The following is a 112,687-nucleotide window of genomic DNA, read 5'->3' on the forward strand; positions in this document are numbered from 1 at the left end:
GGTCGCAGGAAAACAAGAAACACCAAAACCGTGTCCCCAGCCCGAAGCTGCAGAAGGTCCTGTTGCCTCAGGACCCAACAGTGCACCAAACACAACCCCCACAACCAACACCCCAACACTTTCCCCACAACCACCACCCACCACAAAAAAGGGGGACAGCAATCGCCGTACTCGCACCAGGACACCAGCCCAGAAGCCATGCCAAAAAACATTTGATTCGTTGATATTCCACCCATGAGCACCCACCGCAGAACAGACGCCTGCGCAATGGGCAACACTGACAACCACCAGCCCCGCATGCACGGAAACCAGGAACGGTTGTTAGCAGCTCCTTAGAAAGGAGGTGATCCAGCCGCACCTTCCGGTACGGCTACCTTGTTACGACTTAGTCCCAATCGCCGGTCCCACCTTCGACGGCTCCCCCCACAAGGGTTAGGCCACCGGCTTCGGGTGTTACCAACTTTCGTGACTTGACGGGCGGTGTGTACAAGGCCCGGGAACGTATTCACCGCAGCGTTGCTGATCTGCGATTACTAGCGACTCCGACTTCATGGGGTCGAGTTGCAGACCCCAATCCGAACTGAGACCGGCTTTTTGGGATTAGCTCCACCTCACAGTATCGCAACCCTTTGTACCGGCCATTGTAGCATGCGTGAAGCCCAAGACATAAGGGGCATGATGATTTGACGTCGTCCCCACCTTCCTCCGAGTTGACCCCGGCAGTCTCCTATGAGTCCCCGGCCGAACCGCTGGCAACATAGAACGAGGGTTGCGCTCGTTGCGGGACTTAACCCAACATCTCACGACACGAGCTGACGACAACCATGCACCACCTGTAAACCGGCCGCAAGCGGGGCACCTGTCTCCAGGTCTTTCCGGTTCATGTCAAGCCTTGGTAAGGTTCTTCGCGTTGCATCGAATTAATCCGCATGCTCCGCCGCTTGTGCGGGCCCCCGTCAATTCCTTTGAGTTTTAGCCTTGCGGCCGTACTCCCCAGGCGGGGCACTTAATGCGTTAGCTACGGCGCGGAAAACGTGGAATGTCCCCCACACCTAGTGCCCAACGTTTACGGCATGGACTACCAGGGTATCTAATCCTGTTCGCTCCCCATGCTTTCGCTCCTCAGCGTCAGTTACAGCCCAGAGACCTGCCTTCGCCATCGGTGTTCCTCCTGATATCTGCGCATTTCACCGCTACACCAGGAATTCCAGTCTCCCCTACTGCACTCTAGTCTGCCCGTACCCACTGCAGAACCGGAGTTGAGCCCCGGTCTTTCACAGCAGACGCGACAAACCGCCTACGAGCTCTTTACGCCCAATAATTCCGGATAACGCTTGCGCCCTACGTATTACCGCGGCTGCTGGCACGTAGTTAGCCGGCGCTTCTTCTGCAAGTACCGTCACCCCGAAGGGCTTCTTCCCTACTGAAAGAGGTTTACAACCCGAAGGCCGTCATCCCTCACGCGGCGTCGCTGCATCAGGCTTGCGCCCATTGTGCAATATTCCCCACTGCTGCCTCCCGTAGGAGTCTGGGCCGTGTCTCAGTCCCAGTGTGGCCGGTCACCCTCTCAGGCCGGCTACCCGTCGTCGCCTTGGTAGGCCATTACCCCACCAACAAGCTGATAGGCCGCGAGTCCATCCAAAACCACAAAAGCTTTCCACCCCCCACCATGCGATGAGAAGTCATATCCGGTATTAGACCCAGTTTCCCAGGCTTATCCCAGAGTCAAGGGCAGGTTACTCACGTGTTACTCACCCGTTCGCCACTAATCCCCGGTGCAAGCACCAGTTCATCGTTCGACTTGCATGTGTTAAGCACGCCGCCAGCGTTCATCCTGAGCCAGGATCAAACTCTCCGTTCAAAACAAAAAACGAAACACAACCACCCCCACCGGAAATCACGGCAAAAGCAGCTGCAAATCTGAAACCAGCTGAAAACCAAACCACCACACACGGGGGTGCGCAATGACTTGGCAAAAAAATTCAACCAATCAATAAAACAATCGGTATCAACAAACTTGGCACACTATTGAGTTCTCAAACAACAGACACTAACCGGCACCACCAACCAAACGACTGGATCGCTCCGGAGCAACTTTTCAAACTTACCCGATCAACCAGCACTTCGCAAACCAGCATCACACTGATTTCCGAACCGATTACCGGACCCCACCCACCAACGGCACACTCAAAAGCACACCATTTTCCAGGCTGTCATCAAAGGGGGTTGGCCACCCGCGGTACCCAGCTTCACGCTGTCTCCCTCGCGGCGACTCAGAAAACATTACACGCCCACCAGCCCCCACACAAATCCACCCCAACACCACCCAAAAACCCCGAAAACACACCACAAACCAGACCACCACCCCCCCACACCACCCCCAAACCACCAAAACAAACCCACGTGAACCCCATCACAACCCACCACCCACCAACCAAAGGCGTCCAGGCACCCAAACCCAACCACCCACCAACCAAAGGCGTCCAGGCACCCAAACCCAACCACCCACCAACCAAAGGCGTCCAGGCACCCAAACCCAACCACCCGCCGTCGAACCCGCCCACGACCCCGGAACCTGAAAAGCGGACCCCCACACCGGCCACCAACTGCGAGAGCATCCGGGGGAAGGGGGGTTCGGTGAGAGAGCATCCGCCCCAAACGGCGATTCCGTGAGAGAGCATCCGGCCCAAACGGCGATTCGGTGAGAGAGCGTACGGTCCAAAGGGCGATTCCGTGAGAGAGCATCCGCCCCAAACGGCGATTCGGTGAGAGAGCATCCGGAAGGGAAGGGCGGTTCCGTGAGAGAGCATCCGCCCCAAAGGGCGGTTCGGTGAGAGAGCATCCGGAAGGGAAGGCGGCGGTGGGACAGGCACGCAACGCCCGTTAATGCCGAAAGGGCCGGCAACCAAACGGTTACCGGCCCTTTCAGAGCTTGGTGCTTACCAGGAAGACTTGGTGATACCCGGCAGCTCACCCTTGTGAGCCATGTCGCGGAAGCGAACGCGGGAGATACCGAACTTCTGGAAGGTGCCGCGGGGACGGCCGTCGATCTGGTCGCGGTTACGCAGACGGATCGGGGAGGCGTTGCGGGGCAGCTTCTGCAGGCCGAGGCGTGCAGCTTCGCGGGCTTCGTCAGACGCGTTGGGGTCAACCAGGGTCTTCTTCAGCTCGAGGCGCTTGGCCGCGTAGCGCTCTACGATGACCTTGCGCTGCTCGTTGCGAGCAATATTGGACTTCTTAGCCATGTGTTTAGCGCTCCTCTCGGAATTCGACGTGCTGGCGAATCTTGGGGTCGTACTTCTTCAGGACCAGGCGGTCCGGGTCGTTACGACGGTTCTTGCGCGTAACGTAGGTGTAGCCCGTGCCCGCAGTGGACTTGAGCTTGATGATGGGACGTACGTCCTTGTCCTTTGCCATTAGAGCTTCACTCCTCGTGCCAGGATCTCGGCGACGACCGCGTCGATGCCTCGTGCGTCAATTACCTTGATGCCCTTGGCCGACAGCGTCAGGGTGACGTTGCGGCGCAGGGACGGAACCCAGTAACGCTTCTTCTGGATGTTGGGATCGAACCGGCGCTTGTTGCGGCGGTGCGAGTGCGAAATGCTGTGTCCAAAGCCCGGCTCGGCTCCGGTCACTTGGCAGTGTGCTGCCATGACTCTCCTCCAAAGTTTTGATGTAACGGCGTGCAGGATCTTCCTGCAATACCGTGCGACAGGCAGCGTCCGCGTCCAGTCCACATCCATCCGCAATGACGCGGCGGGAGAAGGTTTCAGGACAGGGCAGTGAAAACCACTGCAGCAGATCCTGGGATACTGGGCGGATACAGGGATGCACGCAACTTGAGCCCCTAACTACCGGCCCACGGAATGCTGGTTCAAAACCAGCATTTGCCGCCAACCGGAGCAATTGCACACGCTCCGCACTACCTAGCGCCTAACTATTCTACGGGTACGGCCAAATTAAGACCAATCAGGAATCCGCAAAGAAAACACACTGATGGCCACGGCCGGGTTCCGCAGCGCCGCCCAGGACGGCTACAGCGGCCGGACCAGCTCTGGAAACTTGGGGTTCAGTCCATCCCCGGAGGACGTGCCCCGCACCCGGCGGACCACCCAGGGAACGGCAAATTCCCGCACCCACTTGGCGTTTTCCCGCACAGCTTCGGAGCGGCTCAGGAGACGCTCCGGTGCCATTTCCGGAATCTCGATCACGTGTTCGTGTTCCAAGACCTCCAGCACGCGCTTGGCCATGTTGAGGTGCCCGGCCGTGGACATGTGCATGCGATCGGTGTCCCACATGCGCCAATCGTCGTATTCGTCGAAGCGCCAGTAGTCCACAAGCAACGCCCCGTGGTGCTCGGCGATTTCGCGCACCAGTTCGTTGTAGATTGCCGTCCGGCCACGCATGGTGCTGAACACTTTGGAACCCCGGGCATCGAAACCGGTGAAGAGGACTACGGTGGCGCCCGTCGCGCTTAACTTGGCGATGCCGGCGTCGTAATCCTGCAGCAGCGAGTCGATGTCGATCTTGGGCCGCAGAATGTCGTTCGCGCCCGCGTACAGGGTCACCAGCGTGGGTTTGAGTTCGACGGCGGCGTCCACCTGCTCGGCCATGATCTGCCGCAGTTTCCTGCCGCGGATGGCCAGATTGGCGTAGCCGAAGCCCTCGTTGCTACGTGCCAGTTGCCCGGCCACGATGTCAGCCCAACCGCGGACTCCATTGGGGCGGGTAGCGTCGGCATCGCCGACACCCTCGGTGAACGAATCCCCCAAGGCAACATAGCGCGCAGAAAATTCCATGCCGCCAGTCTGCCACCCGCGCGCTGTGGCCTACAAAGTTCCTCAGGCCTGCGCGTCCCGGAGGATCCAGTGGTTGTTGTCCAGCCGCGCCACGATCTTCTCGCCGATGCGGGCCAAATCCGCAACGTCTTCCCTGGTGAGGGAGTCCATCATGAGCGTCCGCACCGACTCCACGTGGCCCGGCGCGAGCGACACAATGGTGTTCATGCCTGCCTCGGTCAGGTGGGCTACGGTGACGCGGGCATCGCGGGGGTGTGCTTGCCGCTCCACCCATCCACGTTTCTGGAGTTTGGTGACTACGTGCGACAAGCGTGAAAGGGATGCGCTGGTGCGGGCCGCCAGCTCGCTCATCGGCAGGAAGCGTCCCTCGGTTTCGGAGAGCATCGCCAGTACGTTGTAGTCGAAAAGTGACAGTTTCCCGGCCGATTGAAGCTGCGTATCCAGTGCTGCGGGAAGCAAGGTGTTAATGCTCAGCAAGGCCAACCAGGCACGGCGTTCGTCAGCGTTCAGCCAGCGGGGTTCAGTCATGGGTCCATCTTAGGAGAATCCCCTGTTTCCCCGGTCTCCGTGGGCAGCCAAACGGTAGGCTTTCCACATGTTCGTAGTCTCCCTGACCTACAAAGTTCCCGACGAAATCGTTGACTTCCACCGGCCGGGCCACATGGCCTGGCTTAAGGACGCGTTCGACGCCGGTGTCTTCCTTGCGTCCGGACGTCGCGTTCCGGCCATTGGCGGAGTCCTGCTCTCCAATGCGGACAGGCTCACCTTGGATGCGTCACTGTCCAAGGATCCCTTCTACAGCAACGGTGTGGCCGACTTCGAAATCATCGAGTTCACGGCTACCAGCGTCGCCGACGGCTACGAGAACCTGCTGGATTCCTGAGGCCTCGCTTTCGCCGTACCCAGTTTCTCCGGGAGCACCACTGGCATGAGTTCCGGCCATCGCGCGCCCAAGCGGTCGCCGCTGGAAACTCCACGGACCCTGCGCGAAAGCCAGGGGCCGACGTCGCGCTTAAGCCACGCAACGTCGTCGGCGATATTCTCTGTCACCGTACGCGACCGCGGCGGTGCGAAAGCCGGCGACGTCAGGTTGTGCGGCGCACCGAGGACTTCCAGCACTTTCTTGGCCATGTAGCAATGGCCGGGCCGGGACATGTGCAAGCGGTCGGGAGACCACATGCGCGGATCCTGGAACTTCTCGAAGCACCAATAGTCCACCAGAAGTGTCCCGTACGCGGCGGCGATGCGGCGGATGTGCCTGTTGTAGATGGCCGTGCGGAGCTTCAACGGTTCCAGCAATGGTGAGAGAGGCACGTTGTACCCGGTGAAAAGCACCACCGTGGCGCCACTGGCCTTGATGCGTCTGACTGCCTGCTCGTAGTCCTGCATGAGCCGGGCCAGGTTCAGGCGGGCCATCAGGAGATCGTTGCCGCCGGCGTAGAACGTGACCAGTGTTGGCTCCATGGCCAGGGCCGGTTCAATCTGTTCATCGATGATCCGCCGGAGACGGCGGCCTCGAATGGCCAGGTTGGAGTACCGCGTGGCCGGATCGTGCCGTGCGAGTTCTTCAGCCACCCTGTCAGCCCAACCGCGGCAGTTGTTGGGCAACCGGAGATCGTTGTCCCCAACTCCCTCCGTGAAGGAATCGCCCAGGGCCACGAACCGTACAGGCTGTTTCATTTCCTGGCTTCCTCCATGAGCTTCTTCAGGCCGCCTTTCCGCGGAACTTTGACGGGCTCCGGCCAGCGCGGGCTCAGTGAATCCCCCAGCGTGACGCCACGCAGCTTGCGTCCGAACAGCGGCAGCACCCAGTCATTGACCCAGCGGCGTTGCTTGCGCTCCCACTCGCGCAGGCTCATCCGGGTGGGCGGATCCCATTCCTTGGGCGAGATCTTATGAGGTACGTTCAACTGGTCCAGGACCCGGGCCGCCAGGTACTTGTGACCGGCTTTGGACATGTGCAGCCGGTCCGCTGCCCACATTCGGGGATCGTGGTAGGCGTCGAAGCACCAATAGTCCACCAGCACCGCACCGTATTTCTCCGCGACATCGCGGACGCGCTGGTTGTACTGGGTGTTGCGCTTCTTGAACGGTTCCAGGACCGCGGACACTTTGACGTCGTAGCCGGTAAAGAGCACCAGGGTGGCACCGGTCCCGGCAAGCCTGGCGACGAAGAGTTCGTAATCGTTCAGCAGGGCTTCCATGTCCGTGCCGAAATCCAGGATGTCGTTGCCCCCGGCGTAAAGGGTGATGAGAGTGGGTTCCATGGCCAGCGCCGGTTCAAGCTGTTCATCGATGATCTGTCGGAGACGCTTGCTGCGCACGGCGAGGTTGGCGTACTCCCAGCCCCGCTCAGCCTTGGCCAGCTTTTCAGCCACCCGGTCCGCCCAGCCGCGCACGCCGTTGGGCAGCACGGCGCTCGGGTCGCCAACGCCCTCGGTGAACGAGTCCCCCAAGGCGACATACCGCCGTCGTACGTTCTCCCCAGCCCCAACAACCACGCCGCCGACGCTACCGCCCCGCGGTTAAGCCCCGGCCAACCCCACATGAACCAACGCTCTCTCACCGAACACCCCTTAAACCCCAACGCTCTCTCACCGATCGCCCCTTAAACGCCAACGCTCGATCACCGAACACCCCAATTACCCAAACGCTCGATCACTGACCGAGAGAGCGTTGCGAAAAAGGGGCCATTTGGTGAGAGAGCGTTGCGAAAAAGGGGCCATTCGGTGAGAGAGCGTTGGAAGGGGCCGCCGCGGGGGCGGACCCAGCCGCAGCCAACCGGCCCACCCGAAGCGCCAGGTACTTAGCCCTCCGCTTTGCCTTGGCGCCAGTACCCCATGAAGGCAACCTGCTTCCGGTCGATGCCGACGTCGCGCACCAGGTAGCGGCGCATTTCCTTGATGACGAACGCTTCGCCGGCGATCCAGGCGTAGAACGGCAAGGCACCGGCGGGAAGGGTGGGGTTCTTGGTGGCTTCGATGGCTGCGGCGTCCATGCGCTGCGGGGTCTCCCACAGGATGTCCTGGTCCACGTTGACGTCTTCCGGTTCTGGACCGGCCGCTGCGTCCGCACCCTTCAGGCCTACCCAACCCGGAACGGGGACCGCCTTGGCCACGGCTTCCTTGAGGAGTTCACCGTGCGGGCGGGAGCGTCCAATCGCGGCGCCACGGGCAAGCCACGTGATTTCAATGTCGGCCGCCGTGCTGATGTCCTGGAAATCCGCCGCCGAGGGGACTTCAAGGAAAGCGTGGCCCGTCATGTCCGCGGGAAGGCTTTCGAGGATGGCGCTGATGGCCGGAACAGCGGTTTCGTCACCCGCGAGGAGCACGCGCTGGGCCAAGCCCGGACGCCATTCGATGCCACCGTACGCACCGGCGGTGGTGCACTGGGCTGCGCGGTTGTTGGGTCCGATAATGGTCAGCGCGTCGCCCGGCTTGGCTGCAACTGCCCAGTTGGCGGCGGGTCCACCGTGACCGGAATCGTCGAAGTGCATGACGAAGTCGATGTCGATCTCCGGGTACACGGCGTCGAGGCGCTCGGACCGGACGGTGTAGGTACGCATGGAGCCACGGACGGCGGGGTCCATGGCGAGCCACTCCTGGTACCAGCCTGCCTCCTCCATCTTGAACTCGGGGAGCGGGATGATGCTGCCGTCCTCGTCCAGGGACGGAATCATGAGTTTCACGCGCAAGTCAAGGGTGTCCCCTGCCACGCCGAAATCGCGGAGGGAGTAGCCGCCAAAGGTGATGCGGCGGAAGTTGGGGCTCAGTTCCTGGACCGCGGTGACGGTGACGTCGAAGGCCAGGGTCATCGGTTCCACTGCGGCGCTCGCTTTGGCCCGGGTGGGTTGTGCACTCATGAGGCGATCTCCAGTTCGTTGGCGTGACGGGCGTGGTGTTCAGTACGTGTCGGGGCTTGGGCGTGGTGACGTCCGATCGGAACGATCAGCGGCGTCCCGGAGATCGGATCCGGAACCACCCGGGATTCCAGGCCGAAAACGGTGTGGACCAGTTCCTCGGTGACCACCGCGGGGGCCAGACCTTCGGCCACGATGCAGCCGCCCTTCATGGCGATCACATGGTCCGCGTAACGCGCGGCGAGGTTGAGGTCGTGGAGCACGATCGCAACTGTGGTGCCGCGGCTGCGGTTCAGGTCCGTGACCAGGTCCAGGACCTCAACCTGGTGCGCGAGGTCCAAATACGTTGTGGGCTCATCGAGCAGCAGCACCTCGGTCTCTTGCGCCAAAGCCATCGCGATCCACACGCGTTGGCGCTGCCCGCCGGACAGTTCGTCGACGCTCCGCTCAGCGAGTTCCAGCGTTGCGGTGGCTTCGAGCGCGCGCTGCACGGCGGCGTCGTCCGTGGCGCTCCAACTGCGGAAGAAGCCTTGGTGCGGGTACCGTCCGCGGCCCACCAGGTCCCGCACGGTGATGCCGTCGGGCGCGGTGGGGTGCTGCGGGAGCAAGCCGAGGGTCCGGGCAAGTTCCCGGGCAGGACGCGAATGGATGTCCTTGCCATCCAGTGTCACCGCACCGCCCGCGGGCTTCAGGAGCCGGGACAATCCGCGGAGCAGGGTGGACTTGCCGCAGGCGTTGGCACCCACGATCATGGTCACCTTGCCCTCGGGAATCTCCGTGGTGAGGCCTTCCACCACCTTCCGCTGCTCGTACTGGAGCGTCAGGTCCTTGGCATTAAGGATGGCCATGTCAGGCCTCCTTTCGGTTCGACGTGAGCAGGAGCCACAGAAGGAAGGGCGCACCGAGGGCACCGGTAACGACGCCGACCGGAAGGACGGTTCCGTCGAGAATAACCGGAGCGAGGTTGGAGGCAAAGAAGTCGGCGGCAAGCACAATCAGCGCACCGGTAAGGGCCGACGCCGGGAGGCTCGGTTTGCGGACGATGCGGCGGGCAATCGGTCCCGCCAGGAAGGCGACGAACGCCACCGGGCCCGCTGCTGCGGTTGCGACGGCGGCCAGCCCGACGGCGGTCAGCACGAGTCCCAGCCGGGCGGCGTTGACCTTGATGCCCAATCCAGCAGCAGCGTCGTCGCCGAGTTCGAGCATGCGCAGCGGTCCCGCGAGGGCGATGACTGCCGGCACGAGGATCAGAAGCGCAACGGTCAGGACGCCCGTGCGTTCCCAGTTGGCAGAATTCAGCGAACCGTTGAGCCAGACCAAAGCATCGGCAGCGGTCCGGATATCCGCCCGGGTCATGAGGAAGTTCACGACGGCGTGGAGGGCTGCGGCGATTCCCACGCCTGCGAGGATGAGGCGGTTTCCGGCAGCGTTGCCGCGGCTGCCTGCCCCGGAGCCGGTCTTTCGGGAGATGGCATAGATGATGGCCGCGACGCCGAGTGCCCCGCCCAGGGCCGCACCGGAGATTACGGCGCCGGAAGCGCCGAAGACCACGATTGCAGTGACTGCTGCGGCGCTGGCTCCGTAGCTGATGCCGATGATGTCCGGGCTGGCCAGCGGGTTGCGGAGCATGGTCTGGAAGAGGGCACCGGCAAGGCCGAAGGCAACGCCGATCAGCGTCCCCACCATGGCACGGGGAAGCTTGTGTTCCATGACGATGAAGGTGGCACCAGGGATCTTCTCGCCCCCGGTCAGGTGGTTGAAGACGATCTTGACAAAATCCGGGATGGTCACGGTGTAGCTGCCCAAAAGGACGTACACCGCGAACATGATGAGGAGGGCCAGCGCCAGGAAGATCGTGGGGCTGAACAAGCGGCGGGATGGCGATTGATGCGGATTGCCGCTGATTGCCGGCTCGGCCGTGGATTTGAGGGTGGTCACAGTCCGGCCCCCTTTCCGCGGCGGATGAGCCAGACGAACACGGGAGCGCCGACGAGCGCCGTCATGATGCCCGCGGGAACTTCGCCAGGGAGGAGAATGACGCGGCCGATCACGTCCGCCACGATCAGCAGGATGGGTGCGGAAACCATGGAGAAGGGCAGGATCCAGCGGTAGTCCGGGCCCGTCAGCAGGCGGACGGCATGCGGAATGACCAGGCCGAGGAAGCCGATGGGACCCGCCAGTGCGGTAGCGGATCCGCAGAGGAGCACGATGCCCAGGCCGATGATGCCGCGGGACAGTGCAACATTCTGGCCGAGGCCGCGGGCAATGTCGTCGCCGAGAGCAAGGCTGTTGAGTACGCGGCCGCCGCCCACCACGATCAGGGCGCCAATCACCAGGAACGGCAGGGCGGGCAGGAGGACGGACCAGTCACGTCCACCGATGCTCCCCACTTGCCAGAAACGGAAGCGGTCCAGGGTGTCCTGGCTGGAAACGAGGATGACGTTCATCAGGGAGAACAATCCAGCGCTCAGCGCGGCGCCCGCCAGGGCGAGCTTGACCGGCGTCGCACCATCACGTCCGCGGGAGGCAATGGCATAAACCACGACGGCGGCCGCTGCGGCGCCGATAAAGGCGAACCAGATGTAGCCGGTCAGCGAGCCAATACCGAAAACATAGATGCCCACCACGACGGCCAAGGCAGCACCGGCGTTGAGGCCAAGGATGCCGGGATCGGCCAACGGGTTGCGGGCCACGCCCTGCATGGCCGCGCCGGCCAAGCCAAGGGCGGCTCCGGCCAGCAGGCCCAGCACGGTGCGCGGAATGCGCGCGATGACCACCGCATGGTCACCGTCGGCCGGGTTGAAGTGCGTGATGGCTTCCCAGATGGTGGAAAGGGGAAGCCCGCGCGCGCCGATCGCCAACGATGCGGCACACGCAGCTGCGAGTACGACGACGGCGACCAACAGCCAAGCGGTCCGCTTGCCTGCGCTTCGCGGCCGGGTTCCCCTTCCGGCCGTGTCGCTGCCTGGGGCGATGCCTCGCTGGTTACCCGGCACCGAAGTGCCACCAACCCGCCCCGCGGTAGCCGCCGTCGTCGTACTCAGTTTCATTGCTTTACTTGGCCGCGACCTTGTCGGCGGCGGCACCAAGCTGAGGCAGGAACGTGTCCAAAGCCCACGGCAGGCTCAGCGGCGACGAGGCGGAGATGGACAGGGTCAGCGTGTTGTCGGAGTCGGCAACCAGCGCGCCGGACTTGATGGCCGGAATCTGGCTCAGCAGCGGGTCGGTCTTGATGGCCTCTGCGGTGGTGGCATCCGGTACCCAGGTAACAAAGACGTCAGAGGCAAGCTCGTTGGCCTTCTCAGCGGACCACGGGATGAAGAAGTCCTTGTTGGTCTTGGTGTTCTCGGTGACCACAGGTGCCTGCTTCATGCCGATTTCGGAGAGGAAACGCGGGCGGTTGTCGATCGCGGTGTAGACGTTGACGCCGTCACCCTTGGCGGGCTCGAGGTTGCCGTAGATGAAGGTCTTGTCCTTGATCTGCGGGTACTTGGAAACCTTGTCCTTGATGGTGGACTCAGTGTCCTCGATCAGCTTTTTGGCTTCGGCTTCCTTGCCCAGGGCCTTTCCGATCAGGGTGGTGCTTTCCTGCCACGGGGTACCGTAGGCGAGCTCCGGCTGGGCCACGACGGGGGCGATTTCGCTGAGCTTCTTGTAGTCGGCTTCTTCCAGGCCCGAGTAGGCGGCCAGGATGACGTCCGGGCTGAGCTTGGCGATCTCGGTGAAGTTGATGCCGTCAGCCTCGGAGAACTGGACCGGGGCCTTGTCGGTGCCGAAGCCGGCACCGAGCTTCTCGAGGGCGGCGTCCTTCCAAGGGGTGGAGCCCTTGTCGTTGTTGCCCCACTCGTTCTTCGGAACACCAACCGGGACAACGCCCAGGGCGATCGCGATGTCGTCATTGACCCACGAGACGGTAACTACGCGCTTGGGCTGTTCCTTGATGGTGGTTTCACCGAAGACGTTCTTAATGGTGACGGGGAACGTCGCTGCGGAGGTGGCTTCGGACGTTGCCGGAGTGGAGGTGGCGGGTCCAGTGGAGCAGCCAGTGAGGGTAAGGGCGACGGCGGCGATTGCGACCGTCGCAGAACCTGCGGTCTTCAGCAGGGCGCGGCGTGGGAGAAGGGAAGCCACGGGACTCCTTAAGTAAGTGATGCGAACCTAAGTAAGGCTAGCCTAGCCTCTCGGTAATTACGAAACGTTTGCGTCGCCTAATCCCCTCATGACGCCAAAATACCGTTCAGCGCGCCCCAATTCGCACCCTCTCTCACCAAACCGCCCTTTTCCACCGGCCCTCTCTCACCCAACACCCCCTTCCCACCGTCCCTCTCTCACCCAACACGCCCTTCCCACCGACCCTCTCTCACCCAACACCCCCTTCCGGCGAACCCTCTCGCACCAAACGCCCCCTTCCCACCGACCCTCTCTTAGTGGACAGTCCCCCACGGAATTTGGGAGGATAGCGGCAGCGGACTACCGCTTCCATAGGAAATCGACGAGGGGATGAGCGTGCGCACTGAGTCAGTTGCCGCCGCCATGGGTTGCGAGGTGGCCGTATCGGCCTGCTTGGCACACCCCCACGCGTCGGCATTCTCCAGCTAGCACCAAGAGCACCGAAAACCAGCCCAACCTCTGGGCTCATTGACGTGCCTCGGTGTCCTTCGGTGACCGACGCCTCCCGTGCCATGACGCAGCGCAAGGCGCGCTGCCGACGTCGTCAATTTCCGAAAGAAAGCTTCGCCATGCAGAAAATCACTGCGCAACAAATCCGATCGTCCTTCATCAATGCCAGCCGTTCCGAGGCAGCCAAACTCAATCTCCCCCGGCACTTCGACTCAATCGAGTGGGAGTCCTTGGAGTTCCTGGGCTGGCGGGACGAGAAAATGCCCCAACGCGGGTACCTTGTCCTGCCGGCCAACGGCAAGCTCACAGGCGTCATGCTCCGGGCACCCGAAGGTGGCTCCGGCAAAAAGCGTGCCGTGCTCTGCGAGCTGTGCCGGGACGTGTTCTCCAAAGCAGACGTCTACTTGTGGGTCGCCAAGAAGGCCGGGCAATCCGGCAAGGACGGGAACACCGTGGGCACGTTGATCTGCGCCGAGTTCGGTTGCAGCGCCAACGTGCGCAAGGAACCGCCGGTCAACGAGATCAACCCCGACCCGGCCGCCGTCGTTCTCAAGCAGATCGCCGGGCTGGAATTCCGGACTGCCCAGTTCCTGGAGCGGGTCCGCGGGTAAGCCAATGTAGCTGGCAGTAGTGGTTGCTATGACGGCTCATAACAACCGCTACTGCCAGTTAGTTGGGTGCGCAGGCTCAGCGGAGCACGATATCCACGGGGTTTGCTTCCGAACGCCATGCCCCCGGCTCACCCGTGCCCGAAATGACCGGAGCGGTGAGCACACCCGAGCGGTTGGTGCGCTTGTCGCGGAGGATCTCCGTCACCGAGCCAAGGTGCCGCGAAAGATCGATCACGTTCTCGGGCGCCGCCAGCAGCAACTGGAAGCCGAACTCGTGGAGCGCCTTGATGCCTGCGCCGGCAAACTCCTCGGAAGCAAGCACGAAGGCCTCATCCATCATCACCGTTCCGTAGGTGGTGAAGCCTTGCTCGGCGATGCCCAGCTGGTAGCTCAATGCCGCGGCCATGATGAAGGCTGTAAACCGTTGACGTTCGCCACCGGACATGGACCCGGTGTCGGCGTGCATGAAGACCTCGGTCTTCGGCTTGCCCGACTTGCCGGTCTTGGCCGGGACTTCGCGGTGTTCCTTGCACTGGATGAACAGGTGCCCGCGGACATCCAGCACCTCCGCACGCCAGCGCCGGTCCTCGGGTGTCTGTGAACCAAGCCGCTTCACCAGGGTTTCGAGCGACTTGTAGCGTGCTGTGAGCTCGGCATCCTCGTCGGTTTCCGTTGCGGCCGCAGCATTGCGGGACGGCCGGGTGTGCTTGGCCTTCAAAGCGTTCTGGATGGCATCCTTGAACTGCTTTGCCGTGGCCGGCAGCGTCTGTTTGATGTCCAGTTCCAGATAGCTGCCCTCGTGGAAGTTCACGTCGGACAGGATCCCGTTCAGGGGCAGGATACGGCTGGTAATGGTGCGGCGTTCCTCATCGAGGAGGTGCAACAGCGTGCTGAAGGACTCGTGCGTCCGCTGGTTGAAGAACAGGCGGAACTCGGCTTCCTGGGCGGGCAAGCCGTCGTTCACGATCGCGTGGTACCGGGACTCGAAGTCCCCGGCGGCACCGATCGACGTGCCGTGGTCGGCGCTGATGGCGCTCCCCCAGTCGCGCACGAACGCTTCGAAGATGCGCGTCAGGCGTTCGGCCGTGGCTTGCCCCCGCGACTCGGCAGCGTGCAGCTCGTCGAGCAGTGTGTTGCGGACGGCGTTGGCGAGGTTGTCCAGCTCATGGAGTTCGGAAACGTCCGCGGCGCCGGCGAAGTACGGCTCAAGTGCCGCAACGGTGGAGCCCGACGGCGGTGCCTGCTCGAGCTTCAACCTCGCCGCGTCCAGCAGGCCGTCAGCCGTGGTCATCTGATGGTCGAGCGCTTTGTACTCGCTCTGGAGCACAGCGGCAGAACCTGTGGAGGACTGGTGTTTCTCCCGCACGGCCTCGATGTTGGCGCGCAAGGGTTCAAGGTCGGCCTGGGCAGCGAGGGCATCGGCAAGTCGCTGCTCGATCCGTGCCAGCTCGTCTGAGGCAACAGCCGCGGAAACCTGTTCCCACGGACGTTCATCCTCGGCCACACGGCGGAGGGCTTCCAGTTGGCGGGCCATTCCCTGGTGCGAATCCTCGCGGCTCTGGGCAAGTTCGGCGGCCTTGGCCAGTTCATTTTCCAGCTCGCCCGCGCGGGCGGCAACGAGTTCCAGCTTGGAGGCGTTGTCGAAGCCGAGCACGTAGTCCTGCCGGCTGGTGAAGCGGTCGTCCTTCTCCACAGTGTGCCTGTTGCGCTTGACCACACCACCGAGGCTCAAGCCCTTGTCGAGGGAGGCCAGTTCATCGGGATCCTCCACGCACGGGTACGCGAAGTCGATCGCAATCCGCTCACGGATCCATTCCCCCGCGTCCGCGTTGGCGCCTGAGGTGAGGATGCTCAACTTGGTCAAGAGGTCGCCGTCTGACACGTCCTCCACAGCCAGCGCGCCGCCGGCCAGTGGCTTGGACACATCAACGGCGCGCAGGGCGCCGCGGACGGTGTTGTCGTTGAGGTACCGTGTGACGGCCGCGAAGTGCTCACCCGGCACCAGGAGCGTGGTGGCGAGGTTGCGCAGTGCTCGCTCGGCCGCCGGGCGCCACTGTTCCTGCCCCTCAGCCAGGTCCATCAGCTCGCCACCGAAGGGCATCCGATCCTCCGGCACCCCGGTGGCCGCCGCGATCGCGGCCCGGTTTTCAATGCTCGAAGGCGGCAGGAGGGACTTGCGCGACCGCAGCGACAGGAGCTCCTGCCCGGCCGCGGCCAGTTCCCGCTTCTTGGTGGCGTGCGCATCGAAGGCCTCGAAGCGGAGTTCCTTCAGTGATTCCGAATCATCCTGCAAAGCAGCCGATCGGGCTGCGGCCTGCTCGTGCGCCTGGTCCCAGCCCTCCTCCGACCATTCCAGGTCCAGGCCGGCATCGCTCAACGCCTTCTTTGCGGATTCCTCCACCTGCTGGCGGAGCTTGAGACCCACCCGCGCATTCTCCAACGACTGCTCAATGGCCGAGATCGCGTTGCCACCGCGGTTGTTGTAATCCGACTCAAGCTCACGCAGTTCTTTGGCCAACGCGTCCCGCACGGTCCGCTCGGCCGCAAGTTCCTGGGCCTTCGACTGGGCCAACTCCTTGAACCGGGCCAGCGTCTTGGCGTGCACTGTCACCGCGAGCTGCTGCTTGTACGCGGCGAATTCCTCACCGGCGAGCTCGCGAAACCGGTTCGCGTCCAGAAGGGCCTGGGCATAGTACTTGTTCAACCCGGGAACCGGCGCCAACTGGTCGCGCTGCTGGCGGACGTCCTCCAGGCGCTGGCGGATGGACATCAGGTTGCTGAACTCTTCCACCACATCGTCGGCCGCGGCCAAGGTGGCCGGCGCATCAAGGACCTGGTCCCGGAAGAACGTATTCACGCTGCCGCCCAAACCCTTGCCTGCCTGGATCACGCGAAGCAGTGGAAGGGCCTGGTCCGAGTTGATTCCCAGCAGTCTGCGGAACCTCTCCGCGAAGGCCTTGTGGACGTCGAACACCTGTCCGTCGGGGAAGATCGACTCCAACGCACCCTTGGTAAAGCGCTTCTGGGCGATCCCTTCAATGGCCTCGAGGTCCAGGGGCTTGCTGTCGATCACATAGAAGCGACCAACGCTGGACTCCGTGCCGTTCTTGGGCAGGTCGAACAACGCAGAGACCGTCACTTTGGTGCCGGCAGCGTTGTCGAACGTCAGCGCGACGGCGGACCACGTGGCACCCGGGCGCTGGAAGGCACTGGCCGAGCCGTCCCCCACGGCCTTATCACCAACTTTGCCGCGCATGTAGGTAAACGTGGTTCTCTTGTCCTCCACAGCACCGCCCGAGCGCTGGGCAGCGGCCTCGTTGGAACGCGGACGGGCGTCGAAAACGCGAAGCATCGCGTCAAACAGCGTCGACTTGCCAACACCGGAGTTGCCGGTGAGCAGAGTGCCGTTGCGGTCCACGTGCATGGTGTGGGCGCCATGGAAGGTGCCCCAATTGACCACCTGGACGAGTGCGAGGCGCATCTGGCCGGGGTTGGTGAGTTCGCCTAGGGGGAGCATGCTTGCGATGGTCACTTGGCTGCTCCTTTGCCTTCTGAGGTGGCTGAGTCCGCGGCGGTACTCACCGTGGAGGGCCCGTCGCTGTCCGTGTCGTCGTCCAGGTCGTCATCTGAAGGGCTGGTTTGGTTTGAATCGGGGTCCAGGTCCAGCAGCGGCTCCGTCCCTGATTCGTCGGCTGCTACGGCTACCAAGGACTCGATGTGGGCCGGGATGTCTCCGATGTTTTCGAACGGGAGGGCCAGTGGGAGGGCATTGCTGATGGTGTAGGTGTCGTCGAGTGGGGTGGGGAGGAGGAGTTGGCGGGCCAGGAGTTTGGTGATGGTGCGCGTGACCACGTCCGAGTCGCGCAACGCGTCCTGCTGGCCGGCGGGGGTGTAGTTTCCCACGAGGTCCGAGATCTCTTCGCGGGTGATGCTAGGGTCTGTCTGGGCTGTCACGTGGCGGTCCAGGAGAAGGCGCAAGCGCAGCAAGACAATCGTTTCCACGCGGCTGAGTGCCCTTTGCTGCCGCAGGATGCTCGAACGCGAACTGGCTCCGATGATCTCGGGATCAACCGGGCGCAGGACTGCGATCTTGCGGTCGTGGTCCAGTTGCAGGGTGAGGAACAGCTCCGAGAGGCGGCTGCGGAGGATCAACTGGTTGTCCAGGAGGGTGGTCCACAGTTTCTCGTCCCGGCCGCCATCGATGTAGGGGCCCTTGAGGAGCTTAACCAGGGCGTGCCGGACCTTCATTGGCAGGACGCCGGTATCTCCGGGGAACAGAGCGGCCCCATCCACGAAAGTGTCGCGGGGGGTGATCCGGAACGGGTCCGCGGCGTGTTCAACGGGAACCGAGCCAGTGGAAGCAGCCTCGTCGGTGACGTCCTCCTCAAAGGTGGCGTCCGTCGTCGTGATTTCCTCAGTCATCAGAATCCTCATTCAGCGAGACGACCGGCAGGTACGCCGTGCGGATGCTGCCGTCGATTTGTTCGAAGTCGATGTGTTCCCACGTGGCCCGGTCAAAGGCCGCACCTGACTGTAAGGCCATGGACAGGAGGGAACGGACGGTATTGATGTGCCGTTCTTCGGGTGGCAGGTTCTCCCATGCCTCGCCGATGGTGGCCGAACCAGCCATGGCGGCACGCACGACGGCGGGCCGCGCCTTTCCGGTGCGGGCGGACTTCACGCGGTCCGAGTCGCTGAAGGCGATGGGGTCGGCCAGGCGCGGCGGAGTGGCGAACTCGTCCGGGTCGAAGAGCTTGACCATGGCGAGCGATTCGAACCCCGCGTTGTACAGGACGGGCCCGGGAACCAAGCCGGGCCGGTCGCGTTCGTAGGGAAGCGATCTGATGGCATGCTCGGCCTCGGCGAGGACCTTCCGCAGACTCACGGATTGACGGACGTCGTCGCTCTGGATGTACGTGTTAAGGCTCTCAGAAAGTTTGCCGTAGATCCGCTGGATCTGGCTGTGCTGCGTGCGAAGCTCGGCCACGAGGTTCTTCAGCGTCTCGCGGTCTTCGTGCGAGAGGTCGTCGGCGAATTGCCGGCTCAGCACCTCGCCGATGGCCGAGCGGAAGCGCAACTGCTGCTGCGGATCCTCTAGGAACGCCGTGAAGGAACGGAACGTACGGCCTTCCGGGCTTTGCCGGAGCCGCTTGTCCGCTTCCAGTACCTGGGCCATCGTGGCCCCTTTGCTGAGGGACTCCTCGATGATCTGGTTCCGCAGTTCGCCCACCAGCTCTTCGATGCGGTCACGCATTTTCTTGTAGTCGGCGGGCAAGCTGGCCGCGAGGTCCAGGATGTTGCCGGCTGCTTCTACGGCTTCGTCGTCATCAAGGAGGCCATCGAACTCGCCCGAGCTGATGTCCTCCACCAGCTGTTGGCGCTCCTGGATTTCTTCTTCGAGGGCTTCCAAGCGTGCGCTTTGGTCCGGGTTGGTCTCGTTGGCGAGCTTTTCGACGTCGCCGAGCAAGGTACCCAGGCGGGAACCGTTGAGGGTGGAGCGTTCGCTGGAGAGGCTGTCGAGGAACGCGAGCACGCGGGCCGCGGCTTCGGTGACTTCATAGACGATCTGGCCGGACTGGTTACGGCGCGTCAGGAATTGTTTGCGGGTCCACTCGTCGCCGAACGACTTGCCGTTTTGCTGGCCGCCCAGCGCCGGGTCCTGGCGGCGGAGCTGCTCAAGGAAAGCGTCGACGTCGGCATGGAACTCTTCGAGCGGAAGCTGCGGCCGGGTGCGGGTGAAGGATGCCTGGAGAACGGCGATCACCCAGGGCGCCGAGCGGGTCAGTGCCCAGGCAGGTCCCTTGGTCAGCTGTTCGAGGTCGCGAAGCCGGGCACTGATGGCGTCGGCGGAGGACATGGCTGAACGGGACAACTACTCTCCTTCAGCTGCTGCGAAACCTGACAGGCAGCGAAAACTGCCCCGTACAAGGTTAACGCAGAGTGTCCGCACCCAAGTAAGTCGCAGTTCGCGTCGTTCCCAGCGCTGGGAACGACGCGAACTGCGACCCAGTTGGGTGCGCCGCCCACGCAGGCGAGCGCCGCCGTCGTGCCCTTTCCGTGACCTACCGCAGGGTATGGTTTCGATCCCGTATCAACCGCGTTTCCCTGCTGGCCGCAAACGGCCGACGCCCCTATGGTCAGATCATCGACGCCGGCAACGCCGCGTCTACCCACGCACTGTCGCATAGGGGGGCACTATGAACTTCGACTTTACTGCGCTTGAAACCGGAACGTACGTCTTTATCGGAACGCTTGGCTTCGCTGCACTCCTGGTCGCGTTCATCGCGGCAGCAGCCATGGCCGCAATAGTGTTCATCGGCATCCTGAGCTTCGCTTGGTTCGTGGTCAAGAGCGTGCTCGGAGGCCTGGTCCACGGCATCAACTTCGCCTGGGACAGCCTGGTCCACCACGCCGGACAGGTGGAGATCCCGGTGGAGTTCCAGCCGCAGGTCTCCACTGGTACGGGAAGCTACCCGCGGGTAGCATTGAGGGATAGCTGAAGGGTTCCCCACCCGAGGCGGACCCTGGCTCCATCCGGCACAACCGGCTAGAGGAGTTATCCCATGACGTCCGCCACTGACAACAGTCTCTCCGCAGCAAGCGTCAACGCCACCGCCGAAGAAGCCCGCGCCGTCGCCGAAGCCGCGCGCGAAACCGAATGGAACCGCCCCAGCTTCGCCAAGGGCCTCTATTTGGGCAGCTTCGACCTGGACCTGATCCACCCCTGGCCACAGGCCAAAGCGGAGGATGTTGAGCGCGGCGAGGAGTTCATGGCCAAGCTGGAGGCGTTCTGCAGGACCATGTCCGGCCGGGTAATCGAACGTGACGCCAAGATCCCCGACGACTATCTGGCAGGACTCGCCGAGCTGGGCGTCTTCGGCATGAAGATCCCCCGCGAATACGGCGGCCTCGGCTTGTCCTTGGTGTACTACGGCCGCGCCCTGGCCCTGGTCGGCTCAGTCCACCCGAGCCTCGGCGCCCTGATCTCGGCCCATCAATCCATCGGCGTCCCCGAGCCCGTGAAGGTCTTCGGCACCGACCAGCAAAAGCAGGAGTACCTGCCACGCTGCGCCGCCGGCGCCATCACAGCGTTCCTCCTGACAGAGCCCGACGTCGGCAGCGACCCCGCGCGGATGGGCGCCACTGCCGTACTGGCGGACGACGGCGGTTCATACGTTGTGGACGGCGTGAAACTTTGGACCACCAACGGCGTGATCGCCGAACTCGTGGTGGTCATGGCACGGGTCCCGGCCCACACCGACGCGAACGGCACCACTCACAAGGGAGGAATCTCCGCTTTCATTGTGGAGATGGACTCTCCCGGCATCACGGTTGAGAACCGGAATATGTTCATGGGCCTGCGTGGAATCGAGAACGGCGTGACCCGCTTCCACCAGGTACGTGTGCCGGCTGCCAACCGTTTGGGCCGCGAAGGCCAAGGCCTGAAGATTGCCCTCACCACGCTGAATACGGGACGCCTCTCCATTCCGGGGTTGTGCGTTGCCGCCGGCAAGTGGAGCCTCAAGATCGCCCGCGAATGGTCCAACGCCCGCACGCAATGGGGCCGTCCCGTTGGCCAGCACGAGGCAGTGGGCAAGAAGATTGCCTTCATCGCGGCCACCACGTTCGCCTTGGAAGCGGTCTTCGAGTTGTCCGCGGAGATGGCCGACGCAGGTGCGCGGGACATCCGCATCGAGGCAGCCTTGGCCAAGCTCTGGTCCACAGAGCTGAGTTGCAGAATCGCCGACGAACTTGTCCAGATCCGTGGTGGCCGGGGATTCGAAACGGCGGACTCCCTCGAGGCGCGCGGCGAGCGGGCAGTCGGGGCGGAACAGCTCCTCCGCGACCTCCGCATTAACCGGATCTTCGAGGGATCCAGCGAGATCATGAAGCTCCTGATCGCCCGAGAAGCCGTTGACGCGCACCTTGCCGCTGCCGGCGACCTCGCCTCAGCGGATGCGAGCCTGCAGGACAAGGCGCGGGCCGCCGTCGGAGCTTCAGGTTTCTACGCGCGCTGGCTCCCCAAGCTTGTGGCTGGCGCCGGGATGGATCCGCGGTCCTACGCCGAATTCGGCAGGCTCGCCAAGCAGCTCCGGTTCGTGGAACGGTCCTCGCGCCGCCTGGCCCGGCAAACGTTCTACGGCATGGGACGCTGGCAGGCCAAACTCGAGCACAAGCAGGCGTTCCTTGGCCGGATTGTTGACATCGGGGCCGAACTCTTTGCCATGGCAGCGTGCTGCTCGCGGGCCGAGAACGTGCTGCGGACGCACCCGGAACAGGGCGCCGCCGCCTTCGAGCTGGCCGAGGCCTACTGCGAACAGGCACGGGTGCGGGTGGACGAGTACTTCGACCAACTCTGGCGCAACACGGACGACGCCGACCACGGGCTCTCGCGCAAAGTCCTCGCCGGTGACTACACCTGGCTTGAGGCCGGCGTGCTGGACCAGTCCGAGGGAACAGGGCCGTGGATCGCGGATGCGTCGCCGCATGAGTCCGCCAAGGAGAACCTGCACCGGAAGTATCGGCAGCCGGGGCGGTAGAGACTAAAGGACGTCGCCGTCCAGGTAGTACCAACGCTTGTCTTCCCTGACAAAACGGCTGTGTTCGCGCTGGACTCCGCGTTCGCCGTCGTGCCTGTAGTGGGCAGCAAACTCAACCGTTCCCTGTGTGTCCATCGGACCTCCGGCGGCGGTGCCCAGGATGTCCAGGCGACGCCATTGCATGTCCGGATCCAGCTCCAGGGATCCCGGGCGAGTGGAGGCGTGCCAGGTGCGCAGCAGGTAGCCGGAATCCAAGACAACGAACGCCGAGTACCGGGAGCGCATGAGCTGCTCTGCTGTTGGGGCGTCGGCGTCGCCGCGGTGGAAACGGCCACAGCAAACGTCATACTGCTCGCCGGACAAGCAGGGGCAAGCGCCGTCGCGGAGGCGGCTGGGATCAGTCGGCAAAATATCCCTTTCCGAGGCTGTAAATGAGAGCTGCGCAACATATTTTCCCACGCCATATAACAGCTTCGAAACAACCGCGCCAGACCCCTGAGCCGCGCGTGATTCCGTCAGTGCTGAACCGTAGGCTGGATGGAGCAAGCTGGGTGGGCACCGCGCGCATCACAAAACGACGGCCAGGGGAGGCTAAGTGGAGGATCCGACAACACTCGCCATCAACCTGACGTATCTGGGTACTTTGGGGATGGCTGTCCTCATGTTCCTTGGACTCGGGTTGGTCATCATCATCACTCTGGTTGTCGCTGGAGTGGGACGCCTGTTGTCGATTGTCCTCCTTGCCATGGTTGGGATTTTCCCCAAGAAGGAGACCACTCCGATCGTCCGCTTGCCCCGCCGTCCGGCACGTGGACCAGCGGAGGTGAGTCCCGGCGTCGTGATTCCCGCCGACGTGGCGGCGTCCCCGCTGGACCAGCTCGCAGCCGGCCCCCATCCGGACACCGCCCAGGTGGAGGCCGTCGCGGCTGCCGCCGTGGCGGAGCCTTCGACGCCGCCGGCACCGGCGCTCGTGGTGGAAACGCCCCCTGCTCCCGTCCCGCCGAAGCGCGACCTCCTGGGAGGTGCCCGACGCCGGATCGCCGAGGCGTCCGCGGCCGTCAAGGACGGCGCGTGGAAGGCAGCGATCGATCCGAGAAAGCTGCCGAAACCTGAGCAGGTCAAGGATGCGGTGGAAAACCAGACCTCCCACCACCCCTTGCTCATCGCCGCTGCCAAAGAGCCGCCGGTCCTGGCCAAGGACTGGGCAGACGCCGTGGCGGAGGCCGACGAGCGTGCGGCCGCCCGGGCCAAAGCCGATCAGCCGCCGGCCATCAAGGTGACGGTCCGGGACATCGATGAGACCGGCTCGTCCGCCAAGCCATCCACCGGGAACGGTTCCTCTCCCGACTCCGGCGCGGCTTCGGCGGCCAATCCCACGATGGATTCATCCACGGGAAACGGCGCGAAAAAGCCCGAAGCCGCCAAGACAGCCGCATCTGCGGGAAAGACAAACGGCGCGACTGGATCGGGCCCGAAGACTTCCAAGAACGGAAAGTCTCCGAGCCCCATTCGTAAAGGTTCGTTGAGCGGCGCGAGCCGCAACTCCTGATTGCTAGGCGGCCAGCCTGTTGAAAGCGGCGCCGTGGTAGATAAGCGGCTTCGATTCGTGGTTGACCGTGGTCGATTTGACCTCCAGCACCACAATCGCGTGATCCCCCGCCGGCGTCTCCGAAACAACTTCGCACTCGAACCCGAGAACAGCGCCGTCGATCAGCACCGCGCCCGAGTCGGCGACGCTGGTGGACAATCCTTCAAAGCGATCACGGGTTTTTGAGGCCAACTGGAGTGCCGCGGTTTCCTGCCCCTCCGCCAAAACCGAGACCCCAAGCCTGCTCGCCTGCCGCAGCTTGGGCCAAGTCGTGGAGGAGTTCTGCACGGCGAACATCACCAGCGGCGGCTCCAGGGACACTCCCACAGTGAAGGACGACGCCACCAACGCTTCAGGTGTGAAGTCCACCATCGCACTGAACGCAGCCACGCCGGACGGGAACTGCGCAAAGGCAGCCTTGATGGCGGCGGTTTCTTCCAATGTTGTCTGCGTCATTTTCGCTGTCCCCTTCGTGCGTCGTTTGAACTCGTTTCCCATAATTCACGCGATCCACAGAAGCTCCATATTTGTTGATTCCCGCGTCATTTGTATTGCTGAATGTCAAGAAATATCGCGAAGTAAGGCTCGTTCCATTACTCCCCAAGACGAAAAACGAAGAAGTTCTACCGCTTGCGTTTCTGCCCACCGCACCGCTGTGTAGCCTCGATGGGACATCCAGACCCACCACAGGAAGCCAACATGAGCCTCAATGAGCTACGGACGCTTGGACGCACTGGCGCCCTGATCAGCCCACTGACCCTGGGCACCCTGAACTTCGGCACCGGAACCGCACCCACCGGCCCCGCGGACAGCATCCGCATCATCAAGGCCGCACTCGATGCCGGCATCACCAGCATCGACACCGCCGACATCTACTCGCAGGGCGAGGCCGAAACCGTGGTGGGCCAGGCCATTCACAGCCGGCGGGACGACGTCTTCCTTGCCACCAAGTTCCACGGCCAGATGGGGTCCAACCCGGCACACGCCGGCAACTCGCGCCGCTGGATTGTCCGGGCCGTCGAGGACAGCCTGCGCCGGTTGAACACGGACCGGATCGATCTCTACCAAGCGCACCGGCCGGACTACAACACGGACCTGCTGGAAACCATCACGGTCCTCAACGACCTCATCCGGCAAGGCAAGATCCTCTACTACGGCACGTCCGTGTTCAGCCCCGCCCAGCTGGTGGAGGCGCAGTGGATCGCCAACACCAACCACCTCACCCCGCCGGTGGTGGACCAGGTCCCGTATTCGCTCCTGGTCCGCGCCAATGAACGCGACGTTTTCCCCATCACCCAGCAGTACGGCGTCGGGGTTTTGAGTTACGGACCGCTCGACGGCGGCTGGCTCGCTGGCGGTTACCGGGTGGGCGCGGGCCAGCCGGAGAGTTCGCGTTATTCCGCGCTGCCGGGCCGTTTCGACGTCACCCAACCCTTCAACCAAGGCAAGCTCCACGCCGCCGATGCCCTGGGACAGCTTGCCGCACGGCACGGGCTGACGCTGATCCAGCTCGCCGTTGCTTTCGCTTTGAACCACCCCGCCGTGACCAGTGTGATCATCGGGCCGCGCACGGAGGAGCACCTGACGGACTATCTGAAGGCCGCCGACGTGGTGCTGAGTGAGGCCGTCCTGGACGAAATCGACGACATCGTTGCTCCCGCCGTCAACTTCCTGGAGCGCGACGCCGGCACCGTGGCGCCGCACCTGGAGTATCCGGAACTTCGACGGCGGTAGTCTCCTTCCGTTGTGTGGCCCGCTCTGCGTGCTTGCCCGCTTGTTTGAAGCGTTCAGCGAGTCTCACAACGAGCTATTGACGGCATTCCGGCGCGGCGTGATCCTTGACCTAAGTGCTGCTGGTCCCGCCGAGGCGTCACGCCCGCAGCGTCAGGTACCAGTAGAACGCCGCCGCCCATGTCCACACCCCATATTGAACGTGGCGTCGCAGCCACTCCAGGCCAGCCGACGCAAGACGCCTTGACCCACGAAGAACTCCAGCTCGCAGGGCGCAACCACTCCATGCCACTCGAAGCGTTGCAGGAGGACATCACCCCGGCAGGCCTGCACTACCTGTTGGTCCACTTCGACGTGCCGTTCCTTTCCGCGGAATCCTGGCGGTTACGGCTTGGCGGCGCGGTATCCAACCCCTTTGAACTGAGCCTTGACGATCTCAAAGCCCGCCCTGCCGTGACCATGCCTGTGACATTGGAATGCGCAGGAAACGGGCGGGCGCTCCTGCAACCCCGGCCCCTCAGCCAGCCATGGACGCTCGGCGCCGTGGGCACGGCAGAATGGACCGGGACGCCCTTGGCACCCCTGTTGGAGGAGGCAGGGTTGGCGAGTGACGCCGTCGAGCTTGTCTTTACCGGTGCGGACCGCGGTATCCAGGGCGGCGCCGAAGAGCAGTACGCGCGGAGCCTGACCGTAGCGGAGGCCAAGCACCCGGAAGTCATGCTGGTCTATGCGATGAACGGGCAGCCCTTGCCGCCCCAGCACGGTTTTCCCGTGCGGCTGTTGGTGCCGGGCTGGTACGGCATGGCGAGCGTGAAATGGTTGACGTCGATCGAAGCTGTGACCTCCCGGTTTACGGGATATCAGCAAGCCGTCGCGTACCACTATCTGCAGGGTCCGGACGGTCCCGGGCTGCCGGTTTCGCACATCAGGGTGAAGTCCCTGATGGTTCCTCCCGGGATCCCCGATTTCTTCACCCGACGCCGAGTGGTGGACGCCGGGCCCGTGATGCTTCGCGGCAAGGCGTGGTCCGGGCACGGTGACATTGAACGGGTTGAGGTGGGGATCGACGGAGAGTGGATGCCTGCCCACCTCGATGATCCGCTGGGCGACTTTGCCTGGCGATCCTGGTCCATGGTGTGGGTGGCCCGGCCCGGCGAGCACGTGCTGCGCTGCCGTGCGATGGACTCCTCCGGCGCACTGCAGCCCCGTGAGCAGGTGTGGAATTACCAGGGCATAGGGAACAACATGGCGCAGCGGGTTGAGGTGACGGTTCGGTAGGTTTCTTTGCCTTTCCGTGGCGTTCGCGGGAAGCCTGCATGTTCGTTGGAGCGTACCGGCGATTTCGAGTGGTTTCCCGCTGTTTCGTGACCTCCCGGCCTTCGCTAGACTCGACTGAATCATGAACAGCCTGCCATCCTCCCCTGCGACCGTCCGCGTCGACGCCTGGTTGTGGGCCATCCGCGCCTACAAGACCCGTTCCGCCGCAACGGCTGCCTGCCGCGCTGGCCACGTCCGGCTCAATGGCAATCCGGTGAAGGCATCGCAGACCGTGATTGTTGGCGACACCATCCGTGTCCGAGAATCCGGGTGGGAGCGGATTTTTGAGGTACGCCGGCTCATCGCGAAGCGCGTCGGCGCGGAGGCAGCATCCCATTGCTTCACCGACCACACGCCTGCGCGGCCGGTTCTTCCGGCGTTGGGCCTCCCCCAGCGCGACCGCGGCGCCGGCCGTCCCACCAAGAAGGACCGCCGCGACATGGAGAAGCTGCGGGGATAGTTATCCACAGGGCCTTCATTGCTGCGTGATTCCTGTGTTCCCTTCTGCCTAGACTGACGGGCACTACGCCAAAACAGTCACTGGGGAGTCTGATGTTCCGCCGCTCATTTGCCCTAATTCCGCATGCCCATTTCCGGTCCGTCGCCGTCGGAGTCTTGGCGCTCGTGCTCGTCAGCGGCTGCCAAGGCGGCGGCGCCCCTTCCGAAACCAGCACGACGACGGCGACACCCACCTCAAGTGCCTCGGCGCCAGAAACCCGGACACCCCCATCCACATCGAACGGCTCGTACAAGCCAGCGGATGCGACGGGGAGGGCCCAGAACGTGCCCGTGCCTGTGATGCCTGCATTGGCGAAGGAAAACACGAAGGAGGGGCTGGAGGCGTTTATCCGGTATTGGTACGCAACATATTCGTACGCGACAGAAACAGGTGACATGGCGCCTTGGGCAGAATCCACGGATACGACAACAGAGTCAGGCATTGCCTATTCACGGGCAATTGAAGCTAACTACGCAGACGGTCGGTGGCTCGTGGGAGGCCGGATCACCATCCCGACGGTTGAGGTTCTGTGGAACGGCGGATCTGATTCCCAAGTCGCGAAAGTGCAGGTCCTCCAAGAAGAGATTCGCTACTTCCGGTCTGATGGGAGCTCCCGTCCTGAGATTTCGGAAGCATCTAATACGGCTGAAGCAGTGAAGGCGACGTTCCAGAACGGCTTCTGGCGGGTCATCGACAACGGCCTGATTCTGGGGTGACTGTGCGAACTTTTCTGGGCATCGCGGCAGTCACCATATGGTTGCTTCTGGAAGGGATGGCTCCCGCTAGCGCTGCAGGGAGCGATGAACCGTTCATTCATGCCAACAGGGGAGAAACGGGCATGGAGTTGAGCGCCTACTACACAACGGACCCGGCTACCGGGTGGCCTGTCGCGGATCTTGGTAGGGCTGCTGCGGTCAATGAGGATCCCTACCAGTACAAACCGGACACGTTCTGCCGTGCAGGCGGAGGAGAACTCGGTTGCCAAGGACTTGAATGTCCTCCCGCCACTTCGAGTGGTGCTGCAGGAACTCCTGTCATTTGGAAACGGGCACCCAAGGGCATTACCAATCCGGACTGGACACAATACAGGGGAATCAGCGGTCCCACGTGTCTCTACGGTTCTGAACCCCAAAACGTCCTCGCCGACATCGCAGCCCGGATCCTCACCGACTTCCAACAACTACCCATCAACCCCGGAACCCTCGAAGCCCAGCCCTTCCCCAACACCCTCACCGGCGGACCCACCAACTTCTACACCACCACCACCGAACAACACTTCGACACCACCATCCTCGGCCAACACGTCCACCTCACCGCCACCCCAACCACCCACACCTACCACTTCGGCGACGGCCAAACCCTCGGACCCACCCCAGCCACCGGCTACCCCATCCCCACCAACACCTGGCTCACCACAGACACCCGCACCAGCCACACCTACACGGTCACCGGCAACTACCCCACAACAGTCACCACCACCTACACCGGAACCTACTCCGTCAACAACGGCCCACCCCTGCCCATCAACGGAACCCTCACCCTCACCACCACACCCAAAACCATCCACGTCTTCAAAACAGAAACAGCCCTCGTCGCCGACACCTGCGAACAAAACCCCAAATCCTGGGGCTGCCCCGGCACAAACACCCCAACCAAGCACTAATGAAGCCGACACCACCGAAGGCGCCGCACACCGAAGAAGCGCCCACCACTCACAGGCACCCCGTACCCCCACCACCAACATTGACCCCAAAACACGCCCAAAACGCGGGAAAGGCCCACCAACCGGGCCCAAAGTAGGTCGCGAAGGAACACCAGTGCGGGACCGCCACCCGGCCTGATAAGAGACAGAGACACCCGCAGGGCCGCATCACTGGCCAGTTCAGGAGTTGTCCACATAGCGCTCCTAGGCAGTTCCGACCAAGGTCGATTGTTCATAGCGTGAAAGCGTGATCCCACCGCTTCCCAACCCCATCGATGTCAATCTCCACAGTGGTCCCGCCGAGTGGTGGCAATTGCTTGCAGGCCTGACGCCTCTGGCCGCTTTGATGGCAGCCGGCATTGCGGGGTGGATTGCGTGGAAGTCCCTCCGTCAGAAGACCGCGGCTGACGACCGGGCAGAATGGTGGCGTCGCGCCCAGTGGGCCTTCGACAGCATCCTCTCGGACGAACCGAGACGGGCACAGGCAGGCCTCCGGATCATGGCCGTTCTCGCTCAAGGTCCTCCAAGCGCGGAGGAACTGAAGATCATCGAAGGCGCAACTGACGATTCGCTGGGGGTTGCCGAGGTGCCAGCCCTTAGGCCGTTCAGCCGTCACGATGACGCGGTTGTCGACACAAGCAATATGGAGACAAATCCCCGCCCCGAAGTTCCATCGGCCGATTCAGGGCAGGACCGTTGCGAAACGGGAAGACGACCCGACTAACGAGGAGTGCAAAGAATGGAGTCTCAAGGGATGCATGCCGAGGGAGCCGCGGAACAAGAATCCACATATCCCATCAAACATCTGGCATCCTCATACGATCGCGGTGTTCAAATTGCCGCTGCCCGCGTCCGCATCATCACAGATCGGGGGCTGGGCAAACAAACCCCTGACTGGATCCTCCAACTCGCCGCCGAGAGATTGTCAGGCGACTACTAAAGGTTCTCCCCACCTTATGCTTGTCACAGCGGACGACGCAGCCCTACGAGAACCACGTATCCGGCGGCCCCATGTATAGCAGGAAGCTGAACACGGCCGCCACACCAACAAGCACTACACCGGCGGCCAGAAGCGGCTTGGCCAAGATCCAGGCCTGGAGCTTCTCCAACGCGCCAACAGGCTGTTCACCGCCAGCGGCAAGCCTCCACCCGCCGTCAAGCAGGCCGCGACGATCCAGTGATTTCTCAACCGGAATCGTGGCGTACGGGATCACGGCGGATGAAACAGCCAAAAGCCCGGTGCCCACGGACCACTTCTGGTTGACCCAGGTGAACGCCGCCGTAAAGGCGTAGCAGAGAAACACGAAGCCGTGGATGCCACCCGCGACGCTGACTCCAACATCCGTAGTGCGCGTGACGTATTTGAGGAAGAGCCCAATTAACAAGAGCGTCCAGGTCACGGCTTCGGCGAAGGCAACGGTTCGGAACAGGGTGCGCGGTGACATGGAAAACCTCGGGTTGGAAACAGGGCCGCCCTAAACAACGGACGGAAGCGATGCCTCGTTCCTGATCCGCGAAGAACCGAACTCCAAAGCCACAGTCTCAAGTTCCAAGGGTGCCTCATGCTTGGAACGTGCCCGGCCGACGGCGACGTGCGGTATCCAACGGGGCGATCTGTACCCGAGTGCCGGCGAACTCAGAATGAAGTCGTCGATGTTGTCCACGCCGAGGTCATCCAGGAGCACGTGGAGTCCTTGGACGAGCAAGGTCTGATAGTCGTGAACGGCTTGCGGCACAGAGACTTCCAAGCTGCGGACGCGGCCGCCACCGAGAGTGATCAGCTTCGCGGACTTCCCAAGGAATCCGTCCAATACGGGCAGCCCCCGGAGCCAACTGGCGACCTCCCGAATCACGACGTCTGCGCTGGCAATCCCGCCTGTCCAGGCAACGATGTCCGCGGCCAGCCGATCCAGGATGCCCACGTGCAGCAGCGTCATGTGAAGGCCCTCCGGTTTTCGCACGGAGTCGACGTATCGTCCGAGCGACTCCAATGGCGCCCCGACGTCGAGCACCGGCACCTCCACTGTGATGCGGGGCAACTGAGTCGCACTTCCGGCTCTCATGCCAGCCATTATCCGCCGTATCAAGGCACCATGGCAGGCCATCACGAAAACCCCGCCACCCGCCGTCGTAAGCCACCAAAAGACCCAAAGCGTGAAGCGGTTCTTTCAGCGTTGACAGCGCCTTGTGACCCGTGCCATATTCAATACCGTGAACCTGTCAGACAGCCGGACAGCCGGACAGCAAGGCCCCCAACAGGGCCGAGCCACACCCACCCCGATCTCCCGCATCTCCGCGGCTGAGGCGGTCTTCGCCGCACTCCGTAGGGCCATCGAAGGCGGGCAATTCGATATCGGCACCAAGCTGAGCTCCGAAGCGACGCTCGCCGCGCAGTATGGAGTGAGCCGCTCCGTGATCAGGGAAGCCCTGCGGTCCTGCAACACCCTGGGCCTGACAGTCACCAAAACCGGCAAGGGCACTTTCATTGTGGCCAACAAGGTCGCAAACGACCTTACCTTGGGCCAGTACAGTGCGCGCGATCTTAACGAAGCAAGGCCTCACATCGAGATTCCCGCAGCGGGACTCGCTGCCGCACGGCGCACCGACGAAGAACTCGAACACCTCAAGGACATCGTCCAGGAGATGCTCAACGAAAACGACCCCGAAGCCTGGGTGAGCCTGGACGCGAGCTTCCACTCCGCCGTCGCACGCGCCAGCGGAAACCGCGTCTTCGCGAGCGTCGTCCAGGACATCCGCGACGCCCTGGCGCACCAGTCCGAAACCCTCAACCTGGTGGCGGACCGCCAGCACCGCTCCGACGAAGAGCACGTCGCCATCCTTAACGCCATCGAATCGGGCGATTCCCAGGCGGCAAGCAAGGCCATGGCAGAGCACCTGCAGGCCGTCAGCGTGGCGCTGGACACGATCCTCAGCAAATGAACCACTCAAAGGACACCATGCCCAGCCCCAAAGTGGCGGAACAAAAGGCCCACCAAGCAGCACCCAACCACGTCCCCCTCGTCGAGCAAACCCGCGACGGACTGGTGGAAAGCGTCCACTACGGCTCGTTGATCGCCTTGAACAAAGACGGAAGCACGGCACTGGAAGCCGGCCAGCCGGACGCCCCGATGTATCCCCGGTCGAGCCTGAAACCCCTTCAGGCCGTCGCGCTCCTCAGGGCCGGCCTGGACATCCCGGAAGAGCTCTTGGCCCTGACCGCGGCGAGCCACTCGGGCAGCAAGAAACACCGTGACGGTGCCGCCGAAATCCTGAAGCTTCACGGCCTCACCGAGGCAAGCCTGGGCAACAGCACGGACCTTCCCTACGGGGTCGAAGAACGCAACGAATGGCTGCGGGAAGGAAACGGCCCCACCCAGCTGGCGCAAAACTGCTCGGGCAAGCACGCTTCCATGACAGCCGTCTGCGTCATCAATGGTTGGCCTGTTGAGGGGTACTTGCACCCGGAGCACCCGCTGCAGGTCCTGGTCCGCGACACCATCACCGAGCTGACCGGCGAGGAAGCCGCCGCAGTGAGCACGGACGGATGCGGCACACCGCTCTTCGCGCACTCCCTGCACGGCATGGCCCGCGCCTACGGTCGCCTTGCCTCAGCAGAGGAAAACACCAACGAGGGCAAGGTCGCCCACGCCATGCGCCGCTTCCCGGAGATGGTCGCCGGAGAGGGCCGCGATGTCACTGCCCTCATGCGCGCTGTTCCGGGCCTGCTCGCCAAGGACGGCTTCGAAGGCCTTCAGCTGGTGGGCCTCGCGGACGGCCGCGGCTTGGCCGTCAAGATTTCAGACGGCGGAGACCGGGCGCGCATGCCGGTTACCGTCGCGGCCCTGAAGGAGTTGGGGCTCGACGGCGGCAGCCTGGACACGCTGCAAAGCCCACCCGTCCTGGGTGGCGGCCTTCCGGTCGGCGAACTCCGTGCGGCACAGATTTTCAGCACTAACTAAAGGACAGCTATGACCACCGTCGATCAGGCGATCCCTCTCCGTTCCGAACACGACCTTTTGGGCGACCGCAATGTCCCCGCGGATGCATATTGGGGCGTCCACACCCTGAGAGCCATTGAGAACTTCCCCATTACGGGGCAACCGCTCTCCACGAACAAGCACCTGGTGCGGGGGCTGGCCGCGGTCAAGCAGGCGGCCGCGCGCACCAACCACGAGCTTGGTTTGCTGGATAAGGAACGGGCCAATGCCATTGAGCAGGCCTGCCAAGACATCCTGGACGGCAAGCTCCAGGACCAGTTCATGGTGGACGTGATCCAAGGTGGCGCGGGCACCAGCTCCAACATGAACGCCAACGAGGTAATCGCCAACCGTGCTTTGGAAATCCTTGGCCACCCCAAGGGTGACTACGCCAAGCTGCACCCTAACGACCACGTCAACCTGAGCCAGTCCACCAACGACGTCTACCCGACGGCGGTGAACCTCGCCACGATCTTTTCCGTGAAGGAACTCCTGGAAGCCCTGGAGGAGCTGGAGGTTGCCTTCGCCGAAAAGGGTCGGGAGTTCCGGACGGTCGTGAAGATGGGGCGCACGCAGCTCCAGGATGCAGTGCCAATGACGCTCGGCCAGGAGTTCGGCGGATACGCCGTGACCATCGGCGAAGACCGGGCCCGCTTGGACGAATCGCACATGTTGATCCACGAGATCAACCTCGGCGCAACGGCCATCGGCACCGGCCTGAACGCCCCGGCCGGGTACGCCGACGCCGCCTGCAGGCACCTCGCCGAAGTCACGGGCCTGCCCCTCCTCACGGCGGCCGACCTTATCGAGGCCACCCAGGACGTGGGCGCGTTCGTCCACCTGTCCGGCGTACTGAAGCGCGTGGCCGTGAAGCTTTCGAAGATTTGCAACGACCTCCGCCTGCTGTCCTCCGGACCGCGTGCGGGACTGGGCGAGATCAACCTGCCGGCAGTACAGTCCGGCTCGTCGATCATGCCCGGAAAGATCAACCCGGTGATCCCGGAAGTGGTCAGCCAGGTGGCCTACGAAGTCATCGGCAACGATGTCACGGTCACCATGGCCGCGGAAGCAGGGCAACTCCAGCTGAATGCTTTCGAACCGATCATTGTGCACAGCCTGCACAAGAGCATTTCCCACCTGGAAGCAGCCTGCCGCACCCTTACGGCACGCTGCGTCCGGGGCATCACAGCAAACACCGAGCGGCTACGGCTTACCGTGGAGCAGTCGATCGGTCTCGTCACGGCATTGAACCCGCACATCGGTTATGCCTCCGCCACTGCCATCGCCCAGGAGGCGTTGGCCACCGGCAAGGGTGTAGCAGAACTCGTCTTGGAACACGGTCTCTTGACCGCAGCCCAGCTTGAAGAACTGCTCAGCCCCGAACGTCTGGCAAACCTGAGCAAGTAGGCCAATCCGGCCAGTCAGCCCAGCGGCTTTGAAAGCCGTCCCGCCCGATGAGGCCACCCACAAGAGGCTCTGAGTCGCGCCCGAACCCCCAGACGTGCGCGCCCATGAGACCCCCAACAGGACACCCGTAAGGATTCCCATGACCAACCCCATCACGGACCACACGGTCCCGGCCCAAGCGCATGCCAGCGAGAAAGCCCTCCACAAGGAGGACACGGGCTACCACAAGGACTTGAAGCCCCGGCAGATCCAGATGATCGCGATCGGCGGTGCCATCGGTACCGGCCTGTTCCTCGGCGCGGGCGGACGGCTCAACGCAGCCGGCCCTTCGCTGGTCATCGCCTATGCAGTCTGCGGTTTCTTTGCTTTCCTGATCCTCCGCGCGCTCGGCGAATTGGTGCTGCACCGCCCGTCGTCGGGTTCGTTCGTCTCCTACGCCCGTGAGTTCTTCGGCGAAAAAGCGGCGTTCGTTTCGGGCTGGTTCTACTGGATCAACTGGGCCACTACCACCATCGTGGACATCACGGCAGCCGCGCTCTACATGAACTTCTTCGGTAAGTACGTCCCCTGGATGGGCGCCGTTCCGCAGTGGGCGTGGGCCCTTATCGCCCTGGTGGTTGTGCTTAGCCTGAACCTCGTTTCGGTGAAGGTCTTCGGCGAGATGGAGTTCTGGTTCGCGCTGATCAAGGTGGCCGCGCTGGTGGCCTTCCTCCTGGTTGGCACCTACTTCGTCATTTTCGGCACGCCCGTTGATGGCCAGACAGTGGGCTTCAGCCTCATCTCGGACAACGGCGGAATCTTCCCCAACGGCATCCTTCCCATGATCATCCTCATGCAGGGTGTGCTGTTCGCCTACGCCTCGATCGAACTCGTCGGCACCGCCGCCGGTGAGACCGCGAACCCGGAAAAGATCATGCCCAAGGCCATCAACTCCGTGGTCTTCCGTATCGCAGTCTTCTACGTCGGCTCGGTCATCCTGCTGGCACTCCTCCTCCCCTACACCTCGTACGAGAAGGGTGTCAGCCCGTTCGTGACGTTCTTCGGTTCCATCGGTGTGCAGGGCGTCGACGTGATCATGAACCTCGTGGTCCTCACCGCAGCGCTGTCCTCGCTGAACGCAGGGCTGTACTCCACGGGCCGTATCCTGCGCTCGATGTCCGTCAACGGATCGGCTCCCAAGTTCGCCCAGCGCATGAACAAGGCCGGCGTGCCTTATGGTGGCATCGCGATCACGGCCGGCGTCTCCCTGCTCGGTGTCCCGCTGAACTACCTGGTTCCATCGGAAGCCTTCGAAATCGTCCTGAACGTAGCTTCCGTTGGCATCATTGTCACCTGGGCCACGATCGTCCTGTGCCAGATGCAGTTGAAGCGCTGGGCGGACAAGGGCTGGGTCAAACGCCCGTCGTTTCGGCTCTTCGGCGCGCCCTACACGGGCTGGCTGTCGTTGATCTTCCTGGCGGGCGTCCTGGTGATGGTCTTCATCGAATCGCCGCTCACCATGCTGGTCACGGCGGTGGCTTGCGGACTCATGGTCTGGGGCTGGTTCCTGTGCCGCAAGCAGATCCATGAGCTTGCAGCCACGCGGGACGGCTACACGGGCAGCGCGCCCGTGATAGCGAACCGCCCCCTGCCTGGCGGCGATAAGTAGCAAGAAGTGCCCGACGGCGGCACCCGGGTTCCGTACCAGCGGAACTTGGGTGCCGCCGTCGTTGGTTAACGCCCAAGTAGGGGACAGCACATGCTGCAGTGAGCGCTCAGTGGAACGTGTGCTGTCCCCCAGTTGGGTGAGAACGCGGCGAACCGAGACATCCGATCATTGCCGTCTACTATTGGTCCATGGCTGTCACAGATGAGGCGATCGGCAAGATCAAGGACATGCTGATACGCGGGGAACTCAAGGCCGGCGACCGTCTTCCGCCGGAAAAGGAACTCAGCGAACGGCTGGGCTTGTCGCGAAGTTCGCTGCGGGAGGCCGTCAAGGCGCTGGAACTGATCCGTGTGCTGGACGTGCGGCGGGGCGATGGAACCTACGTGACCAGCCTGGACGCGAAGCTGCTCAACGAGGCCGTGGCGTTCGTGGTGGACCTGCACCAGGACCGCTCCATCCTTGAACTCTTTGAGGTCCGACGAATCCTGGAACCGGCCACTGCGCACCTGGCGGCGGGCAAGATCACCCCCGAGGGCATCGAGAAGCTGCGCGGCACCATGGACGGAATCAACGAGGACACCCCCGTGGAAGAACTCGTGACCCACGACCTCGAATTCCATAGCATCATCATCGAAGCGGCCGGAAACGACTACCTGGGCAGCCTTCTGGAGGCGCTGTCCAGCAGCACGGTCCGGGCCCGGATCTGGCGCGGCCTCACCCAGGAGAAGGCCGTGGCGCATACCTTGGCCGAGCACCGTGCCATTACCGATGCCTTGGAGCGCGGGGATGCCGAACTGGTCAAGGCGCTAATGACGGTACACATCAGCGGCGTGGAGAACTGGCTAAGGCAGGCGCTCTAAGGGTCACAGCCCGTACGCGCGGATCGCCGTGCCTTCCAGAATGGCTGCCTGCTCGTCCGGAGACAACGCTGAGACGAGTTCCAGGAGTACCTCAAGCGTCCGCCGTGTACTCAACACCGGCAAGTGCAGCCCGGACAGCTTGGCCACCGCATTTCCCGTGCTTCCCAAGGCACTGAACCCAGTCCGCCACAACTCCAGGCCGTCGGGGTCACCGAGCGGCGGTTTTCCCAAGTGATCCAGGACCACAGTCAGCCCGGGCAACTCCCGTGCGAGCCTTACCGTTGCTCCGAGATGACGGGGGAAATCACCGAAGCTCCGGAACAGTGCGCCATGCTGCTGGCCAAGCCACGAGTAGGGCCGGACACCTCCGGTGACGAAAGTGTCCAGGCTCCACAAGTGCAGATGCGCATCAATCACGCGGCACGGTCTCCAACGCGGCCCACAGCTCCTCCGGCACCGGCTCTTCGATCCGGGCGGCGTTGGCAGAAACTTGCTCCGGAGCACTGGCCCCGACGGTCACGTTCACCACGGCGGGATGCCGCAACGGAAACTGGAGTGCCGCCGTCGGAAGTTCCACGCCAAACCCGCGGCAAACATCGGCGAGCGCCCGCGCCCGCTCCACCACGGCCCTCGGCGCTTGATCGTAGTTGTAGTGCGCGTCGTTGGGGACTTCGGGACGGGCCAATAGTCCGGAGTTGAAGACGCCAACGTTCACGACGCCGGTGCGGCGCTCCACACAGCGGTCAAGCAGCGGGACGCTGGGCTGCTCCAGCAGCGTGTAACGTCCGGCGAGCATCACAAGGTCGAGGTCCGCGGCTTCGACGCATTCGAGGGCGGCTTCGGCGGAGTTGAGGCCAACGCCGATCGCTTTGACCACACCCTCGGAACGCAGTTTTTCCAGGGCAGGGAGTCCTTGGGTGATTCCGGCCCGTAGGTCATGGACGTCCGCGTCGTGAAGGTAGGCAATGTCCACGTGGTCCAGTCCGAGGCGTTCCAGGGAGTCTTCCAGGCTGCGTCGGATACCGGCCTCGGAGAAGTCCCACACGCGCTTCTTGTCTGCGGGGACGTCGAAGCCTTCGGGGTCCAGGCCACCGTCCGAGGAGGGTTCCAGTACGCGTCCAACCTTTGTGGAGATGACGAACTCGTTCCGCGGCTTGTCCCGAAGGACTGCGCCCAGTCTCTGTTCGGACAGGCCCAGACCGTAGTGCGGGGCGGTGTCGAAGTACCGGATACCGGCGTCCCAGGCCGCCAACACGGTGGCGAGCGCCTCGCCGTCCGGAATGGCCCGGTAGAGGTTCCCGATCCCGGCCCCACCAAGGCCGAGTTTCCCGAGCTTGGGGATTTCAGCGGAGTGAGTGTTCATGGCAGTTCCCATACCTTCTGGATACCCGAATCGTCACCGGAGTAATCGTCCTGGACCTCAAGAAGTTCGGCCATGCGCGCCTGCCAGGGAACATTGGCCGGGTGGTCCGCGAGCGCACGGCGCATGGCCTGGTAGTCGTCCACGTCCACCACGTGGAAGAGATCCTGCCCGCTGCGCCAGATCCGCCAGTTGCGGACACCCGCGTCCTTGAGCGCCTGAACCAACGAGGGCGGGATGTTCGCATGGGCTTCGGCATACTCAGCTTCGGTTCCCGGCTTGAGGCGGGTGTGGAGTGCGATCGACTCACCCATCGACGGTCTCCGATGCAAGGAAAAGCTCCAGCACGGGCACTGCCACATCGGGTCGTTGCACGGGGAGCTTGATGGTCAGGGTCCCAGCGGGCTGGCGACTGGGCGTCATGTTCATGGCCTGCTGTTCAGGATCCACCTCGCGGAGGAAGACCTCGGAGGCGTCGTTGAGGAGTTGGGCGTACTCCACCTTTCCGGCCAAACCCGGAAGGTGGACGTACTCGAACGGCCACGCGAACAGGTGCACGTAAAGCCTGTCCCCGCGCTGGGTGTAGCGGGTATCCGGCGGCGCGGTCCAAGCAGAGGGCCCTGCACCGTAGATCGACCGGGAATGCAGCTTCATCCACTCGCCGATCCCTTCAAGGGATGCGAGCGCACGCGGATCCAGGTTGCCCCTCCCTGTGGGACCGACGTTCAGCAGCAGGTTGCCGCCCTTGGATACCCCGTCCACGAGCATGCGGACCAGCAGGTCAACAGACTTGTAGTCCAGATTGTCCCTGTCATACCCCCAACTGCCGTTCAACGTCTGGCAGGCCTCCCAGGTGACCGGGACGCCGTCGAGCATCATGGGAGCGGCGGGCTGGTACTGCTCGGGCGTGACAAAGTCTCCCGGGATGTCCAGCCGGTCGTTGACAATGATCCCGGGCTGCAGTTCCCGAACCATGGCGAGCAAGGCTTCGGAGTCCCAGTCCTTGCTGCCTTTGCCGCCCCAAAAGTCCGGATGGCCGGCGTAGGAGAAGTCGAAGAACAGGTAGTCGATGGTTCCGTAGTTGCTGAGGAGCTCACGCACCTGGCCATGCAGGTACTCGCGGTAGCGGGCCATGTCGCGTCCGCTGTTGAGATGTTCGACGTCGGCAGCGTTGCGTTGGGGGTGCACGCCGTCGATGGTGAAATCCGGATGATGCCAGTCGATGAGCGAATGGTAGAACCCCACTTTGAGCCCCTCTGCCCGGAGCGCCTCGACGTAGGGCTGGAGGAGGTCCTTGCCTGCGGGCGTGTTCGTAGCTTTGTAGTCCGTCAAAGCGGAGTCCCAGAGGCAGAAGCCGTCGTGGTGCTTGGTGGTCAGGACAACGTACTTCATCCCGGCGTTGCGGGCGGCGCGGGCCCAATCCCGGGGATCGTAGAGGTCCGGATCAAAGCGCTGGAAGTACTGTTCGTAGGCCTGGACGCTGAGATCTTCCCGGTTCATCACCCACTCGTGCCGGGCCGGGAGCGCGTAGAGGCCCCAATGCACGAACATGCCAAAGCGGGCTTCTTCAAACCAGGGTGCGTGCTTGATCAATGCTTGTCCTTCCAGACCGGGCCGTCGGGGAAGCTGTATTCAGCCAGTGTTTCACGGAGCATCTCATTCCCGGCCCCGGGCTCGGCGGGCGGCCAGTAGGCTCCGGCGTGGACGTCAACGGGGTCCACGAAGTGCTCGTGCAGGTGGTCCACGAACTCAATCATCCGGTCCTCCTTGGTCCCGGAAACCGCTACGTAGTCGAACATGGACAGGTGCTGCACGGCTTCGCACAAGCCCACTCCGCCGGCATGTGGGCACACCCGCACGCCGAACTTGGCCGCGAGCAGCAGGATGGCGATGTTCTCGTTGACTCCGGCCACGCGGGCGGCGTCAATCTGCAACACCTCCACGGCCTGGGCCTGCAGCAACTGCTTGAACACCACCCGGTTCTGGACGTGCTCTCCGGTTGCTACGGGGATCGGAGCCACCCCGCGGGCAATGGCCGCGTGGCCCAGAATATCGTCCGGGCTGGTGGGTTCCTCGATCCATGCGATGTCGAAGGGTGCCAAGTGTGCCATCCAGTCGATGGCATCCCGGACATCCCAGCGCTGGTTGGCGTCCACGGCGATCCGGATATCCGGTCCCACGGCAGCCCTGGCAGCCCGGACGCGCCGGATGTCGTCCTCCAGGGACGCTCCCACCTTGAGCTTGATCTGGGTGAACCCGTCAGCCACGGCTTCCTTGGCTAATCGCGAAAGCTTCCCGTCGCTGTAACCCAGCCAGCCCGGCGTCGTGGTGTACGCGGGGTAACCCTCAGCGTGCAGTCGCGAACGCCGCGCTTCCCGTCCTGGCTCTGCGGCGCGGAGTATCCCAAGGGCTTCTTCCGGGGTCAAAGCGTCCGTCAGGTACCGGAAGTCCACCAGGTTCACGAGCTCTTCGGGACTCATCCTCGAAAGGAGCTCCCACAGCGGCATGCCCGCCCTCTTGGCCTTCAGGTCCCACAGGGCATTGACTACGGCCCCGATCGCCATGTGCATGACGCCCTTCTCCGGTCCCAGCCAGCGGAGTTGGGAATCGTGGGCCAGGAGCTTCCAGGTGGCGCCCATGTCGCCCAGGAGTTCTTCAACGTTGCGGCCCAGGATATGGCCTCTCAACGCTTCAATGGCGGCCGTTTCAACCTCGTTCCCGCGACCGATCGTGAACACGAAACCGTGGCCCTCATGCCCGTCGGCAGCATCAGTCCGGATGATCAGGTAGGCGGCAGAGTAGTCGGGATCCGGATTCATGGCGTCCGAGCCATCCAGTTCCAGGGAGGTGGGGAAGCGGATATCGAAGGTATCCACTGCGGTGACGATGCTCATGAGGCTCCTGGCTGCGCATTCGAGGAAGTGTCACGAGCCTAAACATCCGATGTCTTAGTTGTCAACGGGTCACATTTCCGTATTATGGAGGAAAACACCACACTAGAGCTCGGATGTTAGTCCCGAACGCACGGAGGAAGCCATGACCTTGAAATTCGCCAGGCTGGGTACGGCCGGAAACGAACAACCGGCCGTCATCGCCCAGGACGCCAGCGGCACGGAGAAGTACTTCAGCCTCTTGTCACTGACCAACGACATCGACGGCGGCTTCCTCGCCGCCGATGGCATCGAACGGACCCGCCAAGCGCTGGAATCCGGGGAACTGGCAGAAATCTCCGCCGAAGGGCTGCGCATCGGAGCGCCGGTATCGCGGCCCGGATCCGTCATCGCCATCGGCCTCAACTACACCGCCCACGCTGCAGAATCAGGCGCCACCCCGCCCGAGGTTCCCGTGGTCTTCCTCAAGCCGAGCAACACCATCAGTGGCCCTTTCGACGCCGCTCCTATCCCGCCGTCGTCGGAAAAGTACGACTGGGAAGTGGAACTGGCAATCGTGATCGGCAAGGAAGCGTCCTACCTTTCCTCCGTTTCGGAGGCTGCGAACCACATTGCCGGCTACGCCGTGGCCAACGATCTTTCCGAACGCGACTACCAGATTCCGGGTGCGGCCGGGCAATGGACCAAGGGCAAGAGCCTGCCTGGCTCCACTCCCCTGGGTCCCTGGCTGGTGCCGGCCACGGATATCGAGCCTGGCAACTTGCGCCTGCAGACCCGGGTCAACGGTGAACCCCGCCAGGACTCCAACACCTCGGACATGATTTTCGATCCCGCCACGATCGTCCATCACCTCAGCCAGTACATGGTCCTGGAACCGGGCGATGTGATCATCACCGGAACTCCCGAGGGCGTCGCATTGTCCGGACGGTTCCCGTTCATCCAGCCCGGCGACGTGATCGAGCTGGAAATTGACGGCCTGGGACGCCAACGGCAGGAGTACTACCGCGCCGTGGCAGGTGCGGCGCAGCCCGTTTCGTTCGTGAGCTCCAACGCCTAGGCCGTGGCAACCACGGTGGGCAACGACCTTGAAGGCCTCGCGGCACTCGTGACCGGCGGCGCCTCCGGCATCGGGGCGGCCATCGCGGACCGCCTCGCCGCCGGGGGCGCCCAGGTCGCTGTCCTGGACCTGAACCCGGAAGCCAGCCCGCACTTCGGCGTCGAATGCAACGTGGCCGACGACGCCTCGGTGCGTTCCGCCGTCGAACGTGTAGCCCAGCGGTTCGGTCGGCTGGATGTCGTGATCAACAACGCCGGGATCGGCGCCCAAGGCGACATCGCCGCGAACGACGACGACGAGTGGCTGCGCGTGCTCAACATCAACGTCGTCGGAATCGCGCGTGTGAGCCGGGCCGCCCTGCCGTACCTGCGCGAGTCGCCGGCCGCCACGATCGTCAACACATGCTCGATCGCGGCGACGGCGGGACTCCCGCAGCGTGCGCTGTACTCGGCGTCGAAGGGCGCGGTCCTGTCCCTCACGCTCGCCATGGCGGCCGACCACGTGCGCGAAGGAATCCGCGTCAACTGCGTAAACCCGGGCACTGTAGACACGCCGTGGGTTGGCCGCCTGCTGGATGCCGCTGCCGATCCTGCTGCCGAACGGGCAGCGCTGAACGCACGCCAACCCCACGGGCGGATGGTGGATCCGCACGAGGTGGCCGGTGCCGTGGCGTACCTTGCGAGTCCGCTGTCCGGTTCGACGTCGGGAACCTCGCTGGCGGTCGACGGCGGCATGCAGGGTTTGCGGCTGCGTCCGGTTCAGTAGGCGGCCGGGTTTGTTTCAGTAGAGCCCGTTGAAAACGTTCCAGCCCCAACCGACGGTCTCGACACCCTTCCACCCGCCGCGGCCATCGCCGTAGTACATCAGCAAATCGCCGGCAGCGTTGACCCCATGGACATCGGGGAAGCCGTCCCGGTTGAAATCCCCAGCGCCGCCAATCATGGTGAGGGCGTTCCAGCCCTGGCCGATCTGGCGCGAGGTGGTCCATCCACCATGGCCGTCTCCGCCATAGACGTAGAGCCGGCCGGATTTATCCTTGGCCAGGACATCCACATTCCCATCGCCATCCCAATCGCCCGGCCCGATGAGCTGGTCCATCACGTCCCAGCCCTGGCCGACTTTCGCGCGGGGACTCCAGCCGCCCCACGGATGCGAGGGGAACACATAGAGGTCTCCGTTTGCCTCACTGCCAAGCAGGTCGTTCATGCCATCGCCGTCGAAGTCTCCAGGCCCCACCACGTTGCCGATAGCACCCCAGCCCCAGCCGACGGCATGGCGGAAGGTGTAGAAACCGCCGTCGCCCGTTCCTTGAAAGCGGAACAGCGTGCCGGACGTGTCCGTCGCCATGAGATCGGTGATGCCATCGTTGGTGAAATCACCGGCAGCGACAATCCGGTTGAACACTCCCCACCCGGGCCCGACCTGGCGTGTCTCCTGCCAGCCGGGCCCTGACTCCAGCCCGAGATACATCATCAATGTCCCGTCGTGGCGGCGGGCCAGGAGCTCGAAAGTATCGCGTCCCGTGAATCCGGTAGCACGCGTGGGGGCCTTGCGGATGACCTCGCTGGGCTCTGTAACCACCTCAAGGCCCGCACAGTTGCTGGGAGATCCCGTGGCAATGGCAGAGATACGGCTGCCAATGTCGCTCGCTTCCAAGGGGAACAGATACGGCGAATAGGGCGGCCGGCCATCCACTGGCTCGCCGTCCCTGAGCCACTGGATGGAATAGCTGGGTTCACCGCTTCCGCCACAGTTGGCGAAGTAGGCCGGGGCCCCTTCCACGGACAGGACCGCACCGACGATCGGGGGGCCGTAGGTGTAGACCTCGTCCGGGTCTGCCGCCACGGAGGCCGGGGCCAGGGGCCCAGCGATCAGCAGGGCAGCCAGTCCGCCGCCCACCCACGATGCCTTCGAAAACAAGCCCACGATTCTCCCCCACCTATGGCGCGACAAGCAGCTTCGTTGCGCTCATCTTAGGCGGGAGGCACGACGGCGGGACGAACGCCAGCGGCGACAGGCCGCCGTCGAACGTTTGCTCCTTAACGCAACCGTCCCGCAACGTTCCGTTCGCGCGATTCCCCTATGCTCAACTCCAAGGCATCAACGGCGATCCACTTTGACCATTCAGGAGACATGGCCATGACCAACTGGCGTATCAGGGACTTCCACTCATCCGACCTGGACGGGATCCTGCATCTGTGGGAGTCATTGAAGGCCGATGGCGTGGAGCCTGTATACGCGTTGTCCGAGGTCCTGGCGTCATGCGAAAAGGACCACGCAGTCGTGGCCGTGCAGGGCGACCAGGTGGTGGGCGCCGCCGTCGGACGGGCCGCGCACGACCAAGGCTGGGTGGTTTTCCTCGCGACCCTCACCGAGTTCCGGGGTCGCGGCATCGGCACCTCGCTGCTGTCCGCCGTCGAGAACCGGATGGCGCCGCACGGCCTGAACAAGCTCTCCGCGCTCATGCCCGAAACCGAAACCCGGGTGGAGGCGTTCCTTGGCCGCGGGTTCGTGGTGAAGAAGAACCTGCGCTACTTCGAACGGACCATCCCCGTCCAGCGGCAGGAACTGGAACCGCTCAGCCTGCTCGGCGGTCGGATCCTGGCCCGCGATCTGTGGGAGAACGTGGCCGGTATGAAGCGGGAGAAGGAACTCCTGGAACGTCGGCTGGTGCTTCCCTTGGCCGAGGCCGACCTCGCCGACGAATACGGCGTGGTGCCACCGCGGGCCGTGGTGCTGTTCGGCCCTCCCGGCACCGGCAAAACGACGTTTGCCAAGGCCATCGCGTCCCGGTTGGAATGGCCGTTCGTGGAAGTCTTCCCCTCTCGCCTGGCGTCCGACCCCAAGGGCCTGGCCGGTGCCTTGCGGGAAACGTTCCTGGAGATCGCGGAGCTGGAGCACGCGGTGGTGTTCATCGACGAGGTGGAGGAAATCGCCTCCCAGCGCGCCGGCGACCCGCCTTCGCCGCTGCAGGGCGTCACGAACGAGCTGCTGAAGATCATCCCTGCCTTCCGCGAGCAGCCCGGGCGCCTGTTGGTGTGTGCTACCAACTTCATCCGCGCCCTGGACACCGCATTCCTGCGCCACGGCCGGTTCGACTACGTCATCCCCATCGGCCTACCGGACATCCACGCCCGCGAGGCCATGTGGCAGCGCTTCATCCCGGCAACGGTGGTGGACTCTGTGGACGTTTCTCTTTTGGTGGACCGTACTGAAGGCTTCTCGCCCGCGGACATCGAGTTCGCCGCGCGCAGCGCCTCCCAGCGCGCCCTGGAAAAAGCAGTGTACGACGACGGCGCTGCTTTGGGTGCCACCGCCGCCAACGGCCGAAAGGGACCGGTCACCCAGGACTACCTCGACGCGATCGCCGACACCCGCACCACCGTCAGCGACGAGGTGTACCAAGAGTTCCTCGAAGACATCGATGTCCTGGGCCGGATCTAGGCAGGAGGTCCGGCGGGTTCGCGGGAAGCCTGCTTGTTCGTCCGGAAGTTTCCGGGGGGATCTCGACGCATTTCCGCGACCCCGGCGCACGCCAGTTCTCCGGCGGTAATCTTTGAGCTATGTCCACGAATCCCCTTCGCCATGCCTTGGCGCGCATGGGCGGACGCGATCCGCATGAAAAGCACCGCACCGCCACGCCCCTTGAACTGTTCTTCGACCTGACCTTCGTCATCGCGTTCAGCGTCGCCGCCAACCAGTTGGCACACAACGTGGCCGAAGCACACTTCGGGGCAGGCCTCCTCGGTTTCTGCTATGCCATGTTCGCCGTGATCTGGGCGTGGGTGAACTTCACGTGGTTCGCCAGCGCCTACGACACCGACGACTGGGTGTTCCGCGTAGTCACCATGGTCCAGATGATCGGCGTCCTGATCCTGGCGATGGGCATCGAGCCCATGTTCCATTCGCTGCTGGAGGGCGACCACGTGAACAACGTGGCCATCCTCATCGGCTACATCGTGATGCGCCTGGCCTTGGTGTTCCAGTGGTTGCGGGCGGCCAAGCAGGACCCGGAACGCCGCGAGACGTGCCTCCGCTACGCGAAGTACTTGGCCTTGGTGCAGCTTGGTTGGGTGGCCGCGCTGGTCATCGAGACGGACGTCCTCACCACCTTCCTTCTTGCCGCACCGCTGTTCATCCTGGAAATGTCCGTCCCCGGGCTCGCAGAGCGGAAGATGCGTACCCCTTGGCACGCCCACCACATTGCCGAGCGCTACGGTTTGTTGGCGATCATTGCCCTGGGCGAATGCCTGATCGGTGCCATTGAAACCCTCCGCGCGATCGTTGCCTTGCACGGCTGGTCCCTGGAGGCAGCCGTGGTGGGGATCGGTGGAACGGGCTTGGCCTTCGGGATGTGGTGGATCTACTTCATCCTTCCCTCCGGCAAGTCACTCCACCTCCAGCGCCACCGCTCGTTCCTCTTCGGCTATGGCCACATGATCGTCTTCGCGTCGATTGCGGCAACCGGCGCAGGGCTCCACGTTGCGGCCTATTTCATCGACCACGAGGCCCACATCAGCGCGGCGGCGGCGGTGGCCTGGATCGCTGTTCCCGTGGCAATCTTCAAGGTCTCGCTGACCACCCTCTATACCGCCATGCTGGGCGTGGACAAGCACGTGCTGTGGAGCACTGCCATGGTGGCAGCGGTCCTTGCCGGAAGCATCGCACTGGCCGCAGCCGGAGCCTCCGTACCGGTGTGCATGCTGGTCATGGTCGCCGCCCTGGGGATCTCCATCGCCCTCGACGAACGCTTGGGCCACAGGGGCCGCGCAGCAGCGCTGCGGCGCCTGGAGGCGGCAGCGGGCTGACCGTTCATTCCTCAAAGGAAAGCGTCCGCACCCCGGTCGTACCGTCGTCGTACGTCACCAGAACATCCATGCCCTCGGACGAGGCGTTCCGCAGTTCCTCCCCGGGCAACCACAACGCGAAACGCCCCAGGGACACGGTGGCAGCCACGTCACCGTGGGTTTTGCTCTGGTAGGTCATTCCGACGACGGCGGAACCCGCCTCGCCTGCCGCCAGGGAAATGTCTCCTGCGCCCATGGTTCCCGTGCCCAATGCCATGGAGCGCAGGTCCCGAGGCCCGAGGGGAGCGGTATTGGCCGGACCGCCAATGGCGCCTATCCGCGACTTGCCAAAGAGGTGGAAGGAATCGTCGGTGATGCATAGGGCTGAGAATCCGCCCTGACCGGCAAGAACAACCGTTGTCCAGGCCCCTCGGCGTTCGGAAATGGCTACCTTGGCCGTCGCGAGGTCATTCCCGTACATCCCTCCGCCCACGTCCTTGTTGGACGCCCTGCACTCCTCGGCCACGTCATGGCGTTCCTTGGCACTCATGCCGGAGGGCACGGCCGTCCAGGTGGCAAACGCTTGGTCCCCTCCCGTCAGGCCCGGAAGAACCAGCAGACCGGCCGTCACCACAGCCACGGCCCCGCCGAGAAGGGCCAGACGCCGATAGGTCCGTTTCTTTGGACTGGACTGGACGTGGGCTTTCGAGGGATCCGTGGAAAGGATGCGCACCAGATCCGAGCTGGACCGGTGGGCATCGATTCGGCCTGCGTTCGCGGGGTCCAGGGATTGCAGCAAAGTGTCTGTGTCTTGGCGCGGGCTCATGGCGTTTTGGTCCTCATCAGCTCGGAAGTGAATTCCGCGGCAACCGCGGGCGAGTGGTTCATCAACAGTCGAAGTGCCCGGCGTGCCCGGCCCAGCCTGAGCCGAAAGGCCACGGGGGAAATACCCAGAACCACTCCGGCCTGTGTTGCATTGAGTTCCTCGAAGACGGCAAGACCCAGGGCTTCCTGATGCACGGCCGATAAGGAATTCCATGCCCGGCTCAGGTCAACCCTGTTCAAAACGACATCCATGCTTTCGCCCGGCGATTGCACGGCAGCTGCTACTGCCAAGCGGACTCCAAGGGTTTGGCGGCGTTGGTCTCCGCGCAGGGTATTGAGCAGGATGTTGCGGGCCACTCCAAAAATCCATGCCCTCGCGTCACCATGTCCAGTGGGGACGTCCTGAAACCTCCGCCACACTGCCAGGAACGTCTCGGCAACAACGTCGTCAGCATGATCCGGGTGGGCCCTGCGCTGGACAAACTTGTGCAGGTCCTCGTACAGGGACTCATAGAGCAGGCGAAAGCTGCTCTCATGGTCCGACTTCGAAATGTGGCTCATACCCTGTACATGTCCCCCATGCGTTCAAGTGTGTCGCATGGGTTCGCGCTGCGTGGCCCGCTTTGCGTGCTTCGAGGCCCTCTTGGGGCGTAGAGCGGGCCCCGCAACGCTGTCAGTCCTGCACAGCGCGGGCGGCGATGGCAACCGTGAGCGCTTGCCACCAAGGGCCTTCAGCGCGGTCTCGACCACTTGTTCGGACGTCTGCATGACGCCGACGGTGGCGGATTCACTGCCCAGGACGTCGAAAAACTCCGTACGGGTGGCCCCAGGGCACAGAGCCAGGACCCGGAGGTCCGAGTCCTTGGTCTCGTGGGCCACGGCCTCCGTGAAACTCAGGACAAACGCCTTGGTTGCGCCGTAAACGGCCTTGCGCGGGATCGGCTGGAACGCCGCCGTGCTGGCAACATTCACCAAGGCTCCCCTTCCGGACGCCAGCAGTCCGGGGGGAAGGCGCGCGTGATGTCCACCCGGCAAACTGCGCGAAGCACTCCTGGAACGCGCCAGGCATGGCCGCCGGACTTCCCGCAGCCCAGGCTGCAGGAGCTCGCGCGGCCCAAGGATGACACCGCAGAACTGCGGCGCCGTGGGGACTGTTGCGGACCGCACAGCCCAGGAAACTAGAGCTCCGCGATGGCCTGCCGCACCGCGGAACTGAGCCGCAGGTTCCGGCAACCAACTCCCCCGGGTTCGGCTTGCTGCGGCACGTATCCAAAGCCCAGCTCGTAAACCGGGTCCGCGTACCCCAAGGAGGCACTCGCGCCATCGTGTCCGAAGGCCCGGTAGCTGCCAAACGGCATCCGACTGTGCGCCTTCATGAACGCCGTGGCAAAGCAGCCGGTTTCGCCGAACACGCGGTCGATGCCAAAGACCTGTTCGGCGGAGACAACACGGATGGTCTCTTCCGTCAGCAGAGGTCCGACGGCAGCCTGTCCGCCATCCGCTGAAGTCTCGGCCAACCCCGTCAGGGCCAGCGCGTAGATCCGCGCCATCCCGTCAGCACTGGCAACTCCCGCTGCCGAACACAAGCCCGCGGCCCTGACCTCCGGAATATTGGGCAGGTCAAGGATGTCGCCCACGGTTGCGTTCGTTGTCAGCCCAAAGTGGCTGGCAGGGTCAACCCATGGCCACGAGGGATCGGCAGCCCATCGGAACGGCGCAAACCGCGGCTCTTCCTCTGCCGGCAACCCGAGGTAGAAATGTGCGTCGGCCACGGACCTGATGCGTTGTTCAAAAACCTGCTGGAGCGTCGAACCCGTGATGCGGCGGCACAACTCCTCCATGAAGATGCCAATGGTCAGCGCGTGGTAGCCGAAAGCGGCCCCCGGCTTCCAAAGCGGTGGAAGCTTCGCGAGCTTGGCGGCGGCCACCTCCGAGTTATTGACCTCCTCGAGGGTCAGCCCACCGTCAACGCCCAGCAGTCCCGCTTGGTGCGACAGCAGTTGCGCCACGGTAATGGACGCTTTGCCTTCGACCCCGAACTCGGGCCAGTACTTGACCACCTCCGCGTCGAGATCCAGGACACCGTCTTGAACCAGCAAGGCGATGACCAGCCCGCCCATCCCCTTCGAGCAGGAGAAAACGCCCGTCACCGAATCGGCGCGGATATGCGGACCGCCGCTCAGGTCCAGGACTTTGACGCCGCGATGGTAGGCCGCCACTTGCGCAGAGTATGCAGGGTCTTGTTCAAGGAAGCTCTCGAAGAGGGCTGCGACGGATTCGAAACCTGGGGCGATCACCGATGAATGCATCAAGCCAGCCTAGCCGGACGGTGTCCCCGCCTTGGGAGTTATCCACACCCAGGGATCCCGCGGCAGCCCTGCCGGATGGAACGCCGCCAAGGCGGTTTCCAGGCTCCCGACGGGCAATCCCAGCGACTGGAGAATGATGTCCCGCACGGTGCCGGCGGGAATTCCGACGGCGGCAAGGTCGCCCAGCGTTACGGCTCCGTCGCGCTTTGCCAGCCGCGCGCCGTCGTGATTAACCACCAAGGGAACGTGCGCATATTCCGGGACCGGCAAGCCCAACAGCGTCGCCAGGTACGCCTGCCGGGGAGTGGAGGGCAGGAGGTCATCGCCGCGCACCACCTGGTCGATTCCCTGCGCGGCATCGTCCACCACCACTGCCAGGTTGTAGGCGGTGACGCCGTCATTCCTGCGCAGTACAAAGTCGTCCACCACGCCCGAATAGCTCCCGTGCAACTGGTCCTCCACAGCCCACTCACCGACGTCGGCGCGTAACCGGATGGATGCCGGCCGGGACGCCCGGCGGATTTCCCGTTCGGCCTCGGACAAACGCCGGCACGTCCCCGGGTACGCGCCCTGCGGTGCGTGCGGAGCGGATGGCGCCTCCTGGATCTCGCGACGAGTGCAGAAACACTCGTAGGTGCGGCCCTCAGCCGTAAGGCTGGCAATCGCTGCCGAGTAGAGCTGGGTCCGCTCCGTCTGGCGAACGACGGCGGCGTCCCACGTCACGCCCACAGCCTGCAGATCGCGGAGCTGCTCCGCCTCCGCGCCGGACCGTTCGCGGTCCAGGTCCTCGACGCGAAGCAGGAAGTTCCTCCCGGTGGACCGGGCGAAGAGCCAGGCGAGGATGGCTGTCCGCAGGTTGCCAACGTGGAGTTCGCCCGACGGGCTGGGAGCAAAGCGTCCTGCGGAAGTCATGGCCCAAGCCTATGCGGCAGTCAATGTGCCGAGGGAACACAAGAGCCCCTCAGCTACCGCAACGATCCGGTGGCTCAGGGGCTCTTACTGTGCTGCCCGCTGGGCGGGCGAGTGCGGAATGACAATGCGTGAACAAGAGTCAATCAGCGGCTGCTTCCTTGCGGGAAGTCGTGGCGGACGCTCGGGAGGTGTTCCAAGAGTCCGGTGCCCGCAGGTTCCGGCGGTGGCCTTGCCCTGCTTCGTTGCCACTATTTCAGCAGCGGGCATACAGTTGGTGCAACAGACTCGATCTCAATTGGTCGATCTGACCAGTCTGGGCACGAATCATCGGCAGGAAGTAGTCACATTGCAGGAACTTGACGCCACCGACCGTCGGATCATCACCGCGCTGGACGAGGATCCCCGGGTTCCCATCATGGTCCTGGCGCAGAAGCTTCACCTCGCGCGCGGAACTGTCCAGTCCAGATTGGAACGTATGACCGCATCCGGCGCCCTGCGGGCCAACAGCAGCCGCGTCCTGCCCACGGCGCTGGGACGCGGCGTGGCTGCTGCCGTCAGTGCCGAACTGGACCAAAGCCACCTCAACGAGGCCATCGCCGCGCTCAGGGAAATCCCGGAAGTCCTGGAGTGCCATGCGCCCGCCGGCGACACGGACCTCATCATTCGCGTGGTGGCGAAAAGCCCGGATGACCTCTACCGCGTTTCCGAGGAGATCAGGCTCTGCCCGGGCATCGTCAGGACATCCACCAGCATGTTCCTCCGCGAGGTCATCCCCTACCGGACCACGGGGCTGTTGAGGGAAAGTGCGGACTAGGCACGTCCTTTTGTGCACATAGGGCAGGACTCCCCATGGGCGGGCCTGCCGGGCACACCTAGGATGGTTGCATTCGACCACATCATTTGGGGGAAGCATGGCGGGCAATTTCTACGGCGCGGACGTCGCTCAGTTGCGGCAACTGGCCCAGGACCTTGCACGCAGCGCAGACCGGTTGACGCTGTTGGGCCAACAGCTCAGCGGCTCCATCTCCAACAGTCCTTGGCGTGGAGCCGACGCCGACAGGTTCCGCCATGACTGGACCGGCTCACATCTCAAGGCCTTGCAGCACGCGGCATCAGGAATTGAGTCCGCATCCCAGAGCCTGCGCAAGAACGCCCAGGAACAAGAGACGGCGAGCGGCGCGTCTGGCGCCGGACCCGGCGGTGCGGGCGGCGGGAGCGCCCCCGCGGGCGGAACGGCCCAGGACCTCACGGACCTTCTCAACGGCATGACGCCGGACGAACGCGCGGCCTACCTGCGCAGTGACGAATTCAAGCAATGGGCGCTTGAGCACCCGGAGGAAGCCAAGGCTGCGATGGATGCAGCTGCCGACTCCGGGCTGATCGAAAAGAAGTCCCCGGAGTACGCGCAATTCCTCAGTGACTACTGGAACCAGCAGGCCATGCGGGAAATGGGCATTGATCCGTCCACGTGGGATACCAGCAAGGGCACCGAGTACAACTGGGAAACCATCAAGAAGGTCTACGACTTCTACGGCCAGGCCTTCCTGTCCAACCCGGATCTGCAGTGGGCCGGGATGGCCAACATGATCGGGCCGTCTTTCGCGGGCGGTTTCCGCGACATGGCCATGCTGCGTGACCTTGCACGGCAGATCGCGGACAATCCCGCCTCGGACGTTCCCATCCCCGTGCTCGACCAGATCGAGCAACTGGCCAACATGACCGACGACGAGATCAAGTTCTACGAGACCTCCATGCTGGACATGAACAAGGAGATCTTCCTCGACCAGGCACGGCAGCACCAGGCCTACATGAACGGTGGAATCGACGAGATCAACAGGCTGCGGGACTCCGGCGCCATTGATCCGGGCACCGCCGAAGCCTGGGCCCAGATCGATTCCGGTGATCCTGCGCAGATCAAGGAAGGCAACACGGCGCTGCTCTACCGCGAGCAAAACGAAATCATCGCGGACGATTACACCAATATGCAGAACCACCCGGGCGGCGAAGCCGTCACATATATGGTTACCCTGGCTGGCGAACCCTCCATTCCCGGCGCCAAGAGCTACCCCGAAGTCTTCCCTTACAAGTTCAGCGTGGAGAGCCCCGGACCGGAGAACATCCCGTTCACCAACTGGGACAACCCAACGCAGTTCAGGACGGATTTCACCACGGGATTCCCGGACGGGAACATCGCCGATGCTGATTCGCGCTGGGCCCTCATCAAGCAGGACACCTTGCCCGCGTACCAGGATCTCCTGGCCAACGATCCCCAAGAGGCCCGGGATATTGTGGGCTCGGACTTCAACCAGCGCGTTGAGCAGTACCGGCCCACCAACAACATTCCCGGAATCATGAACCGGTTCCTCGACGGCTTCGACGCCGAGGTGCACCAATGAGCCTTACCCAACGCAGTGCAGGCGCGTGGGGGCGGAGGGTCACCGCCTTTCTCGCCATTGGCCTGGCAGCCCTTACTGCGAGCGGATGCCGGATAACCCCTACGCCCGCGGCCACTTCGTCTTCATCCACACCATCCCAAGGGAGCACAGTGATCACCTCGGAATTCTCCACTCTGGATGCATCCGGCGTCGAACAGATCAAAGCCGATGGCCGGGCACGCCTGGACATGAGCAGCGGCTCACTCCAGAAGTCTGCTGTCAGGGTGGACGACACCAGCTACGGCCCGGAGATCAACACCCAGGGTTCCGGAAAGATCCAGCTCAGCATCGTTGGACCCAGCGGAGAAGTCACCGGCCAAACGGACCGGATCCGGTTCAAGACCACTGACGCCCGCCCGGACTTCAGTGAGGTGACATTCTTCCTCACCGCAGACTCCCCCGAGGACCTCTTCGCCCAGATCAGGGAGGGCGTGGAAAAGTACGGCATCGACTCCGCTGACGCCGAACGCTGGATCACTTCCGCAGGCCAGGACGCGTCCGGGACAAGTGACTACTCGCTGACCTCCGGCACCAGCACGGGACTCAGCGTGAACTACGACATCCGGTTCGACGGCTCCAAGGACACCCAGGTCATCATCGTGCACGTGAGCCCCGGCGCCTGACGCTTGCTTTGATAACAAGACCCTAGACCGGTGGGCCGATGTTGGTCTTCAGGTTCTTCATCACCAGCGTGGACGTCAGCCGCTCCACGGCCGGGAGGGCCGCGAGTTCGTCGTCGTAGAAGCGCTGATACGCCGGCAGGTCGGCCGCAATGACTTTGAGCAGATAGTCCGGCGACCCAAAGAGGCGTTGGGCCTCAACGATGTTGCTGCTGGCCGTCACCCTGGCCTCGAAGGCTGCCATGGTTGCCCGGTCCGCGCGCTGCAGGGTCACGAACACGATTGCTTCGAAACCGAGCCCCACGGCAGCCGGGTCGATGTCCGCGCGGTACCCACGGATCACCCCGGACTGCTCGAGATCCCGGAGCCGACGATGACACGGAGCCACCGTGAGTCCCACCTTGGAAGCCAGCGCCGTGGCAGTGATTCGGCCGTCCTCTTTGAGGTGCCGCAAAATAGTTCTGTCAATTCCGTCGATCACGCAAGAATCTTACCGACCACCCACGGTTTAGAGCGAAATTAGCGAACACTTATCGGCGCATTTTCCCTAGAGTTTTCCTACCCGCACACCCCGGAAGGAAAACCCGTGAATCCGCAGCTCTTCGTCGCCTTCCTGCTGGTATCGGTCAGCCTGGCCTGCACCCCCGGCGTCGACTGGGCGTACTCGATTTCAGCCGGCCTCCGCCAGCGCAGTTTCGTTCCCGCGGTGGCAGGACTGTGCAGCGGCTACGTGGTCCATACCCTGCTGATGGCCGCTGGCCTCGCAGCCCTCCTCGCCGGCGTTCCAGGCCTTCTTGGCTGGCTCACGATCGCCGGAGCCGCCTACCTGCTGTGGCTCGGCGTCGGCACCATCCGCTCCTGGCGAGGCGCGAGCTTCAGTGCGGAAGCCGGCGTCGTGCATTCCCGGACGCAACTCCGCACTTTCCTGACGGGCATGGGAACCAGCGGCATTAACCCCAAAGGTCTCCTGTTCTTCGTGGCGCTGGTTCCCCAATTCGTCAGCCCGGACGCGGCGCTGCCCGTGCCCGTACAGTCGGGGGTGCTGGGCTTGACCTTCGTGGCCCTGGCAGGCCTGGTGTACACGGTGGTTGCCCTGGCCTCGCGGCGGCTGCTGGCATCCCGGCCTGGTGCCGCACGCGTGGTTACGCTGACCAGCGGCATCGTCATGGTGGGACTGGGAGCCGTACTGCTGTCGGAACAGCTCGTGCCGCTGCTTGGCCAGGTGCACCCCTAGGAAGCGAGCATCTCGTCCAAGCGCTCGTATCCTTCCACTACGCCGTAGTTCATGCCGGTGGCGAGGGCCATGTCCCGGGCTTCAACCGAGGGGTAGACCTCGTGGACCACAATCCTGGTCCGGCCGTCGGTTTCCTCGAAGGTGGTGGTGCTGATGCCCACCTGGTCCGGGGCGCCGTCGAACTCGAAGGTCATGATGATCAGCGCTTCCGGGTCCACTTTGTGGAAGACGCCGCGGAAGCCGAACATGGCGTTCTCATCGCCGCTCTCGTAGTGCCAACTCCCACCGGTTGTGGCGTTGTACTCGGTGACGTTCAGCTTGGCAGTGCGCGGGCCCAACCATTTGGCCAGGAGGTCCGGGTCCACGTGAGCCTTGAAGACGGCGCTGAGCGGGGCGTCGAATTCGCGAATGGTGTCAACGAACGGAACGCCGTTGTCGGCGGTGATGGTGGTTGGATTGCTCATGTCAGTTCTTCTTTCCATTACCTGCGGTCCCTGCGGGGCCAGTGTTGTTGGCGGGGTCGGCCAGGAGTTCGTCGAGCAACCGGAAGCGTTGCTCGGCAATCAGCCTGTAGCGGTCAATCCAGGCCGTCAGCCGCTCGAGGGCCTCTGCGTCCAAGTGGACGGGCCTTCGTTGGGCGTCCCGGGAACGGGTTACCAACCCGGCGTGCTCCAGGACCTGGATATGTTTGGAAACTGCCTGTTTGCTGATTTCGAAGGGCTCGGCCAGTTCGTTGACGGTGGCATCGCCCCGGGAAAGCCGGGCAACGATGTCCCTTCGGACGGGATCAGCCAGCGCCATGAACGCTTTGTCCAGAGCATCCTGATCCATGGGAGGTTCTGCCTTTCGTAATCAACCAAATGCTTTATCAACCATTTGGTTGATTACAAGATTACGCTTCGTCACCGCTAACCACAATGGGCCTATTCGCCGCCGAGCTGCCTGAAATCGTTCTCCCACAAACGGCGCATCTCGGCGTCCTTCCGGATCACCTCAAGCGTCTCCAACTCCGCAGGCGGTGCGGGACGCCGCGAGCGCGGAGTCAGGGACATCCGGCCTTGGTCCAGGGCCAGGAGCGCCCGGTCCGTCAGCGCATCCTGGCGAAGGGCAAGGCTGGTCTTCTTGCGCCGCAGGACCTCCTTCAGTGCCGACTGCGCCGAATCGAAGTCGCCACGAGCCCGCTGGGCCCGCGCGCGAATCAGCAGCAGCGCGGCGGACAGGTCGTCCGTATTGAGCAGGCCGTTGGTCCAAACCACCACATCGCGGTGCCGCTCGAGGGCCAGGGCTGCCGTGCACCGCGCCAAGGCGGAAGGCAACGACGGCGGCAAACCAACCACGGCTTCCAGGGCGGCCTCCATCATGCCCATTTCCCGCAGCGAGTGGGAAAGCGCCAGGAACACGGATTCTTCGCTGAACAGCACCGGAACCTCAACGCGCTCGGCGACCTCAACCCGGGTGACCACCTGCCCAAGGTACTGGGCCGAGAACTGGCTGGCGTCGTCGTCGATCCTCGTTGCCAAGCCGCGCTGCAGCAATTCCGAGGCCCGCAGGTGGCCGCCGTGCTTGTAGACGAGCAGGCCCGCCATGACGTAGCAAAGCCCGGCCCAGCCCGGAAACTCGCGGGCCAAGGCCAGCAGCCTCTCCGGTTCCGTGGATGTGAAGACGGCGTCGTGCAGGGCCTTGCCCTGCCTGCTGGAGAGGAATTTCAGGCGAGGAACATCGCCGGCAACCGAAAGCCGCGCGGCGCCGCGACCACCCAGGACGCCGGAAACCGCACCGCCCAAACCGTCCGTGAGCCCTTTGACCGGCGTACGGATACGCCCCTCCCGGAACGGGGTCAGGTCACGGGAATCATGAAAGATCGAGGCGAATCCACCGCTGGGACCGTGAGTCATGAACCCATGCTATCGGGCGCTGAACTGGCCGTATCCACTGCTATCGGGGGCATTTCAGGAGTATTATGGCGGCGTCGGCAAGGTTTTCCGACACCCCTTGCCGCGGGCCGGTTCTCCATGAGAAGAGCCGGATAACAGCGTGAAAGGGAGGACTTATGACCACCGCTTCGCACCCAGCACACCACCATGCGATGGGTTTAACGCTTCACAACACAGCCATGGGAGTTGGCATTGTGTTCCTGCTGGTCGGTGTCCTGGGTTTCATTCCGGGAATCACCACCAATTACGGCGCCATGACCTTCGCAGGACATGAATCCGGCGCCATGCTGCTTGGAGTTTTCCAAGTTTCCATCCTCCACAACATTGTCCATTTGCTGTTTGGCGCGGCCGGCCTGGCCATGGCGAGGACGGGCCGCATGGCCCGCCTGTTCCTCCTTGGTGGCGGTGCCGTCTACTTGGTCCTGTGGATCTACGGCCTGGTCATCAACCAGGAAACCGGCGCCAACTTTGTTCCGTTCAACACCGCTGACAACTGGCTGCACTTCATTCTTGGCGTGGCCATGATTGGCTTGGGCGTTTGGCTGGGCAGGGACGCAATGGACGAGACGGCGGCGCGCAAGGCACCTTAGCCATCCGCGTACGTTTCTGATTAACCACGACGGCGGCCGCTCCCCTTGCGGGGGCGGCCGCCGCCTTGCTGTCCGCGAGATGGCACTTAATGCCAATGTTGCGGCGCGGGATTGTCATTAAGTGCCATCTCGGCGACGCTCCACGTCGATTCAGACCGGCGGGCGTCCGCCCAAGCGCGTGGTGACCTTGGCGGCTGCTTCGAGGCATGCTTCGCCGAGGCTGTTGAGGGTGTCCTGCGAAACCCGGAATTTGGGTGCCGGAATGAGCACAGCCGCAACAATATGGCCCCGGTGGTCGTAGACGGGCGAGGCAACACCGACTTCTTCGATGGAGGTTTCCCCGAAGTTGACGGCCCAACCCCGAGTGCCGGCTTCCCCGAGCCGCTGCAGGTAGGCGTCGATGGAAGCATCATCCATGCCCGGCAGCGTGATCGATCCGCTGCGGAGCAGGCCACGGACCCGCTCGGCATCTTCCGCAGCAAGGAAAACTTGAACGGACGAGCTCAGTGCCTCGCTGTACCGGGCTCCCAGCGGCGCAAGGTGTTTGACCTGGTGGCGGCTGGGGATCTGTTCCACGCACATGGACTCGACGCCGTTCCACACCATGAGGGCGCTGGTCTCACCGGTGCGTTCGGTCAGCTCGCGCAAAACGGGGTACGCGACGCGCCGCTCTTCGAGTTCCGCCAGGAGGGGGCCCGCCATCGCGATCATCCCCAGCCCCAAGCGGAACCGGCGCGAATCGACGTCGCGCTCCACCAAACCTTCTTGCTCCAAAGTGGCCAGCATCCGCGAAACGGTGCTCTTGTGGAGGCCAATCCGGCCTGCGATTTCGGTGACGCCCAGCAATGGTTCCTCGGCACTGAAGCTCTTCAGCACAGCTACGGCGTTGACGATGACCGAGGCACCTTTGCCTTCGCCGTTGTTGTTGCTGCTGTCAGGAGTCGCGCTGGATTCCGTGGGAGTCATGGATTCACTATATTTCGCTGCGGATGGTCCGCCGGTCGCGGCGTGGGGCCGGCGGACATTGTGCACCATGTCCGCCGACCCGTCACGCTAGGCTCCGATGATGTTGTACTCGGGTCCGAACGGGAACTTGGTGATGTTCTCCGCGCCGTCTTCGCCCACAACCAGGATGTCGTGCTCGCGGTAGCCACCGGCACCCGGCTCCCCGTCCAGCACCGTGATCATTGGCTCCATGGACACCACCATGCCCGGTTCCAGCACGGTATCGATGTCCTCCCGCAACTCCAGCCCTGCTTCGCGGCCGTAGTAGTGGCTGAGCACGCCGAACGAGTGGCCGTAGCCGAAGGTCCGGTTGGCAAGGAGGCCGTGGCTGACGTAGATCTCGTTCAGCTCGGCGGCGATGTCCTTGCAGACAGCTCCGGGCTTGATGAGCTCCAAGCCACGCTTGTGGACCTCCACGTTGATGTTCCACAGTTCCAGCGATCGGGCATCGGGTTCGCCGTAGAAGAGTGTCCGCTCAAGGGCCGTGTAGTAGCCGCTGGTCATGGGGAAGCAGTTCAGCGACAGGATGTCGTGCTCCTGGATCTTCCGGGTGGTGGCCCAGTTGTGCGCGCCGTCGGTGTTGATGCCGGACTGGAACCACACCCACGTGTCCCGGATTTCGGAGTCCGGAAAGGTCCGCGCAATCTCGTGGACCATGGCCTCGGTACCGATCAGGGCAACCTCGTACTCGCTGATGCCGGCCGTGATGGCATTGCGGATGGCTTCGCCGCCGAGGTCGCCAATGCGGGCACCGTGCTTGATGACCTCGATTTCCTCGGCCGACTTGATCATGCGCTGGCGCATCGCGGCCTGGGCAACGTCAACCAGCGCGGCGTCGGCGAAGGCCGCCTGGATCTTGTTGCGGTTTTCGAGCGGCAACGAGTCATCCTCGACGCCGATGCGGCGCGGCTTGATGCCGCGGGTGCGCAGCACTTCCTGGATGGCGTGGATGTAGTTGTCACGCTTCCAGTCCGTGTAGACGAGGTTCTCGCCGTAGCTGCGGCGCCAAGGCATGCCGGCGTCGATATTTGCCGTAATGGTGACCGTGTCATCCTTGGTGACCACCATGCCGTAGGAACGGCCGAAGTAGGTGAAGAGGAAGTCGGAGTAGTACTTAATCGAGTGGTAGCTGGTGAGGACCACGGCGTCGAGGTCCTTTTCGGCCATGATGCTGCGGAGGCCGGCGAGGCGGCGCTCGAACTCGGCGTCGGAGAAGGTCAGGGAGACTTTCTCGCCGTTGTTGAGGACCTTGAGGCGCTCGAGCTTGGCGACGTCATTGATGGCCTCGTTCTGGGTGATGGTCATGGGTGTTCCTTTCAATGGGTGTGGTTGTTTGTCAGTCCTGCTGCAGGGGCTTCCTGGAAGTTTCTGCGGCAAAGAGGACTGCGATCAGGGAAACAATGGAGGCGGCTACGAGGTACCAGCCGGGAGCCAACTGGTTGTGCGTCATGCCGATCAGGAGGGTCGCCATGAACGGGGCGGTGCCGCCGAACAGGGCGTTGGAGAGGTTGAAGCTCACGGCGAATCCGGTGTACCGCACCTTGGTGGGGAACAGTTCGGCGAGGAAGCTGGGCAGGGTGCCGTCGTTGAGGGTCAGCATGCCGCCCAAAAGGATCTGCACCAGCACGATCACCAGGAAGTTCCGGGTATCCAGCAGCATGAATGCCGGCACGGTCAGCACCACGAAGAGTATGGACGCCGTGAGGAGCATCCGCTTCCGGCCGAACTTGTCCGATGCGATGCCGGTCAGGAAGATGAACCCGATGTAGCTCGCCAAGGCAATGGTCGTGGCCAGGAACGATTCAGTGGCGCCGAAGCCCAGCTCCTCCGACAGGTACGTTGGCATGTAGCTGAGGATCACGTAGAAACCGACGGCGTTGAGCAGCACCGCACCCGTGGCGATGATCAATTGCTTCTTGTAGAGCCGGAACATCGCGAACGCGGGCGCCTTCACGGCGTGGTCCTGCTCTGCGAGCTCGCGGAACGCCGGCGTGTCCTCAAGCTTGGTCCGGATGTACCTGCCGATGAGGCCCATGGGAGCCGCAAGCAGGAACGGCAAGCGCCAGCCCCACTCGTTGAGCTGCTCCGGGGTCATTGCTGAACTCAGCAGGGCGGCCAGCAAGGAACCCAGCAGCAGTCCCGCTGCGGTACTGGCAGGCACGACGGCGGCATACAGTCCGCGCCGATGTGGCGGCGCATACTCCACCAGGAAGGCGGATGCCCCGGCATACTCGCCGGCTGCGGAGAAGCCTTGGACCACCCTGACCAGCAGGAGCAGGATGGGTGCCATCACGCCGATGGTGGCGTAGCCAGGTATGAGGGCGATGCAGAAAGTAGCCACGGACATCAGCAGGATGGAGAGGCTCAGCGCCTGTTTGCGGCCAAGCCTGTCTCCGATATGGCCCCAGATGAATCCGCCGAGGGGCCGCACGAAGAAGGAGATGGCGAAAACGCCGAACGTGGCCAGCAGTGCGGTCTGACGGTCGGATTCCGGGAAGAAAACCGTAGAGATGATGCCGGCGAGGTAGCCGTAGACGGCGTAGTCGAACCATTCGACGAAGTTGCCGATGAAGCTTGCAGTGACCACTCGTCGTCGAGTGTCTTTGCTGACTGTGTGGTTGGTTGTGGTCTTGGGGCCGGGAGCGGTCGTTTGCCCGGCTGCCACAGAGGATTCATTGCTCATGTGTCCACCAAAATCATTTTGGGTTGCATTCAACGCAACGCTGTTGCACCAGATTATGTGTGAGCGAGGCCACGGTCAAGGGGCTATTTGTCGGCACCCTTTGAGGACTGGACACTTCGAGGCCCGCAGGTCAGGAGTAGTGCCGTCATTGCATCCAAACGGAACTTATTGCACTGAACCCAACTCAGTTGCGAAGTGACGCTCTCTCACCTAACCGCCCATTCAGCCAATCGCTCTCTCACAGAACACCCCCGCCCGCCGAACGCTCTCTCAACGGCACGAAGAACACTCGACGTCGGCACCCAGGCCTGGTGCCGACGTCGTACGTCAGGGGCCAACCACCCAAGGAGGCGAGAGCAGGATCGCCAAAGGGCGGCCGGCGAGAGAGCGTCCGCCGGAATCGGGCGGTTCGGTGAGAGAGGAACCGTCAGGACGGGCGGTTCGGTGAGAGAGGAACCGTCAGGACAAGCGCTTCGGTGAGAGAGGGCGGGTAGGCGGGGGCATCCGGCCGCGCGCGTCCGAGGGAGGAACGACCGAGCGCGCAGAGGATGGCGCCGCCGCCAGGGACGGTGAGAGAGGAACCGCGAGAACGGGCGGTTTGGTGAGAGAGCGTCCGCTAGAAAGGGGGGTTTGGTGAGAGAGCGTCGGCCAGGAAGGGCGGTTTGGTGAGAGAGGGTCGGTTAGAGGACCTTGCGGATCGTCTCTTCGAAGCTCACTACGTGGTGCAGGGCCAGGCTTGCGGCGCGCTCTTCGTCGCCGTCCGCTATGGCGGTGAGGAGGTCCGCGTGCTCGGAGATGTGGCCGGAGACCGAGGGCATCTTCTCCAGCATGTGGCACCAGATGCGGGTGGCGAGGTTGTCGTACCGGATCAGGACGTCCTCAAGGTGAGCGTTGGCCGAGGCTTTGTAGATGAGCCGGTGGACCTGGATGTCGTAGCGCATCAGTTCCTGCGAGGAGGCATCCTGGCCTTCGAGATCCCGGATGGCCGCAGCAACATCGCGGAGCTCCGCACGCATCGCCGGGCTGGCCATGCGTGCGGCCTTGCGGGAGGCCAGGGGTTCGAGCAGTTCACGGATTTCGGAGACTTCGGCGAGCTGCGTAATGTCCACGCCGGTGGCGAAGGTTCCGCGGCGGGGGTAGGAAACCACCAGATGGTCGCTCTCGAGGCGCTTGATAGCTTCACGCACGGGCGTGCGGCCGATGCCGAGCTCGGTGGCAATCTGGCCGTCGTTGATGGGGTCGCCCGGCTTGATGTCCAACATGATGAGCCTGTCGCGCAGGAGCAGGTAGGCGTTCTCCGCCAGGGACGTACCCTGCGGAGCTGTTTCCAAAGCTTCCAATGCTGTGCTCATTGCGTTCTCCCCGTTGTCGCCTTCCAGCCTGATGGACGAATTGCCTCAGACCTGTTGACGACTATGTGACCTCCAACATACTATGGCAATAGTTCTAATATATCAGTTGACTAACAGTCAGCCACTACCAGTACTTCTAAGGAGAACACCATGGTTGAACCGCTGATCCGCCCACTCGCCCAGGCGGACCCGGAGGTTGATCAGGCGATCGCCCAGGAACTCATTCGCCAGCAGTCCACGCTGGAAATGATCGCTTCGGAGAACTTCGCCCCTACGGCCGTCATGGAAGCCCAGGGCTCGGTGCTCACCAACAAGTACGCCGAAGGCTACCCGGGCAAGCGCTACTACGGCGGCTGCGAACACGTTGATGTGATCGAGCAGCTCGCCATCGACCGCCTGAAGGCACTCTTCGGAGCCGAATTCGCCAACGTCCAGCCTCACTCCGGCGCCCAGGCCAACGCCGCGGCAATGCACGCACTGATTACCCCGGGCGACACCATCATGGGCCTGAACCTGGCACACGGCGGCCACCTGACCCACGGCATGCGGATCAACTTCTCCGGAAAGCTCTACAACGTGGTTCCGTACAGCGTCCGCGAGGACACCCACACGATCGACATGGCCGAGGTTGAGCGCCTGGCACTGGAGAACAAGCCGCAGCTGATCGTGGCCGGCTGGTCCGCCTACTCCCGCCAGCTGGACTTCGCAGAATTCCGCCGCATCGCCGACTCCGTGGGCGCCTACCTGATGGTCGATATGGCCCACTTCGCCGGTCTTGTCGCAGCAGGTTTGCACCCGAGCCCGGTCCCCCACGCCCACATCGTCACCAGCACTACGCACAAGACGCTCGGCGGCCCCCGCGGCGGCGTGATCCTGACCAACGACGCCGACATCGCCAAGAAGGTCAACTCCGCCGTCTTCCCGGGCCAGCAGGGTGGACCGCTGGAGCACGTGATCGCAGCCAAGGCCGTGGCCTTCAAGTTCGCCTCCGAGCCGGAGTTCAAGGAGCGCCAATCCCGCGTCCTCGAAGGCTCCAAGATCCTCGCCCAGCGCCTCCTCAAGGAAGACGTGGCAGCGGCAGGCATCTCCGTGGTCAGCGGTGGCACCGACGTCCACCTTGTGCTGGTTGACCTCCGCAACTCCGAATTGAACGGCCAGCAGGGCGAAGACGCACTGCATCACATCGGCATCACGGTCAACCGCAACGCCGTCCCGTTCGACCCCCGCCCGCCGATGGTCTCCTCCGGCCTCCGCGTCGGCACCCCGGCACTCGCCGCCCGCGGCTTCGGCGCCGGGGAATTCACCGAGGTCGCAGACATCATCGCGACGGCGTTGATCGCCTCGGCGGGCACCGGCACCTTGGACGAGGCGACCGCCGTCGAACTCCGCAGCCGCGTGACGGCACTGGCGGACAAGTTCCCCCTGTACCCGCACCTTTCCACCAACGGCACCGGTGCCGGATCCGTACTCGAAGCAGAAATGATTGGAGCAGCCCAGTGAGTGTCGACCACCTCCCCGAACACCCTGACTTCCTCTGGCGCAACCCGGACCCCAAGAAGTCGTATGACGCAGTGATCGTCGGCGGCGGCGGGCACGGCCTGGCCACGGCCTACTACCTGGCCAAGAACCACGGCATGACCAACATCGCCATCCTGGAAAAGGGCTGGCTGGCCGGTGGCAACATGGCCCGCAACACCACGATCATCCGTTCCAACTACCTCTGGGACGAGAGCGCCGCGATCTACGAGCACGCCTTGAAGCTCTGGGAGATCCTGCCGGAAGAGCTGGAGTACGACTTCCTGTTCAGCCAGCGTGGCGTGATGAACCTGGCCCACACCCTGGGCGATGTCCGCGAGAGCATGCGCCGCGTGGGCGCCAACCGCCTCAACGGCGTGGACGCCGAGTGGCTGGAGCCGGACCAGGTCAAGGAACTCTGCCCCATCCTGAACACGAGCGACAACATCCGCTACCCCGTCATGGGCGCCACGTACCAGCCGCGTGCAGGCATCGCCAAGCACGACCACGTTGCGTGGGCCTTCGCCCGCAAGTGCGACGAAATGGGCGTGGACATCATCCAGAACTGTGAAGTCACCGGCTTCATCAAGGACGGCGACCGCGTGACCGGCGTCAAGACCACGCGCGGCACCATCAACACCGAAAAGGTGGGCCTCTGCGCCGCCGGCCACAGCTCCGTGCTGGCCGAGATGGCAGGTTTCCGCCTGCCGATCCAGTCCCACCCGCTGCAGGCACTCGTTTCGGAACTCCACGAACCCGTGCACCCCACGGTGGTCATGTCCAACCACGTCCACGTGTACGTCTCCCAGGCGCACAAGGGCGAACTGGTGATGGGCGCCGGCGTCGACTCCTACAACGGATACGGCCAGCGCGGTTCCTTCCACGTGATCGAAGAGCAGATGGCAGCAGCCGTTGAACTCTTCCCGATCTTCGCCCGGGCCCACGTGCTCCGTACCTGGGGCGGGATCGTGGACACCACGCTGGATGCCTCCCCGATTGTGGGCGTCACTCCGGTGGAGAACATGTTCGTCAACTGTGGCTGGGGAACCGGCGGCTTCAAGGGAACCCCGGCAGCGGGCCTCACCTTCGCCCACACCATCGCCACGGGTGCACCGCACAAGCTCAACAAGCCGTTCGCTCTGGAACGCTTCGAAACCGGTGCCCTGATCGACGAACACGGCGCCGCAGCCGTGGCCCACTAGCCAGGACAGGACAGGACAGGAAAGACATGCTCCTCATTTCATGCCCCAACTGCGGGCCGCGCGACGAAACCGAATTCCACTACGGCGGACAGGCACACGTCCCCTACCCGGAAAACCCGAACGACCTCACGGACCGGGAATGGGCTGAATACCTGTTCTACCGCGAGAACACCAAGGGCACCTACGCCGAACGCTGGGTCCACAGCACCGGCTGCCGCCAGTGGTTCAACATGCTCCGCGACACCGTGAGCTATGACATCCACTCCATCTACGCGATGGGCCAGCCACGGCCGGAACTCGCGGTAGAAAACGCAGCAGGACAAGCCGGCGCACCCGGCCTCGCACCCGGCGCCCCCACCACATCCACCTCCCCGGAAGGAGCCCAGAAGTGACAAGCCAGAACGCCCGCCTCGCCACAGGCGGCCGCATCGACCGCAGCATCACCTGGCGGTTCACCGTGGATGGCCAGGAATTCGTTGGCCACCCGGGCGACACCATCGCTTCGGCCCTCCTGGCCAACGGCCACGTCAACGCCGGCAACTCCCTCTACGAGGACCGCCCCCGCGGCATCGTCGCCGCAGGCGTCGAGGAGCCCAACGCACTGGTCAAGATCGCCCCGCGTTTCCCCGGCCACGTCGCCGAATCCATGCTTCCGGCCACGGCTGTTTCCCTGGTGGACGGACAGAGCATCGAACTGCTCTCCGGCCTGGGCAAGCTTGACCCGGCCGAGGACCAGGCGGAGTACGACAAGAAATACGTCCACACCGATGTCCTGGTGGTCGGTGGTGGCGTTGCGGGCCTCGCAGCGGCCCGCGAAGCCGTTCGCACCGGTGCCCGCGTCATCCTGATCGACGACCAGCCCGAGCTTGGCGGCTCCCTGCTTTCCGGTTCCACCGCTGAGGGCCTCGCCGAGACCATCGAAGGCAAGCCCGCCCTCGAGTGGGTTGCCGACGTCGAGGCAGAGCTGGTCTCCGCAGAGGAATGCACGGTGCTGCACCGCACCACGGCCTTCGGTTCCTACGATTCCAACTACTTCATCGCAGCCCAGAACCGCACGGACCACCTTGGCGTCCCGGCAGCGGCCGGTGTCTCCCGCCAGCGTATTTGGCACATCCGTGCTGCACAGGTGGTCCTGGCTCCCGGCGCCCACGAGCGTCCGCTGGTCTTCGAGAACAACGACCGCCCGGGCATCATGCTCGCCTCGGCCGTGCGCACTTACCTCAACCGCTACGCCGTCGCAGCCGGTCAGCGCGTTGTCATCAGCACCACCAACGACTCCGCTTACCTGCTCGCCGCAGACCTTCAGGCAGCAGGCGTGCCGGTTGCCGCCGTCGTGGACGCCCGTCCGCAGATCAGCGAAAAGGCCGCAGCCGCCGTCGAATCCGGCCTCCGGGTCCTGATCGGCAGCGCCGTTGCCGACACCAGCGCAGATGAGGCCGGTCGCCTGAACGGCGTGACCGTCCGCAGCATCAACGACGACGGCGAACTCACCTCGGGCGTCGAGCAGATCGCCGCCGATGTCCTCGCCGTTTCCGGTGGCTGGAGCCCTGTGGTGCACCTCCACAGCCAGCGCCAGGGCAAGCTGCGCTGGGACGACGAACTGGCCGGTTTCATCCCGTCCAGCGTGGTCCGCAACCAGCAGGTTGTTGGCGCAGGCCGTGGCAGCTACGAACTGCAGGACTGCCTGGCAGAGGGCATCTCCGCCGGCGCGGCCGCCTCGATCGCCGCCGGTTTCGAATCCGCCGTCACTCCGTCCGAACTGCAGGCCCCCGTGGCCAGCGCCCCGACCCGCCAGCTGTGGCTGGTACCCGCCCAGGAAGGCGAGCCCGGTGAGTGGCACCACCACTTCGTGGACTTCCAGCGCGACCAGTCCGTGGCCGACGTGCTCCGCTCCACCGGTGCCGGCATGCGCTCCGTGGAGCACGTGAAGCGGTACACCTCCATCAGCACCGCCAACGACCAGGGCAAGACCTCCGGCGTCAACGCGATCGGCGTCATCGCCGCAGCCCTCAAGTACGGCGGCGCGGACGCAGTTCCGGGCATCGGCGAGATCGGCACTACCGCGTACCGTGCACCGTTCACCCCGGTGGCCTTCGCAGCCCTGGCCGGACGCCAGCGCGGCGAGCTCTTCGACCCCGCCCGCGTCACCTCGATCCACCCGTGGCACGTCGCCCAGGGCGCCCTGTTCGAAGACGTCGGACAGTGGAAGCGCCCCTGGTACTACCCGCAGGACGGCGAGGACATGGACACCGCGGTGCTCCGCGAATGCGCCGCAGTCCGCGACTCCGTGGGCTTCATGGACGCCACCACCCTCGGCAAGATCGAGATCCGTGGCAAGGACTCCGGTGAATTCCTGAACCGCGTCTACACCAACGCGTTCAAGAAGCTCGCCCCGGGATCCGCCCGCTACGGCGTCATGTGCACGCTGGACGGCATGATCTTCGACGACGGCGTGACCCTGCGCCTGGACGAGGACACCTACTTCATGACCACCACCACCGGCGGCGCAGCCAAGGTGCTGGACTGGCTCGAAGAGTGGCACCAGACGGAATGGCCGGAACTCGATGTCGTCTTCACCTCTGTCACTGAACAGTGGAGCACCATCGCCGTCGTCGGTCCCAAGTCCCGTGCAGTGATCGCCAAGGTGGCCCCGCAGCTCGCCGAGAACGGCGGCCTGGAGGCGGAGAACTTCCCGTTCATGACGTTCCGCGAGACAACGCTGGCCTCCGGAGTGCAGGCCCGCGTCTGCCGGATCTCCTTCTCCGGTGAACTGGCCTACGAAATCAACGTTCCGTCCTGGTACGGGCTCAACACCTGGGAAGCCGTTGCTGCCGCAGGTGCCGAGTTCAACATCACCCCCTACGGCACGGAAACCATGCACGTACTCCGCGCCGAGAAGGGCTACCCGATCGTTGGGCAGGACACCGACGGCACGGTCACCCCGCAGGACGCCGGCATGGAGTGGATTGTCTCCAAGGCCAAGGACTTCATCGGCAAGCGCTCCTACCTTCGCGAGGATTCCAAGCGCGAGGACCGCAAGCACCTGGTGAGCGTCCTTCCCGTGGACCACTCGCTGAAGCTGCCCGAAGGCACCCAGCTGGTGGAGAAGGGCATTGCGGTCAACCCCGCAAACGGCCCGGTTCCCATGGAAGGCTTTGTGACCTCGAGCTACCACAGCGCCGCTTTGGGCCGTTCCTTCGGCCTGGCCCTGATCCAAAACGGCCGCAACCGCATCGGCGAGACCCTCCAGGCTTCCCTGGGCGACCAGCTGGTGGACGTGGTTGTTGGCGAAACCGTACTTTTCGATGCTGAAGGGACCCGCAAAGATGGCTGAGACAGCAACCCCCGCAGAAACCGTGGCCCGCGTTCGTGAGGCCCGCCGCAGCCCGGCACAGCACCTGGCCGACGCCTTCGTCTCCGGTTCCGTGCCCGGCACGGTCACGCTCCACGAAATCCCCTACCAGGCCCAGGTGGGCATCCGGGTGGACAGGACGTCCGACGCCGGTACCCGGGTTGCGTCCGTAACCGGCGGCTTGCCTGCCACGTCCGGTGAGGTGGTCACCTCCGGTGCCATCAGCACCGTGTGGCTCGGCCCCACCGAATTCCTGGTCATTGCCCCCGAAGAGTCCCACGACTCGCTCGGTGGATCCCTGGTGGGCGACCTGACGTCCGCCTTGGGCACCGACTCCGGCCAGGTGGTGGATCTGTCCGCCAACCGGACCACGTTCGAGCTCTCCGGCAGCCGTTCCCGTGCAGTCCTGGAAAAGAGCTGCGCACTGGACCTGCACCCGCGGGTCCTCAAGGCAGGCACCGCCCTTTCCACGGAAATCGGGCACATCCCAGTGGTTCTGTGGAAGACCGGCGAGGAAACTTTCCGGATTTTCCCCCGCGCCTCCTTCGCCGACTTCCTGGGTCGCTGGCTCCTGGACTCCATGCGGGAGTACGCATCCCCTGAGGTCCCGTAGTGACTGCCATTCAATCAGAAACCGCCGTTACTTCCGGCGCGGGGACAACCGTGGAACACGTACTCACGCTGGACTGCCCCGAGGGCCCCGGCATTGTGCACGCGGTATCCGGGTTCCTGCTGGAACACGGCTGCGACATCATCGACAACAAGCAGTTCGGTGACCGCGCAGAAGGACACTTCTTCATGCGCGTGCATTTCGCGTCCGACGGCGACGACTCCACCGTGGATGCCTTGCGGGCCTCCTTCGGTCCCGTGGGCGAGAAGTACTCCATGAACTGGCAGCTGCAGCGCCAAGGTTACAAGCGCAAAGTGCTGATCATGGTGTCCAAGTTCGGCCACTGCCTCAACGACCTGCTGTTCCGTGCCCGCATCGGTGAACTCCCCATCGACGTGGTGGGCGTCGTGTCCAACCACCTCGACCACCAGGGACTCGCGGAGTGGCACGGCATCCCGTTCTTCCATGTCCCGGTGACGGCCGCTACCAAACCTGCGGCCGAGGCACGCCTGCTGGAGATCATCGACGAACTCGACGTGGAACTCGTGGTGCTGGCCCGCTACATGCAGGTCCTCAGCGACGACCTTGCCCGGAAGCTGGACGGCCGGGCCATCAACATCCACCACTCGTTCCTTCCGAGCTTCAAGGGCGCCAAGCCGTACCATCAGGCGTATGCACGAGGCGTCAAGACTGTGGGCGCTACCGCGCATTACGTCAACGGCGAGCTCGATGAAGGACCGATCATCTCGCAGCAGGTAGTGGAGGTGGACCACACGTTCGGACCGGACGATCTCGTAGCCGCCGGTCGGGACACGGAATGCAAGGCACTGAGCAACGCCGTTCGTTGGCACTGCGAAGGGCGGATCATCCTGAATGGGAACAGGACGATCGTGTTGAAGTAAGGCCTTGCTTCCCGCCTGCTTGCGGGGCCTCGTCCGTCGGTGAACGGACGACCACGCGGGTCCGCTGCCAGTTCGCTGTTCCGCAACAGCGCACTGGACAGTGGACCCGCGTTTTGGCGTTAAGGCAGCCGCACGCTCAGCTCCTGGAGCAACGCCTCTGCGGCCGCGCGGGACGACTCCGGGTTCTGCCCTGTGATGAGCAGGCCGTCCTGGACCACGTAGGATTCCCAGTCCGGCCCGCGTGAGAAGAGTCCACCCTTGGCCGTGAGCTCGTCCTCGAGGAGGAACGGCACCACTTCGGTGAGTCCAATGGCTGCCTCCTCTGTGTTGGTGAATCCGGTAACTTTCCTGCCTTCAACCAAGGGCCGGCCGTCAGGATCCTTCACGTGGCGCAGGACTCCGGGCGCGTGGCAAACGAGCGCTAGGGGCTTGTTGGCATGGGCAAAGCTTTCAATCAGGACGATGGAGTCCGGATCCTCGGACAGATCCCACACCACCCCATGACCACCGGGATAGAAGACCGTGTCAAAGTCCTCCTGGGAGACTTCGGAGAGCTTCACGGTCCGGCCCAGTTGGGCCAAGGCATCCTGGTCGGCAAGGAAACGCCGGGTCTGGTCCGTTTCGTAGTCCGGCCCGGCGCTGGCGGGGTCAAACGGCGGGCGCCCGCCCAGCGGCGAAGCCAGGGTAATGTCAGCGCCGGCCTCCTTGAAGGCGTAGTAGGGCGCCGCCAGTTCCTCGAGCCAAAAACCGGTCTCGCGTCCGGTATCCCCCAATTGCCCGTGCGACGTCAGGACGATCAAAATCTTCATGGTGTTCCTCTCCGTTGGGTTTCACGCTGACTTCAGGTAGGCGTCCTTGCGGGCCACTTTGGCCCCGCGGAATTCCCAGTGGTCCACGCCGCGCACGCTGTGCTGTTGCCCGTCGGCGGTGGTGCCGGTCAGGAGCCATTCCGAGACACCGAAGTCTCCGCTGACAGCGTGTCGGTCGGCCGCGTAGTGGGCGTCCGGCATGGCTGCGAACCGGGCCGCGAAAGCCTCGCGGATCGCCTTCTTTCCGATCAGGCGGCGTCCCCAGGGAGCGGGGCCTTGAGCCTGGTCAAAGGAGCAATCGTCGGTGAAGAACTCCATGATGGCTTCAAGGTCATGGGCGTTGAAGGCTTCAAGGATAGCCTCGAGGGTTTCAACGGAGGCAGCCACATCTGCGGCGGCGTTGATGGTCATCAAAATTCTTCTCTCTGCCGAAAAGCCGTGGTGTAGCTCCACGCTAAGGAAAGCCGGCCGCGTAAAGCTTGCAGATTCCGCCCGTGCTGTTGCGGATTCCGCAGGAGGGGGCCGAACCGCACCCTTGACACCTCAATCCATCCAGCGCGTATGCTGGCCTCCACTCCCCCGCCCACAACGACGTAGAGCCGGAGCCCCCTTGAGCCAGGCCCAAAACCCCCTCGAATTCCGCATCACCTCCGGCGACCTGATCGCCGAGCTCATTTCCCGTGCGTCCAGGACCGGAGCCAATGAAGGCGGGTTTCCGGGCTTGATGATCTACCGCTTCGAGGAGCCGGCCGCGCCGGTCTGGGAAGAAGTCAGCGAGCTCCACCTGTGCGTGATAGCCCAGGGCCGCAAGCGCATCACCATGGACGGCACGGACCACTTCTACGATCCGTTCACGTACTTGGCGATCCCCAACGATGTCCCCTTCCAGACGGTGATCCTTGAGGCAAGTCCGGAGAAGCCGTTCCTTTCCTTCGGCCTGCAGATCGATCCAGGCCTTGTTCGCGAGGTTTCGGCGCACATCCTCGAAGAACGGCGGGTGGCTGCCTTTGCCGAGCCGGCAAGCCAGGAAAGTCCGGCGTTCTTCTCTGCCCTGGACAGGGACATGATGGACGCGATCCTTCGCTTCCTCCGCTCCCTGAAATCACCCACGGACCGCCGTGTGCTGGCTCCTGCGTACTTGAAAGAGATCGTGTACCGGGCACTTCAGGCCGGGCAGTATTCGCGCCTCGTGGAACGTGCTGCGAGCGAAAGTGCCAGGAATCCGGTCAGCGCGGTCATCGCCTACGCCAAGGAACACTTGGCCGAGCCCCTGACAGTGGGCGAACTCGCCGGGCAGGCCCACATGAGCCCTTCGGCTTTCTCCCACCTCTTCCGGGATGTCACGGGCAAGTCGCCCTACCAGTTCGTCAAGGAACTCCGGCTGAACCGGGCGCGCGAACTGCTGGTTGAAAACACGTGCACCATCACGCAGATTTCCCGGGCCGTTGGCTACGGCAGCCCGTCCCATTTCATCAACGAATTCCGCGACCGCTACGGGGCCTCTCCGCGGGCTTTCGGCGCAGCACAGGCCGGTTTGCTGAAACAGGCCCAGTGACGTGGAAAGCCCAGTGATTCAGACGGCCTGGCTCGCGTACCAGGCCGCCACCTGGGTCCGCGATGTGAAGCCCAGTTTGGCCAGGATATTCTCCAGGTGCCCGTCCACCGTCCGCGGCGATACCACCAGCTCAGCGGCGATGTCCTTGTTGCTGCGGCCTTCGGCCACGAGCCCCGCGATCTGGAACTCCCGCTTGGTCAGGGCCGGCCCCGCGGGCGCCCGGTAGGCAGCGCCCGACGCCGGCCTCCCGCCGTCGGACTTCACGTCCCGTACGGCGCGTGGCTGCTTGGGCTGCGCCGGGGCTGTCACGGCGCGCACAAGCCCCAGCGCAATGTCGATGGCTTTCGCTTCCGCAGGCTCACCGGTTTCCACGCCAATGGCTTCGAAACGGTCCTCGCCCAATGCGCGTTTCAGGAGGACCGCCGTCGCGTCCTTGTCGCCTTCCAGATGCGGGCCGAACGCCGCGATCGACGTGCCGAACCCCTTCCACACAGCCCTCGCCGCGTGGTGGGCGGTGGCGGCCTCCTTGTAGTGCTTGAGCGTCGCGAGGGTCCACGCGACATCGTCCATGGTGAGGGCCGTGCAGATCCCGTCCAGGAAGTCCCGTTCGATCTCCAGGGCCCGGACATGCGCTTGCAAGGCGGAGTCGAGGTCGCCGAGGTGCCGCAAGCACAGTCCCGAAACCCAGTGCGCGTACGCCTTGGCCCACAACTCGCCCAGTTCCTGGCTCTCCACGATGGCCGCCCGGCACGCCTCGAGGCCCGCCTGCGCTTCCTCAGGCCCGGCAAAGGCCTGCGCCCAGGCCAGGTGGAACGTGGCGATGAGGGCGGACATGGTGTCCCCGGCAGCACGCTGTGCCGCGATGGCGTCCTTGAACATGGGGATGGCCGTTTGAAGGTCGCCGCTGAAGAGGTGGAGGAGCCCGTCCCAGTGATCGGCCTGCCCGTTGAGCAGGGCGTCGTTTCGGAGGCTCGCCACGTGCCGGCACTCCGCCAAATAGCCCGCCGCAGCGCTCCTCTCGCCTTGGACCAGGGAGATCCAGGCACCGGCCCAGAGCGCTTCGCCGCGCTCGGCGGTGGGTTCCGTGGTCAGCGCAAGCATCCGGTCCAGCCACCGGCGCCCGTCGCTCAGGTTGCCGCCGGCATGCCAGTGGTACCGAAGCAGCGCCGCGAGCCGGGTACCCGCCAGTTCCTCCCCGGGCGTGGACGCGGACCAGTCCAGCGCGGAGAGCAGGTTGGCGTGGTCCCGCCGGGCCGCCGCGAGCCTTTCGGCCTGGTCCGGCCCGCACCACATAGCCACCATCCGTGCCGCCCGGTCCAGGTAGTGGTCCCGTTGCCGACGGCGGAGTTCCTGGGTCTCGCCCAGGGCGTCCAGGAGCTCGGCCCCGTACTCGCGGAACGTGAAGAGCTGGCGGTAGCGTTGCCGGTTTCCGCCTTGGCTGGCCGAGCCTCCCGGACGTTCTGACAGCACCAGGGACTTGGCTACCAGGTGGTCCAGCAGGTCCAGGACCTCCCCACTGCTGATGTCCCCGAAGCCGCACACTTCCTCTGCCGCTTCGAGGTCGAAGCCGCCTGGGAAAACTGTGAGCCGTGCCCACAGGGTCCGCTCCGCCGGTGTGCACAGCTCGTAGCTCCAGTCCACCAGAGCCCGCAGTGTTTGTTGGCGCGGAATGGCAACACGGCTGCCGCCGGTGAGAAGGTCGAACCGCTTGTCCAGGCGCTCCACGAGCTGCGCAACGGACAGCGAGCGCAGCCTGGATGCGGCCAGTTCGATGGCCAGCGGGATCCCGTCCAGCCGTTGGCAGAGTTGACCGACGGCCCGACGGTTATCGTCCGCGATCTCAAAGTTCGGGTCCACGCTGCGGGCCCTGTCCGCGAGCAGCCGCACGGAGTCGAACGCTTCCAGGGAACCTTCGCCGAGCGTGGCTTCGTCCGGCGCGGCGAGGGGCGGGACGGTGTAGACCTGCTCGCCGAAGATGGCCAGCGGCTCACGGCTGGTGGCGAGGATCCGCAGTCCCGGTGCCAGGTCCAGGAGTTGAGATGCCACCGCCGCTACGGCATCCAGCAGGTGTTCGCAGTTGTCCAGGACCAGCAGGAGTTGCCGGTCCCGCAGGAAGTCCGCGAGCCGGTCCAGGGGCGCACGGTTGGACTGGTCGGCGAGGCGCAGGGCCGTGGCAACCTGCGATCCGATGAGGGATCCGTCTTCCAGCGCCGCCAGCTCGACGAACCATACGCCGTCGTGGAATCCCTTCCGCGAGCGCGAGGCAAGCTCCATGGAAAGCCGTGTTTTACCCACTCCGCCGGGTCCTACCAGCGTGAGGAGACGGGAGCGTGACATGAGGTCGCGACCGTCGGCGAGTTCCCGCCGTCGACCGATAAAACTCGTGAGGTCCTGGCCACCGGGGAGGTGCCCGACCAGTGCTGTGGTGCTCATAACCCTCCTGTGATGCTCCACACAATACAGGTAGTGAAGGGGGTGGTTTCACCCATACGCAACGTCCGTGAAGGGAGCAGGCTGAAGTCACACAAACGGACTGGGGGAGGCAAGGAAGGTGACAACGATGAAGCAACGAAGCGCATCGGGGTTCCACCCGCATCAGACGGAAACCGCGGCAGCTCTGCGGTCCAGCGGCCTGCAGTCCGGCGCCCGGCAGTTCGGGCACCCCGGGGCCCGCTGGGACCGTTGGAGCGACTGCCAGGTCTGGCCCGACTGCCTGGAAGCGGACGACGGCGGGTCCCCGGCCGAGCGGCCCAGGGCAGTTGCGTGAAGCCTCCCGAGGAACACAGGAATCCGCAACATCGCAGCAGGAATCTACATCCCTAATAACCAGGAGTTACTCATGACCCGTATCGCCTTCGTTGTCTCCAGCGCACAGGAGATCGACCTCCGCGACAGCCCCGGGCACCCCACCGGCTACTGGGCCGAGGAAGCGCTCAAGTCCTATGAGCGTTTCGTCTCGGCAGGTGCCGACGTTGTGGTGATCACTCCCGATGGCCGGCCGCCGGTGGCGGACCCCTACGGCTTGGAGCCCATCTTTCATTACCCGGACAAGGACAGAGACTACTTCGCCTCGGTGTACCGGACCTTCCACCACGATCCCGATGACATCCGGATCACCCTGCAGCACACCACGGAGCTGGAACTCGTGGCCTCGCGCAGGATCGCTGCCCTGCTCGTGGATAACGGCTTGTCCGAGCAGGAAGCCCACCAGCTGGTCAGCCGGGCTGCGAAGGCTGCGTGGCAGGAAAACCGGAAGCTCGAGGACGTCATGGTTGCCGAGGGGCTGACCGGCGGCCTGTCGGAGGAGGCGCTGCGGGCAGCAGTGACGGAACTGGACGAAGCCAGCTCCGCCGTGGCCAAGGAACGCAAGGCCCGGTTGGATACCATCCCCGGCTTCAACAACCCGGTGGCTTTGTCGTCGCTGAGCGAGGAAGAGCTCGGCGACTTTGACGCCGTCTTTGCCCCGGGTGGCCACGGCCCCATGGTGGACCTCCACGACAATCCGGACGCGGGCCGGCTGCTGGCCATCCTCCACGAAAAGGAAGCACCCATTGCCTCCCTGTGCCACGGCCCGGCACTCCTGCTGTCCGCACCGGAACGCCACGACGGCCAATGGCTTTTTGAGGGCTACCGCTTCACGTCCTACACCGACGACGAGGAGCAGCAGAACCAGATCGGAATGCTCGGCATGCCATGGCTCCTGGCCGACGCCCTCCAGAACGCGGGCGGGATCTTCGACGACGCGCCCTACGCCTGGGCGTCGCACGTGGTGGTGGACCGGAACCTCATCACCGGGCAGAACCCCAACTCCACCGAAGCAACAGCCGACGCCGTGGTGAAAGCCCTGGCACTGGCATGAGCGTCCCAACAACCCTGAAGGAGTCAACCATGTCCGTTAGTCCCCGGCAGACCGTCGACGCATTCCTGAACGGCTTCCGCCTCAAGGACGTCGAAGCAGCACTCTCCACGGTTTCCGACGACGCCAAGGTGACGGTCTATCCGCTGCTGGTGGTGGACGGAACCAAGAGCGTAGTCCGTAGCCTCTTGGAAGACATCGTGGCGGCCTTCCCCGATTTGCTGGTCACCGTCAAGAACGTGATCGAACTGGAACGGGGCCGGGTGATCGTTGCCGAGTTCAAGATCGAAGGAACGCAGGCCGCCGATTTCCTCGGCGCGATCAACCAGGAGAAGCACCTGGATCTGGACGTGGCGTGGCGGTTCACGCTTTCCGGCGAGGAGAACAACAGCCAGATCACCGGAATCGACGCCTACTGGTGCCAGAACCAGCTCTACCGCCGGCTCGCAGTGAAACGGCAGGACCAAGTCACGATCGTCCAGCAGAAGGTGAATGCGTAATGACACTCTTGGAAACTCCCGCAGGGACAGCCCCAACGACGGCCCCCATGACGGCAGGCGCGGCAGTCGCCGTCGTGACTGAATTCTTTGACGCGTACCGCCGCCGCGACGTCGTCGCCATGACCGATCTGTGCACCGACAACGCGGACTTCTCCTACATCCCGTTCGAGGTCTGGGCCAAGCAGCGCGTGGTCCGCGGCGACGGCAAGGTGCGCACCATCGGCCGCGTGATCTGGAGCGGACTGATCAACGCGTTCCCCAACCTGGGCAACGAGATTTACCACATCGACGGCAATGACAACGGGGACGTCGTGGTTTCCTGCGACATCAACGGCACGCAGCAATCCGCGTGGGGGTTCATCACCTCCCAGGGGCAGTACTTCGCCGAACCGCACCTGTTCATCATGCACGTCAACGATCACGGCCTGATCGACAGCATCCGGGCCTATTGGGACAACGCAGGTGTCAACCGACAACTCGGCCACCTCGAAGTCGACTAAGAGAGGAAGAGAACACACCATGGCTCTGCTCAAACGAGAAGAATGGCAGGACTTCGTCCGCAACACCGACTGGACCCTGTCCTATGTGGATGACGAGGCCGTCTACCCGGACTGGCTGACCGGAACCGGCAAGGTCCCGCGGGAAGCCTGGCTCAAGTGGGAAGAGGGCTACAAGGTCAGCTACCCCGAATACGTGTACACGCAGCGCGAAAAGGAAGCCGCAACGTACGCGGTCAAGGCCGCCCTGCAGCGCACATCCACGTTCGACCACCTTGACGAAGGCTGGAAGTCATCGACGAAGATGCACTTCGGTGGCGTGGCCCAGGTGGAGTACACGGCAATGCTCGCCGAACTCAAGATGGCCCGCTTCGGCCTCAACGCGGCCTGGCGGAATATGGCGGTCTACGGACAGCTGGACGAGTTGCGGCACAACGCGCTCACCACCTTCTTCGGCCACGAACTGGTGGCCAAGGATCCGCAGTTCGACTGGACCCAAAAGACGTACAGCACCAACGACTGGGTCCCGGTGGCCCTGCGTACGCTGTTCGACGGGTTCATGACCACGTCCAACGCCGTGGACTGCGCACTCATGTTGCCTTTGACGTTCGAGACCGGCTTCACCAATCTGCAGTTCGTGGCCTTGTCCGCGGACGCCCTGCAGGCAGGCGACATCAACTTCGCCAGCATGATCTCCTCCATCCAGACCGACGAAGCCCGGCACTCCCAGCAGGGCGTTGCCACGTTGGAGATCCTGATCGAGCACGATCCGCAGCGCGCCCAGTGGGTCATCGACAAGGGCTTCTGGGCCAACGCCCGCGCCTTTGCCGCCCTCACCGGCCCGGCCATGGACTACTACACCCCGTTGGAGCACCGGAAGCAGTCCTACCGGGAATTCATGGAGGAATGGATCGTTGACCAGTTCGTCCGCACCATCGAGGACTACGGCCTGAAGAAGCCGTGGTTCTGGGATGAGTTCATGCGCGGCCTGGACACCTGGCACCACAGCCTGCACATGGGCCTGTGGTGGTGGCGGCCCACCCTGTGGTGGAAGCCGACCGCGGGTGTCTCCAAGGACGAACGCGACTGGCTGCGCGAGAAGTACCCCAACTGGGAGGCCGTATACGGCGACAAGTGGGACACCATCATCGATAACGTCAACGCGAACAACGTTGCCGCGACGCTGCCCGAAACCCTCCCGTGGTTGTGCTCCACGTGCCACCTGCCCATGTGCAACCCGACGCAGTCGCGGGACGGTTCATGGCGTATCCGTGAACACTCGTTGGACTACAACGGCAAGAAGATCCACTTCTGCAGCATCGCGTGCCGCCAGATCTGGTGGAAGGACCGCGACAACGTCAACCACCAGACCCTGGTTGACCGCTTCCTGGCCGGCCAGATCCAGCCGATGACCGTTGAAGGCATCCTTGGCTACATGGGCCTGACCCCGGACGTCATGGGCGACGACCCGGACTATGCGGCCTGGACCAAGGACTATGTGGGCCGCGAAGCCAGTGGCCTCATCCGGGTGGGTGGCTAGCCATGACCGAGCAGAAGATCGAACTCGGCGTCGAAGACCGGGCACCGGAGCTTGTCCCGCTCAACGCCATCTTCTCCACGGACTTCGTGGCCATCCTGGTCCCCGTGACCACGGCCAACACCATGGACGAGGTAGCCGCCGCCGTCGCCCACCACTCCGAAGGACGCCGGGTGCGGGCACTCCCCTACCCCAAGGTGGTGGTCCACAAAGGCCGCAAGCTGCCCGGTTACATGACCGTGGCAGAAGCCGGCATCACCGCCCTCGATTTCGTCGCGGTGGAGTACGACACGTCAGGAGCTGCATCATGAAGAACCCCGTAGGCCCGGTCTTCAGGATCGGTGACGAAGTGGACAAGATCATCTCCGCCCTGGAGGACGACAATCCGGACACCGAGATCGAGGTCATTGACCGTGGTGCGTACGTGCGGGTCCAGGCCGAAGACAAGCTGGTCCTCACCGAACCGACGCTGCAGGACCACCTTGGCCCGGACTACCGCATCCGTTCGCTGGAAGTCGTCATGTCCTCTTTCTCCGGCCGCGTCTCCACCGAGAGCGACTCCATCATCTGGCAAACAGCCGAGTCCGCGAAGGCCGGCGCCACGAAGGGAAGCAACTGATGAACGCCCCCGCACCGCGGCAGCGCAAGCTCCGCACGTTCAGCGCCTTCGGCGATGTCCGCAGGCTGCCGAGCGAATACGAGATTGTCACCCACGCACAGAACTGGAATACGCGCAGCGGCAAGTCCAGCGTCTTCGAGCAGAACCCCTCGTCGCCGGGCAACCTGTGGTTCCTCACCTACCGTGAGAACTCGCCGTTCCAGGCCGATAACTGGGAGGACTTCCGCGACCCGGACCAGATCGCCTACCGCTCCTATGTGAACCTGCAGGCCAGCGAACAGACAAAGCTCGACGGAGTCCTGGAAAGTTACGCCGGAGCGGACAGTTCCCTGTCTGCCCAGCAACTGGAGATCCTGGGCTCCCTCTTCACCCCGTCCCGCTTCCTGGTCCATGGGTTCCAGCAGGCCGAGGCCTACGTTGGCTTCATCGGCCCCAGCTCCTACGTGACGTCCGCAGCCGGTTATGCCAATGCCGACTTCCTGCGCCGCGTCACCACCATCGCCTACCGGACCAGGGCTTTGCAGATCGCCCATCCCGAATCCGGCATCGGAGACCGCGAGCGCGAAATCTGGGAGCAGCACCCTGCCTGGCAGCCGGCGCGCGAAGCGATCGAACGGGCCTTGATCGCCTACGACTGGGGTGAGGCTTTCACCTCGCTGAACCTCGTCCTCGGACCGACCCTGGACGATCTCCTGATCCGCCAGTTCGGCGAGGTCAGCCGGGCCAACGGCGACGAACAATCCTGGTTGCTGTCCAACCATCTTGCGGAGGACAGCAACCGGCGCAACCGCTGGAGCGGGGCGCTGGCCAAGTATGCGCTGGCACAGCGCCCATCCAACGAGGCTCCGCTGCACAAGTGGAGCAACCGTTGGTCGGAGCTGGCGGACGCCGCAGTTGAGGGGCTTGCCCCGCTGCTCGGCATTTCGGCGGCGGAAGCCGTTGCAGGCGCCCGGACCTCCCGCGCGCAGTACCACCAGGACATCTTCGAAATGGCAGAGAAAGTGAGCTGATCGAAATGAGCGAAACAATCCCACAGACGTGGCACGAAGTCTCCAACATCGACGACCTCTGGGAAGGCGAGATGACCGCCGTCGAGGTTGAAGGCAAATCAGTCCTCCTGGTCAACAACGACGGCGAGGTGCTGGCGTTCAAGAACCGTTGCCCCCACCAGGAGTGGCCGTTGGACGACGGCGACCTCGACGGCAGGAAACTCACCTGCGCCCAGCACCTGTGGGAGTTCGATGTCTGCACCGCCAAGGGCATCAACCCGTCCACGCATCACCTGACCCAGTACCCGTGCCAGGTGAACGATGAGGACGGCACCATTTCGGTGAGCATCCCATGAACAGGGTGGTCCTGGTCGGCGGCGGGGTGGCTACCACCGCCACCGCCGCCGGCCTCCGCGGCGCCGGGTTCGACGGCGACATCGTCCTGGTGGCCGACGAGGAACACCTCCCGTACGAGCGTCCGCCGCTGTCCAAGGAGTATTTGGCCGGCACGTTCGACTGCACGGATTTCCAGGTGAACCACGAAGGCTGGTACCCGGACAACGATGTGGACCTGCTGCTGGGAACCCGGGCCGTGGGCCTGGACGTGGCCGAACGGCGGGTGTTCCTCTCCGACGGCGGCTCGCTCGACTACGACTCGTTGGTGCTCGGCACCGGCGCACGCGCGAAGACGCTGCCCGGGTTCGGTGGGCAGCGGGTCCACGTTCTGCGGACCATCGCCGACGCCGAGCGCCTTGGCGCCCAGATCAAACCAGGCCGCCACCTGGCCGTCCTGGGTGCCGGATTCGTGGGCTGCGAGCTGGCGGCTGTTGCCACCGGCCGCGGTGCCCGCGTCACGGTGTTCAGCCCAGGCCCGCTTCCACTCCGGTCCCTTGGACCGGAAATCGGTCAGGCCATGCTGGACATCCACCGGGAGCAAGGCGTGGAGATGCGCATGGAGGAGACAGTCACTTCCATGACGGAAACCATCTTCGGCCTGGAGCTCCACACCAGCAGCGGGGCCGTCATCGAATGCGATGAACTGCTGGTGGGCGTCGGTTCCGTGCCGAATGCGGAGATTGCGGCCGAGGCCGGGATAAAGGTCGACGACGGCATCCTCACCGATGAGCATGGCCGCACCAGCGCACCAAACGTGTACGCGATCGGCGACGTTGCCGCCCGCTACCATCCCCGGTACGAGCGGCGGATCCGGGTAGAACACCACGACACTGCCATGAGGCACGGCGCCAACCTGGCCCGGAACCTCCTGGGGGAATCGGAACCGTTCACCGAGGAGCACTACTTCTGGTCGCACCAGTATGACCACAACCTGCAGTCGTTGGGCTATGCCGACGGAGGTACGCGGGTGGTCCGTGGTTCGGTTGCCGGCCGCTCCTTCTCGATTTTTTCCGTTGTGGAAGGACAGATCAGGGCAATGGTTGCCTTGAACCGGCCACAAGACCTGCTGCAGGCACGCAAGCTCATGGCCGTGCCCCACCAGGTCACCGGGGAACAACTCGCCGACGAGGAGTTTCCATTGAAAAGCCTGCTGCCGCAGAGAACCCGGCAGCCGCAAAGGGAGGTGCGAGCATGACCCTGTTGGCAGAAACTACAGACATCATGGTCCGGGAGCCCCAGCTCCGGATCGCAGAACCGGAAGCTTCCGCGGCACTTGCCCGGGTGATGGGAAAGCCTGCGGAAGAAGCCCGGGCCAAACTCCGCTTCGGGCCTGGAACCACCAGCGAGCAACTGGCCCGCGTCCTGGATAAGGCCCTGGCCCATGCCCAGCAGGCGGGGCTGGCACCGCAAACGCTGGTGCTTTATGCAGGAACCGCCGTGGCGGCAGAGGACATTGTCCGTATCCGGCGCAAGGCACATGGCGTGGCTGACTGGATCTCCAGCCCCACCAGCGAAGTAACCATTGTGCTGCGACCTGCCGGTTTGGCTTCCGTGACGGCACTGCCGTTCCCGGTCACCCGCTCGGCTGTCCGGCCCGAACCGGTCAAGGTGGAGCGCGAACCCGTGGTGGAGACTCCGGAAGAGACCGCGGTGCTGGAAGCCTTGTACGAGGTGATCGACCCGGACCTCGGCGTGAACGTGGTGGACCTTGGCTTCATCCGCCGTATCCGTGTGGAGAACCCAGGCCACGCGACCATCACCATGACGCTCACCTCGGCGGCTTGCCCCCTGTCACACGTGATGGAGCGCAACATCGGGGCTGCGTTGGCCTCCCGCGGCACTACTTTCGAGGTGCAGTGGGAATGGGTGCCCAGCTGGCGGCCGTCGGACATCACTCCGGACGGCCGCGAACAGCTCCAGGCCATCGGTTTTTCTGCCTTCTAAGTTGCGTTGCGGGGCCTGCTTTGCGTGCTTCAAGTGATTCTTAGGGCGCAGAGCAGGCCCCGCAACGCGGTTTCAGTGGTGACTCATGGCCTTGATGTGCTGGGCGAGGTAGCTGAGGCCGTCTTCCATCTTGGTCTGCCAACTGATGGTGGCTGCACGGAGGTCGGCCGCATCGATCGCCTCGAAGATTGCCGTATTCTGCTCCAGGATCTTCCTGGGCGAGAACGTGTACCTCGCACCGAGGACAGCGAAGTGCATGAAGGCCTGTTTGGTGAGCGTCTCCATGATGGCTGGAATCCGGCTGAGGCCGGAGGACTCGAACAAGGCGATCTGGAAGTCCATGTCCAAGTGGTGGGCCCTCGCTACGTCATTGCGGCGGACGCTGTCTTCCAGTTCTTCGAGGTGTTTCCTGACGCGGGAGCGGGCTTCCGGACTCCACCGGCTGGCAGCCCTGACCACGATTGCCCCCAAGGCACGGCGGGCCATGTACGTTTCCGTGATGTCATCCAGGGTGGGTACCCGGACCACCACGGAGTCGGACCTGGCTGCAGTGACCAGGCCGTCTTCGGTGAGGGCCCGGATAGCGGAACGGACATCCCTCACCGGCGCCCCCAGCAGGCGGCTCAGGCTACCGATGGATATTTCGCTCTCCCCGGAGAACGTGCCATCCACCAGCCCCTGGCGGATGGCACCCAGAATGTCCTCGGCCAGGACGGTCCACGGCTCCGCAATGTCCACGTGACGGGCTTCCGCGGTGGCAGTGTGCTTCCGGTCGATGGTCCACGCGAAGGGTATCCGCCCGCCGTGATACCAGCGCCGGATACGCCACTCAAGGTCGGCCAGGTGCTCTCCGGTGGGCACTTCCGGGAGCATGTCCAAGGCCGTAACCAGCTTTTGCCACTGCCAGGCATCGTTGATCCGCACGGTCGGTTCGTGCCCGGCTGGAGCTGCAAAGTCACCACTGGCCAGGATGATCGCATCGTCAAGACTGAGGCCATTGGAGGACAGCAGTGCCCACAACTTCCCGTCCTGTCCGGTGGCACCCTTTTCCTCCACGGAGCTTCGGAGAAGATCGGCGGCCAGCATCGCGCGTGCCCGTCTCCTGCTGTTCGCGGAAAGCCCTGCGGGATACCGCACGCGGGCTGCCCGGACGGGGCTCAGGACCAGGCATGATCCTGTGGGTCCCACGGCGAAACCAACCAGGACCATGTGTCGTTCGCCCAGCAGGGTACTGATGGACCCAACCAAGGAGTCAGGCCCCGAGACCTCCCGCCACGTCCGGGCAACGAACGATTGGCTCACGCCCACTGCTTCGGCCACCTGTCGGCTGGAACTCTTGGTTGACTGCATCCAGAGGGGCGCAGTCAGGACCGCACGTTTGAGCTCACGCCGATCGCCATCACCCACCATGCGGCAAGTCTAGGCAAGCGCACAGTGTGACTCAAAGACTCATTTCCGGAGCTGTTGCCGGCATAGCTATTTCTTTCGCCTAGTGCGCCACCAATCATGGAGACCTGGGATCCGGCACCACGGATTCCCCAAACCCCCAAGCGCACTTCAAGGAGAGCACTATGTACGATGTCGCCGTCATCGGTGGAGGTCCGGCCGGACTTGCCGCCGCCTACAACCTCGAGCGCGCTGGCCAGCGAGTGGTGCTCCTGGAGGAAACCGGGCGGCTCGGTGGGCGCGCGAAGACCGTGGACATCGCTGGGGAACCGGTGAACATGGGCGCCATGTTCGTCTACGCGGGAACCGCTTCCCATGAACTGGCCCTGGAACTCGGCGTCCCGCTGACGCCGTTTGAACCCACCACCTTTGGCCTGCATGTCAACGGAGAGACCGTCGTCGCCAATGACAACGATGACTTGGTCAACCGGCTTCCCCTCTCAGAAGAATCCCGGGAGGCATTGCGGACATTCATACAGCGGGCGAGCTCGGAATACTTCGCCAATACCGTGGATGGCCAACTCCGGCCGGCGACGTCGGGCTTCGGGGACGAATCAGCCCAATCACGAATCGACGGATTGCCCAAGGATGTCCAGGAACTGCTGACGGCAGCCATCAGGGGCGGGTCTGTTGCTCCGCCGTCGGAACTCAGCGCCACCTACGCACTCCGGTACTTCGCGAGCTATCTGGTGCAGGAAAAGAAGAACCGCGTGGTGTCCCTGGGCGGCATGGAGGCGATTCCCTCGGCATTGGCAAGGTCATTGCAGCACACGGAAGTGCTCCTCAACCACCGGGTGGAGTCCGTCACGGAGAATGCCGACGGGACCTGGAGCGTGAATACTGCAACCGCTGGCCCCGGAGACGCAGCATCTGGTATCGATTCGCGCCTGCATGTCCTTGCGAAGCACGTGATCATGTCCGTCCCTGCCCCAAGGATTGCCGGAATGGTCCACTTGCCCGATTGGAAGCTTGAAGCACTGAATGCGGTTCAGACACCCGGCTCCACCGAACTCGGAGTGGTGGTGGACATCAGCTCGCCGGAGCTTGCCCACATTGACGACTGGGCCTTCATTGCCGCCGCCGGACGGGCCTTCGACGTGGTCATCAACCCGCGGCCCGGCCGCAAGGACGGCACGGCCCAATTCGTCTGCTACGGCAATACGGCCGGGTATATCAAGGAAGCCAACAACCCTTCCTCCGGCGTGCTCGAAGAGTGGCTCGAGGAGTTCCTCGCTGTTGCACCACAGTTACGTGGACACATCGTCGGCGCCGAGATCCAGTCGTGGGAGCACTGCTTCTCCCTGCTGACCCCTACGCGTGCCGCCGCCCTTCCGGCGCTGCAGGCTCCGATAGCCGACACCCTGCATTTCGCTGGCGACTACTCCTCCGAAACGGCCGGAACGCATGGAGCGTACGCCGAGGCCCAGAGGGTCAGCCAGCACATTCTGAACGCTGTTTCGGCACAGGTTTCCTGACTTCGAAAATGACGTCCAGAACCTATTGCATTAATCATTCAATAATGTATTCTTTAGATGTGATCAGGACCACAGGCATTTGAGGTCCACTTCACACCGACCCTCCGCCACCAAGCACCAGCGGGCCGGATCGGTACAGGCCAACATTTGGCCTCTGCAGAAGACGTCCACATCAGCGGGACGCTCGGAAGCTCATACGAGTCATCTAATCGAAGGAACCAGAAATGGGCTTAAGTTTTGGCACGAAAGCTCCCCCTACGGCGCTCACTGGCGAGGTCGAGGTGGCCGGGCTGGGTAAGAAGTACGGGGTCATCCAGGTCTTGAAGGACGTGAACCTGTCCATGGCTGAGGGTGAGGTGGTTTCGATCATCGGGCCTTCCGGGGCGGGCAAGTCCACGTTCCTGCGGTGCTTGAACTACCTGGAGACACCCTCGGAGGGAACCATCTCCATCGGCGGCGCGACGGTCGTCGCTGGTGGGTCACGGCTGCCGGACAAGGCCAGCCTGGATCACTTGCGGCGGGTCACGGGCATGGTGTTCCAAAGCTTCAATCTGTTCCCGCACCTGACCGTGATGGAAAACATCACCCTCCCCCAGCGCAAGGTCCTGGGCTCCTCGAAGGACCAGGCCGAAGAAGTCGCCAACAAACTCCTCAAGCGTGTGGGTTTGCCGGACAAAGCCGCCGCGTACCCGGCGAGGCTTTCGGGTGGGCAGCAGCAGCGCATCGCGATCGCCCGCGCCCTGGCCCTGTCCCCCAAGGTGATGTTGTTCGATGAACCGACCTCGGCCCTGGACCCGGAAATCGGCCTCGAAGTCCTCGCCGTCATGCGGGACCTCGCCGATGAAGGCATGACCATGCTGGTAGTCACCCACGAAATGCACTTCGCCCGGGACGTCTCGGACCGGATCATGGTCATGGGCAACGGCGGGGTCCTGGAAATCGGGCCCAGCGAACAAGTCATGTCCGCCCCGGAGAACGAACGCACCCGCCAGTTCCTCAAAGCCGTCCTGGACCGGTAAGCCATGATCACCCAACTTCTGGCCTCCATCGCCCAAGGCGTCGGCCAAACCCTCTACGTCACCGGAGCCTCACTCCTGTTCGGCGGGATCATCGGACTCGTCCTGGTCGGCGCGGCCCGCTCCCCCATCGGAATCATCCGCACCGCCGCGTCCCTGTACATCAACATCGTCCGGGTCATCCCCCCGATCACCTGGCTGTTCCTGATCTACTTCGGCCTCCCCCAATACGCGCTCCGCCTGACCACCATCCAGGCAGCCATCATCGGGTTCTCCATCATCGCCTCCGCGTTCATGGCCGAAATCTACCGCTCCGGTTTGTTGAGTATCCCGGACGGGCAACGCGAAGCAGCCCACGCCCTCGGCATGTCCTCCATCACCACCGTCGCGCACGTCATCACCCCCCAAGCGTTCCGCGTCGCACTGCCCGCGATCGCCACCTACGGCATCGGACTGCTGAAAGACTCCGCCCTGGCCTCCACCATCGGCGTCCGCGAAATCACCTACTACGCCCAACAATCAGCCAAGCAAACCCACGAAGGACTGCTCTCCTTCGTCGTCGCCGGCGCCCTGTACATCATCATCAGCCTCATCGTCGCGCTCATCGCCCGCCGCGTGGACCTGAAACTGCGCAGAAAGATCGGAGTAGCGTGATGGACCTGATCAACCAATGGCTCGGCTGGATGCCCAACCTCACCCCAGGCCTGGGCGTCAGCCTCCAACTCACCGGACTCTCCCTCCTCTTCGGCTTCCCCTTCGGGCTGCTCCTGGCCGTCATGGCCGAAGCCAAACTCAAACCCCTGCAATGGATCAGCTTCCTCTTCGTCGAAGTCGGCCGCGGCCTCCCCGCCCTGGTACTGCTCTACCTGCTCTACTTCAGCCTCCCCGACGCCGGCATCACCCTGACCTCCCTGACCACCGCCATCATCGCCCTGACCTGGAACACCGGCGCCTACGCCTCCGAATACTTCCGCGCCGGCATCGCCTCAGTACCCCTCGGCCAAAAAGAAGCAGCCCTCACCACCGGGCTCCGCGGCTGGACCGGCTTCCGGCTCATCATCCTCCCCCAAGCCCTCCGCATCTCCACCCCACCCCTAGCCGGCCTGGCCGTCCTCGTCTTCCAAGGCTCCGCCCTCGCGTTCGTCATCGCCGTCCCCGAACTCATGTCCAAAGCCTTCGAAATCGGCTCCATCACCTTCGAATACCTCTCCGTCTACACCCTCACCGCCATCATCTACGGCACCCTCACCCTCATCTTCCTCGCAGCCGTCAAACTCCTCGAAAACCGCCTCGGCCGCCACCTCCAACGCAACTAACACCCGCACCACAACCAAGCCCCACCGTTTCGCATCAGCCCACCCGGGGACACACCCCAAGTAAAAGAAAGAGTCACCATGTCCCGAACAACCCGTTCCCTCGTGCGCGTACTTTCGGCCGGCACCGCCGCCGGCCTGGTCGCCCTCTCCCTCGCAGCCTGCGGAGGCGGCGGCGACACCTCAGCCGGCTCCGGCGACTGCACCCCCGCCCACAAGGACCTCAAGACCCTCACGCAGGGCGAACTCACCGTAGCCAGCTACGACTACGCCCCGGCCACCATCCTGAACGGCGACTCCGTCACGGGCATGGAAGGGGACCTCATTGCCGAAATCGCCAAGATGGAATGCCTCAAGGTCACCGTCAGCACCTCCGGCGGCGCGGGCGCTGTCATTCCGTCCGTACAGTCCAAGCGCGTGGACATCGGATCCGGCAACTGGCTCCGCACCAAGGAACGTACCAAGATCGTCTACCTGAGCACGCCGCTCTGGAGCGACCCGCAGGCCATCGTGTCCAAGACCGGACTCACCAGCGACGACCTGCAGGGCAAGAAGATCGGCTCCGTGGCGGGCAACCTCTGGAACGACTCCATGCAGAAGTGGCTTGGCGACAACTTTAAGATCTACCAGGACGACGAATCGATCTACGGCGACCTCAAGGCAGGCCGCATCGACGCCCTGGTGGCCTCCGCCGCCTCCGCCAAGTACCGCTTCAAGGACGCCCCGATCGAAGGCGCCACCGTGGTGGACGTCAAGCCGAACGCGAACGTCCCGCAGTTCGCCAGTGTAGGCCAGGTCATGCTGCCGTCCGCATTGGACAACGACACCCTCGGCAAAGCCTTGGACGAGGACATCCAGAAGCTCCGTGAAAACGGCACCATCAAGTCGATCCTCGAGAAGTACGGCATCGACCCCTCCGTCGGCGAGCCGGGCGAGCCCAGCCTGCTCTAACAGCAGCACCCCAAACAGAACAAAAGGAACGACGCCGGGCTACCACCCGGCGTCGTTCCTTTGCGTTTCCGCCCCACCCCAGGGCGAAGACCCAGCCGTCGTCAGCGGGCGTCCGGGGCCAGTTCCCGTGCCCGACGCAAAAGTCGCCTGAGGGCTTCTTCGTGGAGCCGCGACGGATCCTTGAAAGTGATCGCCGCAGCCCCCACCTTCACGTCGCCCAACTCGCTGGCCCAGCTTTGCACCAGGTAGCCGCCCTCACCCGCAGCATTGACGTAAATGCTGAGATGCCGGCTCTGGGCAGCCAGACCCACCAGGAACCAGTCAACAGCCTCACCCTTGGGCCGGGGCTGGCTGATCGCTCCGTAGCCGATGATCCGTTGCTCAGTGCCACCCCACATCGGACCTTCCCAGAGGACGCGCTCAAGCCCGGCGAGTTCTTCGCGGATCAGGGCATCGAGTTGGCTCAACGCGGGAGGAGAGGAAGGCAAGGCCAGGAAATCATCTACATCGACGTTCGAACGCTCCACGGACCCAGTATCACAAAAAAGCGCGCACCCGGGTATGTCCGGGTGCGCGCTCTGTGATGCCCTGTGCAGGCTGTCTAGCCGCGGTTGTACATCACATGCTTGGTACGGGAGAAGTCCTCCAGGGCGTAGATGGACAGGTCGCGGCCGTAGCCGGAGCCCTTGAAGCCGCCCCACGGAACCTCGTTGGCGATGACCAGATGCGAGTTCACCCAGACGGTGCCGAAGTCGAGCTGGCGCGGCACGGTCAGCGTGCGCTGTGCATTGTTGGTCCACACCGACGCCGCCAGGCCGTAGACGGTCTCGTTGGCGCGGGTGACGGCTTCCTCGTCAGTGCTGAAGGTCTCCACGGAAACCACCGGTCCGAAGATTTCGCTGTACGTGATCGGGGAACCGGCGGGGACACCGGTCACCACAGTGGGCTCGATGAAGTAGCCCGGCCCTTCCAACGCGTTGCCGCCCACAGCGATGGTGTGGCCGTCCTTGCGGATGTCATCCAGCGCGGCCAGGACCCGCTCGTAGTGCGACTTGGAGATCATGGAACCAATTTCGGAGTCGGCCCCGGGCGCACCTACGGTGATCGCGCTGATTTCCTTCACCAAGAGCTCGGTGAACTTCTCCGCAACGGACTCGTGCACCAGCACGCGGCACGCAGAGCCGCATTCCTGGCCACCGTTCCAGAAACCGGCAGAACGGACACCCTCGGCAGCTGCCTGCAGGTCGGCGTCGTCAAACACCACCACGGGCGCCTTGCCGCCGAGCTCAAGGTGGACGCGTTTGACCGTCGAAGCGGCGTTGGCGGCCACCTTCTGGCCGCTGCCGACGCTGCCGGTGATTGCCACGAGGTCGACGTCGGGGTGCTCGGACAGGCGGTTGCCCACCACCCGGCCGGGTCCGGTGACAATATTGACGACGCCGGCGGGAACCTCGCCTGCGATCAGCTCAGCGAGCTTCAAGGTAGTCAGCGGTGTCTGCTCGGACGGCTTGAGCACCAGGGTGTTGCCGGCAGCCAGGATCGGTGCGATCTTCCAAACGGCCATCAGCAGCGGGTAGTTCCACGGTGTGATCACACCGACCACACCTACCGGCTCGCGGAACACCACGGAGGTATGGTTTTCCGCGTAGTCGCCGGCACCCAGCGCGGTGAAGGCCCGGGCAGCGCCTGCGGAGAAACGGAAGGTGTCGATCGCGCTGGAAATGTCATCTTCGGCCACGGTAGCAGGCTTGCCTGTGTTGGCGGCCTCCAGGTTTTCCAGCAGCTCGCGGTTTTCCTCGACGATGTCCGCGATCCGAAGCAGGATCGTGGAGCGGTCTTTTGGCGTCTTCGCTGCCCACTCCGCCTTCGCTGCGACGGCAGCCGCGACGGCGGCGTCCACATCTTCAAGGGAGCCGGCCGGCACCTGGGTGATGACTTCCTCGGTAGCCGGGTTGACGACGTCGACCGTTTCCTCGGAGGTGGAGGGCACGAAGCTGCCGCCAATGAACTGGCCGAAGGGCGGAAGCGACGGGGCCGGGAAGGCGCCCCCGCGCCGGACAGTGAACAAGGATGTTTCTGTGGTTGTCATGGTGTGCTCAATTCCTTTGCGTTGGGGCTACTTGACGGCAGCGGCGGACTTTTCTTTTTCGTGTTCCCAGAAGTCGGCTCCTTCGATGCCCAAGGCCTTCGGATCGAAGGTGGGATCCAGGCCGAGCTTCCGTTGGCGTTCGTAGTCCCGGTAGATCTTGCGGACCAGCGGGAACAGGAACACCAGGCAAATGAGGTTCACCCAGGCGATGAGGCCCAAACCGATGTCGCCCGCGGCCCAGATGAGTTTTGCGTTGACGATTGATCCGATGAACACGATGCCCATGGTTCCGATCTTCAGGATGTTCTTCCAACCAGTCCCGGTCCGGCCGTCCAGCAGGTACAGGAGGTTGGAATTGGCCACGTAGAAATAGGCCAGGAGGCACGTGAACCCGAAGAGCAAAACCGCGACGGCGACGAAGTCCGCGCCCCAGCCCGGGAGCATCGTATCGATCGCTTCCTGGACCCAGTTGGCTCCGGGAGGAACACCCGGGAGGTTGTTCGCCAGGAAGCCACCGGCGCCGTCGGAGACGTTGTACTTGCCCGAAACCACCATCATCAAGCCGGTGGCCATGCAGATCAGCAGGACATCGATATAGATGCTGAAGGTCTGGACCAGGCCCTGCTTGCCGGGGTGTGAGGTACGTGCCGCAGCAGCCGCGAACGTGGCCTCACCGAGGCCGTTCGAGGACGCGAAGACTGCACGGCGGACACCCCAGGCCACTGCTGCACCGGCGATGCCGCCCATGACGGGGTGGATGCCGACGGCCGACTGGAAGATCAGGACAACTGCATCCGGGACCTTGTCCACGTTGATGGCGATGACCGCCAAAGCCAGGAGCAGGTAGCCGATGGCCAGGACAGGGACCAGTCCTTGGGTGACCTTGACGACGCGGGTAGTGCCGCCGATGATGACCAGGCCGATCAACACGGTCACCAGGATCGCCGGAGCCCAGGTGGGCAAGCTGAAGGCCTTCTCTGCGCTGGCGGCAATCGTGTTCACCTGCAGGCCGGGGAAGACGAATCCGTACCCGATCACACCGAGGACTGCGACGATTGCACCGACTTTCGGGAGCTTCAGGCCGTACTTGATGTAGTACGGCATGCCGCCGATGTCCTCGTTGGCCTTCCTGCGGTCCTCGTCGAGGACCTGGCGCTTGAAGGCCTGGGACAGTGCGGCTTCCGCGTATCCGACGGTGCAACCAACCAAGCCGGTGACAGCCATCCAGATCAGGGCGCCGGGGCCGCCGGCGCTGACGGCAGTGGCGACACCGGCGATGCTGCCCACGCCAACGCGGCTGGCCAAAGCGAGGACCAAGGCCTGGAAGGAGGACAGGCCGCCATCGCCGTGTTCAGTTTCCTTAAGCTGGCGCAGCATGTCCGGGATCCTCCGGAACTGGATGCCCTTGGTGGCTACGGAATAGGCGATGCCGAGGCCCAGGACAACGTAGGCCATGGGCGCCCAGATCACGTCGGAAACGCCGGACAAGAACTCCGCGAAGTCGAAGTCACCCATGCGTTATCCGATGTTCTGCTTGATCGAGGCCAACTTCGCCAGCGCCTGCTGCACCTTGGCGAGCTGGTCGGCGTCGAGGTCTGCCGTGGGGCGCTTCGGCGATCCCGCGGGGAGGCCCTGCAGGGTGAGTCCGGCCTTGACCGCGGGAATGAACGGCGAAGACAGCAGCGCGTCGATGACCGGGTAGACGGCCTTCCACAGCTCGAGGGCACCTGCAAGGTCGCCTTCGTTGATCCGGCGGGTGACGGCAACAATCTCGTCAGGAACCACGTTGGCCGTGCCGGCCATGACGCCTGCCGCGCCTTCGACGAGGGCGCTGTAGAGGTACGCGTCCCAGCCAATGAACGTTCCGATCACGTCGCTGTGGTGGTGGATGAGCTGGAGTGCCTGCTCCCAGTTGGCGCTGGAGTCCTTGATGTAGCGGATGTTCTCCACTTCCTCGGCGAGGGAGCGCACGGTTGCCGGGTCCAGGTTGATACCCGTGACCGGCGGGATGTTGTAGAGCATCACCGGGATGCTGACCGAGCGGGCAACATCCTTGATGTAGGTGACGGTCTCTTCGAGGGTCAGCGGCTCGTAGTACGGCGTGATGAGCATGAGGACATCGGCGCCGAGCTGTTCGGCTGCCTTCGAGAGACGGATGGCCTCGGCCGTGGATGTGGCACCGGTGTTGGCGATCACGGGGACGCGGCCATTCGCCTGTTCGATGACCGTCTTGATCAGGAGCAGGCGCTCCTCAGAGGACAGGGCGCCGACTTCACCGGTGGAGCCGGCCGCGACAACGCCGTCGACGCCGGCATCGATGGAGCGGTCCACAATCTTGCGCAGGGTTTCGACGTCGATCGTCTCGTCCTGGTTGAAGGGGGTGGAGAGAGCGGTCAGAACGCCGCGAAGTTCCTTGGACATGGATTCCTCGTTTCAGTACGTGTGTTGTAGGTATTCAGGGGTTTCAGGCGACGACCGAGAGGCCTGTTGCCGGGGGTGCCTGGCGGTGGGTTGCGAGCACGCTGGCTGCTTCCTGCGCGGCAGAGAAGCCGGTGGTGATGGAGCTTTCGGTGTAGAGCGTGCCCAGGTAGTCGCCGGCCAGGAAGACGCGGTTGGTGCCGCGCATCAGGGTTGACTGGAGCTTGGCGCGGCCCGGGAAGCAGTAAGGGGATGCCACCCGCCAGCGGTCGGTCTGGGCTTCGACCACGCTGTCGGCGAAGCCGCCGCCCAACACCTGGTCGAGGTCGGCGAGGTGGGTTTTGATGACCTCGTCGTCGCTCTTGTCCAGGAGGGCCTTGCCGAGCGCCGCAGGGGAGAACGTCATGAAGCTGCCGCCGGGCTTGCGGACGGTCTCCGTGCCACGGACAATGCTGGCCTGGTTCAGGGCGATGGCGAAGGAACGCTTGGGGGCCGCGATGGCGTAGATGTCATCCCAGGGACGTGCTGAGGTCTCGTTGGTCAGGAAGGCCGTGCTGACGTGCGGGCCGTACTTGATCTGGCTCAGTGCGCCACGGAGTTCCTCGGGCAGGTCCACGCCGATCTTGTTGGATACGTCCGCCGTGGTTGCGAGAACCACTGTGCGGGCTTCCACTTCACGGTCCACTCCGCCCTGGGTGTACCGGACCACTACGGAATCCTGCTTGTGGACTACCTCGTTGACGGTGGCACCCAGCTGGACCCGGTCACCCAATGCAGCGGCGATGGATTCGGTCAGGGTGGACGGGCCGCCCACGATGCCCTGGCTCAGTCCCTGTCCGATTCCCAGGACCAGGCTGAAGTAGCCGATGCCCGCACCTGCGGAAATCTGGTCCATGTCCCCGGCGGAGCGGGTCACGGTGGTCTTGAACAATGCAGCGGCATCCTCGGACAAGTTGCCAATGAAGTCCTGGAACGAGGCGGAGTTCTCGAAGTCGTAGATGCGCTGCTGGCGCATGGCACCGGATTCGCCGGCACGCTTGCGGACCACGCCCGTGTACTTGGCCACGCCGCTGACAACCTTCATGCCGGCCTTCAGCGTGTCAAAGCGGGACGACAGGGACATCGGAATACGGAACGGGTAAGTGGCGATGTGCCCCTTCTTGATGAACTTCCCGTTCATGGACAGCGCCTGGAGCGAACCGGGAATCTGCACCGCGGTGACGCCAACATCGTTGAGCAGGGAGTCAGTGGAGGAACCGGCACCGGCGAAGACGTGGCCGCCCCAGTTCAACCAGTAGTTGCCGCGGCGTTCAGAGCGGATGCGGCCACCAACGCGGTGTTCCGACTCGAGCACCAGGGTGTCCCAGTGCCGCAACCGCCACGCTGCCGAGAGACCAGCGAGACCGCCGCCGACAATAACTACGTCTTTCATGAGCTTGAACTTCCTTGTTAGGGGATCACGGTACGCGGACCCTTGTGCTGTCTTCCTCGGCAGCTGGAGATCGGTTCCGCCAGTTCCTGGAGAGGCTTCTATGAGGTGCATCCCAGAGCCTTGTGCGCCTGGTCACATATAAAAGATACATCATTGTATGATTAATGCAATAGGTCTTTTGGGTAAAAAAATACCCGCCAGGTGCGCGGGGCACCGGCGGGCATTTTTCGCGGAGGGGTCTACTGCTTCAGCGAGATCAACTTCCATGGCATCCTGGCCGGCGTACCTGAAGCGATGTCCAGGGAGAGATCCACGCGTTCCATGTCCTCTTCCAGAAACAGTGTGCCGGAGGCGATTCCAGCATCGTTGGAGGCGATGACCCGACCATTCGGGCCCAGAAGGATGACGGAAGGATCCCGGAGCTTCAGGGCGCGAAGGAAAACGCCTTCGAGTTTTGCGAGGGCCAGGTCGCATCCCAGGACGTGCGTCCCCTGCGGCGTCGACGCGGGCGCGGAGAGCGTGATGAGGTTGACGTTGATACCACCGATATCCACGTACGGTCCCACCGCCACGGAGTGGCCACTCTCCGACGGAGCCGTGAACCACTCCCTGCTGGTGTAGTCGTAATAATTCAGCGACTCAGAGTTGAGGTCGTGCGTCACGAACCGGGGTTCTCCCGCTCCCTGCCCGGCCCGCCACCATTCCAACCAGAGATGCGCCTCGGGGAGGCTGCCGGGTGCGTACGCAATCCCGGCGCCGCCAATGAGTGCAGAGTGGCTCCCGATGAAAGCCGCAAAGTCTGCCTTCAAGTAGGAATAAGCACTGCGGCGGGGAGTACCCGGCGCCGATGCAGCAACCGCGGAAACCGACGCTGCGATTTCTTCAAGGCCCTCGAAGACTCTTCCGACACTTGTTGAGATTGCCTGCGCGGTTCGCTGGAGGGTTTCATGTACAACCGTCACGTCATGCACTTCCGTCGGACTCCATCGTCAATCTCAGGTGCTGGGCTATCAGGTACTCGGTCTCGGTCCGGGAATGGCGCTCGGCAGCGGCCCCCGCGCGGTCAGCGTCACGGTCACGTATCGCGTCCAGGATGGCCAGATGCTGTTCAACAAGCGCTTCCAGATGCCCGGCTTCCTCCGGGTGACCCCACCAGAGCGTCATCAGTTCGGCCTCCAGTTGGAGGGAAGCCGACGTCAGCCGGCTCGATTGCGCCGCCACACTGATGGCCACATGGAAACGACTGTCCAGGCGGCGCTGGGTCCTCGTATCCGTGGCATCCCGATGGCGCTTCACCAGTTCGTCAAGGTGGGCCACATTCTGGGCGTCGGCGCGGCTGGCCGCCAGCCTGGCAGACATGGAGGAAACCGCAGCGCCGAGATCACCCAGGTCGCGAAGCGATTCTGTGCTGGCCTCCTTGAGTTTCCGCTGGAGCTGGGTGTCCGTCAGCTCGATCTGGCCCCGGATGACGCTGCCCCCACTGCGTCCACGGCTCGTTTCGATCAGGCCCTTGGTCCGCAACGCCGCCAGCGACTGGCGCAAGGTGATCGGTGAAATGCCAAGCTCCGCCGCGAGCACCGATTCCGTGGGAAGCCGGTCACCCTCCGTCAGGATTCCCATCAGGATGGCGGTTTCAATCTGGTAGGACACCTGGTCAGCCCGGCCAAGGCCTTCGGGCTCGCTGCCGCGCAACAAGAGCAGCAGGTCAAGGGCACGGGTCGAGAGCGCCGTACTCTCCATGGACGGACCCTCCTTTGGCCGATTCGGGGCGGCGAGGGCACCGGCCCATTCGCTATTTCCTTGAATCTTTTCACATTTACCGGAGGTACGTAAGCGTTCACATTATCCCCCGCGCACGCCAACCCGGCGCCAGCCGGTACATTGAGTTCCTGAGCCTAAATCGGAACGGGGTGAGCAGCTCATCGAATCTTTGGCCGACCTCGCCTACAGGGTGATCGCGGACCGGATCATCACGCTGGACATCCGCCCCAATGAGGCCATCAACGAGTCCCAGCTATCCAAGGAAATGCAGATGGGCCGCACCCCCATCCGCGAGGCGCTCAGCAAGCTCGAGAGCGAACGGCTCGTCGTTACGCAACCACGGAAGGGCTCCTTCGCCGCTCCCATCAACCTGACCGACCTGTTCGAAGTGGCCCAGATCCGCCAGGCACTGGAGCCATTGGCGGCGGGGCTGGCCGCAGGAAACATCCGGCCAGACGGAGCCAACAAGTTGCAGGAGCTCCTCCCCCTCCTTGATTCCCTGGACAGCCGGGCAGTGGACCAGAACGAGTTGATGCGCCTGAACCTGGCGGTCCACCATCTGATTTACGAGATCGCCGGCAACGTCCATCTCGCGGATACGCTGGTCCGCTACGCCCACCTCTCCACCCGCATCTGGTCACAGATCCTTGAGCGACGCCCGCCAGTCGTGGAGCAGACCCGGGAACTGGCCGGCATTGCCCGCGCGATCCTGGCCAAGGACGCCACGCTCAGCCAGTCCTTGATGGACGCCCACGTCCACAATTTCAACGACTTCGTGGCAAGCCAGCGGTAACACTCGAATAATCATTGACCGTGTGGTGGATCACATCCCAGTCTTTGATATATCAACTGTCGTCAGGCTGTTGACAGGATCACGGGCAATCACTCGCCCGCATGTCAAAGGAGCTCAATGGACATCCACGTCGCCATTGATGAAGCGCGTTTCACGCGGTTCCACAAGAAACTTGTCGCCGCCTGCATGGGCGGCCCCATTCTGGACGGCTACATCCTCAGCATCATCGCCATCGCCCTCATCGGCATTTCCGCCGACTTCAACACCAGCGCCCTGGAAACCAGCCTCATCGGTGCATCAGCGCTGGTGGGCATCTTCCTTGGAGCCGTTTTCCTGGGCCCGCTGACCGACCGCATCGGCCGCCAGCTCATGTACACCATCGACCTGTGGGTACTGGTCATCGGTTCGGTCCTGCAGTTCTTCGTCCAGGACCCCACCCAGCTCATCATCGCCCGCTTCATCATGGGCCTGGCCATCGGCGCCGACTACCCGATCGCCAACTCCCTGCTGGCCGAATGGCTGCCCCGGAAACGCCGGGGCCAAATGCTCGGCGTCCTCCAGGTGGGCTGGTTCATCGGCGCAGCATTGGCATCCCTGGTGGGCTACGCCATGTTCGAACTCTTCGGCGGCGAGTCATGGCGTTGGATGCTCGTTTCGTCCGCATTCCTGGGTGCCATCGTCCTCCTCGTCCGACTGGGCACCCCCGAATCTCCCCGCTGGCTCCTCCATCACGGCCGGACCAAAGAAGCAAAGGCCTCCCTCCGGGCAGCCCTCGCGGACCAGCTCAGCGTCGAGCACCTGGTCTTCGAGTCGGAAGCCAAGCCCGCCGCGGAAACCGGCAAGGTCAACCTCCGGGTCCTCCTCCAGCGTCCCTACCTCAAGCGCATCGTCTTCTGCAGCGGCTTCTACACCCTGCAGGTAGGTCCGCTGTTCGCGATCTACACCTTCGGCCCCACCATCCTTGCGTCCTTCGGACTGGGCCACGGCAACGCCTCCAACCTGGGCTCCGTAGTGATCGACCTCGTCTTCCTGGCCGGCTGCATCCCTGCCCTCAAACTGATCGAGACGTGGGGCCGCCGCCCGCTCATCATCTGGTGCTTCGCCCTGATGGCCATCCCGCTTTTCATCCTCGGGTTCGCACCGTCGGCTCCCGTGGGGGTCATCATTGCCTGCTTCTGCGCCTACGCTCTCTTCTCCGGCGGACCGAGCATCCTCGAATGGGCCTACCCGAGCGAGCTGTTCCCCACCAACGTCCGGGCGAGCGCCGTCGGTATCACTACCGCCGCCAGCAGGATCGGCGCCGCGCTGGGCACCTTCGGGCTACCGTTCGCGATCGACGCCTGGGGCATTGGCCCCACCATGGTGATCGCAGCCGTGGTCACCGCCGCCGGATTCTTCCTCTGCCTCTTCCTTGCTGAAGAGACCCGCGGCATGACGCTGGCCCAAGCTGGCGGCGAGCGTACAGCACAGCCCGGCGGCGAGTCCGCAGCCGAGGAGAAGGCACCGGCCCGCGAAACCGTCTAGTCCCTCCAATCCGTGGGTCCACTGCTCCTTCGCTGTTCATTTACGGCGTCACGGGTAGTGGACCCGCGATTTCGCGTTACGGAACTTACGCGCACCGCAGGCTACTTGGCCGAGATCACATGCCAGGGTGGCGCGGCAAGGCCGGCAACGGCCACCGGCACGGCCGCCGAACCACTTCCGTCCCCTTCAAAGCGGGTTCCCGGCGCAAACCGTGCACTGTTGGAAGCCACCACCTTGCCGGATTCGGTCAGCAGGGCAACGTGTTCCGGTCTTCGTCCCAAGCCCCGCAGGAATTCCCGCTCAATGAACTCCATGGACAGGTCCGCGCCGGCGATGGCAACGGTTTCCGCACCCACCAGCACGGGCCGCGAAGCTGTCACGATCTTCATGTCCGCGCCACCAAAGTCGATGTACGGACCGATGAGCTCCGGGTTGCCGGAAGCAAGTGGCCGCTCGAACCAGGTCATATCCGTGTAGTCGTAGAAATTCACTGATGCGGGATTGAGGTTGTGGGGAATGAAGAGGAGCTTTCCCTTGACGAGGCTCCACCATTGGTGCCAGGTGTCCGCGTCGTCCAGCAGTCCGGGCACTACGGAGATACCGGCGCTGTCCACCAGTCCGCCCTGGCGGTCCACCATGCCTTGAACCACGGGCTTAAGGCCCTCGAGGACGCCCCGCGATGTGTCGGCGTGGGAACAGAGCCGTGATGCCTCGTCCGCCACGAGCTCCAGATCCTCGAAGACGCGCTCCAGTTGCTGCCCCACGGACGCCGCGGTCAACGCCAGGACGTTTGCGAGGGAACTCATCGCGAACCTGCCAGGTCGGTGGTCAGGATGTCCAGGTGCTGGTTGATGATCAGTGCGCCTTCCCGTTCAAAATGGGCAATCGCCAGATCCTCTGCAGCCCCGGCATCGCCTTGCTCGATCGCGTCGAGGAGGTGCCCGTGGTCCCGGACGGCCGCAGCCTGTTCTTTCACCCACAACTCGCCCCACGTGAGCGGGGCCAGCTCGGCATGGATTTGGATGAGGTGCGTCGTCAGCCTTCGCGACTGGGCTGCAACCCCCAGGCCAATGTGCAACCTGGCATCGGTTTGGCGCAGCATGTGCTGCTCGGTGGAGGACGCGAAGCGTTGGGCCAGCTTTCGAAGCCTCCGCACGTCCTGCTCATCCGAGCGCTTGGATGCCAGGCGGGCTGCGGAGCCGGCGGTCAGGGCCGCAAGGTCAATGAGGTCCCGCAGGTCATCGCTCTTGCGGGCACGGAGCTCCCGCGCGATGTCCGCTTCCTGGACGGGCAGGGATCCAGTGACGTAGCTGCCACCACCCCGTCCGCGCCGCGTCCCCAACAGGCCTTTGCTGCGAAGGACGGCGAGGGACTGCCTGAGGGTCAGCGGAGAGACACCCATGTGCTCGGCCATGACGGCTTCGGGAGGCAGGCGCTCCCCGGGATTCAGCAAGCCCAGGCCGATTGCGCTCTCAAGCTGCTGGGTCACTTGTTCCGCGCGGCCCGCGTCCGATCCGGTCGGCCGGACCTGGGCGGCCATTTCCAGCGCACGGATGGAAACGGAGCCGCCGTCGATAGTAGGCGCTTCGCTCATCGCTGCCGCTTCCTCCTCCGGCTAACCGGAAAAACAGTTAATGGTGAGTTTTAGCGTACAGCCTCCGCAACCCAGGGATGTAGGAAATAAACATTTAAATTTAAAAACTATTGATCCAATCGCAACGCTCCCCTAGAGTTGTGCCCGTTGCAGCACACGTGAGCCACATCACGTAACGGGGCTTTGAGCGCCGCCGTCGCTGGCACCAAGAACGCAAAGCACAGCCTTCGGAGGTATCCATGAACACTCTCCCCCTCACCGGCCAGGTAGCACTGGTCACCGGAGCCGGCCACGGCATTGGCCGCGCCAGCGCGCTTGCCCTGGCAGAAGCAGGGGCCCTGGTGGTGGCTTCGGACATCGACTTCGGCCGGGCTGCGGAAACGGAGCAACTCATCAAGGCCGCCGGCAACGAAGCCCACGCCGCGATCGCCGACGTCACCGACGAAAAGGCGATGGCCGCCGTCGTGGATGACATTGTCCGCACCCACGGCCGGCTGGATATCGTCCACGCCAACGCCGGTGTCCTCATGGCCGGAACAGCCCTGACGCAGACACTGGATGAGTGGGACAAGACGTTTACCGTCAACGTCCGCGGGACCTTCCTCACTGTCCGGGCCGTCCTGCCGCAAATGATCGCGCAAAAGTCTGGCGCGATCGTCATCACCGCGTCCGTGTCCGGGCTCATCGGCGAGCCGGACCTGGTGGCCTACAACTCTTCCAAGGGAGCGCTGGTCAACCTCACCCGCCAGCTCGCCATCGAGTACGCGGAGCACGGCATCCGCGTCAACGGCGTTTGCCCTGGCTGGATCGAGACAGGCTTCAACGATCCCGTCCTCGGCCACCTGGCCACCGACGAACTGGACCAACTGGTGGACCGCCAGGTACCGCTGGGACGCCAAGGAACCCCGGAAGATATCGCCCCGGCCGTCGTTTTCCTGGCATCGGACGGCGCCAGGTACATCACCGGACAACTGCTCCCCATCGATGGAGGCCTCACCTCAATGTAGCCACCCGGCGGCCACACCCGCCGGGCAACACCCAACTCACCGGCTCCCACCCCAAGGACCATAGCCATGCCAGCTACCCCAACACAAAGCTCCGACGACGAGTTGCTCGCCAACCTCGGCTACAAGCCCGAGCTCAAGCGTTCGTGGTCAGGTTTCTCCAACTTCGCTATTTCGTTCTCCGTTATCTCTATCCTCAGCGGCCCCTTCATCAGCTTCTTCATCGGCTGGAACAACGGCGGCCCCATGGCCATCAGCTGGGGCTGGCCGGTGGTCTGCGCCCTGATCCTGGTTGTGGGTCTCTGCATGGGTGAGCTGGTTTCGGCCATGCCCACGTCCGGCGGAATGTACTACTGGGCCGCCAAGCTCGGATCCCTCAAGTCGAGCTATTTCACCGGCTGGCTCGACTTCCTGGGACTGCTGGCAATTGTCGCCGCGGTCTCCTATGGCTGCGCCACCTTCATCGACGTCACGTTGTCCTCATTCAGCGAAGAATGGGCCGCGGGCTATTCACTGACCAGGGTGTTCCTGATCTTCATTGGCGTGCTGGTTGTGGTGACCCTGCTCTCGATCTTCTCGAGCCACCTGCTGGCCATCTTCAACAACATCTCCGTGTGGTGGCACGTAATCGGCACCGTGGCCATCATCGCCATCATCATCTTCGTGCCCGAGCGCCACGCGAGCATCGCCGACGTCTTTACCCAGCGAATCAACAACACCGGTTGGTTCGACGGCGATACCACCGGTGCCGGCTTCATCTTCCTGGTCCTTCCGCTGGCCGTGATCCTGCCGCAGTTCACCGTCACCGGATACGACGCCTCGTGCCATATGTCCGAGGAAACCAAGGGCGCCTCCAACTCCGCGGCAAACGGCATCTGGCAGGCCATCCTCTACTCGGCAATCGGCGGCTGGATCCTGTTGCTGGGCATCCTCTTCGCGGTGCAGGACGCAGATGCTGTTTCGGCCAGCGGCGGCAGCGTGGTCACGGTGCTGAACCAGGCGCTGAGCGGGCCATGGGTGAGTGCGGTCCTGGTCATTTCCACGGTTGGACAGTGCTTCTGCGCCATGGCCTGCATGACCTCCACCACGCGCATGCTCTTCGCTTTCAGCCGCGACGGCGCCGTGCCTGGTGCACGCTTCTGGACGCGGCTGAACAAGAGCGGCGTGCCGCTGTACAGCGTTGCGCTGGTTGCTGTCTTGGCGATCGTCCTGACCCTGCCTGCCCTGGTGGAAGTGGACATCAACGGTGCACCCGTTCCGGTGGCTTTCAACGCGGTTGTCTCCATCGGCGTCGTGGGCCTGTACTTGGCCTTCGCCATCCCGATCTTCCAGCGGCTCCGCAAGGGCTCGGCTTTCCAGCGCGGAGCGTGGCACCTTGGCCGGCATTACAAGTGGCTGAGCGTGATCGCCGTCGTGGAAATCGTGATCACCACCGTCATCGCCGTCATGCCCACGTCCCCGGGCGGCGTGCCGTGGAACCCGGCGTTCGAGTGGAAGTACGTCAACTACACCCCGTTGGTGGTGGGCGGAACCCTGCTGGTCCTCTGGCTGGCGTGGCAGCTCCGGGTGAAGAACACGTACACCGGCCCGCGCCACACCGTGGACTTGCCCACCGGCCTCACTTCGGCCGATGAGCTGGAGATCGAGCACGAGCATGATCACCCGCACCGCGAGCGGGACGGAGTGGACGCCTAGCCGTACCAGCCATCCGTTTCGCGGGTCACCTGTCCACTTCGCCGTTCAGCAACGGCGTCCAGGCAGTTGACCCGCGATTTCGCGTTACGGTAGCTACAACCTCGCCAGCCGGGTGGCCAGATGCAGCGCAGCGAGCCGGCCCGTACCGCGCGGATCTCCGCCACACAGCTCGAAGATCCGCTGCAGCCGGTGGTGCATGGATTGCCGCTCCAGATGCAGCTCGCGCGCTGCCTGGGCCGTGTTGCATCCGGAATCGAGCCAGACGGTCAGGGTCGCCAAGAGCCCGGATCGCCTCAAGCGGTCATGCTCGACGACGGCACCCAACTGCCGCTGCACGAATCCTTCGCGGGTGGCCGGGTCCAGCGACTCTCCCGCGAGCAGCTCAACGGCGAAGGCCTCTGCATCCGCCACTCCGGCACCGACGAACGGCAGGTCGAGCGTCCGCCTCGCCTCCGCGAGCGACCATGGCGCATCCTCGATCCCCTTCCCCAGCGGCCCCACGGAAAGCGCAGAACCCGCAGGCACATCCAGGGCACGCAGCCCTTCGAGCAGCGCAGTCCGTGCAGCCCCGGCGTCGGCTGGCAGGGCCGCGAGGCCGATCAGCTCAGCATTGTCCGCATAGCTCGCGCTGTGCGTGACGCATCGGTTCAGCACATCGTCCACGGCGGAACGCAGGTGCCCAGCACCCGAAGTACGGATCACGACGGCGGCCACCGCACCGTCCGCAGGGAAGCCCGCGGCCGGACCAAGTTGCTGCAGCTGCCACGGCTGACTGCCGGATTTGATGGCGCGCATGAGTTCGGTTCCGGCAAGTTCCTTCAAGCCCGGCGGCATGCGTTGCATGAGGGCCAGCCCCAGGATGTCCACGGACCGCTCCCCCGCCACGCGCGCCAGGCCGCTGTCACCGTCGTCGGGCACATGCAACTCAAGGCGCGCCGCCAGGACACCCCGCACCGGCACGTCCACAGAGGTGACGGAGCCGACGTCGTCCATAACCATCGAACCCGAGGCGCCCAGTGTCAGGCCCGACGGCGATACCAGCCGCGCGCCGACGCCCGCCTTCCCGGCCAGGACAGCCAGCAATTGGTCCAGTCCGCCGCCGTGGGCAAGTTCGGCAGCCATGGCGTGGCTCGCCTGGTCGCCGCGCTGGAGTTGCTCCACCGATTCGCTCACCAGGAGCGAGTTGATTTCCTGCATCACGCCCACGAACGGGACCACTTGGCGCAACTCGATGACGGGAAGGCCAGCCGCCTGGGCCTCGTCCAGCATTGCTTGCGGGACGCCGGTCAGGGCCGGTCCTGTTTCCAGTGCGAGCGCCGAGATTCCCCGTGCCGCCAGTTCGCGGACGTACCCTGCTTGGCGCTCTGCTGTGACTCCTGCGAGCGCTTGCCCACCACTGAGGAGCAGTTCGCCGCCGTTCAGGAGCGGTGCGATGTCCAGGACTTCGCTGGAGTGGACCCAGCGCACGGGCCGGTCCAACGCTCCGGCGACGTCGTTGAGGAGCAGGGGTTCGGCGGCCTTGAGGCTTGGATACGCGAGCGCTTCGCCCAGGAGAATTGACATGACACTCCGTCACTCTTTGTGGAACCTCTTTAGACACATCGTATCTTGTTGCTGTGATGTGGCGCACATAATCTGAGAGTGTCCCTTTCACACACGGAGGCTCTCCCCATGCAAGACAACCTCTCCCCCGCGCATTCGGAACCAGCTGACCCTGGCCACGCGCAGTCAGGTCCGGCAACGGCGCCGGGCCACGACAGCGAAGCCTGGCTGCAACCCATCCCCGAATCGGACCGCACCCACAGGGTGTCCGGACAATTCTGGATCTGGGCAGGCGCCAACCTTGCGCCGATCAACTGGGTACTCGGCGCACTCGGCATCCACCTGGGCTTGGGCTTCGCGGATACCGTGACAGTCCTGGTGCTTGGCAACCTCATTGGCATGCTGCTCTTCGGCTGCTTTGTCCTCCTCGGCCAGAAAACCGGCGCCACGGGCATGGTCCTTGCCCGCGCCGCCTTCGGCCGACGCGGCAACTACCTCCCGGCGGCCATCCAGGCACTCCTGGTGATCGGCTGGTGCGCGGTCAACACCTGGATCATCCTTGACCTGGTCATGGCCCTCTTCGGAACCCTTGGGTGGGTGGACCCCGCTGCCCATAACTACGGATGGAAGATCGGCGTCGCCACGGCAATCATGGCCGCGCAGGTGGCCATCGCCTGGTTCGGTTACAAGGCCATCGCGGCCTTCGAGCGCTGGACCGTTCCGCCCACCATCCTTATTCTCGCCGTCATGTCCGCCGTGGCCTGGTTCGGCATGAAGATCGATTGGGGCTACGCCGGGCCCGCCGGCAACATCCTGACGGGATCGGACCGTATTGCAGCCATGAGTGCGGTCATGACGGCCATCGGCATCGGCTGGGGCATCACGTGGTTCACCTATGCGGCCGACTACTCCCGTTTCGTCAGCACCTCGGTCCCCAAGCGCAAGGTGTACCTCGCCTCGGTCCTTGGCCAGTTCATCCCCGTCGTCTGGCTCGGCGTCCTCGGCGCCAGCCTGGCCACCAACAGCGGCGAAATCGATCCAGGCAAGCTGATCGTGCAGAACTTCGGCGTCCTCGCGTTGCCGGTCCTCCTCATGGTGCTGCATGGACCTATCGCCACGAACATCCTCAATATCTACACGTTCTCCGTGGCCACCCAGGCCCTGGACATCAACATCAACCGGCGCAAGCTGAACCTCTTCGTGGGCGTCTTCTCCCTGGCGGCCGTCATCTTCTTCATCTTCCAAGAGGACTTCGCCGCCGTGCTGGACGCCTGGCTCATCGGCCTGGTTGCGTGGGTTGCAGCTTGGGGCGGCGTGATGCTGGTGCACTACTTCTGGCTCGAGAAGCGCTGGCCGGCCAAGGTGGAGCGACTCTTCGATCCCGTGGGCACCCACCGACTGCCAGTCGTCAACTGGGCCGGTATCGCGTCCCTCCTCGCAGGCATCTTCGCCACCTGGCTCTTCATGTACGGCCTGATCCCCATCATGCAGGGACCCATCGCCGTGGCCCTGGGCGGCTGGGACCTGTCCTGGCTGGCCGGTGGCCTGACCAGCGCCGCCGCCTACGCCTTCCTGGGACCGAAGGCCCACCGGAAGTTCCTGCTGGCAGATTCCAACCACGTCTCAGCCACCCAGCCCGCGCCTGCTTCCACGCCGGAACCGGCAGCCTGACTACTGCGAAGGACACCTCATGAATATGCCCGCATTCGCAGACTCCCTGCATCCGATCGCCTGGCCGGAAGGCTTCAAGGCCGCCGCATCGTTCACTTTCGACGTGGACGCCGAATCCTGCACCATCGCCCACGACCCCACCAGCACCCGACGGATGTCGCTCATGAGCCACCAGTCCTACGGTCCGAGGATCGCCGTGCCGCGGTTGCTGCAGATCCTGGACCGCCAGGACATCAAGGCCACGTTCTTTATCCCCGGGTTTACGGCGGAGAGCTACCCGGACATCGTCCGCCGGATCGCCGACGGCGGCCACGAAATCGCCCACCACGGATACCTGCACGAGCCCATGCAAGGCATCGACGCCGCAACGGAAGCCAGTTACCTCGACCGCGGACTGGAGGCACTGGACAAGGTTGCCGGAGTCCGACCCCTCGGCTATCGGGCTCCCTGGTGGGAGCTCAACTGGCACACCCCGGCACTGCTGGCGGACCGCGGCTTCCTCTACGATTCGAGCCTGCTCGACGGCGACGCCCCCTACCGCCTGGCCGTCGCCGATGGTGGCGCCCGGGACGGCAGTGGCTCCCCGGACGACAGTGACTCTCGGGACATCGTAGAGATTCCCGTCGACTGGGCACTCGACGACTGGGAGCAATACGGCTTCTACCCTGGTGTCACCGGCAGCGGTGTGATCGAGAGCCCTGCCAAGGCCCTGGAAATGTGGACGCTTGAAGCCGAGGCCCACCATGCCCAGGGCAGTTGCTTCGTCTTGACCAACCACCCGTTCATCTCCGGAAGGCCGTCCAGGGCAGTCGCGTTGGAGCAATTGATCGAGCGGGTGAAAGGTCTCGACGGCATGTGGGTCACCACCCTCGCTGAGATCGCTGCCCACACCAAGGCCTCAGTCCAGGAGATCCACACTCTCGCAAGGATCGACGTACCGCTGTTCCCCGGAGCCGGGGCGACGTTCCGCCCGGCCCAGGTCAAGGTTCCGGCGCTCGGCTAGACGGATCAACGCAGTGCGGAACGCCACGCAGCCGCGCACGAACACCCGATGCCAACCACCCTTCACCTCGATGCCCCGTCTGGCATCGGGGTGAAGCGGTCCACCGTTGCCAGAGGGACGGCCTCCTGGAAGTAACCGGGAAGTGGTGGGGATATGGAGGTGTACCGGTGGCCGGTGGGTGTCTGTATTTCGAAGGTCCGGCCGGGCTGGCCGGACAGGACTGTTTGCTTTCGCTGGGTGGACTGGCCGACCCTGCGTGGCTGAAGCGACTGCCTCGCACCACCCGCCGGGGCTGCGCCACCCGCCGGAGCTGTCAGGTCCACCTTGTGCGCATCGTGGAGTTGCTTGGTGTTCCAGCCGGGGTTTTCTTTGGTGTGGTTGCATGCTTCGCACAGCCCTGCGCCGTTGGCCAGAGTGGTTTTTCCGCCGGAGTGCCAGGGCAGGACGTGGTCGTAGTGGCGGATGGGCGCGTCACAGTACGGTGTGCGACACGTGTCATCACGGGTCTGAATAAACCTGCGCATCCCCTTGGGGAACAGCCTGGCCTTGGAATCAGTGGCCAGCAGCTCGTTGGTCCCCGGCGCCGTGTACAGCCGCCGGATCCACACGTCGAAATCGGACTGGAGCCCTGAGTCATCACCGGCAACAGGCTCACTCGCGGCAGCCACGCCCAGTTGCTGGGTCGCGGCCTGCGCGGCACCTGCAGCCCTGCCGCCGGCTGCTTCCTGCCAGTCGCCGGCAGTCCTACCGCCGATCGCTTCGTGTCCGGCATGCCCGGCTGGCCCGGGTGGCCGGTCGGTCCCATTGCTGGCTTCCCGCCCGGCGTGGGTGGCCGGGTCGCCGCCCGTCTCCCGCCCGGCGCGGGTGGCCGGGTCGCTGCCCGTCTCCTGCCCGGCGCGTGTTCCCGGGCCGTTGCCGGGGCCGTGCTTGACCAGCTCCCTGGCCCAGCCGGCCGGGACGATGCCGTAACCCTTCAACCTCGCCGGTTCACTATCACCCTGCAACAAGGTCCGGTCAGTCATCACCAGTTCCAAGTGCACCCCGGCGGCACCGCCCGGGGTGCCGGTGAGCCGCTCCACCAAAGTATCGGCCATCATCTGCCCCTTGGACCGGGCATCACCTTGAGAACGGGCCGTCCCCGCAACCCGGGTCAGCGCCGCATACGCCGCCACCCCCTGCGCCACAGGCAACAACGCCGTCAAATACGTCATCGTGTCCGGCGCCGGACGCAACCCCACAGTCCGCTCATTCACCGCATACGCCGCCCGCCGCGTCACCGACCCCGGGTCCCGCCGATACGCCGCAGCCTTCACCGCGGCCACAATCCGCCGGTCCCCGGCACCCTCGAACGTACCCGTATCCGCAGCCAACTCCTCATCCACCGCGCACCGGTCCTCCACCGACAAACACGCCGTTTCCCGCACCAACAACGTCGCCCGCCACTCATTCAACTGCCCGGACTCCAACGCCGCCAACGTCCGCGGCATCTCCCCCACCAACGCCTTCGCCAACCCCAATAACCGGGCCCCCTTGTTCGGGGACTCCCGACGCGCCAACGCCACCTGCGCCCCCACACCCCTACCCCGCTCCGCAACCGGCACGCCCGCCGCGGCCTGCTCCCTGCGTTGGGACACATCAAACGCCACAGCCACCCTCGCCTGCGCCGCCACCACCGCCGACTTCAAATCCTCCAAACCCCGCAACAAACCCACCAACACCCCACTGTCACCCGCAGGCTCCAGCGCACCCACTACAGCAATCAAATTCGCAACAGAAACCAGATCCCCGCCGGCGGAAGACACCTCACAATCAGGAACAGCAGGCTGCGACGAACCGGCCCCAGCGACCGGAGACACGGAAGCGGAAGGCCCAGGGGCGAGGGCAGCAGCACCGCCCGCAGCGGCACGAACGCCACCACCCAAATGCCCCGAAATCCCGTCCATGCACCGACTCTTCCAGCGCAGGAACGCCGGAATAAGACCCCAACTGGCCTATGTGGAAAACACCGACGAATCAGCCGCAAACCCCAACAACGGCTTTGGGATCCGAGGATAAATCAGGTCACCGCATTGACCCACACGCCGATCACCCACGTAGTTGCCGCTGCGCAGGCCAGGGCGAACTCCACCAGGATGCCGATGCCCGTCGCTCTGAGGGCAGCAACGCTCGATCGGACCGCCGAGCGGAAGTCCCGGGTCCGGGCAACTTCACTCAACAACAGGCCAAGCGCGAAGCCGACAAACAGTCCCACAACAGGAATGACGAACATCCCCACGACGCCCACAATCACGCCCACCAGGACAGATCGGTTGGGAATCCCGTGCTGCTTCAGCTTGCGTCCGGTCAACACGGCACTGGCCGCCATCCCCGCGACGACAAACACCAGTCCGATGCCGAACACCACCCAACCCACAACACCAGCACCACCCCAAAGGGCCCACGCCAGCAGGCTCAACCCGATAAGGATGCTCCCGGGCAGGATGGGGATGATGACCCCGGCGACACCCACGGCTATGGCCAAGCCGCAGAGGATGGTCACGATCAGTTCGGCGTTCATGGCCCCAGTCTAGGGAAGCATCACGCCCGCCCGGGCAACAGCGGGAGCCCACGCCCGCCCGGGCAACAGCGGGAACGCAGGCGCCCGCCCGGGCAACACCGGGAACGCAGGCGCCCGCCCGGGCAACAGCGGGAGCCCAGGCCCGCCCGGGCAACAGCGGGAGCCCAGGCCCGCCCGGGCAACGGCGGGAGCCCAGGCCCGCCCGGCCGCATCGCGGCACCCGACGCGGCGCACCCAAGGCCTCCCAGGCTTGCATGGCAACTCCATACACACCCAGAGAAGTCTTGTATGAACAACTCCAACCAGCGAGCGTCGATCAGCACGCCGACAGAACGCAAGCCCAAAGAAAACTGGAGATTAACTTGCCACAAACTTGTATATACAACATGCGATTTTGCTTGATTGTCCGGGACTCCTCGCGGCAGGGTAGGAGGCGTACCCCCGGCGGCGACCGTCGCCGGCCACCCACCTGCACTTGGAGAAGCCTTGGACAACGTCCACCCCTTCCGCCCCTTCCGCACCGCCATGGCAACGGCCGCACTCACCCTGGCAGCCGCCGTCGTACTGCCCCCAGCGGCAACCGCAGCACCAGCCGAAGCACCCCACGCAAACACGGCCGGCGCGTACGACGGGCTTCCCGATGGAAGCCAACGCAAGAAGACACTGGTCATCGGACTCGACGGCGCAGCAATCGCGAAGTTTCCGCCTGCCGGGATGCCCAACGTCCAAGGGCTCATGGATTCCGGCATGACCGCCACCAGCAACCTCTTCGCCAACCCCATGGCTCCCACGGTGTCGGGAGCGGGTTGGTCCAGCATCGCCACGGGCGTCTGGCCGGACAAGCACAACGTGGTGGACAACAACTTCACCGCACCCAACTACGCCCAGTACCCGGATTACCTGAGCCGCCTGGAGACCGCCAGGTCCAACGCCTCGACGCTGGTGGTGGGCACATGGTCCCCCATCCCACAGAAGGTCTTCGGCGAGAAGGTGGATCTCCGGATTGCCGGTGGAAACGACGCCGGAACCACCGCGAAGGCCGTGGACTACCTCGCCAACGGCAACCCGGACAGCACGTTCATCCACCTGGACGAGGTTGACGGCGCCGGCCATTCCTACGGGACCGAGCGGCCCGAGTATGCCGCCGCTCTGCGCACGGCGGACGGCCAGGTGGGCGAAATCCTCAACGCAGTGAAGAGCCGGCCAACGTACAAGTCCGAGGAGTGGTTGATCGTGGTCACGGCGGACCACGGCCACACCCCCACGGGTGGCCATGGCGGCAGCACCCCTGCCGAACGGCAGACGTTCGTGATCGCCCAAGGCAAAGGCATCCGGGCCGGAAGCACCCGGAACGATGTGAAGATCACGGACATCGCGCCCACCGTGCTCAAGCACTCAGGTGTTGCGACCGAGCAGGACTGGAACCTGGACGGGCAGGCCATCGCAGACCTCCAGGCCGACGACTTCGATCAGCTCCGGGACCGGCTCCAAACGCGCGTGGATGAAACGGCGCCCGGCGCCGACGTGAAGGGCTGGACCACCACCGCTCCCCAAGGTTGGACCATAGACAACTCCGCCATGCCGGCCGGTGGCGTCACCGAGTGGCGCGGCTGGTCCTTTGCCACGGACGAGTTCTGGAGCAACACCGACCGCAACCAGGGGCGGGAGACCAGTGTCCGCAACCGCAACGTTTTCGCCGTCGCGGATTCGGACGAGTGGGATGACAAGGCGCACGCACCAGGGCAGTTCGATTCCACCCTGATCAGCCCCGAATACAAGGTCAAGGGCGGCAAGACCGCAACCCTTTCCTTCGCCTCCAACTACAGGATCGACGGACCCCAGAGCGGCGAAGTGTTCATCGGTTTCGACAGCGGCCCCCGTCGGTTGGTGAAGCAATACACCGCCAACTTCAACGGCTTCGAGAGGCTGGCAGTCGAGGTGCCCAAGGGAGCGAAGAGGGCGCAGCTC

At 64.0% G+C, this 112,687-nt stretch carries 109 protein-coding genes and 2 rRNA genes (2 of these 111 only partly in view); 55 read left to right on the forward strand and 56 right to left on the reverse strand.

The genetic code is table 11. The features are described from left to right. From ACIPV6_RS06920 to ACIPV6_RS06950, 7 genes are all read right to left on the reverse strand, one after another. A 23S ribosomal RNA gene (locus ACIPV6_RS06920) occupies positions 1–90 on the reverse strand; its annotated part reaches 2,501 nt to the left of the window's first position; the annotation flags it as partial. A gap of 246 nt (positions 91–336) precedes the next feature. Next, positions 337–1,861: ribosomal RNA gene (locus ACIPV6_RS06925) — 16S ribosomal RNA — on the reverse strand. A gap of 1,078 nt (positions 1,862–2,939) precedes the next feature. Next, positions 2,940–3,245, reverse strand: a complete 306-nt coding sequence (rpsN, locus tag ACIPV6_RS06930; protein ID WP_400270166.1) for a 30S ribosomal protein S14 — start codon at positions 3,243–3,245, stop codon at positions 2,940–2,942. 4 nt (positions 3,246–3,249) lie between these two features. Then, complete coding sequence (gene rpmG / locus ACIPV6_RS06935) at positions 3,250–3,417, reverse strand: 50S ribosomal protein L33 (RefSeq protein WP_003798558.1); 168 nt, start codon at positions 3,415–3,417, stop codon at positions 3,250–3,252. Beyond that, positions 3,417–3,653 (reverse strand): 50S ribosomal protein L28, encoded by a 237-nt coding sequence (gene rpmB, locus ACIPV6_RS06940; protein WP_387435675.1) that lies wholly within the window; start codon positions 3,651–3,653, stop codon positions 3,417–3,419. Before rpmB ends, rpmG begins: the two co-directional genes overlap by 1 nt. A 381-nt stretch (positions 3,654–4,034) precedes the next feature. Beyond that, a complete protein-coding gene (locus ACIPV6_RS06945) occupies positions 4,035–4,799 on the reverse strand; it encodes an SGNH/GDSL hydrolase family protein (protein ID WP_400270167.1) in 765 nt (254 codons plus the stop codon). Positions 4,800–4,841: 42 nt separating this feature from the next. After that, complete coding sequence (locus ACIPV6_RS06950; RefSeq protein WP_400270168.1) at positions 4,842–5,327, reverse strand: MarR family winged helix-turn-helix transcriptional regulator; 486 nt, start codon at positions 5,325–5,327, stop codon at positions 4,842–4,844. Positions 5,328–5,394: 67 nt separating this feature from the next. Between ACIPV6_RS06950 and ACIPV6_RS06955 the strand changes: the two genes are divergently transcribed. Further along, positions 5,395–5,682 (forward strand): YciI family protein, encoded by a 288-nt coding sequence (locus tag ACIPV6_RS06955; protein ID WP_400270169.1) that lies wholly within the window; start codon positions 5,395–5,397, stop codon positions 5,680–5,682. Here the strand turns inward: ACIPV6_RS06955 and ACIPV6_RS06960 are convergent. From ACIPV6_RS06960 to ACIPV6_RS06990, 7 genes are all read right to left on the reverse strand, one after another. Next, positions 5,658–6,479, reverse strand: a complete 822-nt coding sequence (locus tag ACIPV6_RS06960; RefSeq protein ID WP_400270170.1) for an SGNH/GDSL hydrolase family protein — start codon at positions 6,477–6,479, stop codon at positions 5,658–5,660. The two genes, ACIPV6_RS06955 and ACIPV6_RS06960, sit on opposite strands and share 25 nt — an antisense overlap. Continuing rightward, the gene (locus tag ACIPV6_RS06965; protein ID WP_400270171.1) at positions 6,476–7,300 is read right to left on the reverse strand and encodes an SGNH/GDSL hydrolase family protein; all 825 of its coding nucleotides are present in this window, start codon (positions 7,298–7,300) and stop codon (positions 6,476–6,478) included. Before ACIPV6_RS06965 ends, ACIPV6_RS06960 begins: the two co-directional genes overlap by 4 nt. 305 nt (positions 7,301–7,605) lie before the next feature. After that, positions 7,606–8,661, reverse strand: coding sequence for a siderophore-interacting protein (locus ACIPV6_RS06970; protein ID WP_400270172.1), 1,056 nt, complete (start codon positions 8,659–8,661; stop codon positions 7,606–7,608). Next, positions 8,658–9,506, reverse strand: coding sequence for an ABC transporter ATP-binding protein (locus ACIPV6_RS06975; protein ID WP_400270173.1), 849 nt, complete (start codon positions 9,504–9,506; stop codon positions 8,658–8,660). The genes ACIPV6_RS06970 and ACIPV6_RS06975 overlap by 4 nt, the downstream gene beginning before the upstream one ends. A gap of 1 nt (position 9,507) precedes the next feature. Further along, positions 9,508–10,485, reverse strand: coding sequence for a FecCD family ABC transporter permease (locus ACIPV6_RS06980; RefSeq protein ID WP_400270396.1), 978 nt, complete (start codon positions 10,483–10,485; stop codon positions 9,508–9,510). A 107-nt stretch (positions 10,486–10,592) separates the two neighbouring features. Then, entirely contained in the window at positions 10,593–11,708 is a 1,116-nt protein-coding gene (locus tag ACIPV6_RS06985; RefSeq protein WP_397326686.1) for a FecCD family ABC transporter permease, read from the reverse strand. Between the two features lie 4 nt (positions 11,709–11,712). Further along, on the reverse strand, positions 11,713–12,789 hold the full coding sequence (locus tag ACIPV6_RS06990) for an iron-siderophore ABC transporter substrate-binding protein (protein WP_400270174.1): 1,077 nt from the start codon (positions 12,787–12,789) through the stop codon (positions 11,713–11,715). A 608-nt stretch (positions 12,790–13,397) separates the two neighbouring features. On the opposite strand from ACIPV6_RS06990, the gene ACIPV6_RS06995 reads away from it, so the two are divergent. Next, positions 13,398–13,889 (forward strand): FBP domain-containing protein, encoded by a 492-nt coding sequence (locus tag ACIPV6_RS06995; RefSeq protein ID WP_400270175.1) that lies wholly within the window; start codon positions 13,398–13,400, stop codon positions 13,887–13,889. A 76-nt stretch (positions 13,890–13,965) separates the two neighbouring features. On the opposite strand, the gene ACIPV6_RS07000 is transcribed toward ACIPV6_RS06995, so the two are convergent. Genes ACIPV6_RS07000 through ACIPV6_RS07010 form a run of 3 tightly spaced genes read right to left on the reverse strand, consistent with a single transcriptional unit; the run spans position 13,966 to position 19,761 of the window. Then, positions 13,966–17,421 carry an ATP-binding protein gene (locus tag ACIPV6_RS07000; protein WP_400270176.1) on the reverse strand — a complete coding sequence of 1,152 codons (3,456 nt, stop codon included), beginning with the start codon at positions 17,419–17,421 and terminating at the stop codon, positions 13,966–13,968. Next, positions 17,418–18,311: a DUF4194 domain-containing protein gene (locus ACIPV6_RS07005; protein ID WP_400270177.1), complete on the reverse strand. Its 894-nt coding sequence runs from the start codon at positions 18,309–18,311 to the stop codon at positions 17,418–17,420. The genes ACIPV6_RS07000 and ACIPV6_RS07005 overlap by 4 nt, the downstream gene beginning before the upstream one ends. Continuing rightward, positions 18,304–19,761: a DUF3375 family protein gene (locus tag ACIPV6_RS07010; protein ID WP_397326701.1), complete on the reverse strand. Its 1,458-nt coding sequence runs from the start codon at positions 19,759–19,761 to the stop codon at positions 18,304–18,306. The genes ACIPV6_RS07005 and ACIPV6_RS07010 overlap by 8 nt, the downstream gene beginning before the upstream one ends. A gap of 325 nt (positions 19,762–20,086) precedes the next feature. On the opposite strand from ACIPV6_RS07010, the gene ACIPV6_RS07015 reads away from it, so the two are divergent. Both ACIPV6_RS07015 and ACIPV6_RS07020 read left to right on the forward strand, forming a co-directional pair. Continuing rightward, positions 20,087–20,389, forward strand: coding sequence for a hypothetical protein (locus tag ACIPV6_RS07015; protein WP_400270178.1), 303 nt, complete (start codon positions 20,087–20,089; stop codon positions 20,387–20,389). Between the two features lie 63 nt (positions 20,390–20,452). Further along, on the forward strand, positions 20,453–22,429 hold the full coding sequence (locus tag ACIPV6_RS07020; RefSeq protein ID WP_400270179.1) for an acyl-CoA dehydrogenase family protein: 1,977 nt from the start codon (positions 20,453–20,455) through the stop codon (positions 22,427–22,429). Between the two features lie 3 nt (positions 22,430–22,432). Here the strand turns inward: ACIPV6_RS07020 and ACIPV6_RS07025 are convergent, their stop codons facing one another. Continuing rightward, a complete protein-coding gene (locus ACIPV6_RS07025; RefSeq protein WP_400270180.1) occupies positions 22,433–22,837 on the reverse strand; it encodes a YchJ family protein in 405 nt (134 codons plus the stop codon). Positions 22,838–23,024: 187 nt separating this feature from the next. On the opposite strand from ACIPV6_RS07025, the gene ACIPV6_RS07030 reads away from it, so the two are divergent. Next, a complete protein-coding gene (locus ACIPV6_RS07030) occupies positions 23,025–23,978 on the forward strand; it encodes a hypothetical protein (protein ID WP_400270181.1) in 954 nt (317 codons plus the stop codon). A gap of 3 nt (positions 23,979–23,981) precedes the next feature. On the opposite strand, the gene ACIPV6_RS07035 is transcribed toward ACIPV6_RS07030, so the two are convergent. Next, positions 23,982–24,473 carry a flavin reductase family protein gene (locus tag ACIPV6_RS07035; RefSeq protein ID WP_400270182.1) on the reverse strand — a complete coding sequence of 164 codons (492 nt, stop codon included), beginning with the start codon at positions 24,471–24,473 and terminating at the stop codon, positions 23,982–23,984. Between the two features lie 243 nt (positions 24,474–24,716). On the opposite strand from ACIPV6_RS07035, the gene ACIPV6_RS07040 reads away from it, so the two are divergent. The 6 genes from ACIPV6_RS07040 (at position 24,717) to ACIPV6_RS07065 (ending at position 29,990) form a co-directional block, all read left to right on the forward strand. After that, entirely contained in the window at positions 24,717–25,751 is a 1,035-nt protein-coding gene (locus ACIPV6_RS07040; RefSeq protein ID WP_400270183.1) for an aldo/keto reductase, read from the forward strand. 177 nt (positions 25,752–25,928) lie between these two features. Further along, positions 25,929–27,026, forward strand: coding sequence for a sulfite oxidase (locus ACIPV6_RS07045; RefSeq protein ID WP_400270184.1), 1,098 nt, complete (start codon positions 25,929–25,931; stop codon positions 27,024–27,026). 121 nt (positions 27,027–27,147) lie between these two features. Further along, a complete protein-coding gene (locus ACIPV6_RS07050; protein ID WP_400270185.1) occupies positions 27,148–27,525 on the forward strand; it encodes an RNA-binding S4 domain-containing protein in 378 nt (125 codons plus the stop codon). A 164-nt stretch (positions 27,526–27,689) separates the two neighbouring features. After that, entirely contained in the window at positions 27,690–28,280 is a 591-nt protein-coding gene (locus ACIPV6_RS07055; protein ID WP_400270397.1) for a DUF6318 family protein, read from the forward strand. Between the two features lie 122 nt (positions 28,281–28,402). Next, a complete protein-coding gene (locus tag ACIPV6_RS07060) occupies positions 28,403–29,227 on the forward strand; it encodes a hypothetical protein (protein ID WP_400270186.1) in 825 nt (274 codons plus the stop codon). Positions 29,228–29,513: 286 nt separating this feature from the next. After that, a complete protein-coding gene (locus tag ACIPV6_RS07065) occupies positions 29,514–29,990 on the forward strand; it encodes a hypothetical protein (protein ID WP_400270187.1) in 477 nt (158 codons plus the stop codon). A 259-nt stretch (positions 29,991–30,249) separates the two neighbouring features. Here the strand turns inward: ACIPV6_RS07065 and ACIPV6_RS07070 are convergent, their stop codons facing one another. Then, positions 30,250–30,711 (reverse strand): DUF3817 domain-containing protein, encoded by a 462-nt coding sequence (locus ACIPV6_RS07070; RefSeq protein ID WP_400270188.1) that lies wholly within the window; start codon positions 30,709–30,711, stop codon positions 30,250–30,252. Between the two features lie 30 nt (positions 30,712–30,741). After that, positions 30,742–31,329: a hypothetical protein gene (locus ACIPV6_RS07075; protein ID WP_400270189.1), complete on the reverse strand. Its 588-nt coding sequence runs from the start codon at positions 31,327–31,329 to the stop codon at positions 30,742–30,744. A 148-nt stretch (positions 31,330–31,477) separates the two neighbouring features. Here ACIPV6_RS07075 and ACIPV6_RS07080 point away from each other — a divergent pair, with 148 nt between their 5' ends. The 5 genes from ACIPV6_RS07080 (at position 31,478) to ACIPV6_RS07100 (ending at position 37,158) form a co-directional block, all read left to right on the forward strand. Next, positions 31,478–32,206, forward strand: coding sequence for a FadR/GntR family transcriptional regulator (locus ACIPV6_RS07080; protein WP_400270190.1), 729 nt, complete (start codon positions 31,478–31,480; stop codon positions 32,204–32,206). Next, positions 32,203–33,225, forward strand: a complete 1,023-nt coding sequence (locus ACIPV6_RS07085) for an asparaginase (protein ID WP_400270191.1) — start codon at positions 32,203–32,205, stop codon at positions 33,223–33,225. The genes ACIPV6_RS07080 and ACIPV6_RS07085 overlap by 4 nt, the downstream gene beginning before the upstream one ends. A gap of 9 nt (positions 33,226–33,234) precedes the next feature. Next, positions 33,235–34,650: an aspartate ammonia-lyase gene (gene aspA / locus ACIPV6_RS07090; protein WP_400270192.1), complete on the forward strand. Its 1,416-nt coding sequence runs from the start codon at positions 33,235–33,237 to the stop codon at positions 34,648–34,650. Positions 34,651–34,789: 139 nt separating this feature from the next. Further along, positions 34,790–36,298, forward strand: a complete 1,509-nt coding sequence (locus ACIPV6_RS07095; RefSeq protein WP_400270193.1) for an amino acid permease — start codon at positions 34,790–34,792, stop codon at positions 36,296–36,298. A gap of 188 nt (positions 36,299–36,486) precedes the next feature. Next, the gene (locus ACIPV6_RS07100) at positions 36,487–37,158 is read left to right on the forward strand and encodes a FadR/GntR family transcriptional regulator (RefSeq protein ID WP_400270194.1); all 672 of its coding nucleotides are present in this window, start codon (positions 36,487–36,489) and stop codon (positions 37,156–37,158) included. 3 nt (positions 37,159–37,161) lie between these two features. Here ACIPV6_RS07100 and ACIPV6_RS07105 read toward each other — a convergent pair whose 3' ends face one another. Genes ACIPV6_RS07105 through ACIPV6_RS07125 form a run of 5 tightly spaced genes read right to left on the reverse strand, consistent with a single transcriptional unit; the run spans position 37,162 to position 41,412 of the window. Continuing rightward, positions 37,162–37,575 carry an amidohydrolase family protein gene (locus tag ACIPV6_RS07105; RefSeq protein ID WP_400270195.1) on the reverse strand — a complete coding sequence of 138 codons (414 nt, stop codon included), beginning with the start codon at positions 37,573–37,575 and terminating at the stop codon, positions 37,162–37,164. After that, complete coding sequence (locus ACIPV6_RS07110) at positions 37,568–38,521, reverse strand: aldo/keto reductase (RefSeq protein ID WP_400270196.1); 954 nt, start codon at positions 38,519–38,521, stop codon at positions 37,568–37,570. Before ACIPV6_RS07110 ends, ACIPV6_RS07105 begins: the two co-directional genes overlap by 8 nt. Beyond that, entirely contained in the window at positions 38,518–38,832 is a 315-nt protein-coding gene (locus tag ACIPV6_RS07115; RefSeq protein WP_400270197.1) for an L-rhamnose mutarotase, read from the reverse strand. Before ACIPV6_RS07115 ends, ACIPV6_RS07110 begins: the two co-directional genes overlap by 4 nt. Continuing rightward, positions 38,825–40,111, reverse strand: coding sequence for an alpha-L-fucosidase (locus ACIPV6_RS07120; RefSeq protein ID WP_400270198.1), 1,287 nt, complete (start codon positions 40,109–40,111; stop codon positions 38,825–38,827). The genes ACIPV6_RS07115 and ACIPV6_RS07120 overlap by 8 nt, the downstream gene beginning before the upstream one ends. Continuing rightward, positions 40,108–41,412, reverse strand: a complete 1,305-nt coding sequence (locus ACIPV6_RS07125) for an L-fuconate dehydratase (RefSeq protein ID WP_400270199.1) — start codon at positions 41,410–41,412, stop codon at positions 40,108–40,110. The genes ACIPV6_RS07120 and ACIPV6_RS07125 overlap by 4 nt, the downstream gene beginning before the upstream one ends. A gap of 142 nt (positions 41,413–41,554) precedes the next feature. Between ACIPV6_RS07125 and ACIPV6_RS07130 the strand changes: the two genes are divergently transcribed. Continuing rightward, on the forward strand, positions 41,555–42,466 hold the full coding sequence (locus ACIPV6_RS07130) for a fumarylacetoacetate hydrolase family protein (protein ID WP_400270200.1): 912 nt from the start codon (positions 41,555–41,557) through the stop codon (positions 42,464–42,466). A 3-nt stretch (positions 42,467–42,469) separates the two neighbouring features. After that, complete coding sequence (locus ACIPV6_RS07135; protein ID WP_400270201.1) at positions 42,470–43,231, forward strand: SDR family NAD(P)-dependent oxidoreductase; 762 nt, start codon at positions 42,470–42,472, stop codon at positions 43,229–43,231. 15 nt (positions 43,232–43,246) lie between these two features. On the opposite strand, the gene ACIPV6_RS07140 is transcribed toward ACIPV6_RS07135, so the two are convergent. Next, on the reverse strand, positions 43,247–44,392 hold the full coding sequence (locus ACIPV6_RS07140) for an FG-GAP-like repeat-containing protein (protein WP_400270202.1): 1,146 nt from the start codon (positions 44,390–44,392) through the stop codon (positions 43,247–43,249). Between the two features lie 213 nt (positions 44,393–44,605). Between ACIPV6_RS07140 and ACIPV6_RS07145 the strand changes: the two genes are divergently transcribed. Continuing rightward, entirely contained in the window at positions 44,606–45,910 is a 1,305-nt protein-coding gene (locus ACIPV6_RS07145) for an ATP-binding protein (protein WP_400270203.1), read from the forward strand. Between the two features lie 119 nt (positions 45,911–46,029). Next, positions 46,030–47,274, forward strand: a complete 1,245-nt coding sequence (locus tag ACIPV6_RS07150; RefSeq protein WP_400270204.1) for a low temperature requirement protein A — start codon at positions 46,030–46,032, stop codon at positions 47,272–47,274. Positions 47,275–47,278: 4 nt separating this feature from the next. Here ACIPV6_RS07150 and ACIPV6_RS07155 read toward each other — a convergent pair whose 3' ends face one another. The 5 genes from ACIPV6_RS07155 to gluQRS all read right to left on the reverse strand — a co-directional run bounded on the left by ACIPV6_RS07155 (position 47,279) and on the right by gluQRS (position 51,299). After that, on the reverse strand, positions 47,279–48,079 hold the full coding sequence (locus tag ACIPV6_RS07155; protein WP_400270205.1) for a hypothetical protein: 801 nt from the start codon (positions 48,077–48,079) through the stop codon (positions 47,279–47,281). Next, positions 48,076–48,639 carry an RNA polymerase sigma factor gene (locus ACIPV6_RS07160; RefSeq protein WP_400270206.1) on the reverse strand — a complete coding sequence of 188 codons (564 nt, stop codon included), beginning with the start codon at positions 48,637–48,639 and terminating at the stop codon, positions 48,076–48,078. The genes ACIPV6_RS07155 and ACIPV6_RS07160 overlap by 4 nt, the downstream gene beginning before the upstream one ends. A gap of 24 nt (positions 48,640–48,663) precedes the next feature. Further along, a complete protein-coding gene (locus ACIPV6_RS07165; protein WP_400270207.1) occupies positions 48,664–49,050 on the reverse strand; it encodes an SDR family NAD(P)-dependent oxidoreductase in 387 nt (128 codons plus the stop codon). A 206-nt stretch (positions 49,051–49,256) separates the two neighbouring features. Beyond that, the gene (locus ACIPV6_RS07170; RefSeq protein WP_400270208.1) at positions 49,257–50,387 is read right to left on the reverse strand and encodes a serine hydrolase domain-containing protein; all 1,131 of its coding nucleotides are present in this window, start codon (positions 50,385–50,387) and stop codon (positions 49,257–49,259) included. 9 nt (positions 50,388–50,396) lie between these two features. Further along, the gene (gene gluQRS / locus ACIPV6_RS07175) at positions 50,397–51,299 is read right to left on the reverse strand and encodes a tRNA glutamyl-Q(34) synthetase GluQRS (protein WP_400270209.1); all 903 of its coding nucleotides are present in this window, start codon (positions 51,297–51,299) and stop codon (positions 50,397–50,399) included. A 346-nt stretch (positions 51,300–51,645) separates the two neighbouring features. Between gluQRS and ACIPV6_RS07180 the strand changes: the two genes are divergently transcribed. From ACIPV6_RS07180 to ACIPV6_RS07190, 3 genes are all read left to right on the forward strand, one after another. Continuing rightward, positions 51,646–52,113, forward strand: a complete 468-nt coding sequence (locus ACIPV6_RS07180; RefSeq protein WP_400270210.1) for an Lrp/AsnC family transcriptional regulator — start codon at positions 51,646–51,648, stop codon at positions 52,111–52,113. 97 nt (positions 52,114–52,210) lie between these two features. Then, the gene (locus tag ACIPV6_RS07185) at positions 52,211–53,695 is read left to right on the forward strand and encodes a WXG100 family type VII secretion target (RefSeq protein WP_400270211.1); all 1,485 of its coding nucleotides are present in this window, start codon (positions 52,211–52,213) and stop codon (positions 53,693–53,695) included. A gap of 149 nt (positions 53,696–53,844) precedes the next feature. Continuing rightward, positions 53,845–54,357, forward strand: a complete 513-nt coding sequence (locus ACIPV6_RS07190; RefSeq protein WP_400270212.1) for a hypothetical protein — start codon at positions 53,845–53,847, stop codon at positions 54,355–54,357. A 22-nt stretch (positions 54,358–54,379) separates the two neighbouring features. On the opposite strand, the gene ACIPV6_RS07195 is transcribed toward ACIPV6_RS07190, so the two are convergent. Next, positions 54,380–54,835: an Lrp/AsnC family transcriptional regulator gene (locus ACIPV6_RS07195; RefSeq protein ID WP_397326323.1), complete on the reverse strand. Its 456-nt coding sequence runs from the start codon at positions 54,833–54,835 to the stop codon at positions 54,380–54,382. A gap of 105 nt (positions 54,836–54,940) precedes the next feature. On the opposite strand from ACIPV6_RS07195, the gene ACIPV6_RS07200 reads away from it, so the two are divergent. Further along, on the forward strand, positions 54,941–55,588 hold the full coding sequence (locus tag ACIPV6_RS07200) for a LysE family translocator (RefSeq protein ID WP_400270213.1): 648 nt from the start codon (positions 54,941–54,943) through the stop codon (positions 55,586–55,588). Here the strand turns inward: ACIPV6_RS07200 and ACIPV6_RS07205 are convergent. The 3 genes from ACIPV6_RS07205 to ACIPV6_RS07215 all read right to left on the reverse strand — a co-directional run bounded on the left by ACIPV6_RS07205 (position 55,585) and on the right by ACIPV6_RS07215 (position 57,483). Continuing rightward, on the reverse strand, positions 55,585–56,052 hold the full coding sequence (locus ACIPV6_RS07205; RefSeq protein ID WP_400270214.1) for an SRPBCC family protein: 468 nt from the start codon (positions 56,050–56,052) through the stop codon (positions 55,585–55,587). The two genes, ACIPV6_RS07200 and ACIPV6_RS07205, sit on opposite strands and share 4 nt — an antisense overlap. A gap of 1 nt (position 56,053) precedes the next feature. Next, positions 56,054–56,419, reverse strand: a complete 366-nt coding sequence (locus ACIPV6_RS07210; RefSeq protein ID WP_400270215.1) for an ArsR/SmtB family transcription factor — start codon at positions 56,417–56,419, stop codon at positions 56,054–56,056. 92 nt (positions 56,420–56,511) lie between these two features. Further along, a complete protein-coding gene (locus ACIPV6_RS07215; protein WP_400270216.1) occupies positions 56,512–57,483 on the reverse strand; it encodes a hypothetical protein in 972 nt (323 codons plus the stop codon). 155 nt (positions 57,484–57,638) lie between these two features. On the opposite strand from ACIPV6_RS07215, the gene ACIPV6_RS07220 reads away from it, so the two are divergent. Further along, positions 57,639–58,112, forward strand: coding sequence for a DUF4383 domain-containing protein (locus ACIPV6_RS07220; RefSeq protein WP_400270217.1), 474 nt, complete (start codon positions 57,639–57,641; stop codon positions 58,110–58,112). A gap of 150 nt (positions 58,113–58,262) precedes the next feature. On the opposite strand, the gene ACIPV6_RS07225 is transcribed toward ACIPV6_RS07220, so the two are convergent. The 4 genes from ACIPV6_RS07225 to ACIPV6_RS07240 form a co-directional block, all read right to left on the reverse strand. Further along, a complete protein-coding gene (locus tag ACIPV6_RS07225) occupies positions 58,263–59,078 on the reverse strand; it encodes an IclR family transcriptional regulator (RefSeq protein ID WP_400270218.1) in 816 nt (271 codons plus the stop codon). Between the two features lie 87 nt (positions 59,079–59,165). Then, entirely contained in the window at positions 59,166–60,422 is a 1,257-nt protein-coding gene (locus ACIPV6_RS07230; RefSeq protein WP_400270219.1) for an aminopeptidase P family protein, read from the reverse strand. A 31-nt stretch (positions 60,423–60,453) separates the two neighbouring features. Next, positions 60,454–61,800, reverse strand: coding sequence for an MFS transporter (locus ACIPV6_RS07235; protein ID WP_400270220.1), 1,347 nt, complete (start codon positions 61,798–61,800; stop codon positions 60,454–60,456). A gap of 680 nt (positions 61,801–62,480) precedes the next feature. Then, positions 62,481–63,152, reverse strand: a complete 672-nt coding sequence (locus ACIPV6_RS07240; protein WP_400270221.1) for a GntR family transcriptional regulator — start codon at positions 63,150–63,152, stop codon at positions 62,481–62,483. A 150-nt stretch (positions 63,153–63,302) separates the two neighbouring features. Here ACIPV6_RS07240 and glyA point away from each other — a divergent pair, with 150 nt between their 5' ends. From glyA to purU, 6 genes are read left to right on the forward strand one after another with little or no spacing between them, the layout of a single operon-like run. After that, on the forward strand, positions 63,303–64,652 hold the full coding sequence (gene glyA / locus ACIPV6_RS07245; protein ID WP_400270222.1) for a serine hydroxymethyltransferase: 1,350 nt from the start codon (positions 63,303–63,305) through the stop codon (positions 64,650–64,652). Continuing rightward, positions 64,649–65,869, forward strand: coding sequence for a sarcosine oxidase subunit beta family protein (locus ACIPV6_RS07250; RefSeq protein ID WP_400270223.1), 1,221 nt, complete (start codon positions 64,649–64,651; stop codon positions 65,867–65,869). Before glyA ends, ACIPV6_RS07250 begins: the two co-directional genes overlap by 4 nt. 26 nt (positions 65,870–65,895) lie before the next feature. Then, the gene (locus ACIPV6_RS07255; protein WP_400270224.1) at positions 65,896–66,261 is read left to right on the forward strand and encodes a sarcosine oxidase subunit delta; all 366 of its coding nucleotides are present in this window, start codon (positions 65,896–65,898) and stop codon (positions 66,259–66,261) included. After that, on the forward strand, positions 66,258–69,203 hold the full coding sequence (locus ACIPV6_RS07260) for a 2Fe-2S iron-sulfur cluster-binding protein (RefSeq protein ID WP_400270225.1): 2,946 nt from the start codon (positions 66,258–66,260) through the stop codon (positions 69,201–69,203). The genes ACIPV6_RS07255 and ACIPV6_RS07260 overlap by 4 nt, the downstream gene beginning before the upstream one ends. Continuing rightward, complete coding sequence (locus ACIPV6_RS07265) at positions 69,196–69,834, forward strand: sarcosine oxidase subunit gamma (protein ID WP_400270226.1); 639 nt, start codon at positions 69,196–69,198, stop codon at positions 69,832–69,834. The genes ACIPV6_RS07260 and ACIPV6_RS07265 overlap by 8 nt, the downstream gene beginning before the upstream one ends. Next, positions 69,834–70,733, forward strand: a complete 900-nt coding sequence (gene purU / locus ACIPV6_RS07270) for a formyltetrahydrofolate deformylase (RefSeq protein WP_400270227.1) — start codon at positions 69,834–69,836, stop codon at positions 70,731–70,733. The genes ACIPV6_RS07265 and purU overlap by 1 nt, the downstream gene beginning before the upstream one ends. A 119-nt stretch (positions 70,734–70,852) precedes the next feature. Here the strand turns inward: purU and ACIPV6_RS07275 are convergent, their stop codons facing one another. Beyond that, a complete protein-coding gene (locus tag ACIPV6_RS07275; RefSeq protein WP_400270228.1) occupies positions 70,853–71,542 on the reverse strand; it encodes a type 1 glutamine amidotransferase domain-containing protein in 690 nt (229 codons plus the stop codon). 21 nt (positions 71,543–71,563) lie between these two features. Beyond that, the gene (locus ACIPV6_RS07280; RefSeq protein ID WP_400270229.1) at positions 71,564–71,953 is read right to left on the reverse strand and encodes a nuclear transport factor 2 family protein; all 390 of its coding nucleotides are present in this window, start codon (positions 71,951–71,953) and stop codon (positions 71,564–71,566) included. 199 nt (positions 71,954–72,152) lie between these two features. Between ACIPV6_RS07280 and ACIPV6_RS07285 the strand changes: the two genes are divergently transcribed. After that, positions 72,153–73,097, forward strand: coding sequence for an AraC family transcriptional regulator N-terminal domain-containing protein (locus ACIPV6_RS07285; RefSeq protein WP_400270230.1), 945 nt, complete (start codon positions 72,153–72,155; stop codon positions 73,095–73,097). An 18-nt stretch (positions 73,098–73,115) separates the two neighbouring features. Here the strand turns inward: ACIPV6_RS07285 and ACIPV6_RS07290 are convergent, their stop codons facing one another. Further along, entirely contained in the window at positions 73,116–75,530 is a 2,415-nt protein-coding gene (locus ACIPV6_RS07290) for a LuxR C-terminal-related transcriptional regulator (RefSeq protein WP_400270231.1), read from the reverse strand. A 127-nt stretch (positions 75,531–75,657) separates the two neighbouring features. On the opposite strand from ACIPV6_RS07290, the gene ACIPV6_RS07295 reads away from it, so the two are divergent. From ACIPV6_RS07295 to ACIPV6_RS07345, 11 genes are all read left to right on the forward strand, one after another. Next, positions 75,658–75,864 (forward strand): hypothetical protein, encoded by a 207-nt coding sequence (locus tag ACIPV6_RS07295; RefSeq protein WP_400270232.1) that lies wholly within the window; start codon positions 75,658–75,660, stop codon positions 75,862–75,864. Positions 75,865–75,936: 72 nt separating this feature from the next. After that, a complete protein-coding gene (locus ACIPV6_RS07300) occupies positions 75,937–76,956 on the forward strand; it encodes a DJ-1/PfpI family protein (RefSeq protein ID WP_400270233.1) in 1,020 nt (339 codons plus the stop codon). A 29-nt stretch (positions 76,957–76,985) separates the two neighbouring features. Continuing rightward, positions 76,986–77,453, forward strand: coding sequence for a nuclear transport factor 2 family protein (locus tag ACIPV6_RS07305; protein WP_400270234.1), 468 nt, complete (start codon positions 76,986–76,988; stop codon positions 77,451–77,453). Further along, positions 77,453–77,953: a nuclear transport factor 2 family protein gene (locus tag ACIPV6_RS07310; RefSeq protein WP_400270235.1), complete on the forward strand. Its 501-nt coding sequence runs from the start codon at positions 77,453–77,455 to the stop codon at positions 77,951–77,953. Before ACIPV6_RS07305 ends, ACIPV6_RS07310 begins: the two co-directional genes overlap by 1 nt. Before the next feature lie 19 nt (positions 77,954–77,972). Continuing rightward, positions 77,973–79,490: a toluene monooxygenase gene (locus ACIPV6_RS07315; RefSeq protein ID WP_400270236.1), complete on the forward strand. Its 1,518-nt coding sequence runs from the start codon at positions 77,973–77,975 to the stop codon at positions 79,488–79,490. Between the two features lie 2 nt (positions 79,491–79,492). After that, positions 79,493–79,798, forward strand: a complete 306-nt coding sequence (locus ACIPV6_RS07320) for a toluene-4-monooxygenase system B family protein (protein ID WP_400270237.1) — start codon at positions 79,493–79,495, stop codon at positions 79,796–79,798. Continuing rightward, positions 79,795–80,106: an MmoB/DmpM family protein gene (locus ACIPV6_RS07325; protein WP_400270238.1), complete on the forward strand. Its 312-nt coding sequence runs from the start codon at positions 79,795–79,797 to the stop codon at positions 80,104–80,106. The genes ACIPV6_RS07320 and ACIPV6_RS07325 overlap by 4 nt, the downstream gene beginning before the upstream one ends. Next, positions 80,106–81,116, forward strand: coding sequence for a hypothetical protein (locus ACIPV6_RS07330; protein ID WP_400270239.1), 1,011 nt, complete (start codon positions 80,106–80,108; stop codon positions 81,114–81,116). The genes ACIPV6_RS07325 and ACIPV6_RS07330 overlap by 1 nt, the downstream gene beginning before the upstream one ends. 5 nt (positions 81,117–81,121) lie before the next feature. Further along, a complete protein-coding gene (locus tag ACIPV6_RS07335) occupies positions 81,122–81,451 on the forward strand; it encodes a Rieske 2Fe-2S domain-containing protein (protein ID WP_400270240.1) in 330 nt (109 codons plus the stop codon). Then, positions 81,448–82,686, forward strand: coding sequence for an NAD(P)/FAD-dependent oxidoreductase (locus tag ACIPV6_RS07340; protein WP_400270241.1), 1,239 nt, complete (start codon positions 81,448–81,450; stop codon positions 82,684–82,686). The genes ACIPV6_RS07335 and ACIPV6_RS07340 overlap by 4 nt, the downstream gene beginning before the upstream one ends. Beyond that, positions 82,683–83,435 carry an iron-sulfur cluster assembly protein gene (locus ACIPV6_RS07345; RefSeq protein WP_400270242.1) on the forward strand — a complete coding sequence of 251 codons (753 nt, stop codon included), beginning with the start codon at positions 82,683–82,685 and terminating at the stop codon, positions 83,433–83,435. The genes ACIPV6_RS07340 and ACIPV6_RS07345 overlap by 4 nt, the downstream gene beginning before the upstream one ends. A 72-nt stretch (positions 83,436–83,507) precedes the next feature. On the opposite strand, the gene ACIPV6_RS07350 is transcribed toward ACIPV6_RS07345, so the two are convergent. Then, a complete protein-coding gene (locus ACIPV6_RS07350) occupies positions 83,508–84,845 on the reverse strand; it encodes a GntR family transcriptional regulator (RefSeq protein WP_400270243.1) in 1,338 nt (445 codons plus the stop codon). 161 nt (positions 84,846–85,006) lie between these two features. Here ACIPV6_RS07350 and ACIPV6_RS07355 point away from each other — a divergent pair, with 161 nt between their 5' ends. The 5 genes from ACIPV6_RS07355 to ACIPV6_RS07375 all read left to right on the forward strand — a co-directional run bounded on the left by ACIPV6_RS07355 (position 85,007) and on the right by ACIPV6_RS07375 (position 89,636). After that, entirely contained in the window at positions 85,007–86,356 is a 1,350-nt protein-coding gene (locus ACIPV6_RS07355; protein ID WP_400270244.1) for a flavin monoamine oxidase family protein, read from the forward strand. Positions 86,357–86,580: 224 nt separating this feature from the next. After that, the gene (locus ACIPV6_RS07360; RefSeq protein ID WP_400270245.1) at positions 86,581–87,375 is read left to right on the forward strand and encodes an amino acid ABC transporter ATP-binding protein; all 795 of its coding nucleotides are present in this window, start codon (positions 86,581–86,583) and stop codon (positions 87,373–87,375) included. A gap of 3 nt (positions 87,376–87,378) precedes the next feature. Continuing rightward, complete coding sequence (locus tag ACIPV6_RS07365) at positions 87,379–88,026, forward strand: amino acid ABC transporter permease (protein WP_400270246.1); 648 nt, start codon at positions 87,379–87,381, stop codon at positions 88,024–88,026. Further along, on the forward strand, positions 88,026–88,688 hold the full coding sequence (locus tag ACIPV6_RS07370; RefSeq protein WP_400270247.1) for an amino acid ABC transporter permease: 663 nt from the start codon (positions 88,026–88,028) through the stop codon (positions 88,686–88,688). The genes ACIPV6_RS07365 and ACIPV6_RS07370 overlap by 1 nt, the downstream gene beginning before the upstream one ends. Positions 88,689–88,766: 78 nt before the next feature. Further along, positions 88,767–89,636: a substrate-binding periplasmic protein gene (locus tag ACIPV6_RS07375; RefSeq protein WP_400270248.1), complete on the forward strand. Its 870-nt coding sequence runs from the start codon at positions 88,767–88,769 to the stop codon at positions 89,634–89,636. Between the two features lie 101 nt (positions 89,637–89,737). Here ACIPV6_RS07375 and ACIPV6_RS07380 read toward each other — a convergent pair whose 3' ends face one another. The 7 genes from ACIPV6_RS07380 to ACIPV6_RS07410 form a co-directional block, all read right to left on the reverse strand. Next, entirely contained in the window at positions 89,738–90,163 is a 426-nt protein-coding gene (locus ACIPV6_RS07380; protein WP_400270249.1) for a hypothetical protein, read from the reverse strand. 74 nt (positions 90,164–90,237) lie between these two features. Beyond that, positions 90,238–91,725 (reverse strand): aldehyde dehydrogenase family protein, encoded by a 1,488-nt coding sequence (locus ACIPV6_RS07385; RefSeq protein ID WP_400270250.1) that lies wholly within the window; start codon positions 91,723–91,725, stop codon positions 90,238–90,240. A 27-nt stretch (positions 91,726–91,752) separates the two neighbouring features. Then, the gene (locus ACIPV6_RS07390) at positions 91,753–93,240 is read right to left on the reverse strand and encodes an alanine/glycine:cation symporter family protein (RefSeq protein ID WP_400270251.1); all 1,488 of its coding nucleotides are present in this window, start codon (positions 93,238–93,240) and stop codon (positions 91,753–91,755) included. A gap of 3 nt (positions 93,241–93,243) precedes the next feature. Then, complete coding sequence (dapA, locus tag ACIPV6_RS07395) at positions 93,244–94,146, reverse strand: 4-hydroxy-tetrahydrodipicolinate synthase (protein ID WP_400270252.1); 903 nt, start codon at positions 94,144–94,146, stop codon at positions 93,244–93,246. Between the two features lie 43 nt (positions 94,147–94,189). Beyond that, positions 94,190–95,575, reverse strand: coding sequence for a protoporphyrinogen/coproporphyrinogen oxidase (locus ACIPV6_RS07400; RefSeq protein ID WP_400270253.1), 1,386 nt, complete (start codon positions 95,573–95,575; stop codon positions 94,190–94,192). Positions 95,576–95,814: 239 nt separating this feature from the next. Next, entirely contained in the window at positions 95,815–96,537 is a 723-nt protein-coding gene (locus tag ACIPV6_RS07405) for a cache domain-containing protein (protein WP_400270254.1), read from the reverse strand. A 1-nt stretch (position 96,538) separates the two neighbouring features. Next, entirely contained in the window at positions 96,539–97,315 is a 777-nt protein-coding gene (locus ACIPV6_RS07410; protein ID WP_400270255.1) for a FadR/GntR family transcriptional regulator, read from the reverse strand. A 190-nt stretch (positions 97,316–97,505) separates the two neighbouring features. Here ACIPV6_RS07410 and ACIPV6_RS07415 point away from each other — a divergent pair, with 190 nt between their 5' ends. Then, positions 97,506–98,129, forward strand: a complete 624-nt coding sequence (locus tag ACIPV6_RS07415) for a GntR family transcriptional regulator (protein ID WP_400270256.1) — start codon at positions 97,506–97,508, stop codon at positions 98,127–98,129. A 117-nt stretch (positions 98,130–98,246) separates the two neighbouring features. Next, positions 98,247–99,653 (forward strand): MFS transporter, encoded by a 1,407-nt coding sequence (locus ACIPV6_RS07420; RefSeq protein ID WP_400270257.1) that lies wholly within the window; start codon positions 98,247–98,249, stop codon positions 99,651–99,653. Between the two features lie 101 nt (positions 99,654–99,754). Here ACIPV6_RS07420 and ACIPV6_RS07425 read toward each other — a convergent pair whose 3' ends face one another. Further along, on the reverse strand, positions 99,755–100,459 hold the full coding sequence (locus ACIPV6_RS07425) for a cache domain-containing protein (RefSeq protein ID WP_400270258.1): 705 nt from the start codon (positions 100,457–100,459) through the stop codon (positions 99,755–99,757). Continuing rightward, entirely contained in the window at positions 100,456–101,247 is a 792-nt protein-coding gene (locus ACIPV6_RS07430; protein WP_400270259.1) for a FadR/GntR family transcriptional regulator, read from the reverse strand. Before ACIPV6_RS07430 ends, ACIPV6_RS07425 begins: the two co-directional genes overlap by 4 nt. Before the next feature lie 239 nt (positions 101,248–101,486). Between ACIPV6_RS07430 and ACIPV6_RS07435 the strand changes: the two genes are divergently transcribed. Both ACIPV6_RS07435 and ACIPV6_RS07440 read left to right on the forward strand, forming a co-directional pair. Next, positions 101,487–102,254 (forward strand): SDR family NAD(P)-dependent oxidoreductase, encoded by a 768-nt coding sequence (locus tag ACIPV6_RS07435; RefSeq protein WP_400270260.1) that lies wholly within the window; start codon positions 101,487–101,489, stop codon positions 102,252–102,254. Positions 102,255–102,320: 66 nt separating this feature from the next. Beyond that, positions 102,321–103,946 (forward strand): amino acid permease, encoded by a 1,626-nt coding sequence (locus ACIPV6_RS07440; protein WP_400270261.1) that lies wholly within the window; start codon positions 102,321–102,323, stop codon positions 103,944–103,946. 93 nt (positions 103,947–104,039) lie between these two features. Here ACIPV6_RS07440 and ACIPV6_RS07445 read toward each other — a convergent pair whose 3' ends face one another. Continuing rightward, a complete protein-coding gene (locus ACIPV6_RS07445) occupies positions 104,040–105,509 on the reverse strand; it encodes a PucR family transcriptional regulator (protein WP_400270262.1) in 1,470 nt (489 codons plus the stop codon). A 108-nt stretch (positions 105,510–105,617) separates the two neighbouring features. Between ACIPV6_RS07445 and ACIPV6_RS07450 the strand changes: the two genes are divergently transcribed. Both ACIPV6_RS07450 and ACIPV6_RS07455 read left to right on the forward strand, forming a co-directional pair. Beyond that, positions 105,618–107,159, forward strand: coding sequence for a purine-cytosine permease family protein (locus ACIPV6_RS07450; protein ID WP_400270263.1), 1,542 nt, complete (start codon positions 105,618–105,620; stop codon positions 107,157–107,159). A gap of 19 nt (positions 107,160–107,178) precedes the next feature. Then, positions 107,179–108,162 carry a polysaccharide deacetylase gene (locus tag ACIPV6_RS07455; RefSeq protein ID WP_400270264.1) on the forward strand — a complete coding sequence of 328 codons (984 nt, stop codon included), beginning with the start codon at positions 107,179–107,181 and terminating at the stop codon, positions 108,160–108,162. 62 nt (positions 108,163–108,224) lie between these two features. Here the strand turns inward: ACIPV6_RS07455 and ACIPV6_RS07460 are convergent, their stop codons facing one another. Beyond that, positions 108,225–110,105, reverse strand: coding sequence for an HNH endonuclease (locus ACIPV6_RS07460; protein WP_400270265.1), 1,881 nt, complete (start codon positions 110,103–110,105; stop codon positions 108,225–108,227). A 113-nt stretch (positions 110,106–110,218) separates the two neighbouring features. Continuing rightward, positions 110,219–110,719, reverse strand: a complete 501-nt coding sequence (locus tag ACIPV6_RS07465; protein ID WP_400270266.1) for a DUF456 domain-containing protein — start codon at positions 110,717–110,719, stop codon at positions 110,219–110,221. 486 nt (positions 110,720–111,205) lie between these two features. Here ACIPV6_RS07465 and ACIPV6_RS07470 point away from each other — a divergent pair, with 486 nt between their 5' ends. Then, on the forward strand, positions 111,206–112,687 hold the 5' portion of the coding sequence (locus ACIPV6_RS07470) for an alkaline phosphatase family protein (protein WP_400270267.1). It continues 66 nt past the right edge of the window; only the first 1,482 of its 1,548 coding nucleotides appear in the window; it begins with the start codon at positions 111,206–111,208; its stop codon lies beyond the right edge, outside the window.

It is taken from the genome of Paenarthrobacter sp. NPDC089988 (genome assembly GCF_044748465.1).
GTDB lineage: Bacteria > Actinomycetota > Actinomycetes > Actinomycetales > Micrococcaceae > Arthrobacter.

What these genes read in the sequence shown, in the direction of transcription:
- rpsN (WP_400270166.1), bottom strand. Translation starts at nt 3,245, where the DNA reads ATGGCTAAGAAGTCCAATATTGCTCGCAACGAGCAGCGCAAGGTCATC.
- rpmG (WP_003798558.1), bottom strand. Translation starts at nt 3,417, where the DNA reads ATGGCAAAGGACAAGGACGTACGTCCCATCATCAAGCTCAAGTCCACT.
- rpmB (WP_387435675.1), bottom strand. Translation starts at nt 3,653, where the DNA reads ATGGCAGCACACTGCCAAGTGACCGGAGCCGAGCCGGGCTTTGGACAC.
- ACIPV6_RS06945 (WP_400270167.1), bottom strand. Translation starts at nt 4,799, where the DNA reads ATGGAATTTTCTGCGCGCTATGTTGCCTTGGGGGATTCGTTCACCGAG.
- ACIPV6_RS06950 (WP_400270168.1), bottom strand. Translation starts at nt 5,327, where the DNA reads ATGACTGAACCCCGCTGGCTGAACGCTGACGAACGCCGTGCCTGGTTG.
- ACIPV6_RS06955 (WP_400270169.1), top strand. Translation starts at nt 5,395, where the DNA reads ATGTTCGTAGTCTCCCTGACCTACAAAGTTCCCGACGAAATCGTTGAC.
- ACIPV6_RS06960 (WP_400270170.1), bottom strand. Translation starts at nt 6,479, where the DNA reads ATGAAACAGCCTGTACGGTTCGTGGCCCTGGGCGATTCCTTCACGGAG.
- ACIPV6_RS06970 (WP_400270172.1), bottom strand. Translation starts at nt 8,661, where the DNA reads ATGAGTGCACAACCCACCCGGGCCAAAGCGAGCGCCGCAGTGGAACCG.
- ACIPV6_RS06975 (WP_400270173.1), bottom strand. Translation starts at nt 9,506, where the DNA reads ATGGCCATCCTTAATGCCAAGGACCTGACGCTCCAGTACGAGCAGCGG.
- ACIPV6_RS06980 (WP_400270396.1), bottom strand. Translation starts at nt 10,485, where the DNA reads ATGTTCGCGGTGTACGTCCTTTTGGGCAGCTACACCGTGACCATCCCG.
- ACIPV6_RS06985 (WP_397326686.1), bottom strand. Translation starts at nt 11,708, where the DNA reads ATGAAACTGAGTACGACGACGGCGGCTACCGCGGGGCGGGTTGGTGGC.
- ACIPV6_RS06995 (WP_400270175.1), top strand. Translation starts at nt 13,398, where the DNA reads ATGCAGAAAATCACTGCGCAACAAATCCGATCGTCCTTCATCAATGCC.
- ACIPV6_RS07005 (WP_400270177.1), bottom strand. Translation starts at nt 18,311, where the DNA reads ATGACTGAGGAAATCACGACGACGGACGCCACCTTTGAGGAGGACGTC.
- ACIPV6_RS07015 (WP_400270178.1), top strand. Translation starts at nt 20,087, where the DNA reads ATGAACTTCGACTTTACTGCGCTTGAAACCGGAACGTACGTCTTTATC.
- ACIPV6_RS07020 (WP_400270179.1), top strand. Translation starts at nt 20,453, where the DNA reads ATGACGTCCGCCACTGACAACAGTCTCTCCGCAGCAAGCGTCAACGCC.
- ACIPV6_RS07035 (WP_400270182.1), bottom strand. Translation starts at nt 24,473, where the DNA reads ATGACGCAGACAACATTGGAAGAAACCGCCGCCATCAAGGCTGCCTTT.
- ACIPV6_RS07040 (WP_400270183.1), top strand. Translation starts at nt 24,717, where the DNA reads ATGAGCCTCAATGAGCTACGGACGCTTGGACGCACTGGCGCCCTGATC.
- ACIPV6_RS07045 (WP_400270184.1), top strand. Translation starts at nt 25,929, where the DNA reads ATGTCCACACCCCATATTGAACGTGGCGTCGCAGCCACTCCAGGCCAG.
- ACIPV6_RS07050 (WP_400270185.1), top strand. Translation starts at nt 27,148, where the DNA reads ATGAACAGCCTGCCATCCTCCCCTGCGACCGTCCGCGTCGACGCCTGG.
- ACIPV6_RS07060 (WP_400270186.1), top strand. Translation starts at nt 28,403, where the DNA reads ATGGAGTTGAGCGCCTACTACACAACGGACCCGGCTACCGGGTGGCCT.
- ACIPV6_RS07070 (WP_400270188.1), bottom strand. Translation starts at nt 30,711, where the DNA reads ATGTCACCGCGCACCCTGTTCCGAACCGTTGCCTTCGCCGAAGCCGTG.
- ACIPV6_RS07075 (WP_400270189.1), bottom strand. Translation starts at nt 31,329, where the DNA reads ATGAGAGCCGGAAGTGCGACTCAGTTGCCCCGCATCACAGTGGAGGTG.
- ACIPV6_RS07085 (WP_400270191.1), top strand. Translation starts at nt 32,203, where the DNA reads ATGAACCACTCAAAGGACACCATGCCCAGCCCCAAAGTGGCGGAACAA.
- aspA (WP_400270192.1), top strand. Translation starts at nt 33,235, where the DNA reads ATGACCACCGTCGATCAGGCGATCCCTCTCCGTTCCGAACACGACCTT.
- ACIPV6_RS07095 (WP_400270193.1), top strand. Translation starts at nt 34,790, where the DNA reads ATGACCAACCCCATCACGGACCACACGGTCCCGGCCCAAGCGCATGCC.
- ACIPV6_RS07100 (WP_400270194.1), top strand. Translation starts at nt 36,487, where the DNA reads ATGGCTGTCACAGATGAGGCGATCGGCAAGATCAAGGACATGCTGATA.
- ACIPV6_RS07110 (WP_400270196.1), bottom strand. Translation starts at nt 38,521, where the DNA reads ATGAACACTCACTCCGCTGAAATCCCCAAGCTCGGGAAACTCGGCCTT.
- ACIPV6_RS07115 (WP_400270197.1), bottom strand. Translation starts at nt 38,832, where the DNA reads ATGGGTGAGTCGATCGCACTCCACACCCGCCTCAAGCCGGGAACCGAA.
- ACIPV6_RS07125 (WP_400270199.1), bottom strand. Translation starts at nt 41,412, where the DNA reads ATGAGCATCGTCACCGCAGTGGATACCTTCGATATCCGCTTCCCCACC.
- ACIPV6_RS07130 (WP_400270200.1), top strand. Translation starts at nt 41,555, where the DNA reads ATGACCTTGAAATTCGCCAGGCTGGGTACGGCCGGAAACGAACAACCG.
- ACIPV6_RS07145 (WP_400270203.1), top strand. Translation starts at nt 44,606, where the DNA reads ATGACCAACTGGCGTATCAGGGACTTCCACTCATCCGACCTGGACGGG.
- ACIPV6_RS07150 (WP_400270204.1), top strand. Translation starts at nt 46,030, where the DNA reads ATGTCCACGAATCCCCTTCGCCATGCCTTGGCGCGCATGGGCGGACGC.
- ACIPV6_RS07155 (WP_400270205.1), bottom strand. Translation starts at nt 48,079, where the DNA reads ATGAGCCCGCGCCAAGACACAGACACTTTGCTGCAATCCCTGGACCCC.
- ACIPV6_RS07160 (WP_400270206.1), bottom strand. Translation starts at nt 48,639, where the DNA reads ATGAGCCACATTTCGAAGTCGGACCATGAGAGCAGCTTTCGCCTGCTC.
- ACIPV6_RS07170 (WP_400270208.1), bottom strand. Translation starts at nt 50,387, where the DNA reads ATGCATTCATCGGTGATCGCCCCAGGTTTCGAATCCGTCGCAGCCCTC.
- gluQRS (WP_400270209.1), bottom strand. Translation starts at nt 51,299, where the DNA reads ATGACTTCCGCAGGACGCTTTGCTCCCAGCCCGTCGGGCGAACTCCAC.
- ACIPV6_RS07185 (WP_400270211.1), top strand. Translation starts at nt 52,211, where the DNA reads ATGGCGGGCAATTTCTACGGCGCGGACGTCGCTCAGTTGCGGCAACTG.
- ACIPV6_RS07205 (WP_400270214.1), bottom strand. Translation starts at nt 56,052, where the DNA reads ATGAGCAATCCAACCACCATCACCGCCGACAACGGCGTTCCGTTCGTT.
- ACIPV6_RS07210 (WP_400270215.1), bottom strand. Translation starts at nt 56,419, where the DNA reads ATGGATCAGGATGCTCTGGACAAAGCGTTCATGGCGCTGGCTGATCCC.
- ACIPV6_RS07215 (WP_400270216.1), bottom strand. Translation starts at nt 57,483, where the DNA reads ATGACTCACGGTCCCAGCGGTGGATTCGCCTCGATCTTTCATGATTCC.
- ACIPV6_RS07220 (WP_400270217.1), top strand. Translation starts at nt 57,639, where the DNA reads ATGACCACCGCTTCGCACCCAGCACACCACCATGCGATGGGTTTAACG.
- ACIPV6_RS07225 (WP_400270218.1), bottom strand. Translation starts at nt 59,078, where the DNA reads ATGACTCCCACGGAATCCAGCGCGACTCCTGACAGCAGCAACAACAAC.
- ACIPV6_RS07230 (WP_400270219.1), bottom strand. Translation starts at nt 60,422, where the DNA reads ATGACCATCACCCAGAACGAGGCCATCAATGACGTCGCCAAGCTCGAG.
- ACIPV6_RS07235 (WP_400270220.1), bottom strand. Translation starts at nt 61,800, where the DNA reads ATGAGCAATGAATCCTCTGTGGCAGCCGGGCAAACGACCGCTCCCGGC.
- ACIPV6_RS07240 (WP_400270221.1), bottom strand. Translation starts at nt 63,152, where the DNA reads ATGAGCACAGCATTGGAAGCTTTGGAAACAGCTCCGCAGGGTACGTCC.
- glyA (WP_400270222.1), top strand. Translation starts at nt 63,303, where the DNA reads ATGGTTGAACCGCTGATCCGCCCACTCGCCCAGGCGGACCCGGAGGTT.
- ACIPV6_RS07255 (WP_400270224.1), top strand. Translation starts at nt 65,896, where the DNA reads ATGCTCCTCATTTCATGCCCCAACTGCGGGCCGCGCGACGAAACCGAA.
- ACIPV6_RS07265 (WP_400270226.1), top strand. Translation starts at nt 69,196, where the DNA reads ATGGCTGAGACAGCAACCCCCGCAGAAACCGTGGCCCGCGTTCGTGAG.
- ACIPV6_RS07275 (WP_400270228.1), bottom strand. Translation starts at nt 71,542, where the DNA reads ATGAAGATTTTGATCGTCCTGACGTCGCACGGGCAATTGGGGGATACC.
- ACIPV6_RS07280 (WP_400270229.1), bottom strand. Translation starts at nt 71,953, where the DNA reads ATGACCATCAACGCCGCCGCAGATGTGGCTGCCTCCGTTGAAACCCTC.
- ACIPV6_RS07290 (WP_400270231.1), bottom strand. Translation starts at nt 75,530, where the DNA reads ATGAGCACCACAGCACTGGTCGGGCACCTCCCCGGTGGCCAGGACCTC.
- ACIPV6_RS07295 (WP_400270232.1), top strand. Translation starts at nt 75,658, where the DNA reads ATGAAGCAACGAAGCGCATCGGGGTTCCACCCGCATCAGACGGAAACC.
- ACIPV6_RS07300 (WP_400270233.1), top strand. Translation starts at nt 75,937, where the DNA reads ATGACCCGTATCGCCTTCGTTGTCTCCAGCGCACAGGAGATCGACCTC.
- ACIPV6_RS07305 (WP_400270234.1), top strand. Translation starts at nt 76,986, where the DNA reads ATGTCCGTTAGTCCCCGGCAGACCGTCGACGCATTCCTGAACGGCTTC.
- ACIPV6_RS07310 (WP_400270235.1), top strand. Translation starts at nt 77,453, where the DNA reads ATGACACTCTTGGAAACTCCCGCAGGGACAGCCCCAACGACGGCCCCC.
- ACIPV6_RS07315 (WP_400270236.1), top strand. Translation starts at nt 77,973, where the DNA reads ATGGCTCTGCTCAAACGAGAAGAATGGCAGGACTTCGTCCGCAACACC.
- ACIPV6_RS07320 (WP_400270237.1), top strand. Translation starts at nt 79,493, where the DNA reads ATGACCGAGCAGAAGATCGAACTCGGCGTCGAAGACCGGGCACCGGAG.
- ACIPV6_RS07325 (WP_400270238.1), top strand. Translation starts at nt 79,795, where the DNA reads ATGAAGAACCCCGTAGGCCCGGTCTTCAGGATCGGTGACGAAGTGGAC.
- ACIPV6_RS07330 (WP_400270239.1), top strand. Translation starts at nt 80,106, where the DNA reads ATGAACGCCCCCGCACCGCGGCAGCGCAAGCTCCGCACGTTCAGCGCC.
- ACIPV6_RS07335 (WP_400270240.1), top strand. Translation starts at nt 81,122, where the DNA reads ATGAGCGAAACAATCCCACAGACGTGGCACGAAGTCTCCAACATCGAC.
- ACIPV6_RS07340 (WP_400270241.1), top strand. Translation starts at nt 81,448, where the DNA reads ATGAACAGGGTGGTCCTGGTCGGCGGCGGGGTGGCTACCACCGCCACC.
- ACIPV6_RS07345 (WP_400270242.1), top strand. Translation starts at nt 82,683, where the DNA reads ATGACCCTGTTGGCAGAAACTACAGACATCATGGTCCGGGAGCCCCAG.
- ACIPV6_RS07350 (WP_400270243.1), bottom strand. Translation starts at nt 84,845, where the DNA reads ATGGTGGGTGATGGCGATCGGCGTGAGCTCAAACGTGCGGTCCTGACT.
- ACIPV6_RS07355 (WP_400270244.1), top strand. Translation starts at nt 85,007, where the DNA reads ATGTACGATGTCGCCGTCATCGGTGGAGGTCCGGCCGGACTTGCCGCC.
- ACIPV6_RS07360 (WP_400270245.1), top strand. Translation starts at nt 86,581, where the DNA reads ATGGGCTTAAGTTTTGGCACGAAAGCTCCCCCTACGGCGCTCACTGGC.
- ACIPV6_RS07365 (WP_400270246.1), top strand. Translation starts at nt 87,379, where the DNA reads ATGATCACCCAACTTCTGGCCTCCATCGCCCAAGGCGTCGGCCAAACC.
- ACIPV6_RS07370 (WP_400270247.1), top strand. Translation starts at nt 88,026, where the DNA reads ATGGACCTGATCAACCAATGGCTCGGCTGGATGCCCAACCTCACCCCA.
- ACIPV6_RS07375 (WP_400270248.1), top strand. Translation starts at nt 88,767, where the DNA reads ATGTCCCGAACAACCCGTTCCCTCGTGCGCGTACTTTCGGCCGGCACC.
- ACIPV6_RS07385 (WP_400270250.1), bottom strand. Translation starts at nt 91,725, where the DNA reads ATGACAACCACAGAAACATCCTTGTTCACTGTCCGGCGCGGGGGCGCC.
- ACIPV6_RS07390 (WP_400270251.1), bottom strand. Translation starts at nt 93,240, where the DNA reads ATGGGTGACTTCGACTTCGCGGAGTTCTTGTCCGGCGTTTCCGACGTG.
- dapA (WP_400270252.1), bottom strand. Translation starts at nt 94,146, where the DNA reads ATGTCCAAGGAACTTCGCGGCGTTCTGACCGCTCTCTCCACCCCCTTC.
- ACIPV6_RS07400 (WP_400270253.1), bottom strand. Translation starts at nt 95,575, where the DNA reads ATGAAAGACGTAGTTATTGTCGGCGGCGGTCTCGCTGGTCTCTCGGCA.
- ACIPV6_RS07410 (WP_400270255.1), bottom strand. Translation starts at nt 97,315, where the DNA reads ATGGAGAGTACGGCGCTCTCGACCCGTGCCCTTGACCTGCTGCTCTTG.
- ACIPV6_RS07420 (WP_400270257.1), top strand. Translation starts at nt 98,247, where the DNA reads ATGGACATCCACGTCGCCATTGATGAAGCGCGTTTCACGCGGTTCCAC.
- ACIPV6_RS07425 (WP_400270258.1), bottom strand. Translation starts at nt 100,459, where the DNA reads ATGAGTTCCCTCGCAAACGTCCTGGCGTTGACCGCGGCGTCCGTGGGG.
- ACIPV6_RS07430 (WP_400270259.1), bottom strand. Translation starts at nt 101,247, where the DNA reads ATGAGCGAAGCGCCTACTATCGACGGCGGCTCCGTTTCCATCCGTGCG.
- ACIPV6_RS07435 (WP_400270260.1), top strand. Translation starts at nt 101,487, where the DNA reads ATGAACACTCTCCCCCTCACCGGCCAGGTAGCACTGGTCACCGGAGCC.
- ACIPV6_RS07440 (WP_400270261.1), top strand. Translation starts at nt 102,321, where the DNA reads ATGCCAGCTACCCCAACACAAAGCTCCGACGACGAGTTGCTCGCCAAC.
- ACIPV6_RS07445 (WP_400270262.1), bottom strand. Translation starts at nt 105,509, where the DNA reads ATGTCAATTCTCCTGGGCGAAGCGCTCGCGTATCCAAGCCTCAAGGCC.
- ACIPV6_RS07450 (WP_400270263.1), top strand. Translation starts at nt 105,618, where the DNA reads ATGCAAGACAACCTCTCCCCCGCGCATTCGGAACCAGCTGACCCTGGC.
- ACIPV6_RS07455 (WP_400270264.1), top strand. Translation starts at nt 107,179, where the DNA reads ATGAATATGCCCGCATTCGCAGACTCCCTGCATCCGATCGCCTGGCCG.
- ACIPV6_RS07460 (WP_400270265.1), bottom strand. Translation starts at nt 110,105, where the DNA reads ATGGACGGGATTTCGGGGCATTTGGGTGGTGGCGTTCGTGCCGCTGCG.
- ACIPV6_RS07465 (WP_400270266.1), bottom strand. Translation starts at nt 110,719, where the DNA reads ATGAACGCCGAACTGATCGTGACCATCCTCTGCGGCTTGGCCATAGCC.